100 protein-coding genes, 1 tRNA gene and 2 pseudogenes (1 of these 103 cut by a window edge) are annotated in these 115,343 nt (G+C 64.6%); 37 read left to right on the top strand and 66 right to left on the bottom strand.

Going from position 1 to position 115,343, the window contains the following annotated elements:
* Positions 1–90, bottom strand: partial view of a uroporphyrinogen decarboxylase gene (hemE, locus tag AC56LU_RS13730; RefSeq protein ID WP_497176162.1) — the beginning only. 993 nt of this gene lie to the left of the window's left edge; 90 of the gene's 1,083 nt are visible here — the first part of the coding sequence; the start codon lies at positions 88–90; its stop codon lies off the left edge, out of view.
* Between the two features lie 195 nt (positions 91–285).
* Between hemE and AC56LU_RS13725 the strand changes: the two genes are divergently transcribed.
* The 4 genes from AC56LU_RS13725 (at position 286) to AC56LU_RS13710 (ending at position 8,869) form a co-directional block, all read left to right on the top strand.
* Positions 286–2,196 (top strand): S9 family peptidase, encoded by a 1,911-nt coding sequence (locus tag AC56LU_RS13725; RefSeq protein WP_497176161.1) that lies wholly within the window; start codon positions 286–288, stop codon positions 2,194–2,196.
* Entirely contained in the window at positions 2,193–6,335 is a 4,143-nt protein-coding gene (locus AC56LU_RS13720) for a DEAD/DEAH box helicase (RefSeq protein WP_497176160.1), read from the top strand. The genes AC56LU_RS13725 and AC56LU_RS13720 overlap by 4 nt, the downstream gene beginning before the upstream one ends.
* Before the next feature lie 30 nt (positions 6,336–6,365).
* Positions 6,366–6,848 (top strand): hypothetical protein, encoded by a 483-nt coding sequence (locus AC56LU_RS13715; RefSeq protein ID WP_497176159.1) that lies wholly within the window; start codon positions 6,366–6,368, stop codon positions 6,846–6,848.
* A gap of 128 nt (positions 6,849–6,976) precedes the next feature.
* On the top strand, positions 6,977–8,869 hold the full coding sequence (locus AC56LU_RS13710; protein ID WP_497176158.1) for a DUF885 domain-containing protein: 1,893 nt from the start codon (positions 6,977–6,979) through the stop codon (positions 8,867–8,869).
* Positions 8,870–9,373: 504 nt separating this feature from the next.
* Here AC56LU_RS13710 and tatC read toward each other — a convergent pair.
* The 29 genes from tatC to AC56LU_RS13565 all read right to left on the bottom strand — a co-directional run bounded on the left by tatC (position 9,374) and on the right by AC56LU_RS13565 (position 35,919).
* A complete protein-coding gene (gene tatC, locus AC56LU_RS13705; protein ID WP_497176157.1) occupies positions 9,374–10,126 on the bottom strand; it encodes a twin-arginine translocase subunit TatC in 753 nt (250 codons plus the stop codon).
* Positions 10,126–10,629 (bottom strand): Sec-independent protein translocase protein TatB, encoded by a 504-nt coding sequence (tatB, locus tag AC56LU_RS13700; RefSeq protein WP_497176156.1) that lies wholly within the window; start codon positions 10,627–10,629, stop codon positions 10,126–10,128. Before tatB ends, tatC begins: the two co-directional genes overlap by 1 nt.
* 9 nt (positions 10,630–10,638) lie before the next feature.
* Entirely contained in the window at positions 10,639–10,881 is a 243-nt protein-coding gene (gene tatA, locus AC56LU_RS13695; RefSeq protein ID WP_497176155.1) for a Sec-independent protein translocase subunit TatA, read from the bottom strand.
* A gap of 87 nt (positions 10,882–10,968) precedes the next feature.
* Positions 10,969–11,343 (bottom strand): histidine triad nucleotide-binding protein, encoded by a 375-nt coding sequence (locus AC56LU_RS13690; protein WP_497176154.1) that lies wholly within the window; start codon positions 11,341–11,343, stop codon positions 10,969–10,971.
* A gap of 136 nt (positions 11,344–11,479) precedes the next feature.
* On the bottom strand, positions 11,480–11,821 hold the full coding sequence (locus AC56LU_RS13685; RefSeq protein ID WP_497176153.1) for a phosphoribosyl-ATP diphosphatase: 342 nt from the start codon (positions 11,819–11,821) through the stop codon (positions 11,480–11,482).
* Entirely contained in the window at positions 11,814–12,227 is a 414-nt protein-coding gene (hisI, locus tag AC56LU_RS13680) for a phosphoribosyl-AMP cyclohydrolase (protein WP_497176152.1), read from the bottom strand. Before hisI ends, AC56LU_RS13685 begins: the two co-directional genes overlap by 8 nt.
* A 2-nt stretch (positions 12,228–12,229) precedes the next feature.
* Positions 12,230–12,991, bottom strand: coding sequence for an imidazole glycerol phosphate synthase subunit HisF (gene hisF / locus AC56LU_RS13675; RefSeq protein ID WP_497176151.1), 762 nt, complete (start codon positions 12,989–12,991; stop codon positions 12,230–12,232).
* 5 nt (positions 12,992–12,996) lie between these two features.
* Positions 12,997–13,773 carry a 1-(5-phosphoribosyl)-5-[(5-phosphoribosylamino)methylideneamino]imidazole-4-carboxamide isomerase gene (gene hisA / locus AC56LU_RS13670; RefSeq protein ID WP_497176150.1) on the bottom strand — a complete coding sequence of 259 codons (777 nt, stop codon included), beginning with the start codon at positions 13,771–13,773 and terminating at the stop codon, positions 12,997–12,999.
* A gap of 40 nt (positions 13,774–13,813) precedes the next feature.
* On the bottom strand, positions 13,814–14,455 hold the full coding sequence (gene hisH / locus AC56LU_RS13665; RefSeq protein ID WP_497176149.1) for an imidazole glycerol phosphate synthase subunit HisH: 642 nt from the start codon (positions 14,453–14,455) through the stop codon (positions 13,814–13,816).
* A gap of 19 nt (positions 14,456–14,474) precedes the next feature.
* The gene (hisB, locus tag AC56LU_RS13660; RefSeq protein WP_497176148.1) at positions 14,475–15,065 is read right to left on the bottom strand and encodes an imidazoleglycerol-phosphate dehydratase HisB; all 591 of its coding nucleotides are present in this window, start codon (positions 15,063–15,065) and stop codon (positions 14,475–14,477) included.
* Positions 15,062–16,180, bottom strand: coding sequence for a histidinol-phosphate transaminase (hisC, locus tag AC56LU_RS13655; RefSeq protein ID WP_497176270.1), 1,119 nt, complete (start codon positions 16,178–16,180; stop codon positions 15,062–15,064). Before hisC ends, hisB begins: the two co-directional genes overlap by 4 nt.
* 8 nt (positions 16,181–16,188) lie before the next feature.
* Positions 16,189–17,010 (bottom strand): DNA-methyltransferase, encoded by an 822-nt coding sequence (locus tag AC56LU_RS13650; RefSeq protein WP_497176147.1) that lies wholly within the window; start codon positions 17,008–17,010, stop codon positions 16,189–16,191.
* Positions 17,007–18,326 (bottom strand): histidinol dehydrogenase, encoded by a 1,320-nt coding sequence (gene hisD, locus AC56LU_RS13645; protein WP_497176146.1) that lies wholly within the window; start codon positions 18,324–18,326, stop codon positions 17,007–17,009. Before hisD ends, AC56LU_RS13650 begins: the two co-directional genes overlap by 4 nt.
* A gap of 11 nt (positions 18,327–18,337) precedes the next feature.
* Entirely contained in the window at positions 18,338–19,003 is a 666-nt protein-coding gene (gene hisG, locus AC56LU_RS13640) for an ATP phosphoribosyltransferase (RefSeq protein WP_497176269.1), read from the bottom strand.
* A gap of 5 nt (positions 19,004–19,008) precedes the next feature.
* Positions 19,009–20,262: a UDP-N-acetylglucosamine 1-carboxyvinyltransferase gene (gene murA, locus AC56LU_RS13635; protein ID WP_497176145.1), complete on the bottom strand. Its 1,254-nt coding sequence runs from the start codon at positions 20,260–20,262 to the stop codon at positions 19,009–19,011.
* A 2-nt stretch (positions 20,263–20,264) separates the two neighbouring features.
* Positions 20,265–20,501, bottom strand: a complete 237-nt coding sequence (locus AC56LU_RS13630) for a BolA family protein (RefSeq protein ID WP_497176144.1) — start codon at positions 20,499–20,501, stop codon at positions 20,265–20,267.
* A 44-nt stretch (positions 20,502–20,545) separates the two neighbouring features.
* On the bottom strand, positions 20,546–21,313 hold the full coding sequence (locus AC56LU_RS13625) for an ABC transporter permease (protein WP_497176143.1): 768 nt from the start codon (positions 21,311–21,313) through the stop codon (positions 20,546–20,548).
* The gene (locus AC56LU_RS13620) at positions 21,310–22,233 is read right to left on the bottom strand and encodes an ABC transporter ATP-binding protein (protein WP_497176142.1); all 924 of its coding nucleotides are present in this window, start codon (positions 22,231–22,233) and stop codon (positions 21,310–21,312) included. Before AC56LU_RS13620 ends, AC56LU_RS13625 begins: the two co-directional genes overlap by 4 nt.
* 139 nt (positions 22,234–22,372) lie before the next feature.
* A complete protein-coding gene (locus AC56LU_RS13615; protein WP_497176141.1) occupies positions 22,373–22,648 on the bottom strand; it encodes an STAS domain-containing protein in 276 nt (91 codons plus the stop codon).
* Position 22,649: 1 nt separating this feature from the next.
* Positions 22,650–23,282 (bottom strand): MlaC/ttg2D family ABC transporter substrate-binding protein, encoded by a 633-nt coding sequence (locus AC56LU_RS13610; protein WP_497176140.1) that lies wholly within the window; start codon positions 23,280–23,282, stop codon positions 22,650–22,652.
* Positions 23,283–23,389: 107 nt separating this feature from the next.
* Positions 23,390–24,208 carry an MlaA family lipoprotein gene (locus AC56LU_RS13605; RefSeq protein ID WP_497176139.1) on the bottom strand — a complete coding sequence of 273 codons (819 nt, stop codon included), beginning with the start codon at positions 24,206–24,208 and terminating at the stop codon, positions 23,390–23,392.
* Positions 24,205–24,678 carry an outer membrane lipid asymmetry maintenance protein MlaD gene (gene mlaD / locus AC56LU_RS13600; RefSeq protein ID WP_497176138.1) on the bottom strand — a complete coding sequence of 158 codons (474 nt, stop codon included), beginning with the start codon at positions 24,676–24,678 and terminating at the stop codon, positions 24,205–24,207. The genes AC56LU_RS13605 and mlaD overlap by 4 nt, the downstream gene beginning before the upstream one ends.
* A gap of 53 nt (positions 24,679–24,731) precedes the next feature.
* On the bottom strand, positions 24,732–25,514 hold the full coding sequence (mlaE, locus tag AC56LU_RS13595) for a lipid asymmetry maintenance ABC transporter permease subunit MlaE (protein ID WP_497176268.1): 783 nt from the start codon (positions 25,512–25,514) through the stop codon (positions 24,732–24,734).
* Positions 25,514–26,317 carry an ABC transporter ATP-binding protein gene (locus AC56LU_RS13590; protein ID WP_497176137.1) on the bottom strand — a complete coding sequence of 268 codons (804 nt, stop codon included), beginning with the start codon at positions 26,315–26,317 and terminating at the stop codon, positions 25,514–25,516. Before AC56LU_RS13590 ends, mlaE begins: the two co-directional genes overlap by 1 nt.
* 444 nt (positions 26,318–26,761) lie before the next feature.
* The gene (locus AC56LU_RS13585; RefSeq protein WP_497176136.1) at positions 26,762–28,225 is read right to left on the bottom strand and encodes a glutamate synthase subunit beta; all 1,464 of its coding nucleotides are present in this window, start codon (positions 28,223–28,225) and stop codon (positions 26,762–26,764) included.
* A gap of 31 nt (positions 28,226–28,256) precedes the next feature.
* Positions 28,257–32,984, bottom strand: a complete 4,728-nt coding sequence (locus AC56LU_RS13580; protein ID WP_497176135.1) for a glutamate synthase-related protein — start codon at positions 32,982–32,984, stop codon at positions 28,257–28,259.
* Between the two features lie 323 nt (positions 32,985–33,307).
* Positions 33,308–34,018 (bottom strand): transposase, encoded by a 711-nt coding sequence (locus AC56LU_RS13575; protein ID WP_497176134.1) that lies wholly within the window; start codon positions 34,016–34,018, stop codon positions 33,308–33,310.
* A 119-nt stretch (positions 34,019–34,137) separates the two neighbouring features.
* Complete coding sequence (locus tag AC56LU_RS13570) at positions 34,138–34,818, bottom strand: response regulator transcription factor (protein WP_497176133.1); 681 nt, start codon at positions 34,816–34,818, stop codon at positions 34,138–34,140.
* Positions 34,819–34,830: 12 nt separating this feature from the next.
* On the bottom strand, positions 34,831–35,919 hold the full coding sequence (locus AC56LU_RS13565; RefSeq protein ID WP_497176132.1) for a PAS domain-containing sensor histidine kinase: 1,089 nt from the start codon (positions 35,917–35,919) through the stop codon (positions 34,831–34,833).
* Positions 35,920–36,140: 221 nt separating this feature from the next.
* On the opposite strand from AC56LU_RS13565, the gene AC56LU_RS13560 reads away from it, so the two are divergent.
* Complete coding sequence (locus tag AC56LU_RS13560) at positions 36,141–36,389, top strand: DUF3297 family protein (protein WP_497176131.1); 249 nt, start codon at positions 36,141–36,143, stop codon at positions 36,387–36,389.
* A gap of 247 nt (positions 36,390–36,636) precedes the next feature.
* On the opposite strand, the gene AC56LU_RS13555 is transcribed toward AC56LU_RS13560, so the two are convergent.
* Positions 36,637–39,759, bottom strand: a complete 3,123-nt coding sequence (locus AC56LU_RS13555) for a DEAD/DEAH box helicase (protein ID WP_497176130.1) — start codon at positions 39,757–39,759, stop codon at positions 36,637–36,639.
* A 284-nt stretch (positions 39,760–40,043) separates the two neighbouring features.
* On the opposite strand from AC56LU_RS13555, the gene AC56LU_RS13550 reads away from it, so the two are divergent.
* The gene (locus AC56LU_RS13550) at positions 40,044–42,407 is read left to right on the top strand and encodes a Tex family protein (RefSeq protein ID WP_497176129.1); all 2,364 of its coding nucleotides are present in this window, start codon (positions 40,044–40,046) and stop codon (positions 42,405–42,407) included.
* Positions 42,408–42,411: 4 nt separating this feature from the next.
* On the opposite strand, the gene AC56LU_RS13545 is transcribed toward AC56LU_RS13550, so the two are convergent.
* Both AC56LU_RS13545 and AC56LU_RS13540 read right to left on the bottom strand, forming a co-directional pair.
* Positions 42,412–42,699: a hypothetical protein gene (locus tag AC56LU_RS13545; RefSeq protein WP_497176128.1), complete on the bottom strand. Its 288-nt coding sequence runs from the start codon at positions 42,697–42,699 to the stop codon at positions 42,412–42,414.
* A gap of 55 nt (positions 42,700–42,754) precedes the next feature.
* The gene (locus AC56LU_RS13540; protein WP_497176127.1) at positions 42,755–43,063 is read right to left on the bottom strand and encodes a hypothetical protein; all 309 of its coding nucleotides are present in this window, start codon (positions 43,061–43,063) and stop codon (positions 42,755–42,757) included.
* Between the two features lie 153 nt (positions 43,064–43,216).
* On the opposite strand from AC56LU_RS13540, the gene grxD reads away from it, so the two are divergent.
* Both grxD and AC56LU_RS13530 read left to right on the top strand, forming a co-directional pair.
* Positions 43,217–43,531 (top strand): Grx4 family monothiol glutaredoxin, encoded by a 315-nt coding sequence (grxD, locus tag AC56LU_RS13535; protein WP_497176126.1) that lies wholly within the window; start codon positions 43,217–43,219, stop codon positions 43,529–43,531.
* Between the two features lie 2 nt (positions 43,532–43,533).
* Positions 43,534–44,127 (top strand): UbiX family flavin prenyltransferase, encoded by a 594-nt coding sequence (locus AC56LU_RS13530; RefSeq protein WP_497176125.1) that lies wholly within the window; start codon positions 43,534–43,536, stop codon positions 44,125–44,127.
* Between the two features lie 23 nt (positions 44,128–44,150).
* Here the strand turns inward: AC56LU_RS13530 and AC56LU_RS13525 are convergent, their stop codons facing one another.
* From AC56LU_RS13525 to AC56LU_RS13515, 3 genes are all read right to left on the bottom strand, one after another.
* Positions 44,151–44,324, bottom strand: coding sequence for a hypothetical protein (locus AC56LU_RS13525; RefSeq protein WP_497176124.1), 174 nt, complete (start codon positions 44,322–44,324; stop codon positions 44,151–44,153).
* 118 nt (positions 44,325–44,442) lie between these two features.
* Positions 44,443–44,862, bottom strand: coding sequence for a hypothetical protein (locus tag AC56LU_RS13520; RefSeq protein WP_497176123.1), 420 nt, complete (start codon positions 44,860–44,862; stop codon positions 44,443–44,445).
* Positions 44,863–45,133: 271 nt separating this feature from the next.
* Positions 45,134–46,186: an MBL fold metallo-hydrolase gene (locus AC56LU_RS13515; RefSeq protein WP_497176122.1), complete on the bottom strand. Its 1,053-nt coding sequence runs from the start codon at positions 46,184–46,186 to the stop codon at positions 45,134–45,136.
* Between the two features lie 126 nt (positions 46,187–46,312).
* Here AC56LU_RS13515 and AC56LU_RS13510 point away from each other — a divergent pair, with 126 nt between their 5' ends.
* The 7 genes from AC56LU_RS13510 (at position 46,313) to AC56LU_RS13480 (ending at position 53,701) form a co-directional block, all read left to right on the top strand.
* Entirely contained in the window at positions 46,313–46,714 is a 402-nt protein-coding gene (locus AC56LU_RS13510) for a MerR family transcriptional regulator (protein ID WP_497176121.1), read from the top strand.
* 125 nt (positions 46,715–46,839) lie between these two features.
* Entirely contained in the window at positions 46,840–48,024 is a 1,185-nt protein-coding gene (locus tag AC56LU_RS13505; protein ID WP_497176120.1) for an isovaleryl-CoA dehydrogenase, read from the top strand.
* Between the two features lie 168 nt (positions 48,025–48,192).
* Positions 48,193–49,980 (top strand): bifunctional isocitrate dehydrogenase kinase/phosphatase, encoded by a 1,788-nt coding sequence (gene aceK, locus AC56LU_RS13500; RefSeq protein ID WP_497176119.1) that lies wholly within the window; start codon positions 48,193–48,195, stop codon positions 49,978–49,980.
* Positions 49,973–51,172 carry an acetyl-CoA C-acyltransferase gene (locus tag AC56LU_RS13495; RefSeq protein ID WP_497176118.1) on the top strand — a complete coding sequence of 400 codons (1,200 nt, stop codon included), beginning with the start codon at positions 49,973–49,975 and terminating at the stop codon, positions 51,170–51,172. Before aceK ends, AC56LU_RS13495 begins: the two co-directional genes overlap by 8 nt.
* Positions 51,173–51,335: 163 nt before the next feature.
* Positions 51,336–52,004, top strand: coding sequence for an SDR family oxidoreductase (locus AC56LU_RS13490; RefSeq protein WP_497176117.1), 669 nt, complete (start codon positions 51,336–51,338; stop codon positions 52,002–52,004).
* Between the two features lie 30 nt (positions 52,005–52,034).
* Entirely contained in the window at positions 52,035–53,162 is a 1,128-nt protein-coding gene (locus tag AC56LU_RS13485) for an acyl-CoA dehydrogenase family protein (protein ID WP_497176116.1), read from the top strand.
* Positions 53,159–53,701, top strand: coding sequence for a GNAT family N-acetyltransferase (locus AC56LU_RS13480; protein ID WP_497176115.1), 543 nt, complete (start codon positions 53,159–53,161; stop codon positions 53,699–53,701). Before AC56LU_RS13485 ends, AC56LU_RS13480 begins: the two co-directional genes overlap by 4 nt.
* A gap of 202 nt (positions 53,702–53,903) precedes the next feature.
* Here AC56LU_RS13480 and AC56LU_RS13475 read toward each other — a convergent pair whose 3' ends face one another.
* From AC56LU_RS13475 to AC56LU_RS13460, 4 genes are all read right to left on the bottom strand, one after another.
* On the bottom strand, positions 53,904–54,944 hold the full coding sequence (locus AC56LU_RS13475) for a S66 peptidase family protein (RefSeq protein ID WP_497176114.1): 1,041 nt from the start codon (positions 54,942–54,944) through the stop codon (positions 53,904–53,906).
* A 93-nt stretch (positions 54,945–55,037) separates the two neighbouring features.
* Complete coding sequence (locus AC56LU_RS13470) at positions 55,038–57,887, bottom strand: TonB-dependent receptor domain-containing protein (protein WP_497176113.1); 2,850 nt, start codon at positions 57,885–57,887, stop codon at positions 55,038–55,040.
* A gap of 186 nt (positions 57,888–58,073) precedes the next feature.
* Positions 58,074–59,813 carry an ABC transporter substrate-binding protein gene (locus AC56LU_RS13465; RefSeq protein WP_497176112.1) on the bottom strand — a complete coding sequence of 580 codons (1,740 nt, stop codon included), beginning with the start codon at positions 59,811–59,813 and terminating at the stop codon, positions 58,074–58,076.
* Positions 59,810–61,348, bottom strand: coding sequence for a serine hydrolase domain-containing protein (locus tag AC56LU_RS13460; protein WP_497176111.1), 1,539 nt, complete (start codon positions 61,346–61,348; stop codon positions 59,810–59,812). Before AC56LU_RS13460 ends, AC56LU_RS13465 begins: the two co-directional genes overlap by 4 nt.
* Before the next feature lie 200 nt (positions 61,349–61,548).
* Here AC56LU_RS13460 and AC56LU_RS13455 point away from each other — a divergent pair, with 200 nt between their 5' ends.
* Both AC56LU_RS13455 and dacB read left to right on the top strand, forming a co-directional pair.
* The gene (locus AC56LU_RS13455) at positions 61,549–62,787 is read left to right on the top strand and encodes a nucleoside recognition domain-containing protein (RefSeq protein WP_497176110.1); all 1,239 of its coding nucleotides are present in this window, start codon (positions 61,549–61,551) and stop codon (positions 62,785–62,787) included.
* Positions 62,788–62,797: 10 nt separating this feature from the next.
* A complete protein-coding gene (dacB, locus tag AC56LU_RS13450; RefSeq protein WP_497176109.1) occupies positions 62,798–64,273 on the top strand; it encodes a D-alanyl-D-alanine carboxypeptidase/D-alanyl-D-alanine endopeptidase in 1,476 nt (491 codons plus the stop codon).
* Here the strand turns inward: dacB and AC56LU_RS13445 are convergent.
* From AC56LU_RS13445 to AC56LU_RS13395, 11 genes are all read right to left on the bottom strand, one after another.
* Complete coding sequence (locus AC56LU_RS13445; RefSeq protein ID WP_497176108.1) at positions 64,270–65,106, bottom strand: polysaccharide deacetylase family protein; 837 nt, start codon at positions 65,104–65,106, stop codon at positions 64,270–64,272. The two genes, dacB and AC56LU_RS13445, sit on opposite strands and share 4 nt — an antisense overlap.
* A 153-nt stretch (positions 65,107–65,259) precedes the next feature.
* Positions 65,260–66,198, bottom strand: a complete 939-nt coding sequence (locus AC56LU_RS13440) for a polysaccharide deacetylase family protein (protein ID WP_497176107.1) — start codon at positions 66,196–66,198, stop codon at positions 65,260–65,262.
* 19 nt (positions 66,199–66,217) lie between these two features.
* Entirely contained in the window at positions 66,218–66,841 is a 624-nt protein-coding gene (locus AC56LU_RS13435) for a M15 family metallopeptidase (protein WP_497176106.1), read from the bottom strand.
* Positions 66,838–67,743 (bottom strand): LysR family transcriptional regulator, encoded by a 906-nt coding sequence (locus AC56LU_RS13430; protein ID WP_497176105.1) that lies wholly within the window; start codon positions 67,741–67,743, stop codon positions 66,838–66,840. Before AC56LU_RS13430 ends, AC56LU_RS13435 begins: the two co-directional genes overlap by 4 nt.
* Positions 67,744–67,822: 79 nt before the next feature.
* Positions 67,823–68,887 (bottom strand): N-acetylmuramoyl-L-alanine amidase, encoded by a 1,065-nt coding sequence (locus AC56LU_RS13425; protein WP_497176104.1) that lies wholly within the window; start codon positions 68,885–68,887, stop codon positions 67,823–67,825.
* Between the two features lie 26 nt (positions 68,888–68,913).
* Positions 68,914–69,846: an N-acetylglucosamine kinase gene (locus AC56LU_RS13420; RefSeq protein ID WP_497176103.1), complete on the bottom strand. Its 933-nt coding sequence runs from the start codon at positions 69,844–69,846 to the stop codon at positions 68,914–68,916.
* A gap of 10 nt (positions 69,847–69,856) precedes the next feature.
* The gene (locus tag AC56LU_RS13415) at positions 69,857–71,422 is read right to left on the bottom strand and encodes a glycoside hydrolase family 10-like protein (protein WP_497176267.1); all 1,566 of its coding nucleotides are present in this window, start codon (positions 71,420–71,422) and stop codon (positions 69,857–69,859) included.
* Positions 71,423–71,482: 60 nt separating this feature from the next.
* Positions 71,483–72,697 (bottom strand): acyltransferase family protein, encoded by a 1,215-nt coding sequence (locus tag AC56LU_RS13410; protein ID WP_497176102.1) that lies wholly within the window; start codon positions 72,695–72,697, stop codon positions 71,483–71,485.
* 65 nt (positions 72,698–72,762) lie between these two features.
* On the bottom strand, positions 72,763–74,043 hold the full coding sequence (locus AC56LU_RS13405) for an MFS transporter (RefSeq protein WP_497176101.1): 1,281 nt from the start codon (positions 74,041–74,043) through the stop codon (positions 72,763–72,765).
* A 67-nt stretch (positions 74,044–74,110) separates the two neighbouring features.
* On the bottom strand, positions 74,111–74,989 hold the full coding sequence (gene murQ, locus AC56LU_RS13400; RefSeq protein WP_497176100.1) for an N-acetylmuramic acid 6-phosphate etherase: 879 nt from the start codon (positions 74,987–74,989) through the stop codon (positions 74,111–74,113).
* A 98-nt stretch (positions 74,990–75,087) separates the two neighbouring features.
* A complete protein-coding gene (locus AC56LU_RS13395) occupies positions 75,088–75,825 on the bottom strand; it encodes a GntR family transcriptional regulator (protein WP_497176099.1) in 738 nt (245 codons plus the stop codon).
* Positions 75,826–76,068: 243 nt separating this feature from the next.
* On the opposite strand from AC56LU_RS13395, the gene AC56LU_RS13390 reads away from it, so the two are divergent.
* From AC56LU_RS13390 to AC56LU_RS13335, 12 genes are all read left to right on the top strand, one after another.
* The gene (locus AC56LU_RS13390; protein ID WP_497176098.1) at positions 76,069–77,445 is read left to right on the top strand and encodes a serine hydrolase domain-containing protein; all 1,377 of its coding nucleotides are present in this window, start codon (positions 76,069–76,071) and stop codon (positions 77,443–77,445) included.
* Positions 77,446–77,554: 109 nt separating this feature from the next.
* On the top strand, positions 77,555–78,832 hold the full coding sequence (locus AC56LU_RS13385; protein ID WP_497176097.1) for a D-amino acid dehydrogenase: 1,278 nt from the start codon (positions 77,555–77,557) through the stop codon (positions 78,830–78,832).
* A 58-nt stretch (positions 78,833–78,890) separates the two neighbouring features.
* Positions 78,891–79,331, top strand: coding sequence for a YchJ family protein (locus tag AC56LU_RS13380; protein WP_497176096.1), 441 nt, complete (start codon positions 78,891–78,893; stop codon positions 79,329–79,331).
* Between the two features lie 29 nt (positions 79,332–79,360).
* Positions 79,361–80,968: a carboxyl transferase domain-containing protein gene (locus AC56LU_RS13375; RefSeq protein WP_497176095.1), complete on the top strand. Its 1,608-nt coding sequence runs from the start codon at positions 79,361–79,363 to the stop codon at positions 80,966–80,968.
* 12 nt (positions 80,969–80,980) lie between these two features.
* On the top strand, positions 80,981–81,766 hold the full coding sequence (locus tag AC56LU_RS13370) for an enoyl-CoA hydratase/isomerase family protein (RefSeq protein ID WP_497176094.1): 786 nt from the start codon (positions 80,981–80,983) through the stop codon (positions 81,764–81,766).
* 26 nt (positions 81,767–81,792) lie between these two features.
* Entirely contained in the window at positions 81,793–83,133 is a 1,341-nt protein-coding gene (gene bioA, locus AC56LU_RS13365) for an adenosylmethionine--8-amino-7-oxononanoate transaminase (RefSeq protein WP_497176093.1), read from the top strand.
* Between the two features lie 5 nt (positions 83,134–83,138).
* Entirely contained in the window at positions 83,139–84,326 is a 1,188-nt protein-coding gene (gene bioF / locus AC56LU_RS13360) for an 8-amino-7-oxononanoate synthase (protein ID WP_497176092.1), read from the top strand.
* Entirely contained in the window at positions 84,323–85,156 is an 834-nt protein-coding gene (gene bioD, locus AC56LU_RS13355; protein ID WP_497176091.1) for a dethiobiotin synthase, read from the top strand. The genes bioF and bioD overlap by 4 nt, the downstream gene beginning before the upstream one ends.
* 10 nt (positions 85,157–85,166) lie before the next feature.
* Positions 85,167–86,213, top strand: coding sequence for a biotin synthase BioB (bioB, locus tag AC56LU_RS13350; RefSeq protein WP_497176090.1), 1,047 nt, complete (start codon positions 85,167–85,169; stop codon positions 86,211–86,213).
* 67 nt (positions 86,214–86,280) lie between these two features.
* Positions 86,281–88,311 (top strand): acetyl/propionyl/methylcrotonyl-CoA carboxylase subunit alpha, encoded by a 2,031-nt coding sequence (locus AC56LU_RS13345; RefSeq protein ID WP_497176089.1) that lies wholly within the window; start codon positions 86,281–86,283, stop codon positions 88,309–88,311.
* A 32-nt stretch (positions 88,312–88,343) separates the two neighbouring features.
* Complete coding sequence (locus tag AC56LU_RS13340; RefSeq protein WP_497176088.1) at positions 88,344–89,273, top strand: 2-hydroxyacid dehydrogenase; 930 nt, start codon at positions 88,344–88,346, stop codon at positions 89,271–89,273.
* 5 nt (positions 89,274–89,278) lie between these two features.
* Positions 89,279–90,196, top strand: coding sequence for a hydroxymethylglutaryl-CoA lyase (locus tag AC56LU_RS13335; protein WP_497176087.1), 918 nt, complete (start codon positions 89,279–89,281; stop codon positions 90,194–90,196).
* A gap of 131 nt (positions 90,197–90,327) precedes the next feature.
* Here the strand turns inward: AC56LU_RS13335 and AC56LU_RS13330 are convergent.
* A tRNA-Pro gene (locus tag AC56LU_RS13330) sits at positions 90,328–90,404 on the bottom strand.
* A gap of 117 nt (positions 90,405–90,521) precedes the next feature.
* On the opposite strand from AC56LU_RS13330, the gene AC56LU_RS13325 reads away from it, so the two are divergent.
* Positions 90,522–91,124 carry a hypothetical protein gene (locus AC56LU_RS13325; protein ID WP_497176086.1) on the top strand — a complete coding sequence of 201 codons (603 nt, stop codon included), beginning with the start codon at positions 90,522–90,524 and terminating at the stop codon, positions 91,122–91,124.
* Between the two features lie 4 nt (positions 91,125–91,128).
* Here the strand turns inward: AC56LU_RS13325 and AC56LU_RS13320 are convergent, their stop codons facing one another.
* Together AC56LU_RS13320 and AC56LU_RS13315 are read right to left on the bottom strand one after the other, a co-directional pair.
* Complete coding sequence (locus AC56LU_RS13320; RefSeq protein WP_497176085.1) at positions 91,129–92,073, bottom strand: alpha/beta hydrolase; 945 nt, start codon at positions 92,071–92,073, stop codon at positions 91,129–91,131.
* A gap of 22 nt (positions 92,074–92,095) precedes the next feature.
* Positions 92,096–94,660 carry a glycoside hydrolase family 3 C-terminal domain-containing protein gene (locus tag AC56LU_RS13315; protein ID WP_497176084.1) on the bottom strand — a complete coding sequence of 855 codons (2,565 nt, stop codon included), beginning with the start codon at positions 94,658–94,660 and terminating at the stop codon, positions 92,096–92,098.
* A 260-nt stretch (positions 94,661–94,920) separates the two neighbouring features.
* Between AC56LU_RS13315 and AC56LU_RS13310 the strand changes: the two genes are divergently transcribed.
* Complete coding sequence (locus tag AC56LU_RS13310) at positions 94,921–95,118, top strand: hypothetical protein (RefSeq protein WP_497176083.1); 198 nt, start codon at positions 94,921–94,923, stop codon at positions 95,116–95,118.
* A gap of 11 nt (positions 95,119–95,129) precedes the next feature.
* Here AC56LU_RS13310 and rsmI read toward each other — a convergent pair whose 3' ends face one another.
* Entirely contained in the window at positions 95,130–96,035 is a 906-nt protein-coding gene (gene rsmI / locus AC56LU_RS13305) for a 16S rRNA (cytidine(1402)-2'-O)-methyltransferase (protein ID WP_497176082.1), read from the bottom strand.
* 11 nt (positions 96,036–96,046) lie between these two features.
* Between rsmI and AC56LU_RS13300 the strand changes: the two genes are divergently transcribed.
* The 6 genes from AC56LU_RS13300 (at position 96,047) to AC56LU_RS13275 (ending at position 100,393) form a co-directional block, all read left to right on the top strand.
* Positions 96,047–97,306, top strand: coding sequence for a penicillin-binding protein activator (locus AC56LU_RS13300; protein ID WP_497176081.1), 1,260 nt, complete (start codon positions 96,047–96,049; stop codon positions 97,304–97,306).
* 10 nt (positions 97,307–97,316) lie between these two features.
* Positions 97,317–97,673, top strand: coding sequence for a YraN family protein (locus AC56LU_RS13295; protein ID WP_497176080.1), 357 nt, complete (start codon positions 97,317–97,319; stop codon positions 97,671–97,673).
* 81 nt (positions 97,674–97,754) lie between these two features.
* Positions 97,755–98,348 (top strand): phosphoheptose isomerase, encoded by a 594-nt coding sequence (locus AC56LU_RS13290; protein ID WP_497176079.1) that lies wholly within the window; start codon positions 97,755–97,757, stop codon positions 98,346–98,348.
* Complete coding sequence (locus AC56LU_RS13285) at positions 98,345–98,977, top strand: BON domain-containing protein (protein ID WP_497176078.1); 633 nt, start codon at positions 98,345–98,347, stop codon at positions 98,975–98,977. Before AC56LU_RS13290 ends, AC56LU_RS13285 begins: the two co-directional genes overlap by 4 nt.
* Before the next feature lie 50 nt (positions 98,978–99,027).
* Positions 99,028–99,540: a TlpA disulfide reductase family protein gene (locus AC56LU_RS13280; protein ID WP_497176077.1), complete on the top strand. Its 513-nt coding sequence runs from the start codon at positions 99,028–99,030 to the stop codon at positions 99,538–99,540.
* Between the two features lie 550 nt (positions 99,541–100,090).
* On the top strand, positions 100,091–100,393 hold the full coding sequence (locus AC56LU_RS13275) for a hypothetical protein (RefSeq protein ID WP_497176076.1): 303 nt from the start codon (positions 100,091–100,093) through the stop codon (positions 100,391–100,393).
* Between the two features lie 540 nt (positions 100,394–100,933).
* On the opposite strand, the gene AC56LU_RS13270 is transcribed toward AC56LU_RS13275, so the two are convergent.
* The 11 genes and pseudogenes from AC56LU_RS13270 to AC56LU_RS13220 all read right to left on the bottom strand — a co-directional run bounded on the left by AC56LU_RS13270 (position 100,934) and on the right by AC56LU_RS13220 (position 115,055).
* Positions 100,934–104,689 carry an RHS repeat-associated core domain-containing protein gene (locus AC56LU_RS13270; protein WP_497176075.1) on the bottom strand — a complete coding sequence of 1,252 codons (3,756 nt, stop codon included), beginning with the start codon at positions 104,687–104,689 and terminating at the stop codon, positions 100,934–100,936.
* A gap of 60 nt (positions 104,690–104,749) precedes the next feature.
* Positions 104,750–104,887, bottom strand: a pseudogene (locus AC56LU_RS13265) (DUF6531 domain-containing protein); the annotation flags it as partial.
* Between the two features lie 394 nt (positions 104,888–105,281).
* Positions 105,282–105,695, bottom strand: coding sequence for a hypothetical protein (locus AC56LU_RS13260; RefSeq protein WP_497176074.1), 414 nt, complete (start codon positions 105,693–105,695; stop codon positions 105,282–105,284).
* 447 nt (positions 105,696–106,142) lie between these two features.
* Positions 106,143–106,712 (bottom strand): annotated as a pseudogene (locus AC56LU_RS13255) (IS630 family transposase); the annotation flags it as partial.
* 194 nt (positions 106,713–106,906) lie between these two features.
* On the bottom strand, positions 106,907–107,143 hold the full coding sequence (locus AC56LU_RS13250; RefSeq protein ID WP_497176073.1) for a helix-turn-helix domain-containing protein: 237 nt from the start codon (positions 107,141–107,143) through the stop codon (positions 106,907–106,909).
* A gap of 65 nt (positions 107,144–107,208) precedes the next feature.
* On the bottom strand, positions 107,209–107,628 hold the full coding sequence (locus tag AC56LU_RS13245) for a PaaI family thioesterase (protein ID WP_497176072.1): 420 nt from the start codon (positions 107,626–107,628) through the stop codon (positions 107,209–107,211).
* A 208-nt stretch (positions 107,629–107,836) separates the two neighbouring features.
* A complete protein-coding gene (locus tag AC56LU_RS13240; protein ID WP_497176071.1) occupies positions 107,837–109,822 on the bottom strand; it encodes a helicase-related protein in 1,986 nt (661 codons plus the stop codon).
* Positions 109,823–109,926: 104 nt separating this feature from the next.
* The gene (locus AC56LU_RS13235) at positions 109,927–112,836 is read right to left on the bottom strand and encodes a glycosyl hydrolase 115 family protein (protein ID WP_497176070.1); all 2,910 of its coding nucleotides are present in this window, start codon (positions 112,834–112,836) and stop codon (positions 109,927–109,929) included.
* A 165-nt stretch (positions 112,837–113,001) separates the two neighbouring features.
* Positions 113,002–113,988, bottom strand: a complete 987-nt coding sequence (gene lipA / locus AC56LU_RS13230; RefSeq protein ID WP_497176069.1) for a lipoyl synthase — start codon at positions 113,986–113,988, stop codon at positions 113,002–113,004.
* 26 nt (positions 113,989–114,014) lie between these two features.
* Entirely contained in the window at positions 114,015–114,701 is a 687-nt protein-coding gene (gene lipB, locus AC56LU_RS13225) for a lipoyl(octanoyl) transferase LipB (protein WP_497176068.1), read from the bottom strand.
* Positions 114,702–114,788: 87 nt separating this feature from the next.
* Positions 114,789–115,055, bottom strand: coding sequence for a DUF493 family protein (locus AC56LU_RS13220; protein WP_497176067.1), 267 nt, complete (start codon positions 115,053–115,055; stop codon positions 114,789–114,791).
* Between the last annotated feature and the right edge of the window lie 288 nt (positions 115,056–115,343).

The raw sequence follows: 115,343 nt of genomic DNA, 5'->3' as shown, positions 1-115,343 counted from the left end.
GCGCATCAGCCACACCGGGGTGTAGTCGGTCGGCTGGCGCAGCAGCGCACGCAGGAAGGTGTCGTTCTGGAGCGGGGCGAATTGTGGCATGGCTGGCAATGAATGCGGAGGGAAAACCTCTATTATCGCATCCCCCGGGCCACACTCAGAGCGTCTAACAAAACCCTCAGGGCAAGGCGCATCGTCGAAGACAGTACGCTAGTTCGGCGAGACGAATGCAACGCAGCAATGAGGGTTTTTTTAGGCGCTCGTATAATGCGTTTCCAGTATAGGAAGGAAGCAGTCATGACCAAACAGCAAGCTCCCTGCGGCACGTGGACCTCCCCGATCACTGCCGCCATCGTCGCGGCCGGCGCCACCCCGCTGGCTTCGCTGGTGCTCGACGGCGCCGATCTGTACTGGCTGGAAGGGCGGGCCAGCGAGGCGGGGCGCTCGACGCTGGTCGGCAGCAAGGGCGAACTGACGCCGGCCCCGTTCAACGTGCGCAGCAAGGTGCATGAATACGGCGGCGGCGCCTGTACGGTCGCCGATGGCGTGGCCTGGTTCTCGCACAATGCCGACAGCCGGCTCTACCGGGTCGACGCCGGCGCCGAACCGGTGCCGCTCACCGCGGAAGGCAAGGGTCACCGCTACGCCGACTTCGTGGTCGATGCGCCGCGCCGGCGCCTGGTGAGCGTGCGCGAAGACCACTCGGCTGGCGGCCACTACCCGGAGAACACGATTGCCGCCATCGGCTTCGACGGCCTTGAAACCGTGCTGGTGGACGGCAACGACTTCTATGCGGCGCCGCGCATTTCCCCGGACGGCAGCCAGCTTGCCTGGCTGTGCTGGGACCACCCGCGCATGCCCTGGGAAGGCAGCGAGCTGTGGCTGGCCGACATCCAGCAAGACGGTAGCCTGGCCAACGGCCGGCTGGTGGCTGGCGGGCCACAGGAATCGGTGTGCCAGCCAGAATGGTCGCCTGGCGGCGTGCTGCACTTCGTGTCCGACCGCAGCGGCTGGTGGAACCTGTACCACTTCGAACACGGGGTCGTGCAGGCGCTGTGCCCGCGCGAGGCCGAATTCGGCGGGCCGCTGTGGAACTTCGGCGGCTCGCTGTACGGTTTCCGCTCCAACGACGAGATCGTCTGCGCCTATACCGAGGGCGGGGTCAGCAAGCTGGCGCGCCTGCGCGGCGGCGTGCTCCTCGAGGTGGCCACGCCCTACGAAGAAATCCGCGAACTGCGGGTGAATGCGGACACGGTAGCGCTGCTAGGCGGCGCGCCGACGCTGGCGCTGGAACTCGCGCGCATCGACCTCGATGGCGGCAAGCATGAAGTGCTGGCGCGTTCGATCGCGCAGCTGCCCCCGGTGGATTACCTGTCGGTCCCGCGCGCGATCAGCTATCCGAGCGCCAACGGCCGCACCGCCTACGCCTTTCATTATCCGCCCACGAATGCCGACTTCGTCCCGCAACATGGCGAACTGCCGCCCCTGATCGTGATCGGCCATGGCGGCCCGACCGGCATGGCGGCCAGCACCCTCAAATTGTCCACCCAGTTCTGGGCCAGCCGCGGCTTTGCCGTGCTGGACGTGAACTACGGCGGCAGCACCGGCTTCGGCCGCGCCTACCGCGACCTGCTCAAGGGCGGCTGGGGCGTGGTCGACGTCGAAGACTGCGTGGCCGGCGCGCGCCATCTGGTGGAGCAAGGCCTGGCCGACCCCGCGCGCCTCTTGGTGCGCGGCAGCAGCGCCGGCGGCCTGACGACCCTGTGCGCCCTCGCCTTCCACGACCTGTTCAAGGCCGGCGCCTGCTACTACGGCGTGTCGGACCTGGCCGGGCTGGACGCGGATTCGCACAAGTTCGAATCGCACTACAACCAGTACCTGATCGCCCCGCCCGAACGCGCGGAGCAGGTCTACCGCGAGCGTTCGCCGATCCACCACACGGATAAACTGACACGCCCGATGATCTTCTTCCAGGGCCTGGACGACATGGTGGTGCCGCCGCAGCAGTCCGAGACCATGGTCGAGGCGCTGCGTGCGCGCCGGGTGCCGGTGGCCTACATCACGCTCGAGGGCGAAGGCCATGGCTTCCGCAAGCCCGAGAGTGTGGTGCGCACGCTGGAAGCGGAGCTGGTGTTCTACCTGCGCGTGTTCGGCATGCCGGTACCCGAGAACCTGCCGGCGCTGGAGATCGAGAACCTGCCTGCATGAGCGACATTGAACTCGGCCAGGGCGAGCAAGCGATCCTGGCCCTGCTGGCAATGGCCGGCGAACCAATGGGACGCCAGCGCATCCTCGAGCACCTGATGGCTGCAGGCCTGCCGCTGCCGGACGGGCAATGGGCCAATGAGCTTGAACAGCTGCGCGAGAAGGGCCTGGTCACCGATGTGGTGGGGCGTGGATTCGCCATTACGCCGCCCGCCGCATGGCCGGTGCTGGAACATGCGCTGGCCACCGGGATGTTCGGCGCACTGCAGTCAGCCTACGAACGCGTCACTCCCTTGCGCCGCGACTGGCAGGGCACGCCGGTGCTGCGCAGTTACCGCCAGGGCCTGGCCCTGCTGCGCATCGCCCTGCTCACGGGCGAAAGCCCGGCGGTCGTCGTGCCACTGCTGGAGGCGTGCCTGCGTTGCCACGAGGCTTCCTACCTGCACCCGTTGGTCGACATCTGCGCGCGGCCGTTCTACCCGACGATACTCGGGCATATCCATCCCTACCTGCGGGACAGCGTGCTGGCCGAGCTGGTCCGCCATGCGCAGCACGAGCCGGCGCTTGCGCCGGCCATCCGCGCCGCCGCCGAAGCCCATGCGGCGCAAGGCGAGCCGTCGATCGGCCTTCGCATCGCATTGGCCGAGCATTTCATCCTGTGCGGCCGCCTCGATGACGCCTTGGCGCTGCTGGCCGAGGTGCCCGATGCGCACGGCCCCTTCCTGCGCTGCGTGATCGCCCTGCTGCGCGACGACCCCGATACCGGTTTGCCGGGGGTCGAGGCGGCCCTCAAGGGGCTGCGCCGCGAAACCGGCAAGCGCAAGGCCATCTTCGACGGCATCGGCGCGCACCTCTACCTCGCCGCCCTCCTGCGCAGCAATCAGCCGGCGCACCTGAAGCTGGCCGACGCCTGGCTCGAGATCGCCACCCGCGCGGTGCAGCGCCCGGAAACGGCCGTGGTGTTCCAGCTCAGCATGCTGCAGGAGATCCGGCGCGGCACCGTCGACGCCGAGGTGCTGGCCTCGCGCAGCTGGGAGATGGCGCTCGAGCCCTTCACCTTCCGCGCCCTGATGCACCACTGGCTCGGCCTGCCGCAACTGCAGGGCAAGCGCCAGGATATCGAGGACATGCTGGCGCAGGCGGAGCGCGCCGGCTTCGACCTGCTATCAAGCCAGCTGGCCGAGCTGCTGGCGCAGATCGGCGGCGCGGGCGCGGTCGCGCACGAAGCGCGCGCCTCCGAACTGCGGCGCCGCCATCGCCTCACCGACCTGGCCCACTGGTTCGAGCGCGAGGAAGCCTGGGAGCGCCAGCTCAACGCCCTGATCAACCTGCAGCCGGCCCTGAATGCCGAGGTGGTGCGCGAGTCGCGCCTGGTGTGGATGATCCGCTACGATCAGCACATGGGCGTGCAGGAGCTGGAGCCGCGCGAGCAGAAGCGCGACGCCCAGGGCGGCTGGAGCCGCGGCCGCGCCATCGGCCTGAAGCGCCTGGCGGAAGAAGCCGCCAGCCTGGACTTCCTCACCGCCCAGGACGTGCAGGCGGTATCGACCATCGCCGGACGCCGCTACTACGGCAGCACCGGCATCCGCTTCGAGTTCGAGCGCGGCAAGGCGCTCGCCGCCCTGGTCGGCCACCCGCTGCTGTTCTGGATCGATTCCCCGGGCACGCGCGTCGAGCTGCTGCCGGGCGAACCCGAGCTGCACGTGAAGGCGCGCGCTAGCAAGGTCACGATCTCCCTGCAGCCGGCCCTGGACGGGCAGGACGGCGACGTGGTCGTCACGCGTGAAACGCCGACCCGCCTGCGCCTGGTGAACGTCAAGGAGGAGCACCGCCGCATCGCCGCCATCGTCGGCGAGGGCCTGGAAGTACCGCTGGAAGCCGAGCGCCGCGTGCTGCGCGCGATCAGCGCGATCTCCTCGATCGTCACGGTGCAGTCGGACATTGGCGCCAGCCCGGGCGACATCGAACAGGTGGCGGCCGACCCGCGCCTGCACCTGCACCTGCGTCCCTACCAGCAGGGCATGAGCATGCAGATCCTGGTGCGCCCGCTGGACAACGGCGCCTATTATTCGCCCGGCGCCGGCGCCGACAACGTCATCGCCGACGTCAACGGCGTCCGCCTCGAGGCCCGGCGCGACTTGAACGCCGAGCGCGAGGCCGAGCGCCAGCTGGTCGGCGCCTGCCATGCGCTCGAACATGGTGAGCTCGAGCATGGCGAGTGGCTGCTGGGCCAGCCGCTGCAATGCCTGGAGCTGGTGGACGAGCTGCGCGCCTTCGACCCGGCCAAGGTGGTGGTGGCCTGGCCGGAAGGCGAGAAGTTCCGCGTGTCGAAGCGTGCGACTTCAAAATCGGTGCGCATCCAGGTCCGGCGCGACCGCGACTGGTTTGCCGCCAATGGCGAGATCGTCGTGGATGAAGGGCGGGTGCTGGACCTGCGCACGCTCCTCGAGCGCGTACGCGAAGGCAAGAGCCGCTTCGTGGCGCTGGGCGACAACGAATACCTGGCCCTGAGCGACGAGCTGCACCGCCGTTTGATGGAGCTGGCCGACTACGGCACGATGCATGGGGACGAACTGCGCATGCATCCGCTGGCGAGTTTTTCGCTAGCGGAGCTCGCACACGACGCCGGCAAGGTGGACGGCGACGCGGCCTGGCGCAAGCACCTGAAACGCATCGCCGAGAGCGAAGCCTTCACGCCGGCGCTACCCTCCACCCTGCAGGCCGAGCTGCGCGACTACCAGCGCGAAGGCTTCGAATGGCTGGGCCGCCTGGCCTACCTGGGCGTGGGCGCCTGCCTGGCCGACGATATGGGTCTCGGCAAGACGCTGCAGGCGCTGGCCCTGCTGCTCACGCGCGCGCCAAACGGCCCGGCGCTGGTGGTGGCGCCGACCTCGGTGTGCCTGAACTGGATCGCCGAAGCCCAGCGCTTTGCGCCGACGCTCAATCTGAAACTCTTCGGGCCGGGCGAGCGCGCCGCGCTGCTGGAGGAGGCCGGCCCCTTCGACGTGGTGGTGGCGAGCTACGGCCTGCTGCAGCAGGAAGCGCCGCTGTTCGCTAAAAAGGCCTGGCACAGCATCGTGCTGGACGAGGCGCAGGCCATCAAGAACATGCACACCAAGCGTTCGCAGGCCGTGATGGCGCTGCAGGGCGACTTCCGCATGGCGGCCACCGGCACCCCGCTGGAAAACCACCTGGGCGAACTGTGGAACCTGTTCAGGTTCATCAACCCGGGCCTGCTGGGCAGCGCCGACCAGTTCCAGCTGCGCTTCGCCGGCCCGATCGAGAAAGCCCAGGACAAACGGGCAGAGCTGGGCGCCCGCACCCGCCTGCGCCGGCTGACCCAGCCCTTCATCCTGCGCCGCACCAAGGCGCAAGTGCTGACCGAGCTGCCGCCGCGCACCGAGATCACGCTACCGGTCGAGCTGACCCCCGAAGAAAGCGCGCTCTACGAATCGCTGCGCCGCGACGCGCTCGACAAGCTGGCCGCGCTCGAAGCGCCGGAAAGCCAGAAGTCGATCGAGATCCTGGCCGAGATGATGCGGCTGCGTCGTGCGGTCTGCAATCCGGAGCTGGTGGCGCCCGGCGCCGGCATCGCCAGCAGCAAGCTGATCGCGTTCGCGCGCCTGGTCGACGGCCTGCTGGAGAACCGCCACAAGGTGCTGGTGTTCAGCCAGTTCGTCGACCACCTGAGCCTGATCCGCAAGTACCTCGACGGCAAGCACATCCCCTACCAGTACCTGGACGGCGCCACCAGCATGCAGGAACGCAAGCGCCGCGTGGATGCCTTCCAGGCCGGCGAGGGCGAGCTGTTCCTCATCAGCCTGAAGGCGGGCGGGGTCGGCATCAACCTGACCGCGGCCGACTACGTGATCCACATGGACCCGTGGTGGAACCCGGCGGTGGAAGACCAGGCCTCGGACCGTGCGCACCGCATGGGCCAGCAGCGGCCCGTCACGATCTACCGGCTGGTGGCGCGCGGCACCATCGAGGAAGGCATCGTCGAACTGCACGGCCGCAAGCGCGACCTGGCCGACAGCCTGCTGGCCGGGACCGAGACGGCGGCGCGCATGTCGCCCGGCGACATGCTGGCCATGCTGAAGCAGGGGCTCGGTGCGTCTGGCGCTGTCGTGGATTCCATGTGATCATGCCGCTTTATTGACGAGTACGGGCCCATGGATCTGGACAAAGCAGCAACGGCGCCGCAGGCCCATGTCATCGGCGTCAAATCCTGGCTGGCCTACAGCGGCGTGCTGGCGCTGGCGGCGCTGCTGTTCGGCGTCGCACTGCCCGTGGCCTTCCGGTGGAACGAGATCGCCGCCGCCTCGGTGCTGGCCGGGTCTGCGCTGCTGGTCGCCTACCAGTTCTTGCAGGTGCGCAGCGTGCAGCTCTACTACGACGACCTCGGCGTGTGGGTGGTCTCGGGCATCCTGCCATGGAAGCGGGGCGTCTTCGGCGTGAAGTGGCGCGACATGAGTGATGCCAGCTACGTCAACGGTTTCGTGAGCTGGGTGACGCGCTCGACCACGGTGCGCATCGGCCACCGCTTCACGCGGGACAGCGAGATCGTCCTGCACCACATCGCGGGCGGGCGCCGGGCCGTCGAGACGGTCAACGCCCTGCACCAGCAGATGCTCCGCGCCGGCGCCATCGACTGAAATCGGGTACGTGACGGAATGTTTCAGTTGTCCGCAAGCCGACCGAATGGTGCTACCCTTCCCGGGCTTTGCCCTGCGCCTGACGCGCAGGCGGGCACCGACCTTTATATTTGCAGGGTTCGAACGACATGATGAAAACGAAGATCGCGCTGGCAGTCCTGCTGGCGAGTTTCGCGTTGGCGCCGGCCAGCGCCAAGACCTCCAAGCCTGCCAAGGGCAAGGCCAAGGCCACGAAAGTGGTCAAATCGAAAACGGGCAAGGCCAAGGCGCCGGTCAAGAAAGGTGGAAAGAAAGCCACCGTTGCCGCCGCAGCGGCAGCGACCGCGGTCGCCGCCGCACCAAGCCCGGGCACAAGCGAAAAACGTCTCGACCGCCGCTTCGACACGATGAGCATGCAATACCTGACGGCGCTGTGGCGGGTCGACCCGGAGGGCGGCATCTACGTCGGCAAGTTCGACCAGGCCGCCAGCCTGACCATCCCGGACCCCGCCACCCGCGCCAAGAAGCTGGCCTTCGCCAACGAATGGCTGGAGAAGTTCGGCAAGCTCGATACCCGCCAGCTGTCGCCGCGCCAGCGCACCGATCTGGTGCTGTTGGTGAACAAACTGGAAAAGGACCGCTGGTACCTGAGCACCTGGCGCGAGTATGAGTGGAATCCGTCGATGTACAACATCGCCCAGCCGCTCGACCTGATCCTGAACACCGAATACGCGGCCAAGCCGCAGCGCCTGCGCACCATCCTCAAGCGCCTGGCCACCGTACCGGCCTACTACGAAGCGGCGCAGGCCTCGATCGTCAACCCGACCCGCGAGCACACCCAGCTCGCGATCGCGCAGGCGCCCGGCACCATCGCGGTGCTGGCCGACCTGGGCAAGGCGGCGCAGGAATCGATCCTGACCACGCAGGAAAAGGCGATCTTCGCGCAGCGCATCGCCAATGCCGGCAGCGCGGTGCTGGCCTACGTCGACTTCCTGACGGCGCTCGACAGCAATGCCGCCAAGCCGCGCCCGTTCCGCGCCGGGAAGGCGCTGTACGAGCAGAAGTTCGCGCTCGAGATCCAGTCGTCCAGCACCGCCGAACAGACCTTCCGCAAGGCCCTGGCCACACGCGAAGAGCTGCTCACCCGCATGAACACCATCTCGGACGAGCTGTGGCCGCGCTACATGGCCGGCGTGGCCAAGCCGCAGGACCGGTTCAAGAAGATCGGCATGATGATCGACAAGCTCTCCGCACGCCACGTCTCGCGCGAGAACTTCCTGCCCGAGATCCGCCGCCAGATCCCTGCCCTGCACAAGTTCGTCCTTGAAAAAAACCTGCTCACCCTGGACGCCGACAAGCCGCTCGAGGTGCGCGAGACCCCGATGTACCAGCGCGGCGTGGCCGGCGCCAGCATCGACGCGCCGGGCCCCTACCGCCCGAAGGACAAGACGTACTATAACGTCACGCCGCTCGACGGCCTCACGCCGGAACAGGCCGAGAGCAGCCTGCGCGAGTACAACGAATGGATCCTGCAGATCCTGAACATCCACGAGGCCATTCCCGGCCACTACGCGCAGCTGGTGTACGCCAACCGCTCGCCCTCGCTGGTGAAGTCGCTGTTCGGGAACGGCGCCATGGTCGAGGGCTGGGCCGTGTACGGCGAGCGCATGATGCTGGAAGCCGGCTACGGCGACAACGCGCCCGAGATGTGGCTGATGTACTCGAAGTGGAACCTGCGCAGCGTCACCAACACCATCCTCGACTACGGCGTCCACGTGCTCGGCATGGGGCAGCAGGAGGCGATCGACCTGCTGGTGCGCCAGGCCTTCCAGACCCGCCAGGAAGCCGACGAGAAGTGGCGCCGCGTCACCCTCACTTCGGTGCAGCTGACCAGCTACTACAGCGGCTACGAGCAGATCATGGAATTGCGCGAGCGCCGCAAGCAGCAACTGGGCGAGCGCTTCGACCTGAAGGAATTCCACGACCAGTTCCTCGGCTATGGCAACGCGCCGGTGAAGATGATCTCGGAATTGATGGAGTAATCATCACGCATGCCGTCTTTCGGTTTCGCGCAGCGCGTGCCGCGCGAAACCAGTCAGTATGTGTCGTCCGCCTCGGACGACAGGCAATGCAAACGTGCTGCCGGCTCGGCCGCTCGGCCAAACAGAGTTTGAGAGATAGTGTCGATGACGGTGCTTATCGGCTTGCCTCCATCGGTATCGCGATATTTCTGCAAAGCAGAGAAGGCAGCTGATAGAAATGTCACCTGTGAGCGCGGTGACTGCGTTCACCCAGAAGGTAAGCCGTGCACCGTCCGCGGGACGGGGTGAAATAGGCAACGTAGCGCTTCTGTACTGCTTATCCAATGCATGACAGTGGAATGTGGCGTGGCGCTGCGATGTCGACATCCCACTGCCAATCGCCGTGCGCGTGCATGCACACTGCCTCGGAGGCAGTGTGCAAGGGTCATGAGTCTGTTCGGTGTCGTGTTTGTAAGACAGCCTGGGGCGATGGGCACCGAGGCCGAATTCCCAGCCGGCGCGAGCTTACGCGTCTTGTGGCGCCCGCGTCATGCGCACAAACATTGGCGCTACCAGCAGGCCCAGCTCATAGAGCAGGCACATCGGTATAGCCAGCGCCAGCTGACTCACCACATCGGGCGGTGTCACGATGGCGGCAATCACGAAAGCACCGACAATGACGTACGAGCGGATTTCCTTGAGTTTCTCGATGCTGACGATCCCCATGCGTACCAGGATCACTACCGCCACCGGCACCTCGAAGGTAAAGCCGAAGGCCAGGCACATCGACATCACGAAGTCGAGATAATTCTCGATGTCCGGCGTCACCGCGATCGAAGACGGGGCAAACTCGCCGATGAACTGGAATACGCGGCCAAACACAAAGAAATAACAGAAGGCCACGCCGGCGATGAACAGCGCCGAGGAGGAAATCACAAGGGGCAATACCAGGCGCTTTTCGTGCATGTACAGGCCCGGCGCAACGAAAGCCCACAATTGATAGAAGACCCAGGGCAAGGACAGGATGAAGGCCAGCAGCAAGGTGACCTTCATCGGCACCAGGAACGGCGATATGACGCCGGTGGCGATCATCTTCGAGCCAGCCGGCAGCGAGGCGATCATGGGCGCGGCAAGCAAGTCATACACGTGCGAAGCCCCAGGCCAGACGAACAGTACCGCACAGGCGATGGCAATCCCGATCGATGCCTTGACCAGACGGTTACGCAATTCGACCAGGTGCGAAATAAATGTTTCTTCGGCGGCTACTTCTTCAGTCATCAGAAAAACGAAGTGTTGGTGATACGTGAGACTGGCCTGAACTTGCGCACGCGTGCGGCGCCAGACATGACATGCGTTTTTCCACCATGACGGTGCTTGTACCAGGCCGGAACCGCCGAGCTGCGTACCAGCTTCTTACGCCGGAAGTCGCGCGCCTTGCGGTCGATGTCGAAAGTGCTGGCGAAAGATGCGCCGGAAGGGCTATCCGAGGAATGCTCCTGGCCATCCCACAGCGCTTCCACCTCGTCCAGATGGCTGGACAGGGACTGCTCGACCTCGCTTTTCAGGGATTGAGCGCTTTCATGCACTTCTTTATGGAGGTTGCGCAACTCTTCGAGCTCGATCTCGCGGCTGACTTCAGACTTGACGGTTGCCAGGTAACGCTGGGCACGCCCATAGAGCGTACCCGCCATGCGCGCGACTCTCGGCAATTTTTCAGGACCAATGACAATCAACGCGACAACGCCGATGATCGCAATTTTGGACAGCCCAAGATCAATCATGCCGGAGAATTAATGACGCGTTTTTTCACGGGTTTCCACATCGACGGTCGACTTGTCACCCAGTTGCTGCGATTTCTGTGCAGCAGTTGCCTGATCGGCTTCCGGATTGTCATCCGCGCCCTTGACGCCATCTTTGAAGCCTTTGACCGCTTTGCCGAGATCGGAACCCATATTGCTGATTTTCTTGGTACCGAAGACCAGCATCACAATGACCAGCACGATAACCCAATGCCACACACTAAACGAACCCATGATTACTCCTTGTAGGGCGAAAGCGCCCGATAATCGAAAGCGTACTTTTGAGTATACGCGATGCGGGACAGCTTGTCCCCCAAACCTTTATGTACCGAGACCGCGCCAGGGGCGCTCGCCGCCATAGACGTGGAGGTGAAGGTGATAGACCTCTTGCCCGCCATCTGGACCGCTGTTGATCAAGGTCTTGAAACCGCCGCGCCGCTCGCCATCATCGTCGACCTCGACCGCAATTCCATTTTCCTGTGCAAGTCTTGAAGCCAAGCCCAGCATCTTGCCGAGCACCGCCGCATGTTCCGCACTACAGTCGGATAAAGTTGCGATATGGACTTTTGGAATGACCAAGAGGTGCACCGGAGCAGCAGGGTTAATGTCTTTGAATGCCAGTACATCGTCATCCTCGTACACCACGCTGGCCGGAATTTGCTTGCCAACGATCTTGCAGAAAATGCAGTTATCCATCTTATCTCCAACCAATAACGCCGCTACCTAGACATCCTGTATGTTAGGGCTAACGCGTGACGCCGGTGTGACGTCTGGGTCTGATTATGACACCGCGCGCGCCAGCGACAGGCATAAAATGAAAAGCAGCTAACGCTTATTGTTCTTTTCGCGAGGCTTTTTCGTCGATGCCGGACAGGCCTTCGCGGCGCCCCAGCTCGTCGATCACCTGCTGCGGCGTCAAGCCGAACTGGGCCAGCAGCACCATCGTGTGGAACCACAGGTCGGCGGTCTCGTACAGCAGCTTCGAGGCGTCGCCCGAGACGCGCGCATCCTTGGCAGCCATCACGGTTTCGGTGGCTTCCTCGCCGATCTTCTTCAGGATGGCGTCGTCGCCCTTGCTGAACAGCTTGGCCACGTAGGAGGTGGCGGGGTCGCCGCCGGCTGCCGGCTTGCGCGACTCGATCACGGCCGCGACGCGGGCCAGGGTGTCACTCATGGGATTTCTTCGGTTGGGAATAGATGGTGTCGGGGTCCTGCAGCACGGGGTCGACCGCCTGCCAGTCCTCGGCATCGCTGTCGAATTTCTGGAAGAAGCAGGAATGGCGCCCGGTGTGGCAGGCGATGCCGCCCTTCTGCTCGATCTTGAGCAGCACGACGTCCTCGTCGCAGTCGAGGCGCATCTCCAGTACCTTCTGGGTATGGCCGGACTCTTCGCCCTTGTGCCACAGCTTCTTGCGCGAGCGGCTCCAGTAGACGGCTTCGCCCAGCTCAACCGTTTTAGCGAGCGCGTCGCGGTTCATCCAGGCGAACATCAGGATGTCGCCGGTCGCTGCTTCCTGGGCGATCACCGGCACCAGGCCGTTCTCGTCCCAGCGGACTTTATTCAGCCACTTGTTCGCCATGTTCACTCCAGGCGCATCGGGATGCCGCGGTCAAGCATGAAGCGCTTGGCCTCGCCGACCGTGTGCTGCCCGTAGTGGAAGATGCTGGCCGCCAGCACCGCGTCGGCGTGGCCTTCGAGGATGCCGTCGGCCAGGTCTTGCAAGCCGCCGACGCCGCCCGAGGCGACCACCGAGATGCCGACCGCATCGGACACGGCGCGCGTCAGGCCCAGGTCGAAGCCGGACTTGGTGCCGTCGCGGTCCATCGAGGTGAGCAGCAGTTCGCCGGCGCCCAGGCTTTCCATCTTCTTCGCCCATTCGACGGCGTCGAGGCCGGTCGCGTTGCGGCCGCCGTGGGTGAACACTTCCCACTTGCCGGGCGCGACCTGCTTGGCGTCGATCGCCACCACGATGCACTGCGAGCCGTGCTTCTGCGAGGCGTCGAACACCAGCTGCGGGTTCGTGACGGCCGAGGTGTTCATCGACACCTTGTCGGCGCCGGCATTGAGCAGGCGCCGCACGTCCTCGACCTTGCGCACGCCGCCACCGACGGTGAGCGGGATGAACACGGTCGAGGCCACGGCCTCGATGATCGGCAGGATCAGGTCGCGGCCGTCGCTCGAGGCGGTGATGTCGAGGAAGGTGATTTCGTCGGCGCCCTGGCCGTCGTAGCGGCGCGCGATCTCGACCGGGTCGCCGGCATCGCGCAGCTCGGTGAAGTTGACGCCCTTGACCACGCGGCCGCCGGTGACGTCGAGGCAGGGGATGATGCGTTTTGCGAGCATACGGCTTAGGCCTGGGCGCCCTCGGTCAGTTCGTCGGCGCGCACCTGCGCCGAGGTCAGGTCGAGCGTGCCTTCGTAGATCGAGCGGCCGCAGATCACGCCTTCGATGCCTTCGTCCTGCACCGCGCACAGCGCTTCGACGTCGGCCAGGGTGTGCACGCCGCCCGACGCGATGATCGGGATGCGGACGGCCTGGGCCAGCTTGACGGTGGCCTCGATGTTCACGCCGCCCATCATGCCGTCGCGGCCGATGTCGGTGTAGACGATCGATTCGACGCCGTAGCCTTCGAACTTCTTGGCCAGGTCGATGACTTCGTGGCCCGACATCTTGCTCCAGCCGTCGGTGGCGACCTTGCCGTCCTTGGCGTCCAGGCCGACGATGATCGAGCCCGGGAAGGCGCCGCAGGCATCGTGCAGGAAGCCCGGGTTCTTCACCGCGGCGGTGCCGACGATGATGTAGGTGATGCCGTCGTCCAGGTAGCGCTCGATGGTGTCGAGGTCGCGGATGCCGCCGCCCAGCTGGACAGGGATCTCGTCGATGCCCATCTCTTCGGCGTAGTCCTGCACGGTGCGCAGGATCGCCTTGACCGCTTCCTCGTTCTTCGGCTTGCCCGCGAAGGCGCCGTTCAGGTCGACCAGGTGCAGCCGGCGCGCGCCCTTCTTGAGCCAGTGCAGCGCCATGTCGGCGGGGTCTTCGGAAAACACGGTAGCGAGGTCCATGTCGCCCTGTTTCAGGCGAACGCAGTGACCGTCTTTCAGGTCGATGGCAGGAATCAGCAGCATGGTCGTTGTCGGTTGGTTGACGGCGGGTTGAGGTAGAAACTCACGGTTTCCAGTGAATGAAATTGCGGTACAGGCGCAGCCCGGCGGCGGCGCTCTTTTCAGGGTGGAACTGGGTGGCGACCAGGTTGTCGCGCGCGACGGCGCAGGCGTACATGCCGCCGTAGTCGGCTTCGCCGATGGTGTCGAACGCGTTCTCCGGCGCGGCGTAGTAGCTGTGCACGAAGTAGAAGTAGCTGCCGTCCTCGACGCCGTCCCACAGCGGGTGGGCGCGGGTTTGGCGCACGCGGTTCCAGCCCATCTGCGGCACCTTGAAGCGCGAGCCGTCGGCCTGCAGCTTGCCGTCCAGCTGGAAGCGCACCACCTTGCCCGGCAACAGGCCCAGGCCCGGCGTGCCTTCGTTCTCTTCACTGGCGTCGAACAGCATCTGCTCGCCGACGCACACGCCCATGACGGGGCGCGTCTTCACGGCGCGCAGCAGCGCGTCCTCGGCGCCGGATTCGCGCAGGCTGCGCATGCAATCGCGCATCGCGCCCTGGCCCGGCAGCACGATGCGGTCGGCGGCATCGATGTCGGCTGCCTGGTTCGACACCAGGATGTCGGCTTCGGGGGCGGCGGCGCGCAGCGCCTGCGCTACCGAGCGCAGGTTACCCAGGCCATCAACCACCACAATCTTGTTCGTCATGATGCTCAGTTACCCCAGCCTACAGGCTGCCTTTGGTCGAAGGGATGATGCCGGCGGCGCGCTCGTCCAGCGTGGTCGCCATGCGCAGCGCGCGCCCGAAGGCCTTGAACACCGTCTCGCACTGGTGGTGCGCGTTCACGCCGCGCAGGTTGTCGATGTGCAGGGTGACGCCGGCGTGGTTCACGAAGCCGCGGAAGAACTCGCCCGTCAGGTCGACATCGAAGGTGCCGATCATGGCGCGCGTCCAGGGGATGTGCATCTCCAGGCCTGGACGGCCGGAAAAGTCGATGACCACGCGCGACAGCGCTTCGTCCAGCGGCACATAGGAATGGCCGTAGCGGGTCATGCCCTTCTTGTCGCCGACGGCCTTGGCGATCGCCATGCCGAGGGTGATGCCGGTGTCCTCGACGGTATGGTGGGCGTCGATGTGCAGGTCGCCGACGGCTTCGACCTCGAGGTCGATCATGCCGTGGCGCGCGATCTGGTCGAGCATGTGGTCGAGGAAGGGAACGCCAGTGTTGAGCTTCTGGCGGCCGGTGCCGTCGAGGTTGATCGCGACGCGGATCTGCGTCTCGTTGGTATTGCGCGTGATGTCGGCGGTGCGGGTCATTGCTGGGGCTCGTCGCTGCTGGAACGGTATAGGGACGCTTTCAGGGCGTTCAGGAATGCGGTGTTTTCTTCGGGTGTGCTGACCGTGACGCGGATGCAGTTGGCCAGCATCTTGTCCATTTTACCCAAATTCCTGATCAAGACCTTCTCCGCGCGAAGTTCCGAGCAGACCTGGTCGGCATCGGCCACGCGCATCGAGATGAAATTCGCTGCCGACGGAAACACTTCGACTCCCGGCAGCGCCGCCAGTTCGGCCGCCAGGCGCGTGCGCTCGGCGTTCAGCATCTCGGCCTGCCGGTCGAGCACGTCGAGGTGGTCGAGCGCGAACTCGGCGGCGACCTGGGTCAGCACGTTGACGTTGTAGGGCGGACGCACCTTCTCGAACTGCTCGAGCAGTTTCGCATCGCCCGACAGGTAGCCGAGGCGGATGCCGGCCAGGCCCAGCTTGGACAGGGTGCGCATCACGACCAGGTTCGGGAACTCGGGCAGGCGGCCCATGAAGCTCTTCTTCGCAAACGGCTGGTAGGCCTCGTCCACCACCGCGATGCCGGTCTCGCCCAGCGCCCGGATGATCGCCACCATGTCGTCGGCATCGAACAGGTTGCCGGTCGGGTTGTTCGGGTAGGCCAGGAATACCAGCGCCGGCTGGTGCTCTTCAATTGCCGCCAGCATCGCCGGCAGGTCGAGCGAGAAGTCGGCTTTCAGCGGCACGCCGACGAAATCGGCGCCCGCGAACTGGGCCGAACGCTCGAACATCACGAAGGCCGGGGTCGGGGCCATGATGACGGCGCGCCGGTCCTGGTGCGCCACGGCCATGGCCATGATCGAGATGAGCTCGTCCGAGCCGTTGCCGAGCAGGACGTCATAGCCCAGCGGGACGCCCAGGCCGGCGCAGATCTTGTGCTTGAGCGTGGCATAGGAAGCCACCGGGTAGCGGTTCAGGGCGGCGTCTGCCAGGCGCTGGCCCAGCTCGGCGCGCAGTTCCTGGGGCAGCTCATAAGGGTTCTCCATCGCGTCGAGCTTGATGTAGCCGCTCGCATCCGGCACGTGGTAGCTGGCGATGCTGCGGACGTCCGCGCGGATGGTGTTCTCGATCAGCTTGTCGATCGCAGTCATGCTCGATGTCATGCGGTTTCCTCGTTCAGGGGCGCGTTCTTCGCCGCGCTTTTACGTTTTTTTCCGGCCACCGGCACCTCGGGCGCGGCCAGGCGCGCGCGGATGATGTCGCAGTAGGCGGGGTTCAATTCGAAGCCGGTGAAATGGCGGCCGGCCTGGCGCGCCGCGATGGCCGTGGTGCCGCTGCCCATGAAGGGGTCGAGCACGACGCCGCCCGCCGGGCACGAGGCCTTGACCATGCGCTCGATGATTTCGAGCGGCTTCTGGGTAGGGTGATCGGCGCGCTCGGGGTGTTCGCGGTGCAGGCGCGACACGCTCCATACGTCCTTCGGGTTGTAGCCCACTTCCAGCCACTTGGCGCCGATGAAGATCGAGCGCGAGCGCGCCTTTTTCGTCTCGGCGTCGTAGGGGATGCGCACCGCGTCGAGGTCGAAGTAGTAATCCTTGCGGTTCACAAAAAAGCCGATGGTGTCGTGCACCGACGAGAAGCTGCGCACGCTGCCGCCCATCGAGGGCACGCGGCGGTCCCAGATGATCTCGTTCATCATCGTCATGCGCTTTTTCAGCATGACGAAGATCTCCGGCGCGAAGCGCCAGGTCAGGAAGATGTACAGGCTGCCGTTGGGCTTGAGCTTGGGCAGGACGGCGTCGATCCAGCGCCCGGTCCAGGCCAGGTATTCCTCGACGCCCTGCTGGTCCGAGGTGTTGCCGTAGTCCTTGCCGAGGTTGTAAGGCGGGTCGGTCAGGATCAGGTCGATGGACCCATCTGGAATGCGCGCCAGACCCGTCAGCGCGTCCTCGCAGAACACCTGGTCGACCCAGCCGGTCATGATCTGATTCTCAGCTCGGCGCTGCGGGCGTGCGCCTGCAGGCCTTCGCCGTAAGCCAGTTCGGCCGCAACCTTGCCGAGTGTCTGGGCGCCCGCCTCGCTCACCTGGATGATGGACGAGCGCTTCTGGAAGTCGTACACGCCCAGCGGCGAGGAGAAACGCGCCGTGCGCGAAGTCGGCAGCACGTGGTTCGGGCCGCAGCAGTAGTCGCCCAGCGACTCGGACGAGAAGCGACCCAGGAACATCGCGCCGGCGTGGCGGATTTGATCCGCCCACTGCAGCGGTTCCTCGGCGGAGATCTCGAGGTGCTCGGCAGCGATCGCGTTGGCGATGGCGCAGGCTTCGTTCATGTCGCGCACCTTGACCAGCGCGCCGCGGTCGCTCAGCGAGGTGGTGATGGTGGCGGCGCGCGGCATGGTCGGCAGCAGCTTGTGGATGCTCGCCTCCACGCGCGCGATGTAATCCGCGTCCGGGCACAACAGGATGGCCTGGGCCAGCTCGTCGTGCTCGGCCTGCGAGAACAGGTCCATCGCCACCCAGTCCGGGTCGGAGGTGCCGTCGCACAGCACCAGGATTTCCGACGGGCCGGCGATCATGTCGATGCCGACCGTGCCGAACACGCGGCGCTTGGCGGCCGCCACGTAGGCATTGCCCGGACCGACGATCTTGTCCACGGCGGGAATCGTTTCGGTGCCGTAGGCCAGCGCGCCGACGGCCTGGGCGCCGCCGATGGTGATCACGCGGGTGACGCCGGCGATCGCGGCGGCAGCCAGCACCATGGCGTTCTTCACGCCGTCCGGGGTCGGCACCACCATCACGATTTCCTGCACCCCCGCCACCTGGGCCGGAATCGCGTTCATCAGCACCGAGGACGGATAGGCCGCCTTGCCTCCGGGGACATAGATGCCGACGCGGTCGAGCGGGGTCACGCGCTGGCCCAGCACGGTGCCGTCAGGCTCGGTGAAGCTGAAACCGTTCAGTTCCTGCTTCTGGCGCTCGTGGAAGACGCGGATGCGGTCGGCGGCGATGCGCAGCGCATTGCGCTGGGCTTCCGGCAGCGAGGCCAGGGCCGCATCGAGTTCGGCCTGCCCAATGTCGAAGGCGGCCATCGTGGTGGCGCCGCCGTTCGGGATGCGGTCGAAGCGGTTGGTGTATTCCAGCACGGCGGCGTCGCCGCGCTTTTTCACGTCCGCCAGGATCTTCGCGACGCTGGACTCGATGGCATCGTCGGTCTCGGCCTCGAAAGCCAGTAGCGCGTCGAGCGTTTGTTTGAAATCCGGTGCGGCGGAGTCGAGCTTGCGGATCTGTACTACCATCGGGTTTACCTTCAGCCTTGTTGGGTCGACGCCTGCTGGAAGGCGTCGAGAATCGGTTGCAGGCGCTCGCGCTTGAGCTTGAGCGCGGCCTGGTTGACCACCAGGCGCGAGGAGATGTCCATGATCTTTTCGACTTCGACCAGGTTGTTGGCGCGCAGGGTGCCGCCGGTCGAGACCACGTCGACGATGGCGTCGGACAGGCCAACCAGCGGCGCCAGCTCCATCGAGCCGTACAGCTTGATCAGGTCGACGTGCACGCCCTTGGCGGCGAAGTGCTCGCGCGCCGTGTTCACGAACTTGGTCGCCACCCGCAGGCGTGCGCCCTGGCGCACCGCGCTCTCGTAGTCGAAACCGGCATTCACCGCCACCGACATGCGGCAGGAGGCGATGCGCAGGTCGATCGGCTGGTACAGGCCTTCGCCGCCGTGCTCGAGCAGCACGTCCTTGCCGGCCACGCCGAAGTCGGCGGCGCCGTGCTGCACATAGGTCGGCACGTCGCTGGCGCGCACGATCAGCACGCGCACGCCGGGGTCGTTGGTCGGCAGGATCAGCTTGCGCGAGGTTTCCGGATTTTCGGTGACGGTGATCCCGGCCGCCGCCAGCAGCGGCAGGGTGTCTTCGAAGATGCGGCCCTTGGAAAGCGCCAGGATCAGCCCGGCGCCGCCATTCTTGGTCATGATGGTCATTGTTTGATGCGGACGATGTCGGCGCCCACGGCCGACAGCTTCACTTCCATGCGGTCATAACCGCGGTCGAGGTGGTAGATGCGGTCCACGATGGTCGTGCCTTCGGCGGCCATGCCGGCGATCACCAGCGAGGCCGAGGCGCGCAGGTCGGTCGCCATCACCGGCGCACCGACCAGGCGGTCGACACCCTTGATGAAGGCGGTATTGCCCTCGGTGGAGATGTGCGCGCCGAGACGGTTCATCTCCTGCACGTGCATGAAGCGGTTTTCGAAAATGGTCTCGGTGACGCGGCTTGAACCCGAAGCCAGGATGTTCACGGCCATGAACTGGGCCTGCATGTCGGTCGGGAAGCCCGGGTACTCGGTGGTGCGGAACGAGACCGGACGCGGACGGCCGTCCATGCGCGCGCGGATGGTGTCGGTACCGACGTCGAGCTGCAGGCCGATCTCGCGCAGCTTCTCGAGCGCCACGTCGAAGGTGTCGGTGCGGGTGTTACGCAGAGTGATGTCGCCGCCGGTGGCCGCCACCGCGCACAGGAAAGTCGCGGCCTCGATGCGGTCCGAGATCACGGCGTGCTTGGCGCCGTGCAGCGATTCGACGCCCTGGATCACCAGGCGGTCGGTGCCGATGCCCTCGATCCTCGCGCCCATCGCCACCAAGAGGTTGGCCAGGTCGGTCACTTCCGGCTCGCGCGCGGCGTTTTCCAGCACGGTCTCGCCTTCCGCCAGCGTCGCCGCCATCAGGAGGTTCTCGGTGCCGGTCACGGTGATCATGTCGGTGTGGATGCGCGCGCCCTTCAGCTTCGCGCACCTGGCGTGGATGTAGCCGCCTTCGATCGTGATCTCGGCGCCCATCTGGCGCAGGCCCTTGATGTGCTGGTCGACCGGACGCGAACCGATCGCGCAGCCGCCCGGCAGCGACACCTTGGCTTCGCCGAAGCGCGCCAGCAGCGGGCCGAGCACCAGGATCGAGGCGCGCATGGTCTTCACCAGCTCGTACGGCGCTTCGAGCGAGATGATGTTGGCGCCGTTGAGCGTCACGCGCTCGTCGTCCTGGGTCACCTGCAGGCCGGTCTGGGCCAGCAGCTTGAGGATGGTGCGCACGTCGTGCAGGCGCGGCACGTTCGACAGTTCGAGGTCGCCGCCCGTCAGGAGGCCGGCGCACAGGATGGGCAGCGCGGCGTTCTTGGCGCCGGAAACGGAAATGTCGCCGTCGAGGCGCTTGCCGCCGACAATCTGGAGCTTGTCCATGCTTAGCCTCCGTACTCTTCAGGGGTCAGGGTTTTCATCGACAGCGCGTGGATCTCTTCGCGCATGCGGTCGCCCAGCGCGGCGTACACCAGCTGGTGGCGCTGGATCGGACGCTTGCCGGCAAAGCTCGGGGACACGATGACTGCCTTGAAATGCTGGCCGTCGCCTTCCACCTCGAGGTGGGTGCATTCGAGGCCGGCGCTGATGTAGCTGTGGATCAGTTCGGGTGTGGTCGACACGGGTGACTCCGGTGAATTCTTTAGTGGCGCAAGGGTGAAGAAAATTAGTGGCGTAAGTTGTAGCCGCGTTTGAGCAGATTGACCGCAATCGCCGCCAACACCACGAAGAACACCGACACGATGGCCAGGCTGGTCCAGGGCGAGACGTCGGACTTGCCGAAGAATCCATAACGGAACCCGTCAATCATATAAAAGAACGGGTTGAAATGCGAGACCGCCAGCCAGAAGGGCGGCAGTTTCTGAATCGAATAGAACACTCCGGCCAGGAAAGTGGCCGGCATGATCAGGAAGTTCTGGAACGCGGCCAGCTGGTCGAACTTCTCGGCCCAGATGCCGGCGATCACGCCCATGGTGCCGAGGATGGCCGCGCCCAGGAAGGCGAACACCACGATCCACAGCGGCGCGACAAACGGCAGGTGGGCGAACCAGGCGGTGATGACGAACACGCCGAAACCCACCACCAGCCCGCGCAGCACCGACGCGGCGATATAGGCCGACAGGATTTCGAAATGCGACAGCGGCGGCAGCAGGATGAACACCAGATTACCGGTGATCTTGGACTGGATCAGCGAGGACGACGAGTTGGCGAAGGCGTTCTGCAGCACGCTCATCATCACCAAGCCCGGGATCAGGAAGGCGGTGTAGCTGACGCCGTCGAGCATCTCCACGCGGCCGTCCAGCACATGGCCGAAGATCAGGAGGTAGAGCATGGCCGTCACGACCGGGGCCGCGATGGTCTGGGTCGCCACCTTCCAGAAGCGCAGCGACTCCTTGTAGAACAGGGTGCGGAAACCCACCGAGAACAGGTTCATTGCGGGCCGCCTTCCTGTTTGTCGCCGACCACCTGCAGGAAGATGTCTTCCAGGTCGGCCTGCTCCAGCTGCATTTCGTCGATCACGGCGCCGCCCTCGCGCAGGCGCGCCAGGATCGGTTCGACGTCGTTGACGTCGTTGACGCGCAGCGTGTACTTGTTGCCGTTCGCGTGCTCGTCGTGCGAGACCAGGTGGCGCAGGCTTTCCGGCAGGTCGCCGCTCTTCAGGTGCACCACCAGCTGCGAGCCCGACACGCGGCGCAGCAGCGCGGACATGCTGTCCAGCGCCACCACGTGCCCGAGCTTGAGCATGGCGACGCGCTGGCACATGGCTTGCGCCTCTTCGAGGTAATGGGTGGTGAGGACCACGGTGTGGCCTTCGCGGTTCAGGCGCGCGATGAACTTCCACAGGGTCTGGCGCAGCTCGACGTCGACGCCGGCGGTCGGCTCGTCCAGCACGATCACCGGCGGCTTGTGCACCAGCGCCTGCGCCACCAGCACGCGGCGCTTCATGCCGCCCGACAGCGCGCGCATGTTGACGTCGGCCTTGTTGGTGAGATCGAGGTTGTGCATGACTTCGTCGATCCAGGCGTCGTTGTTCCTGATGCCGAAGTAGCCCGACTGCAGGCGCAGCGTCTCGCGCACGGTGAAGAAGGGATCGAACACCAGCTCCTGCGGCACCACGCCCAGGCGCTTGCGCGCTTCGCGGAAGTCGGTCACCACGTCGTGGCCATGGATCTTGACGCTGCCCACGTCCGGGCGAATCAGGCCGGCGATGGTGGAGATCAGGGTCGTCTTGCCGGCGCCGTTGGGGCCGAGGAGGCCGAAGAACTCGCCTTCCTCGATGCTCAGGGAAACGCCCTTGAGGGCCTTGAAGCCCTTGTAGCTTTTCTCGACGCTGTTAATCTGGATCGCTGTCATTCTTGTTTGGAGCGGCGGCGCGAGCGCGCCAGGCCGTGCGGGGGAAACGACCCATTATAGGGGAAATTGCAATTACAAGAGGCCGGCGGGGAGGTTTTCGCAGGAGGCCCGGTAAAACCGGCCATCCTGCGAAAACGAATTACGATTGCAGCAGCAACTGGTCGACGCCGTACAGCGTGGCAAGGTTCTGAACGTTGCAGGGAACGTTGATGAAGGTGAGGCGCTGGCCGGACGCCAGTGCGCGGCGCTGCCAGGCCAGCAGCACGGCCACGCCGGACGAATCGGCGGTGCTCACGCCGCCGAGATCGAACACGGTTTCGCCCGCAGCGATCGCCGCAGAGCCCTGCTCCAGGGCGCTACTGGCGCTCTGGAAGGTCAGGGCATCGAGCGAGAGCATTGGATTGGCTTCGGCCATGTTACTTCGGCGCCTTCAGGGGGCGGGCGGCCAGTTGCTGGTTACGCTCGGCCAGCTTCTTGATCAGGCCATCGATGCCGCCCTTGTTGATTTCGCTGGAGAAGGTGCTCTTGTAGGTCTCGACCAGCCATGCACCCAGCACGTTGATGTCATAGATCTTCCAGCCCTGCGGGCCGTTGGCCAGGCGGTAGTTCAGGGTGATCGGCTCGCCGCGGGTGACGTTCACTTGCGAACGCACTTCGACGTCGCTGGCGCCGGCTTCCGCGCGCATCGGCTTGAACTCGACGGTTTCATTCTTGATGGTCGACAGCGCACCCGAGTAGGTGTAGACCAGCAGGGTCGTGAATTCCTTGGTCAGCGCTTTCTGCTGTTCCGGGGTGGCCTGGCGCCAGAAGCGGCCGGCCGCCTGCTGGGTCATTTTTTCGGCGTCGACGTGCGGCAGGATCTTGGAATTGACCAGGTCCATGATCTTGTTGCGGTTGCCGGCCTGGATGTCCTTGTCGGCTTTGACGGTGTCGATGACGTCGGCGCTGATGCGCTTGACCAGCGCGTCCGGGGCTTCGGCAGCGATGGCCGAGGTGGCAAAGGCGACGGTGGCGCTTGCTGCTGCGATCAGTTGGATGATGGGTTTCATGTGTCGGTTTCCTTGTTTTGTGGGGCCCGCCGTGCCGCATGGCCGGCGGGACATCCCCTGTTAACTCTTCTTCTTGCCTACGGATGACGTCGGTATGTAAGGACTTGTTACAAGGGGTTATCACTTCGCGGCGTATCGGTGGCCTGGCTGGCTTTGCCGGCCGGGTCGGCGGCCGGTTCCGCGTTGCTGGTGGCAGCTTCCGCCGGATCGCCGGAGTGCTCTTCCGGAGCGCGCGGGACGTTGCCGTCGTACACCTGGCTCTGGCGGCGCTGCATGTAGCCGTCGCGAATGAATTCGTAGCGGTCCAGCGCGGCGTCGTCCAGCAGGTTGCCCGCATCCAGCAGGGTAGCGCGTTTATCGACCACGCGCACGGCGGCGCCGATGTTGCGCCAGTTGGCCGGCTCCTTGTACTTCCAGATATCGCCGCCGAAATCGGCCGGCAGCGCGGCGGTGTCACGCACCGTCGATGGGCCCAGGATCGGCAACATCACGAAGGGGCCGCTTGGAACGCCCCAGACGCCCAGGGTCTGGCCGAAGTCTTCATTGTGCTTCTGGATCCCGGCTTCCGACGCGATGTCGAGCAGGCCGAAGATGCCGAAGGTCGAGTTCACCGCAACCCGGGTGACGTCGCCCATGCCGTTCTCGACCTTGCCTTGCAGCAGGTTGTTCACCGCGCTCCATGCGTCGGACAGGTTGCCGAAGAAATTGTTCACGCCGGTCTGCACGAAGCCCGGCGTCACCTTCTTGTAGGCGGTGGCGGTCGGCTTCAGGACGGTACGGTCGACCGCATCGTTGAACGTGTAGACAGCGCGGTTATAGCCTTCGAGCGGATCCTGTGGGTTCTGCGTCGTGGCGCAGCCGGTCAGCAGCAGCGCGGCGGCGATTGCTGCCAGGCCGTGCACGCGGGGGTATGGCAAGTGTTTCATTCACTACCTTCCTTTCCTTCAGCGGCCTTGCTATAGATAAATTGGTTAATCAGGTCTTCGAGCACCGTCGCCGATTGGGTACGGTTGATGCGGTCGCCCTCGACCAGGTTCTGGGTGTCGCCACCCGGTTCGATGCCGATGTACTGCTCGCCTAGCAGGCCAGAGGTCAGGATCTTCAACGAACTGTCTTTAGGGAATTTATAGCCTGGCTCCATATCGAGGCGCACGAGCGCCTGGAAGGTCTTGTCGTCGAAGGTGATTTCACCCACGCGGCCGACCACCACGCCGGCGCTCTTCACCGGCGCCTGCGGCTTGAGGCCGCCGATGTTGTCGAACTTGCCGGTGACGGCGTAGGTCTTGCTGAACGAGATCGTGCTCATGTTGCCTGCCTGCAGGGCCAGGAACAGGAGCGAGGCCATGCCCAGCAGGACAAACAGGCCAACCCAGACGTCGATAGTTTTGCGGTGCATACGAATACCCTAGTAGATCTTGATTAGTTGTCTAGCAATTACTTATTGAACACTCATTTGTTGAACATGAGTGCGGTCAGGATGAAGTCCAGGCCCCAGACCAGCAGCGACGCGATGACGACGGTGCGCGTGGTGGCGCGCGACACGTCTTCCGGGGTCGGCTTGGTCTGGTAACCCTGGAACAGCGCCGTGAACGTCACCGCGATACCGAAGATAAAGCTTTTGAGTACACCGTTCAGTACGTCAGCACGCACATCCACGCCGGACTGCATCTGCGACCAGAAGGCCCCTTCGTCCACGCCGATCAGCTGCACGCCGACCAGGTAGCCGCCGAACACGCCCACGGCCGAGAAGATGGCGGCCAGGATCGGCATGGCGATCACGCCGCCCCAGAAACGCGGCGCCAGCACGCGCTGGACCGGATTGATTGCCATCATTTCCATGGCGGACAGCTGCTCGCCGGCCTTCATCAGGCCGATCTGGGCGGTGAGCGAGGTACCGGCGCGGCCGGCGAACAGCAGCGCGGTGACCACCGGCCCGAGTTCGCGCACCAGGGCCAGGGCCACCACCTGGCCCAGCGCCTGCTCGGCGCCGTACTGGTTGAGCGTGTAATAACCCTGCAGGCCAAGCACCATGCCGACGAACAGGCCGGACACGATGATGATCACCAGCGAGTAGTTGCCGATGAAGTGGATCTGCTCCGAGATCAGGGACGGGCGCCGGAACGCGCCGGGCGTCACGCCGAGCAGGTTGAAGAAGGCGCGGGTGGCGAAGCCGACGCTGGCGATGGCTTCGCGCACGTTGCGGCCAATGGTTTCCAGCAGGCGCGTGATCATCATTTGCGCACTCCCAGGCCGAGGTCGTCGGCCAGCGACTTGCCCGGATAGTGGAAGGGCACCGGGCCATCCGGCGCGGCATTGACGAACTGCTTCACGTAGGGGTCTTCCGAGACGCGCAGGTCGTCCGGCGTGCCTTCGGCAACAATTTTGCCCGCCGACATGAAATAAATGTAATCGGCGATCGCGAAGCACTCGTGCACGTCGTGCGACACCAGGATCGAGGTCGAGCCGAGCGCGTCGTTCAGGTTGCGGATCAGGTTGGCGGTGACGCCCATCGAGATCGGATCGAGGCCGGCAAAGGGCTCGTCGTACATGATCAGTTCCGGGTCGAGCGCCACGGCGCGGGCCACGGCAACCCGGCGCGCCATGCCGCCCGAGATCTCGGCCGGCTTCAGGCGGTGCGCATTGCGCAGGCCGACGGCGTTCAGTTTCATGAGCACCAGGTCGCGGATCAGCTCTTCCGGCAGGTCGGTGTGCTCGCGCAGCGGGAAGGCGACGTTGTCGAACACCGACAGGTCGGTGAACAGGGCGCCGAACTGGAACAGCATGCCCATGCGGCGGCGCAGCCGGTACAGGCCTTCGGTATTGAGCTGGTGCACGACTTCGCCGCCCACGCGCACTTCGCCGCGCTGCGGACGGATCTGGCCACCAATAAGCTTCAGGACCGTGGTCTTGCCACAGCCCGAACCGCCCATGACGGCCACGAGCTTACCGCGCGGGAAGTCCATGCGCAGGTTCGACAGGATGGAACGCTCTCCGTACGCAAAGTGCAGATCGCGGATTTCGACTAGGTTGGACACAGCGTGATTAATATTTGGGTAATCCGTTATTGTAGTGCAGAAAGCTTAAGCCCCGCTTGCGCTGCCCCATTTCGGGCCGCCGCCGCGACGCGCTGTTGCAACAAAACTAACCGATGAGTCAGATATTCCCGCTTCTAAGATGCTGTTTTTTAAGGGATATGTATAACTAACAAAACCCCAAATATTGAATATAATCAACTAATTCCGCAAAGCAACGCTACATACATTTGTGAATGTATCCATTCGTGCAAATATAATTTTGTGTCGACTGATGCACTGCAATAAGACCTAGCGTACGGACATTGCCCATCTATATGTCGTGCGGGCACGCACATAAGTGTGTCGGTAAGCGGTAAATACTGCTTGTCTGTTGGACCATATCCACAGTATTCCCTGACGACCAAAAAAAAGCGGCCGAAGCCGCTTTTGTCCCGGTATTGCGCCTTACCGCGGCAGCACCGAACTTCCCATCAGGAACTCGTCCACCGCGCGGGCGCATTGACGGCCCTCGCGGATCGCCCACACCACCAGCGACTGGCCGCGGCGCATGTCGCCGGCTGCGAAGACGTTCGGCTTCGAGGTCTGGTACGACTTGTCGCCCTCGGTGGCGGCGCGTGCGTTGCCGCGCGCATCCTTCTGTACGCCGAAGGCATCCAGCACGTTCTGCACCGGCGACACGAAGCCCATTGCCAGGAAGACCAGGTCGGCCTTCATGTCGAATTCCGAATCCGGCACCTCGACCATCTTGCCGTCTTTCCACTCGACGCGGCAGGCGACCAGCTTCTCGACCTTGCCGCCCTTGCCTTCCAGGCGCTTGGTGGCGACTGCCCAGTCGCGCTGGCAGCCTTCCTCATGCGAGGACGAGGTGCGCAGGCGGGTCGGCCAGTAGGGCCAGACCAGCGGCTTGTTTTCCTGCTCGGGCGGCATCGGCATCAGTTCGAACTGGGTTACGGACGCTGCGCCATGGCGGTTCGAGGTGCCCACGCAGTCGGAACCGGTGTCGCCGCCGCCGATCACGACCACGTGCTTGGCAGTGGCCTTGATCTGGTCCTTCAGCTTGTCGCCGGCGTTGACCCGGTTCTGCTGCGGCAGGAAGTCCATCGCGAAGTGCACGCCCTTCAGGTCACGCCCCGGGACCGGCAGGTCGCGCGGCTGCTCGGCGCCGCCGGCCAGGACCACGGCGTCGAAGTCCTTTTCCAGGTCTTCCGGGAAGATGGTGTCGCGCGCCATGTTGCTGACGGTGGCAGGGAAATCCTTGCCGATCAGGACGCTGGTGCGGAACACCACGCCTTCCGCCTTCATTTGCTCGACGCGGCGGTCAATCAGGTCCTTCTCCATCTTGAAGTCGGGGATCCCGTAGCGCAGCAGGCCGCCGAGGCGGTCGCTCTTCTCGAACACCGTCACATCGTGGCCGGCGCGCGCCAGCTGCTGGGCGGCGGCCAGGCCGGCCGGGCCGGAGCCGACCACGGCGACCTTCTTGCCGGTTTTGTTGGCGGCCGGCTGCGGCACGATCCAGCCGTGCTCCCAGCCGGCGTCGGCGATCTTGCGCTCGATCGACTTGATGCCGACCGGCTCGTCGTTGATGCCGAGCGTGCAGGCCGATTCGCAGGGCGCCGGGCAGATGCGGCCGGTGAACTCGGGGAAGTTGTTGGTCGAATGGAGGTTCTCGACGGCCGCACGGTAGTTGCCGTGATAGACGAGGTCGTTCCAGTCCGGGATCTGGTTGTTGACCGGGCAGCCCGTGTTACAGAACGGGATGCCGCAATCCATGCAGCGCGCGCCCTGGACCTTGGCCTGGCCGTCGGTCAGGGTCAGCACGAATTCCTTGTAGTTCTTGACGCGATCTAGCGGCTCGAGGTGACCCTCTTCCTGCCGTTCGAATTCCATGAAGCCGGTGATTTTGCCCACGTTGTATTTTCCTTATTTCCGATTAGTAGCGTTAGGCGGCCAGCTCGATCTTGTCGTTCGCTTCTTCCATGCTCGAGTTGTGCATCTCCTCGAGCGCGCGCTTGTAGTCGGTCGGGAAGACCTTGACGAACTTGGTGCGGCTGTTGGCCCAGTCATCCAGCAGGTTGCGCGCGCGGGTCGAGCCCGTGTGCTTGAAGTGACGCTCGATCAGGCGGCGCAGGATGGTTTCGTCCGACTCGCGCTCGCCGTTGCGGACCTGGCTGTGCCAGCCGGCCTGGCCTTCCTGGCCCTGCTGCTTGGTACTCAAGACCGGTTCCAGGTTCACCATCGTGGTGTTGCACTTGCCTTCGAATTCGCCCTTCGGGTCGTACACGTAGGCGACGCCGCCCGACATGCCCGCCGCGAAGTTGCGGCCGGTCTCGCCCAGCACCACGACCGTACCGCCGGTCATGTATTCGCAACCGTGGTCGCCGCAGCCTTCGACCACCGCGACGGCGCCCGAGTTACGCACGGCGAAGCGCTCGCCGGCCACGCCGTTGAAGAAGGCTTCGCCGGAAATCGCGCCATACATCACGGTGTTGCCGACAATGATGTTGTCCACCGCCCAGCCGCGGAACTCGGTGTTCGGACGCACGATGATGCGGCCGCCGGACAGGCCCTTGCCGACGTAGTCGTTGCCTTCGCCGACCAGGTCGATCGTGATGCCCGCCGCCAGGAAGGCCGCGGCCGACTGGCCCGCGGTGCCCTGCAACTGGATGTGGATGGTGTCGTCCGGCAGGCCAGCGTGGCCGTAGCGCTTGGCCACTTCACCCGACAGCATGGTGCCCACGGTGCGGTTCAGGTTGCGCACCGGCGAGATGAAGGACACGCGTTCGCCCTTCTCCAGCGCGGCCTTGGCTTGCGCGATCAGCTTGTGGTCCAGCGCCTTGTCCAGGCCATGGTCCTGGCCGTCGGTGTGGAACAGGGCGCGCGGCGACTCGACCTTCGGCTGGTAGAAGATGTTCGAGAAGTCCAGGCCCTGCGCCTTCCAGTGGCCGACCGCCTTGGCCTTGTCGAGCAGGTCGGTGCGGCCGATCAGTTCGTCCCAGCTGCGGATGCCCAGCTGCGCCATCAGCTGGCGCGCTTCTTCGGCCACGAAGAAGAAGTAGTTCACCACGTGTTCCGGCTTGCCCTGGAACTTGGCGCGCAGGACCGGGTCCTGGGTTGCGACGCCGACCGGGCAGGTGTTCAGGTGGCACTTGCGCATCATGATGCAGCCTTCGACCACCAGCGGTGCGGTCGCAAAACCGATTTCGTCGGCGCCCAGCATGGCGGCAACCACCACGTCGCGGCCGGTACGCATCTGGCCGTCGGCCTGCACGCGAATGCGGCTGCGCAGGCCGTTCAGCACCAGGGTTTGCTGGGTTTCCGCGAGACCCAACTCCCACGGGGTGCCGGCATGCTTGACCGAGGACAGCGGCGAGGCGCCGGTGCCGCCGTCGTGGCCGGCGACCACCACGTGGTCGGCCTTGGCCTTCGACACACCCGCGGCGACGGTGCCGATGCCGACTTCCGACACCAGCTTGACCGAAATCGAGGCGTTCGGATTGGCGTTCTTGAGGTCGTGGATCAGCTGCGCCAGGTCTTCGATCGAATAGATGTCGTGGTGCGGCGGCGGCGAGATCAGGCCCACGCCTGGCACCGACACGCGCAGGCTGGCGATGTACTCGCTCACCTTGTGGCCCGGCAGCTGGCCGCCTTCGCCCGGCTTGGCGCCTTGCGCCATCTTGATCTGGATCTGATCGGCCGATGCCAGGTACTCGGCGGAGACGCCGAAGCGGCCCGACGCCACCTGCTTGATCTTCGAGCGCAGCGAGTCGCCCTCTTCCAGCGGGATGTCGGCCACCACGCGGTCCGAGCCCAGGATCGAGGCCAGGGTCTCGCCCTTGGCGATCTTGATGCCCTTGAACTCGCCCATGTAGCGGCGCGGGTCTTCGCCGCCTTCGCCGGTGTTCGACTTGCCGCCGATGCGGTTCATGGCGATGGCCAGCGTGGCGTGCGCCTCGGTCGAGATCGAGCCGAGCGACATCGCGCCGGTAGCGAAGCGCTTGACGATCTCCTTGGCCGGCTCGACTTCTTCCAGCGGGATGGCTTTCGACGGGTCGATCTTGAACTCGAACAGGCCGCGCAGGGTCAGGTGGCGGCGGCTCTGGTCGTTGATGATCTGCGCGTATTCCTTGTAGGTGCTGAAGTTGTTGGCGCGGGTCGAGTGCTGCAGCTTGGCGATCGCGTCCGGGGTCCACAGGTGGTCCTCGCCACGCACGCGGAAGGCATATTCGCCGCCGGCGTCGAGCGCGTTGGCCAGCACCGGGTCGGCGCCGAAGGCCAGCGAATGCAGGCGCAGCGCCTCTTCCGCCACTTCGAACAGGCCGATGCCTTCGACGGTGGACGAGGTGCCGCGGAAGTACTTGTCGACCAGCGACTTGTTCAGGCCCACGGCCTCGAAGATCTGCGCGCCGCAATAGGACATGTAGGTGGAAATGCCCATCTTGGACATCACCTTCATCAGGCCCTTGCCGACCGCTTTCGTGTAGTTGTAGATCGCCTTCTCGGCATCCATCTCGTGCGGCAGGTTATGCGCCAGCTCGCTGAGCGTTTCCAGGGCCAGGTAAGGGTGCACGGCTTCCGCGCCGTAGCCGGCCAGCAGGGCGAAGTGGTGGGTCTCGCGGGCCGAGCCGGTTTCGACCACCAGGCCGGTGGAAGCGCGCAGGCCGCGGCCGACCAGGTGCTGGTGGATGGTCGAGGTGGCGAGCAGCGCCGGGATCGCGACCTGTTCGCCGGACATGTTGCGGTCCGAGACGATCAGGATGTTGTGGCCCGACTTCACCGCATCGACGGCTTCCGCGCACAGCGAAGCCAGCGACGCTTCGATGCCTTCCTTGCCCCAGGCTACGGGATAGCAGATGTTCAGCTCGTACGACTTGAACTTGCCGCCGGTGTGCGAGCTGATGCCGCGCAGGCGCGCCATGTCGTCGAAGCCCAGGACCGGCTGCGACACTTCCAGGCGCATCGGCGGGTTGACGTTGTTGGTGTCCAGCAGGTTCGGCTTCGGACCGATGAAGGAGACCAGCGACATGACCATGCTTTCGCGGATCGGGTCGATCGGCGGGTTGGTCACCTGCGCGAACAGCTGCTTGAAGTAGTTATACAGCGGCTTGAGCTTGTTCGACATGACCGCCAGCGGAGAGTCGTTGCCCATCGAGCCGGTGGCTTCCTCGCCCAGCACCGCCATCGGCGCCATCAGGAACTTGAGGTCTTCCTGGGTGTAGCCGAAGGCTTGCTGGCGGTCCAGCAGCGGAATCGCGACCTTCTCGCCTTGTGCTGGCTGGTCTTTCGTACGGTTCTGCGCCAGCTGCGATTCGGACAGCTTGATTTCGTTGAGCTTGATGCGCACCGACTTGATCCAGGCTTTATAGGGCTTGGCGTTCGAGTAGGTGTCCTTCAGCTCCTTGTCGTCGATGATGCGGCCGGCTTCCAGGTCGATCAGGAACATCTTGCCCGGCTGGAGGCGCCACTTCTTGACGATGCGCGATTCCGGAATCGGCAGCACGCCGGATTCTGAGGCCATGACCACCAGGTCGTCCTCGGTGATCACGTAGCGCGCCGGGCGCAGGCCGTTGCGGTCCAGGGTGCCGCCGATGTGGCGGCCGTCGGTGAAGGCCATGGCGGCAGGGCCGTCCCACGGTTCCATCATCGCGGCGTGGTATTCGTAGAAGGCGCGGCGGTTGTCGTCCATCGAGGTGTGGTTTTCCCAGGCTTCCGGGATCATCATCATCATCGCCTGGGCGACCGGATAGCCGGCCATCACCAGCAGTTCCAGCGCATTGTCGAAGCAGGCGGTGTCGGACTGGCCTTCGTAGATCAGCGGGAAGAGTTTGCCCAGGTCGTCGCCCAGCACGGCGGACTTGAGCATGCCTTCGCGGGCGCGGGTCCAGTTGAAGTTGCCCTTGACGGTGTTGATCTCGCCGTTGTGCGCGATCAGGCGGTAAGGGTGGGCCAGCGGCCATTCCGGGAAGGTGTTGGTCGAGAAGCGCTGGTGCACCAGCGACAGCGCCGAGATGCAGCGCGGATCCTGCAGGTCCTTGTAGTAGACGCCGACCTGGTCGGCCAGCAGCAGGCCCTTATAGACGATGGTGCGGGCCGACATCGAGGGTACGAAGAACTCCTTGCCGTGCAGGAGTTTCAGGGCCTGGATCGCGTGGCCGGACGACTTGCGGATGACGTAGAGCTTACGCTCGAGCGCGTCGGTCACCATGATGTCCGGGCCGCGGCCGATGAAGATCTGGCGGATCACCGGCTCTTTCGCTTTCACGAAGGGCGACATCGGCATGGTCTCGTCGACCGGCACGTTACGCCAGCCGAGCACGACCTGGCCTTCGATGCGCACGGCGCGCTCGATTTCCTGTTCGCAGGCGATGCGCGAAGCGTGTTCTTTCGGCAGGAACACCATGCCGACGCCATATTCGCCGGGCGGCGGCAGTTCGACGCCCTGCTTGGCCATCTCGTCGCGGAAATACTGGTCCGGGATCTGGATCAGGATGCCGGCGCCGTCGCCCATCAGGGCATCGGCGCCGACCGCGCCGCGGTGGTCCAGGTTCTTCAGGATCTGCAGACCCTGCTCGATGATCGAGTGGCTCTTGTTGCCCTTGATATGGGCGATGAAACCGACACCACAGGCATCGTGTTCATTGGCGGGATCGTACAAACCTTGGGCAATCATGAGGCAATCTCCACAGCTTAATCGAGGGTTGAAAATCGAGAATAGTGCAATGCAGCAGAACTCGCAAGCCCAATAATTAGGGTCAGAGTCGAATTGTTTGACAACTTTTTAAACTTGCGTTTAATTAGGGACAGAGTCATACGCGCGCGTCGGAAGCTGCCCTTTTTATCGCTAAGCGATTGATTTTCTTGGATAAGTAACGTGCTGCATTGAAGCCCGGCGCCGGGCCGGGAGTTCACAATGCGATGGATTGGCCGTGTTAATACAGGCGCTGGATAAAAAAAGGGCACGAATAATCGTGCCCTTGATCGATTGGTGATTGCTTATGCTTGCTGAAGCGGCGGAATCGGCTCCCTGAACGGCCGCCCACGCTTGGCCGGCAGGATCTGCCGCTTGGTGCGGCGCTCCAGTTCGGCCTTGAATGCATCCGAACCCAGCGGCTGGTTCTTCAGCACCGAGGTGGTGACGAAGTCGACTTCGTCCTGGGGGATGCCCTGCATGACCAGTTCGGTATACGCGACTTCGCGCTGGAAGGGCGTATTCCCCATGCCCCAGTAGAGCAGGTGATCGGTGACCAGGCCGTCCGCGCGCACGCCGGTGTGATGGGCGTAGCTCGACCAGGGATAGTCCAGCGGCGCCGCTGCCAGACCGGCGCGCACCGGATTGAGTTCGATGTAGCGGCTGCAGGCCAGGAAATAATGCTCGGTGTCGATCAGCGAGGTGCGGAAACGCCCTTCGAACAGGCCGCCGCTGCGCTCGTACTTGTTATTGAACCAGGGGACGTAGAAGCGGCCGACCTTTTGCATCATCAGCGCCAGGCCGGACTCGTTGGAAGGCGTTGCCAGCAGGTGGAGGTGGTTGGGCATCAGCACATAGGCGTGGATGGCCACCTCGTAGAAGCGTGCCGCTTCTTTCAGCCAGGCGAGGAAGTGCCGGTAATCGGCCTCGTCGCGGAAGATCGGTTGGCGGTTGTTGCCGCGCTGGATGACGTGGTGCGGCTGGTTCGGGATGATGAGTCGGGGAAGGCGTGCCATGGCGTGCTCAAAAGTCGAGCAAGCATTTTAGCCGAGAAATTTGACTCTGTCCCCAATTAATCGCAAGCCGGCCGAAAATACGGCTGACTCTGTCCCTGATTAAGCGTGCCGGAGGCGGATCAGGCGAGGGTGAAGCCGGCGGACAGGCTGTAGCCTTCGCCGTAGGCGCTGCGCAGGGGCAAGTCCTGGCCGAGGCCGGAGCGGGCTTTCTTGCGCAGGCGGTAGACCAGCATGTCGACCCGGCGGCTGGCGTCCGGGTCTTCGCCGCCCATGCCGGCCACGATCACCTGGCGCGGTACCGGACGGGTATTGATGGTCAGGAGGTGCAGGAAATTGCACTCCTTTTCGGTCAGGTCGATCATCTTGCCGGCCAGCTCGAGCTGGCGCGCGCTGACGCGCAAGGTCCACTTGCTCGGCGCCGGCGCCGGGTCGGCCGGACGCACGCGGCGGTCCAGCGCTTCGATGTGCGCCGCCAGTTCGGGGAACTTGATCGGCTTGGTCAGGTAATGGTCGGCCCCCAGGCGCAAGCCGAGGATGCGGTGGTCGAACGCGACCCGGCCGGTGAGGACCAGCAGCCCGATCTCGGGATACAGCTGGCGCATCCGTGGAATGACGTTGAAACCGTCTTCATCCGGCAGGCCGAGGTCGAGCACGACGACCGCTGCCGGCGTGCGCGTCAGCGCCGCCCACATCTCGCTCGCGGTCTTGGCGATCGTGACGTCGTGGTCGAGCTCGCGCAGGAACTCGGCCATGTCGTCGGCGTACTCGCCATTGTCTTCAACAATCAGTATCTGCGTCATGGATTGGCCATGTTAATGATCGGTCCGATTATCACTGTTGGGAGAGGATGAGGCAAGTCGTTGTTGCCCGCTAATATCCATGGCGGGTAGCCAGAGCTTGAATTCTGCACCATCCCTCGTGTTTCCCAGTTTCAGCATGCCGCCGTGGACGTCGACGATCGAACGCGCCAGGTACAGGCCGAGGCCGCTGCCCGGCAGGCCGGCGGCATTGCTGCCGCGGTAGCCCTTGTCGAAGATGTGCGCGGCGTCCTCCGGCGGCACGCCGCCGCCTTCGTTGCGCACCGTGAATTCGACCCCGCTGCCGCTGCGGCGTGCGCCCAAGGCCACCCTGGAACCGGCCGGCGAAAACAGCAGCGCATTGTCGACCAGGACCTTGAGCGCCAGCCGTAATCCTTCCGGCTCGCCGCGCAGTCCCAGCGTCAGTTCTTCGGCTTCTACCTGCGCCTGGCGACCCGCCTCGCGCAGCTGTTTCACGCCCTCTGCCAGCAGTTCGCGCGCGGCGATCGTGTTCGGTTGGCGCACCTTGCCGATCGCGGCCAGGCGATCCGGCGATAAATATTCATCCAGCATGGCGATCAGGCGATCGGTCGCGGCCGCGATCTTGCGGTAGCGCTGGCGCACCGGCTCTTCCGCATGCGACGAAGTCGCCTCCAGCCGCTGGATCGCGCCGTCGATGGTCGCCAGCGGCGTGCGGAATTCGTGGTTCAGCATGCTCGCGAAGCGGCGCTGGTCGGCCAGGTGGGCACGCTGGGCCGACAGGTCGCGCAGCAGTCCCACCAGCGAGCAGCTGCCATCCTCGTTGCGCACCACCGTGGCGATAGCCTGCAGCCCGACCGGGTGACCCTCCGCATTGCGCACGTCGACTTCCTGCACGCGGCGCTCCCCTGGCCGGATGCCGCCACAGGAAGCGAGATGCATGCCGAGTGCCCCCAGCGCTTCGTGCGCGCCGCTGCCCGCGATCGCTTCCTGCAGCGCCCCGGCATCCATGCCCAGCAGTGCGGAAAATGCCGGGCTCAGGTAGCGCAGCCGGTGCGACGGCAGGTCGATGCTGAAGGCGATGTCGCCGGCGATTTCGGCGATGGTGCGGAAGTGGAGGTCCATGCCAACATGGGAATCAGCAGCCGTGCAACGGGTCATCGGGCACTTCCTGTCATTAATGAGACAATGGATATTGTCATCCACCTTGTTGTTCAGTATATCGTTGGTCTTGCCTATTTGTATATACGCGTCGGCCGCCCGGCCCTGGGGGAGACGCCCGCATCGTCTGCCGTCGCGATGAAAAATGCGCCACGCCGCGCGCACTTGGTGGATAATTCGCGTCTATGAACGATACCGCTACCCTCCCCCCACTTCCGGACCGGCTCTCGATCGACCCGAGCAGCCCTTTTCATCACCGCGACGTTTTCCAGCACGACATCGGCATCCGCTTCAACGACAAGGATCGCCACGACGTGGAAGAGTATTGCATCAGCGAAGGCTGGATCAAGGTCGCCGCCGGCCGCACGCTCGATCGAAGGGGCAAGCCGATGCTGATCAAGCTGAAGGGCAAGGTCGAGGCGTTTTACAAGTAAAACTTCGGGTGTGCATGAATGACGAACGGGACGCATGCGTCCCGTTTTTCGTAGGGTGGGCGGCTATACCCGTGAATGCGATTCGCCTGCGCCGTGGATGCCGCCCGCGCGTTCAACTATACGGTGATGAAACGCGGATCGTCCATTTGACGCTGGTTGAACGCGTGGGCAGGAAACCTGCCCACCCTACGAAAAACGCGGCGCTGGCTAATGCCAAGCGCCGCGTTTTTATCAACCACGCTGAAATTTAGTCTTCCAGCGGCGCGAAGATCGCTTGCAGGTCTTCCTGCGTCAGCGCCATCTTCTGCGATTCGCCTTCGGACAGGATCGACGCCGCCAGCTCCGACTTTTTCTGCTGCAGCAGCTGGATCTTTTCTTCCAGCGTGCCCTTGGCGATCAGCTTATAGACGAACACCGGTTTATCCTGCCCGATGCGCCAGGCGCGGTCGGTGGCCTGGTTTTCGGCCGCCGGGTTCCACCACGGGTCGTAGTGGATCACGGTGTCGGCCGCGGTGAGATTGAGGCCGACGCCGCCGGCCTTCAGGCTGATCAGGAAGATCGGCACCGCGCCCTGCTGGAAGGCGGCCACCTGGGCCGACCGGTCGCGCGTTTCGCCGGTGAGCAGGGCGTAGCGGATGCCACGCGCGGCGAGTTCTTCCTCGATGAGGGCCAGCATGCTGGTGAACTGCGAGAACACGAGGATCTTGCGGCCTTCCTGCAGCAGGTCTTCGACCATCTGCATCAGGTCGAGCAGCTTGGCCGACACCGCCGACGTGTTCTTCTTGCCCGGCATGGCCTTCACCAGGCGCGGGTCGCAGCAGACCTGGCGCAGCTTGAGCAGGGCTTCGAGGATGACGATCTGGCTGCGCGCCACGCCCTTGCGGTCAATCTCGTCGCGCACCTTCTTGTCCATCGCCAGGCGCACGGTTTCGTACAGGTCGCGCTGCGGGCCGGACAGCTCGATGCGGCGCACCATCTCGGTCTTTTCCGGCAGTTCCTTGGCCACGTGGTCCTTGGTCCGGCGCAGCAGGAAAGGCTTGATGCGACGGCTCAGCAGGATGCGGCGCACCGCGTCGTCCTGGCGTTCGATCGGGTGGCGGAACTGGCTGTTGAAGGTTTTTTCGTCGCCCAGCAGGCCCGGCAGCAGGAAGTGGAACTGCGACCACAGCTCGCCCAGGTGGTTCTCGAGCGGCGTGCCGGACAGGCACAGGCGGTGGTTGGCATTGAGCGAGCCGGCCGTCTGCGCCGCCTTGGAGCGGGTGTTCTTGATGTAGTGCGATTCGTCGAGGATCACCAGGTGATAGTGGTGCTCGCGCAGCTTTTCCTCGTCGCGCGGCAGCAGTGCGTAGGTGGTCAGCACGATGTCGGCGCTGTCGATCTGGTCGAACAGGTCCATGCGCTCCTTGCCCTGCAGGAGCAGTACCTTCAGGCTCGGCGCGAAACGCGCTGCTTCGTCGAACCAGTTCGTCATGAGGCTGGTCGGCGCGATCACCAGGGCCGGGCTGGTCAGGCGGCCCGCTTCTTTCTCGATGAGGATGTGCGCCAGGGTCTGCACGGTTTTGCCGAGGCCCATATCGTCGGCCAGGATACCGCCGAGGTCGTACTCGCGCAGGAACTGCATCCACGACAGGCCGTCGAGCTGGTAGTCGCGCAGCGTGGCCTGCAGGCCGGCCGGCGGCTCGACCTTCTTGACCGCACCGAACTGGCTCAGCTTGCGGCCGGTTTCGCGCAGGCGCTCGCCGCCGGTCCAGCGCAGCTCGAGGCCGCGCGCCAGGTCTTCGAGGCGCGCCGCGTCCAGCGTCGACAGGCGCATGCGCGCCTTGATCTTGTCATTGAAGTACAGCTCGCCAAGCGTGGCGAGGATCGGCTTGAGGCGGCCCCACGGCAGCGCCACACGCACGCCGTCGGGCAAGGTGGCCAGCATCTGGTCGGCTTCGGCATGGGCGGCCAGCACGGCCGGGTCGAAATCGCCCGGGGCGCTGCGGATCAGCTGCACCAGCACCGGCAGCAGCGGCACGCGCTTGCGCGCCACGATAATGCCCAGTTCCAGTTCGAACCAGGCATTGCCCGCCTCGGCCGGTTCGTCGATGTCGGCATACCAGTCTTCGACCGCCACCACGTCGTAACGGTACTTGGCCGACTTCTGCACGTGCCAGCCGGCGTCGGACAGCGCATCGAGGTCGTTCTCGGCGAAGCGCAGCCAGTGCGCCTGGCTGTCCAGCGCCAGCGCGCCGGCCATGGCGTTGAACGGCGCGGTTGCCGGCTTGCGGAAACCGATTTCATTCAGTTTGTTCAGCGCCGCGGCTTCGGCCTTCGGGTCGCGTTCGATGACTTCGGTGACGTCGCCGATCTGGCGTACCACGCGCTGCGCCGGGTCGAAGGACACGCGCTGGCCGTCGTAGTCGTAGGCCAGCACGGCGAAGTCGTGCCAGCGCGCTGTGCCGCCGTCGGCCATCTGCACCGATTCGAGCAGCAGGTGCGGTATTGGTTTGACGTCATTGCGCAGGCGCTGGGTGAGCGGCTGCGGCAGCGGCATGAGCTGCTGCAGGCCGTGCGCCAGCAGCAGCTGCGAGACGCGCTTCTTGTCGGTGCCGGTGAGCGCCGGGGCCTGGGCCACCAGGGCCTGCAGTTCGGCCAGCGAGATGTCGATGCCGCCGCGATTCAGTTCGAGCGGGCCGATCGACAGGTTGTCGATATACCACGGCGGGTCGGTCGGCAGCATGTAGTCGATCTGGTCGGCCGCGCTGTGGGTGGCGCCCTTGGCCGGTTCCACCGACCATCCGAGCTTGGCCACGCGGCCCTCGTCGCGCCATGCCAGGCTCGCAAGCCGGGTCGGGCCGCCCTGCAGCGGATAGACCAGGCCATTGGCCATGTCGGACCACGAGTTCGCCCACAGCAGCTTGCCTTGTTCAAGCAGCATCTCCAGCAGGATGGCCCCCACTTTGCCTTTCGGTTCGGTGGCGCTGGTGCCCTGGGCCGAACCGCTGCGCATCGCGATGAAGAAGCGCACCAGGTCGACGTCGTCGCCTTCCAGGTAAGCGGGAGGCGCCGACAGCAGCGAGAACACTTCGCTCACCGGGCTGGCCGCGGCGACGTCGCCGTTCGGGCGCAGGCGCGCCTTGCACAGGCAGATGGCGACATGGCGCCCGCCGCTGGTCGGGGCCATCACGTAGACGAACTTGTATTGCACCGCCTTCGGATCGGCGACCTCGTCGGTCAGTTTGGGCTGCGGGTGCGCCGCCGCTTCGACCCTTTGCAGCCAGCTCACCACCGGCGCGGGCAGGGCGGGAGCGCGTGCGGGAGCGCGGGCGACCGCAGGTGCTGCGGGTGCGTCGGTGGCGTTCTCGCGGTGATCATCGACTGTGTGCATGGGTCTCGTGTGTCAGTATTAAAAACGACAATAAAGAACATTATCCTTCATACGGACGCTTCCGTTTTGTTCGGAATCGCACGTAGCGGACAAAACTTGTCCGCCGCCTTGGCCTGCACCTTGTTCGTGCATGCGCCGCGCGCACGCCGCGTCTTCGTGGATTGACGCGTGCAGCCGACTGTTCTCGCATGTTCAAGTGACGCTGTCAAGACTGGCGTATCCCCTGCGTTTGCGTATCATTGTTTGCTTGACCTTTTAGAGACACACGTGTCCTGCTCCGCACCATGCTGCCATCCATCGAACAACGCCTCGCCCTCGAACTGTCCGCCAAACCGGCCCAGGTAGCCGCCGCCGTCGCCCTGCTCGACGAAGGCGCCACCGTGCCCTTCATCGCGCGCTACCGTAAGGAAGCCACCGGCGGACTCGACGACATCCAGCTGCGGCTCCTGGAAGAGCGCCTGCGCTATCTGCGCGAGCTCGAAGACCGGCGCACGTCGATCATCGCGTCGATCACTGAGCAGAACAAGATGACGCCGGAGCTGCTCGACGCGATTGCGCATGCCGAGGACAAGACCCGCCTCGAAGACCTGTACCTGCCCTACAAGCAGAAGCGCCGTACCAAGGCGCAGATCGCGATCGAAGCCGGCCTGGCGCCGCTGGCCGACGCCCTGCTTGGCGATCCGTCGCTGAATCCGGACGAGCTGGCAGCGGGCTACCTGCGCGCGGCCTTCACCAACGCGGACGGCGGCGCCAACCCGGGCGTGCCGGATACCAAGGCCGCGCTCGACGGTGCGCGCCAGATACTGATGGAGCGCTTCGCCGAAGACGCGACCCTGGTGCGGTCGCTGCGCGAATACGTGCAGGAGCACGGCGTGGTCGAATCGAAGGTCGTCACCGGAAAAGAAGACGAGGGCGAGAAGTTCGCCGACTATTTCGATTATTCCGAAACCCTGTCCACCATCCCTTCGCACCGCGCGCTGGCCTTGATGCGTGGCCGCCGCGAGGGCGTGCTGGACGTGACCCTGCGTCTCGATTCGGAACCCGAAAAACCGAAGTGGGACGCGCCGCACAACCCTTGCGAAAGCCGCATCTGCGCCGCCTTCGGCATCAAGGGCGCGGGCCGGCCGGCCGACAAGTGGCTGCTGGACACCGCGCGCTGGACCTGGCGCGTGAAGAGCTTCATGTACATCGAGACCGAGCTGATGGGCGCGCTGCGCGAGAAGGCCGAACTCGATGCGATCGGGGTCTTCGCGCGCAACCTGAAGGCGCTGCTGCTGGCCGCGCCGGCCGGCCCGCGCGCCACCATGGGCCTCGACCCCGGCCTGCGCACCGGCGTGAAAGTGGCGGTGGTGGATGCCACCGGCAAGGTGGTCGACACCGCCACCGTCTACCCGCACCAGCCGCGCAACGACTGGGACGGCACCCTGCACACACTTGGCCAGCTGGCGGCGAAGCACAATGTGTCCTTGATCTCGATCGGCAACGGCACTGCCTCGCGCGAGACCGACAAGCTGGCCCAGGACCTGATCAAACAGCGCCCGGAACTCAAGCTGACCAAGATCGTCGTGTCGGAAGCCGGCGCTTCGGTGTACTCGGCCTCGGAATTCGCTTCGCGCGAACTGCCGGACCTGGACGTCTCGATCCGCGGCGCCGTGTCGATCGCACGCCGCCTGCAGGACCCGCTGGCCGAGCTGGTGAAGATCGACCCGAAGTCGATCGGCGTCGGCCAGTACCAGCACGACGTGTCGCAGACCCAGCTCGCGCGTTCGCTCGACGCCGTGGTGGAGGACTGCGTGAACGCGGTGGGCGTGGATGTGAACACCGCGTCGGCGCCGCTGCTGGCGCGCGTCTCGGGTTTATCGAGCAGCGTGGCGCAGAGCATCGTCAGCTACCGCGACATGAAGGGCGCGTTCGCCTCGCGCGCCGCGCTGAAGAAGGTGCCGCGCCTGGGCGACAAGACGTTCGAGCAGGCGGCAGGCTTCTTGCGCGTGATGAATGGCGAGAACCCGCTCGACGCCTCGGCGGTCCACCCCGAGTCGTATCCGGTGGTCGAAAAGATCCTCGGCGATATCAAGCGCGACATGAAGGCGGTGATCGGCGACAGTTCGCTCATCAAGTCGCTGAACCCGGCCAAGTATGCCGATGAAAAATTCGGCGTGCCGACAGTGACCGATATCTTGAAGGAACTGGAAAAGCCGGGCCGCGACCCGCGTCCGGAATTCACCACCGCCACCTTCAAGGAAGGCGTCGAAGCCATCTCCGACCTGCGCCCGGACATGATCCTGGAAGGCGTGGTCACCAACGTGGCGGCCTTCGGCGCCTTTGTCGACATCGGCGTGCACCAGGATGGCCTGGTGCACATCTCGGCGCTGTCCAACACCTTCGTCAAGGACCCGCATACCGTGGTCAAGGCCGGCCAGGTGGTGAAGGTGAAGGTGCTGGAAGTGGATCCCAAGCGCAAGCGCATCGCGCTCACCATGCGCCTGAGCGACACCGCGCCGCAACCGGGTGCGCAGCCGCAGCAGCGCGGCGACCGCGATGACCGCAAGCGCTTCAACCAGCACCAGCGCCAGGATCAACGCCAGGAGCGTCCGGCCCAGAATGCCGGAGGTGCGATGGCGGCGGCCTTCGCCAAGCTGAAGAAGTAAGGCCTCAGCCGGCGTGCTTGAGGTACAGCCCCACCATGTACACGCTCAGGAAGCCAAAGCCCGTCAGGATCATGCGCGATTGCGGCATGGCCGGGCGGCCGGTCTTGCGGATGGACAGCGCGTCGCGCACCAGCAGCAGGGCGTAGCCGAGCGCCGCCAGGCCGCAGATGATTTCACCGACGCCGCCGCGCATGGCGCCGCCGACGAGGTTGATCACGCCGGGAATGCCCAGCAGGGCGGCGATCAGGAAGTTGGTGGTGGCGCTGGGGCCGCGGCGGGGTGGCTGTTGCATGGCGAAGACCTGGAATGAAAGAAATCCGCGCGATCATACCGCAGTCAGGCCCGGCTCAGGCGTAGAGGCGCGCCGCGGCCGTGCCGACTTTCACCAGGAAACACAGGCCGAACAGGCCGAAGCAGGCGTAGCCGATGATGGTCGTGCGGGTCGAGGCGATATCGCTGCGGCGGCCGCGCCATGCCTGCACCGCGCAGTACAGCAGGAACAAACCGGTCAGCAGCTCGGCGACGTTGAGCATGACGTCTTCCGGCGGATCGTGGAGGATTCCGGTGAGATCAACCATGCCGGGGATGACGAACAGCGCCGTCATGATCCACAGCAGGGGCGAGGGCATGGAAGCAAAACCTCGGTAGTCGGTCATGATGACTTCCGTGTGAATGGCATGCGGACCATCATAGCGGCGATTTTCGGCAAAAAACGCGTGGATTGTCACAGTCAGGCCTACAGGCATGCCCGCCCTGCCGAATTCTTATAAAATGTCGGCATCTTATCCATTCCCACTGAAGGCACACACATGAGCGACGTTCAAACCTGGATCAAAGACACCGTGACCAACACCCCGGTCGTGCTGTTCATGAAGGGAACCGCCCAGTTCCCGCAATGCGGTTTCTCGGGCCGCGCCATCCAGATCCTGAAAGCCTGCGGCGTCGATAACATCGCCACCGTCAACGTGCTCGAGGACGCCGAAGTCCGCCAGGGCATCAAGGATTACTCGAACTGGCCGACCATCCCGCAGCTCTACGTGCGCGGCGAATTCATCGGCGGCTCCGACATCATGAACGAGATGTACGAATCGGGCGAACTGCTGACCCTGCTGAAGAACGGCTGATCATGGCCGAACGTCCACGCCGGATCATCGTCGCCATCACTGGCGCGACCGGCGCGACGTATGGCGTGCAGCTGCTGCGGCGGCTGCACGCGGCGCCCGGCGTCGAGACCCACCTGGTGGTGTCCGACGCCGCCGCCCTCACCCTGCACCAGGAACTCGGCCTGCAGCGGCGCGACGCCGAAGCACTGGCCCATGTCGTCCATCGCAACCGCGACATCGGCGCCTCGATCGCCAGCGGTTCATACCAAGCCGACGGCATGGTGATCGCACCCTGTTCGATGAAGACCCTGGCGGCGGTCGCCCATGGGCTGTCTGACAACCTGGTCACGCGTGCCGCGGATGTGATGCTGAAGGAAAGGCGCAGGCTGGTGCTGATGGTGCGCGAGACGCCGTTCAACCTGGCGCACCTGCGCAACATGACCGCCGTGACGGAAATGGGCGGCATCGTGTTTCCGCCCCTGCCGAGCTTTTATCATCGCCCGGCCACCATCGCAGAGATGGTCGAGCACACCGTCGACCGGGTGGTCGACCTGCTCGGGTTTGAAAACGCCCATGCCCCGCGCTGGGGCGGTATGAAAGACGCGCAGGACGTCTGAGTCCGAACGTCTGACGCTGCTTGTCAGCGCTTCTCGCCGTCGAACGGATCGTCGGCCTTCTTCGCCTCGCGTGCTTCTTCGATCATCCGCCGCCGGGCATTGCGTTCTCGCATGACCTCGGCATGGCGCGCCGCCGTCATTGGCGGTGCGGTCATCAGTTCCTTGAGCTGGGCGGTGTTGGCGTAATTGTTTCGCATACGGCGACTGCTCCTTGACGTGACCCAGTGACGGCGGATCCGCTCGCCACTGAAGTGATTATGAACCAGCTCCGGCATTTTGTGCGTTCCGGAGGTCACGAAAAGTGCAATTACGAAACTATTTTTGCTCGGGCTTCTGGTGATTCATTCTAACGAGCATGCGAATGAACTCGCGTGCGAGCTGGCGATGGTGCTCATCCAGGCGTTGCAAATCTGCAATAAGCTTGACGTCGGCGGATTCGAAACGGGCGCTGCCGCTATTTGCGTCGCTGCCGGCGGCCGCATGTTCGGCGCCACCGAAGCGTAACCAGTCGGCCGGCACGCCCAGCCACTGGGCGATCATGCGCAGCTTTTCCTGGGTAGGAATGGCTTCGCCGACCAGCCACTTGCGCGCGGCATGGACGGTGATTGGACGGCCTTCGAAACGGATGTTGAATTCCCTGGCGAGGCGGGTCGGACTATCGGGCGAGTAGTGGGCATTCTTCAGCGCCTGCTGCAGGCGCTCACTGAAGCTCTCCCGTTCATTGGTTGAATTCATTGCATTGCTTACTTTTTATGTGCGAACGGCCGATCTGGTCGGCCCGGCATCCTATTGTTGAGAAGCCCCAACGAACAATCATACCTTCAACAAGTAACAAAGATGTGATTATTTAATAGAATTTGCATGTTTTACGAATCGGAAATATTAACCCTAATTCCCCATTTGGGGAATTAAAAATATATCCTAAAGGAAAAAGTATGACATTGCCGCACGATTGCATGCAACAATTATACTTGCTGGTGAGCACCAGCCGGTAAGGAATGCGGGCTCAGGCGAGTCGGAAACGGATGATGCCGTCGCTGTCCCGGGTACGGCGCAGCATGCCGTCGCGCCATAGCTTATGCAGGTGGGCCAGGGCCTCGCCCAGAGCGAAACTCAGCTGGTGGGCGTCGAGCTGACGGCGGAACATCAGGGGCACGATATCCACTGCCGACTTCGGCTCGACGCAGGCAGCCAGCACCTCGGCCAGGCGCGCCGCATGGTGTTCCTCCAGCTGCTTGATACGCATATGCAGGCCGCGGAAGGGCTTGCCATGCGATGGCAGGACAAGCGTGTTCTCCGGCAATTTTGTGAACTTTTTCAGCGACTCCAGGTAGAGCTCGAGCGGGTTGCCTTCCGGCTCGACCGCGAACACCGACACGTTGGTCGAAATCCGCGGCAACACCATATCACCGGAAATCAGGACATTCAGTTCTTCGGAATACAGCGAGGCGTGTTCAGGCGAATGGCCAAAGCCCGTGATCACGCGCCAACCAATGCCGCCGACCCGGACCAGGTCGCCGTCCTGCAGGCGGGTATAGGCTTCCGGCACCGCCGGCACCAGCGAGGGATAGTAACTGCGGCGGCTGCGCATCTGCTCGAGCATGTCCGGGTCCACCAGGCCGTGGCGCTCGAAGTGCGGGATCGCCGACGGACCGTCGACGCCCGGCAGCGCCGCGGCCATCATGCGGGCGAAGGCGAATTCGCCGGTCGTGGTCACGAAGGGGGCGTCGAAGCGGCTGGCAAGCCAGCCGGACAGGCCAACGTGGTCCGGATGGCAATGGGTGGCGAACACGCGCAGCAGCGGCGCACCCTGCAGACCCTCGGCCAGCACCTGTTCCCAGGCCGCGCGGGTGGCGTCGGTACCGGCGCCGCAGTCGACCACGCTCCAGCCGCTGCGCCCGTCCAGTTCGTCCCGCAGCAGCCACAGGTTGATGTGGTCGAGCGCGAATGGCAGGGGCATGCGGATCCAGCACATACCCGGGGCCAGCTCCTGGACCATGCCGGGCGCCGGGATGGTGTCGCCTAAAGGGTAATCGAGCTGGGCTTCGAGCGGGTTCATGGAAAACTTTCGTATTCGTCGATAGGCGGGCACGCTACAATGCCATTAACGTTAACGTAAACGGAATGCGCAGGCATCGATTGTAAGCGATTCCGTCTTTTTGCTTTCCTGTACCCGTAGAGAACCATGGTCACCTACACCATTGCCGAACTGGCCCGCGAATTCGACATCACTGCCCGCGCCATCCGCTTCTATGAAGACCAGGGACTGCTCAGTCCCAAGCGCGAAGGCGTGGGCGGCCGCAGCCGCGTCTACACCCCGCGCGACCGCACCCGCCTGAAACTGACCCTGCGCGGCAAGCGCCTTGGCCTGACGCTGTCGGAAATCAAAAGCATCGTCGACATGTACGAGTCGCCCCGCGACACCGCCGCCCAGATCGACCGCTTCCTCGGCGTGCTGGCCCACCAGCGCGTGACCCTGGAACAGCAGCGCGCCGACATCGAGATGGCACTGGAAGAAATTTCTGCCCACGAGGAAGAATGCCGCCGCCTGCTGGCGGAAACCAGCGAGCGCCAGGACGCCGCCTGAGGCCAGCGCGGGGATTGCTGCCCCGCTTTTTTTCGCCATCTAGTTGACGTTTACGTTAACGTAAGAGGCGAGTATGATTCATTCTTACTTTCTGCTCAACCACCACCGTTCACGTGAGGACGACCATGCTGCATCTCCCAGGCCTGACCTTTGACCATGGCGAAGACATCGCCGCGCTGCGCGAAGCCGTACAACAGTTCGCGGCAGCCGAAATCGCCCCGCGCGCGGCCGAGATCGACCGCAGCGACCAGTTCCCGATGGACCTGTGGAAGAAGATGGGCGAGCTCGGCCTGCTGGGCATCACCGTGGGCGATGAATACGGCGGCGCCAACATGGGCTACCTGGCGCACATCATCGCCATGGAAGAAATCTCGCGCGCCTCGGCCTCGGTCGGCCTGTCCTACGGCGCCCACTCGAACCTGTGCGTCAACCAGATCAAGCGCAACGGTACCGAAGAGCAGAAGCGCAAGTACCTGCCGAAGCTGATCTCGGGCGAGCACGTGGGCGCTCTGGCCATGTCCGAACCGAATGCCGGCTCCGACGTCGTCAGCATGAAGCTCAAGGCCGAATTGCGCGGCGACCGCTACGTCCTGAACGGCACCAAGATGTGGATCACCAACGGTCCGGACGCCGACACCCTGGTGGTGTATGCCAAGACCGACCTGGAAGCCGGCCCGCGCGGCATGACCGCCTTCCTGATCGAAAAAGGCTTCAAGGGATTCTCGATCGCGCAAAAGCTCGACAAGCTGGGCATGCGCGGCTCGCACACCGGCGAACTGGTGTTCCAGGACTGCGAAGTGCCGGTCGAGAACGTGCTGGGCGGCCTCGGCAAGGGCGTGAACGTCCTGATGTCGGGCCTGGACTTCGAGCGCACCGTGCTGTCGGGCGGTCCGCTGGGCATCATGTCGGCCTGCATGGATGCGGTGGTGCCGTACATCCACGAGCGCAAGCAGTTCGGCCAGGCCATCGGCGAGTTCCAGCTCATGCAGGGCAAGATCGCCGACATGTATTCGACCATGATGGCCTGCCGCGCCTACGTGTACGCCGTGGGCCAGGCCTGCGACCGCGCCGATAACGCCGCCGCCGTGCGCGCCCTGCGCAAGGATGCCGCCGGCGCCATCCTGTACAGCGCCGAGAAGGCCACCTGGATGGCCGGCGAAGCGATCCAGACGCTGGGCGGCAACGGCTACATCAACGAGTATCCGGTCGGCCGCCTGTGGCGCGACGCCAAGCTGTACGAAATCGGCGCCGGCACCAGCGAGATCCGCCGCATGCTGATCGGCCGCGAGTTGTTTGGCGAGACGATGTAAGGCAGGATCGATAGCGTATGCCGTTCGTAGGGTGGGCGGGTCTCCCGCCCACGCGTCCAGCAAGAGCATGCGTTGCCCCAATGCTGCTGTGATTTGAACGCGTGGGCTGCGAAGCCGCCCACCCTACGTTGCACTACAATATTCGCATATTGCCGCGCGAGACGAACGATGACCCAGCAAGCGTTCCCCAAACTGCTGTCTTCCCAGATCGCCTTCGACATCGCGCGCACCATCCTGGACGGCTTCGACAAGCATTACCGCCTGTTCCGCCAGGCCAGCCAGGGCGCACGGCGCCATTTCGAGACCGCCGACTGGGCCACCGCCCAGGCCGCCGCGCGCGAGCGCATCGATTACTACGACCAGCGCGTGCAGGAATGCGTCCATGTCCTGCAAGACCAGTACCGGCCCGAAGAACTGCTGGACCCGGTCTGGCGCGAAACCAAGCTGCACTACATTGGGCTACTGGCAGGCCACAAGCAGCCGGAACTGGCCGAAACCTTCTTCAACTCGGTCAGCTGCATCATCCTGCACCGCAGCTATTACCATAACGATTACATCTTCGTGCGCCCGGTGATCTCCACCGAGTACATCGAGACCGACGAGCCACAGCCCACCTACCGCGTCTACTACCCCGCGGCCGACGGCCTGCGCTTCGCCCTGCGCCGGGTGATGACCAACTTCCAGTTCGACCTGCCCTTCGCCGACCTCGACCGCGACATCGCGCACGTCGAGGCGCGCATGGCCGAGGCCTTCGGGCTGGCGCGTGCGGAACCGAACCTGCAGCTGCAGGTGTTATCCAACCCCTTCTTCCGCAACAAGGGCGCCTACATCGTCGGCCGCGTCGTCAACGGCCCGCGCGACTATCCTTTCGTGATTCCGGTGCTGCACGACCGCCGGGGGATGCTGGTGCTGGACACGGTGCTGCTCGAGGTCTACCACATCACCCTGCTGTTCAGCTTCACGCGCGCCTACTTCATGGTCGACATGGAGGTGCCATCGGCCTACGTCGGTTTCCTGCGCAGCCTGATGCCGCGCAAGCCGCGCAGCGAGATCTATACCGTGCTGGGCCTGCAAAAGCAGGGTAAGACCCTGTTCTACCGCGACTTCCTGCAGCACCTGAAGCACAGCTCCGACCTGTTCCGCAGCGCGCCCGGCATCCGCGGCCTGGTGATGCTGGTGTTCGAGCTGCCCTCCTTCCCCTACGTATTCAAGGCGATCAAGGATTTCTATCCGCCGCCCAAGGACACCACGCGCGCCCAGGTCAAGGAAAAATACCTCCTGGTGAAGCACCACGACCGCGTCGGGCGCATGGCCGACACGCTCGAATATTCCGACGTCGCCTTCCCGCTGGCGCGCTTTTCGGAAGAGTTATTAAACGAGCTGAAGCAGTTCGCCCCCTCGCTGGTCGAGATCGAAGGCGAGCGCATCATCGTGCGCCACCTCTACATCGAGCGCCGCATGACGCCGCTGAACATCTACCTGTCCGAGGCCCAGGCCGCGGGCGACGAGGAACGCATCGCGCATGGCGTGATCGAATATGGCAATGCGATCAAGGACCTGGTGGCGGCCAACATCTTCCCGGGCGACATGCTGTATAAAAATTTCGGCGTCACCCGCCACGGCCGCGTCGTGTTCTATGATTACGACGAAATCGAGTACCTGACCGACTGCCAGTTCCGCGACATCCCGGAAGCGCGCAACGAAGAAGACGAGATGGCGTCCGAGCCCTGGTACCCGATCGGCAAGCACGACGTCTTTCCGGAACAATTCGGCCGTTTCCTCCTTGGGAATCCGACCATCCGGCAGCATTTCATGCAGCACCACGCGGAGCTCCTGACCCGCGCTTATTGGCAATCCCACAAGGACCGCATCCTGGCGGGCGTCGTCGACGACGTCTTCCCTTATCCCCAACAGATTCGCTTCTGTCCCACTTTGGAGAACCTACACAATGAATGATCCAGTCGTTATCGTCGGCGCCGCCCGTACCCCGATGGGCGCCTTCCAGGGCGATTTTTCGTCGAAGTCGGCGAGCGACCTCGGCGCGGTGGCAATCAAGGCCGCGGTCGAGCGCGCCGGCGTCGATGCCAACAGCGTCGAGCACGTCTACTTCGGCAACTGCCTGATGGCCGGCCAGGGCCAGGCCCCGGCACGCCAGGCCCTGATCAAGGCCGGCCTGCCGCTGTCGACCGGCGCCGTGACCCTGTCGAAAATGTGCGGCTCGGCGATGCAGGCCGCGATCTTCGCCCATGACCAGCTGGTGGCCGGCAGCGCCGACATCGTCGTCGCGGGCGGTATGGAATCGATGACCAACGCGCCCTACCTGATCCCGAAGGCGCGCGGCGGCTACCGCATCGGCCACGCGCCGATGTTCGACCACATGATGCTCGACGGCCTGGAAGACGCCTACTCGCGCAACGAGAAGACCGGCGAAGGCCGCTCGATGGGCACCTTTGCCGAAGAGTGTGTGGCCACTTACCAGTTCACCCGCGAAGAGCAGGACAACTTCGCGATCGAGTCGGTCAAGCGCGCGCAAGCCGCCAACAACGAAGGCTGGTTCACCTGGGAAGTGGCGCCGGTGTCGGTCGCGACCCGTACCGGCGAGCTGGTGGTCGAGAAGGACGAGGGCCCGCTGAAAGCCAAGGTCGACAAGATCCCGTCGCTGAAACCCGCCTTCAAGAAGGACGGCACCGTCACCGCCGCGTCGTCCTCGTCGATCAACGACGGCGCCGCCGCGCTGGTGATGATGCGCGAATCGAAGGCCAAGGAGCTCGGCCTGACCCCGATCGCGCGCGTGCTCGGCCACGCTACCCACGCCCAGGAACCGAACCTGTTCACCACCGCGCCGATCGGCGCGATGCACAAGCTGTTCAAGAAGACCGGCTGGACTGCCGGCGACGTCGACCTGTTCGAGATCAACGAAGCGTTTGCGGCCGTGCCGATGGCGGCGATGCGCGACCTCGATATCCCGCACAGCAAGGTCAACATCCACGGCGGCGCCTGCGCCCTGGGCCACCCGATCGGCGCCTCGGGCGCGCGCATCATCGTCACCCTGCTGGGCGCGCTGAAGCGCACCGGCGGCAAGCGCGGCGTGGCATCGCTGTGCATCGGCGGCGGTGAAGCAACCGCGATGGCGATCGAGTTGGTTTAATACGGATCGTGGTATGAATTGAATCGCGATACGTAGGGTGGGCGGCTTTGCCGCCCACGCGTTCAACCAGCCATAAGATAGCCGTGCAGGCCGCAGCACTGTGATTTGAACGCGTGGGCGGGAGACCCGCCCACCCTACGAAACCCGACATAAGGAGCTTGCTATGCCAACAGCTTTGATCCTCGGCGCCTCGCGCGGCATCGGCCACGAAATGGTGCGCCAATACCGCGAAGACGGCTGGCGCGTGATCGCCACCGCCCGCAAGCAGGAAGATTGCGACGAACTGGGGCACATGGGCGCGACCGCCCACCAGCTTGATGTAACCAGTGCCGATTCGATCGCCGCACTGGGCTGGCGGCTCGACGACGAACAGGTCGACGTGGCCTGGCTGGTGGCCGGCGTGTATGGCCCGTCGGGATCAAGCTTCCCGACCGGTCCCGAATTCGACGCCGTCATGCACACCAACGTGCTGGCCGCAATGCGCCTGATCCCGATCCTCGGCCCGCTGCTGGCCGACACCCGCGGCAAGCTGGCGGTGCTGTCCTCGAAGATGGGTTCGATCGGCGCGCGCAGCGCGACCGAAGGAACCCTTTACCGCGCCAGCAAGGCCGCGCTCAACTCGGTGCTGAAGGACGCCTCCATCACCTATGGCGCACAGGGCGTCACCTGCCTGTCCTTCCACCCGGGCTGGGTGCAAACCGACATGGGCGGTGCCGGCGCCACCCTCACGCCGGAACAGAGCGTGCGCGACCTGCGCGCGACCCTGGCCAAACTGGACAAATCCAGCAACGGCGCTTTCCTCGACCACGACGGCACGCCGATCCCGTGGTAAACCACAACGCATAACAAACAACGAGACACCATGATTCTGAGCGACGAACACCAGATGATCCGCGACGCCCTGCGCAGCTTTGCGCAGGAGCGCCTGGCCCCCAACGCCGCGCGCTGGGACCGCGACCATACCTTCCCGAAGGACGAGCTGAAGGAACTGGCCGGACTGGGCGCTTTCGGCGTCGCGGTGCCGGAACAATACGGCGGCGCGGGCCTCGACTACGTGTCGCTGGCGCTGGTGCTGGAAGAGATCGCGGCCGGCGACGGCGGCACCTCGACCATCATCTCGGTCAACAACTGCCCGGTGTGCTCGATCGCCATGATGTATGCGAACGAAGAGCAAAAAGCACGCTTCCTGCGCCCGCTGGCGCAGGGCGAGATGCTGGGCGCCTTTGCCCTCACCGAACCGCACACCGGCAGCGACGCCGCGGCGCTGCGCACCACCGCGGTGAAGGACGGCGACCACTACGTCATCAACGGCACCAAGCAGTTCATCACCAGCGGCAAGTACGGCGACGTGGCCATCGTCATGGCGGTCACCGACAAGGCGGCCGGCAAGAAGGGCATCAGCGCGTTCTGGGTAGAGACGAATACACCCGGCTACATCGTCGCCGGCATTGAACACAAGATGGGCCAGCACTCCTCGGACACCGCGCAGATCGTGTTCGAGAATTGCCGCGTCCCGCTTGCGAACCTGATCGGCGAGGAAGGCATGGGCTACAAGATCGCTCTGTCGGGCCTGGAGGGCGGCCGCATCGGCATCGCCTCGCAATCGGTCGGCATGGCGCGCGCGGCCTATGAAGCGGCGCTGTCGTATGCCAAGGAGCGCGAGAGCTTCGGCAAGCCGATCTTCGAGCACCAGTCGGTCCAGTTCCGCCTGGCCGAGATGGCGATGCAGATCGAGGCCGCGCGCCAGCTGATCCTGCATGCGGCGTCGATGAAGGACGCGGGCCTGCCCTGCCTGAAGGAAGCCGCGATGGCCAAGCTGTTCGCCTCCGAGATGGCCGAGCGCGTGGTTTCCAGCGCCATGCAGGTGTTCGGCGGCTACGGCTACGTGGCCGACTTCCCGATCGAGCGCATCTACCGCGACGTGCGCGTGTGCCAGATCTACGAAGGCACCAGCGACATCCAGAAGATCCTGATCGCACGCGCGCTTTGACCTCACCCTTGGTCGGCATCCGTCTCGCGGCCCCCGGCGACCTGCCGGCGCTGTTCGCCTACCTGGGCGAACAGCTGGCCGAGAACGGCCGCGACGGCGTGTTGTTCCAGCCGATGGCGCCCACGGATGCGGACGTGCCGGCGCCGATGCGCGAGCGCTTCGCTGCCGGCATGGCGACGCCGGTCGGCCAGCCGGGCTGGCGCCAGGTCTGGATCGCGCTCGATGAGATTGGTGCCATCGCCGGCCACATCGACCTACGCGGCCGCGAGGCCACCGCGCCGCACCGCGCCCTGCTCGGCATGGGTGTGCGCCACGACCTGCGCAGCGCCGGCCTTGGCACGCGGCTGGTGCACACGGCCCTGGCCTGGGCCCGGGCTACGCCGCCGTTCGCGTGGGTCGACCTGGAAGTGCTGTCGCAGAACCACAAGGCCCGTGCACTCTATGCGCGCACCGGTTTCCACGTCACCGGCGAAGTGCCCGACCGCTACCGCATCGGCGGTGCCGAGGTCGGCGAAGTATCGATGAGCATCCGGCTTTGACTCCCCAATCGCCGCCGGTGCTTTTGTAGGGTGGGCGGCTACACCCGGCGTTATGCAGGCCTGCGCCCCAGATGCCGCCCACGCGTTCAACCACACGGCGAACAGCCGCTCTCTCTCTGCGCGAACGAGAATTGAACGCGCGGGCGGCACGTCTGCTGCAGGCTTTCCCCGGGTCGGGTGGAGTCGCCCACCCTACTGATCTTCAGGAGACGGCGGGTTCGAGCAGGGTCAGGGTCTGGCTCGCCGTGTCGAGCCGGGCCCTGATCCCCACCGGGAGGGTGAACTGGTGGCGGATGTGGCCGATCGAATAGCCGGTCACCGCCGGAATGGTCAGGGGCTTGAGGTGCTGCTCAAACGTCTCGTCCAGGCTCAGCGAGCGCCTGCCCTCCTCGGGCGCGCAGTCTTCGCAGACGCCCACCATGACACCGGCCGCGTTCGCGAAACCCTTCGACAGGTCGAGCTGGGTCATCCAGCGGTCCAGGCGGTAGGGCGCCTCGTCCACCTCTTCCAGGAACAGCAGGCCGTTGCGGAAGTCGGCCTCATAGGGCGTGCCGCACAGCGCCGCAACGATCGACAGGTTGCCCCCCAGGAGCGGGCCGGTGGCCGTACCCGAGGTCAGGGTGCGGATGCCGAAATGCGGCATGGTCTGCGCTTTGAGGGCGTTCTCCGGCGCCATCGGGATCGTATAGCGCGGCTGCGGATCGCACAGCACGGCCATCATGTGCTCGCGCGAATAGTCGGCCAGCGTCGACGAGGCCACCGGGCCATGGAAGCTCACCAGGCCGGTCTTGTTGTGGATGGCCAGGTGCAGCGCCGTGATATCGGAGTAGCCGAGCAAAATTTTCGGGTTGCGCCGGATCAGGCCGTAGTCGAGCTTCGACAGCAGGGAGATGCAGCCTGAGCCGCCGCGCACCGGCCAGATCATCTTCACCTCGGGATCGGCGAACATCGCGTGCAGGTCGGCCAGGCGCTGCTGGACCGCGCCGGCATAGTTGCCGTGCACGGCCCTGATGTAAGTGCCCACTTTGACGCGCAGGCCCAGCGCCTCGATGTTGCGCACCGATTTTTCGATGGTGCTGTCGCCGGCGTAGCCGCCCGGGGCGATCAGGCCGACCAGGTCGCCGGGGCGCAGGCGTGGGGGTTTGATATGGCGCGCGGGCGTGCGCCGGGCGGCGGCGGCGAGGCCGGGCGTGGAGAGGGCGGCTGCGGCGAGGGCGCCGAAGCCGCGTCGGCTGAGTGTCATACGAATAGGCACCGCAAAGAAAAACGGCCCGCGCCGTGGAAGCTTGCGCCTCCGCGACCGCGGGCCGTCAGGTGTGACAACCAAGTAATCAGCTTAGAAGAACTTGTAGGTCGCCATCAGGGTGAACGAGCGGCCGCGTGGGTCGGCGACGCGTGGTTCCCACGAGCTGCCGGCGCCGGTATTGCTGTCGTAGGTGATCGCGAACGGCGGATCTTCATCCAGGATGTTCTTGATGCCCGCGGTCAGCGACAAGTTCTTGAAGCCGGTGTAGGTCGTGGTCAGGTGGAAGATCGAGTAATCGTCCACTTTCGGGTTGTAGTTGGCCGGCTTCACCAGGCCGTTGGCCACGCCCGGCAGCACCTGGTCGTCGTAGCCCGAACGGTAGATGTTCTGCAGCATGCTGCTCCAGTTGCCCTGCTTGTAGGTCACGTAGGCGCTGTGCTTCCATTTCAGGCCCAGGTCGCCGGTGAAGGTGAAGCGGCCCACTTCGCTCTTGCCGAACTCGGCATTGGTAGTGGCGCGCGACTTCTTCTCCAGCAGGCGCGAACCGTCGATGCCCGCGGTCCACTGCGCACCCGTGTTGAACTTGCCGTTGAAACGGGCGCCCAGCTCGAGGCCGCGGGTGGTGCGTTCGCCGGCGTTGACCCAGCGCTGGTCGATGACGGCGATGTTACCCGATGCGTCGCGGATGAACTGCTCCTGGAACAGGTTGTAGTTCGCCACCATGGTCGCCGTGCTGAACGAGTCGATGGTGTTCTGTTTGCGCACTTCCCAGATGTCGGCGTTGGCCGAGAACCAGTTGAACGGCTCGATCACGACGCCGACCGTACCCTGCTTCGCGGTTTCCGGACCCAGGTTGCTCTTGCCGCCGGTGTAGATGTTCGGAGTGATCGATTCGCAGCCAGGCTTGGTCGCGTCGACCAGGCCGGTCGGGCACTTGGCCGGGTCGACCAGGTCCTTGCCGGCGTACGGCGACTCGGTAATGCCGTTGTACAGCTGGTTGAACGACGGGGCACGGAAGCCTTCGTTGTACGAACCGCGGAACAGCAGCTGCGGGATCGGCTGGTAGCGGAACGAGATCTTCGGGTTGGTGGTGCTGCCGATGCCGCTGTAGTGGTCGCGGCGGATCGCCAGCGTCACGTCCAGGTTGTTGATGACCGGGACCAGCAGTTCGGCGTAGACCGCCTTGATGTCGCGGTGCACGCCATCGAGCGCATTCGGGTCGTCGAATGGCGCGTTCAGGATCACCGGACGCGCGGCCGCGGCGCGCTTGTCGCCATTGAACTCGTATCCCTCACGGCGCAGGTCGAAGCCGACCGCGCCCATCACGGTACCGGCCGGCAGCTTGAACAGCTCGCCCGACAGCGCGCCGTCGACCTGGGTCAGGGTGGTCCTGCCGCCGTACATGACGACGCCGGCAGCCGAGGTGCTCTTGATCAGGTCGATCGCTTCCTGCGACTGCTTTTCGCCCGGCAGCAGGAAGGGGTTGATCTTGCCGGTGCCCAGGGCATTGGCCAGGGCGACCGTGTAGTTGTAGCCGGTGCCCAGCTTGGATTCCGACTCGCTGAAGGCACGCGAAGCGCCGACGCGATAGTCAAAGGTACGGCCGAACAGGTTCACTGGACCATCCGCGCCGACCAGCAAGCGCGCGGCCTTCGACTCGGTCACGATCTCGCGGTTGCCGCACTCCATGCAGCGCCAGCGGTAGGCGATCGGCAGGCCGTAGTTGGCCGCGATGCTCGGGAAGACCTTGACCAGCTGGTTATACACCGTGTTGTAGGCCGCGCCGGTGCTCGGATAGAAAGAGGTGGCGTTGAAGGTGGTGGTGCCCGGCGAGATCTGGTTCGGCGAGAAGCGCTTGGCCACTTCGACATTCGAGCCCACGCCTTCGATGAAGAACTGGTGGTCGCCCGACTGGAAGGTGGCGCGCGCCAGCGCGTTACTGTTCTTGACCGGCTGCTGCAGCACGGCAGCACGGCCGGTGTCCCAGGCGCAGCCATAGGCGGAGCCGGCGCTGTTCCACAGCTTCTCGTCGTACGGACCCATGCCGTCGATGCTGGCGCAGCCCGCGCCGCCCGGCAGGTCGAGGATGCTGATGCCGTTATAGGTGGTGGTGCCGCCGCCTGGGATGGTCGGGCCGGTGCCGGTGCGCGACAGCAGGGTCGGGGCAATCGTGGTGGCGAACACGTTGCCGCTCGGCGAACCGCGGGTATCGACCGAGACGCCGCGATCCGGCTGGAAGGTATTCACGAAGTCGCGCTGGTCGCCGCGCAGGGCCTTGTTTTCCCGGTGCGCGAAGGTGGCCAGCACGTTCCAGCCGTCGGTCTGCAGGTCGCCCCAGCCGCCGGTGATCGAGGCGCGGCCGATCTCGCTGCCGCCCGCCTCGGTGACGTCGACGAAGGCCTGGGTCTCCAGGCCCTTGTAGTTCTTTTTCAGGATGAAGTTGATCACGCCGCCGATCGCATCGGTGCCGTAGATCGCGGAAGCGCCGTCCTTCAGCACCTCCACGCGTTCGACCGCCGACATCGGGATCGAGTTCAGGTCGACCGCCGAACCCTTCATGCCGTGGGTCGCGATGCGGCGGCCGTTCAGCAGCACCAGGGTCGAGTCGGCGCCCTGGCCGCGCAGGTTGGCCGAGGAGGCGCCGTTGTTGCCGCGCTGGGCGCCGGATGTGACGTCGGCGTTCGAGGCCAGGTTGTCGGAGCCGTTGCCGTTGACGTTGAGCGTCGCGATCAGCTGCTCGGCGCTGACGATGCCCTGCGCTTCCAGCTGTTTGGCGGTGATGATCTCGAGCGGCAGCGCGCCTTCCTTGGCAATGCGCTTGATGCTACTACCGGTAATCTCGACACGCTGCATCGGGCCGGTCGTTTGCACGGTTTGTGCGATGGCCGGGCTGACCGCGCCGATGAGGGCAATCAATTGGGCGAGCTTCTTTAACTTCACGCGTTTCTCCTAACGTTTTCCCTTGGCGGCCATGGGCTTCCTGGCCGGCTTTCGATGTCGTAATGTCTTGGCATTACGTTACTTTTCGATTTCAGAGTATGCGCAGCAACGGGGCGCTATCCAATGAAATATCCGGCGGCCAGTATAACTAAGGGGAATGTTTTATTTAGGAAAAACTCACGAAAACTAGCGCGCCCCTCTGGCAGAGCGTGCCCTTTGCGCAACATCGACATCCAGATAACGCCAGGCCGTGAATTCAACCGGGTGGCGTTTGTAGTTTTTCAACCACGGATGACGCAAATCTCCCGATAAAACATGGGTCAGCGGCACCCAGGGGTTATAGGCGTGGATCAGCTGGTTCATCTCGAAATACAGCTTCTGGCGTTCGGGCCCGTCGGTGAGCCGGCGCGCCGCTTCGTAGCGCACGTTATAGGCCGGCAGGTTGAAGCGTGAATAATTGGCGCGGCCGGCGTTCGGGCCGTACAGCAGCTGGTAGAAGTTGTCGCCGTCGGGGAAGTCGGCGATCCAGTTACTTTCGAACATCTGGACCGTGCCCAGGCGCGAGGCCTTGATGATCTCGGTCTTCTTGTCCGACTTGAACGCCACCCGCAGGCCGATCGCGTTCAGGCACTTGCGCCACAGTTCGTCGCGCAGGCGGCCGCCGACCGTCGCTTCGCTGTGCATGGTGAGCGTCAGCGGCTTGTTGTCGGGACTACGCCGAAACCCGTCCGGGTCGCGCCGGGTGTAGCCGTAACGGTCCAGCAGCGCATTGGCCAGCGCCGGATCGTAGGGCACCGGGCTGCGGTAGGCGGGGTCGTAGCCCAGCACATTGGGCGGCAGCGGCGACTCGGCCTTGATCGCGAAACCTTTCTTCAGCAGCGCGATGTCCTCGGCATTGTTGTAGGCCAGCGAGATTGCACGGCGCAAGGCCACCCGGTCCTTGCCGTAGCCGCCGACCACCGGGTCGTTCATGTTCATCCACATGTAGTAGGTCTGCAGCACGGGAAAGCGCGACAGCACGATGCCGCGCGCCGCCAGTTCCGGCTTCAGCTGGCCGTCACGCACCACCATGTCGGTCATCGACTCGGGGATCTGTTCCAGATAGTCGTATTCGGCGTTCAGGAAGCCGAGCATGCGGCCCTGGAATTCTTCGGCGATACGCACCTCGACCCGGTCCACGCGCGGCAGGCGCTTGCCCGTCAAGGCGGCGGCGATGGCCTTGTCTTCTGGATTGTCGCCCGGCGTGGCCTGGAATACGGCAGTCGAATCGGGATTGGCCAGCAGCGTGATGCGGTCGCTGCGCTTCCACTCGCCCACCATGAAGGGACCGGTGCCGACCGGGTGATTGCCGGCCTGGCCCGGATAGGCTTCGATCACTTCGCGCGCCACCGCACCGCTGGCCGGGATGGCCAGGTAGAACAGGAAGTTGTTGTCCGGGGCCTTGAGGCGAATGCGCAGGGTATGGCGGTCGAGTGCGCGCAGTTCGGCCACCCCCTCGAACATGGCGGACCAGGGCGACCGGATCGCCGGGTCGGACAGGCGCTCGATGCTGTAGACGTAATCCTGGGCCGTCATCTCGCGCTTCCCCCCCTTGAAGGCCGGGTCCGGCGTGAAATGGATGCCGGGGCGGATGCGGAAGGTGTAAGTGAGGCCGTCCGCGCTCACTTCCGGCATGGCGAGCGCGGTGTTCGGGCGCAGCCTGGCCGGGCGCGCCAGGTAGTCGTAGCGCAGCAGCGGGTCGAACAGGTTTTCCAGCAGCGACAGCGTGGCATTGTCGGACGCGACGGCCGGGTCCAGCCCGGTCTCGCTGGTGGACAGGAACATGCGCAGCACTTTTTCTGGCGGCTGCGCCTGGGGCTGCGCGCCTGTACTGCCGGCGCACAGCAGGGGGAACAGGAGGGCGGCGGCGCTGGAGCGAAATCTCATGGTTGCTTGGCCGGCGTGAGCTCGATCTCCTGGACCCTGGGCTCGCGTTCGGGGGTGAGCGTGAACCTGACGTTCACGGTGCCGCGCTCGCCGATCAAGGGGAAGCTGCCGCGCAAGGCGTTGTCGGCCTTGATCGGGCCGACCGAGGTGATCCTGCCGATCGGGGCCAGCTTTTCGCGCGCGTGCACGATCCAGTCTGCGCGCGAGCGGTCGAGGAACAGGTTCTCGGCCGCGATCGCGCTTCCCAGCGCGGCGTCCCACGTCTGCACCAGTTGCGCCACCTGCGTATGGCGTGTCGCCAGGATGGGCGATACGGGAATGGGCGGCGGACCGAGATCGGCGCGCTCGACCAGCATGCTCAGCACCCTGTTGGTAGGTCCGTATACCGGCCCGTAGCGCAGGTTGGTGAAGGCAAACACCCCCACGCCATGGTCCGGTGCGAAACGGAACTGGCTGCCAAAGCCGGGCAGCCCGCCCGAATGGCCGGCCGTCACCACATCGCGGCTGTCGCGCGTCCAGTCCAGGCCGTAGTTATAGAAATGCATACGCGGATTCGGCGTCTTCCTGTCGCTCAAGGTCGCCTTGACGGCAAAGCCGGTAAACACCTGCGGCAAATGCATTTCGCGTACCGTGGCGCGGCGCAGCGGCCCGCGATCCGGATCGTTGCGCGCCGGCCAGGCATCGAGGTGGAAGGCGATGTAGCGCGCGAAGTCATCGGCCGTCGTGATCAGCCCGCCCATCGCGGCGCCGTCGCCATCGGGCAGGATCGGTTCAAGCTCCCAGTGATCGCGGTCCCAGCGGTAGCCCAGCGCAAGCTTGCCCGGCGCGGCCTCCGTATATTCCCAGCGCGTGTTGCTCATGCCCAGCGGCTGCAGGATCTGGCGGGTGACGTAGTCCTGGAAACGCATGCCGGACGCCTTGCTCACCACCTTGCCCAGCATAATGTAGCCGAGGTTGCTGTACTCGAAGGTCTGCCCGGGCGCGTTGGAAAACGACAGCCCGGCGCCAATCAGCTTCTCGAGCCTGGCGTTGGGAACGGCCATCTGGCGATCGCCCCAGGGATTGTCCTCGGGCAGCCCGGTGGTCATGGTCATCAGCTGGCGAATCGTCAGGGCGGGCGAATCGAGGGTCGGCAGCTGCACGCCGCGCAGTTCGGGCAGGTAGCTGGCGACCGGATCGTCGAGTCGCAGCTTGCCATTGTCACGCAGCTTCAGCGCCGCCATTGCCACGAAGCTCTTGCTCATCGAGGCGATGCGGAATTCAGTCGAACCCGTCACCGGGAATTTGCGCGCCACATCGGCCAGGCCGAGCGAACGGACGTGCACCAGCTTGCCATCGAGGACCACCCCGTACACCAGGCCGGGCAGGTGCTCCTTGGCGGCGAGCTCGGTGTACATCTTGTCGATCTCGGGGAGCAGCGCGGCGACGCGCTCGGCACGGCCCGTGGCCGGCGCCTGGGCGTAAACATGCACGGCGGCTGCGGCGCCAAGGATGAAAACAAGGCTGAACCGGCTAAGGCGAGATGGGCGATGCATGCTGTTCTCTTCTCTGGTAAGCGCGAATGGGAGAAAAGATTATGCCCTGATTCGCATGCTTCTGAGCAAATCCGAACCACACGGCATAGCACGTCCTCATAACTTTTAAACATGGTGCAGACGCATTCTTTCATCTGCGCAGCTTATTCCCAGCCTATACTCTCGCTGCACAATCGTACGACCTCAGCGGCGGCATTTATATGGCACTCAATTACATCTGGACCGGTTTCTTCCTCGTCGGCTTCATCGCCGCGCTCGCACAGTGGCTGTTCCTGGGCGACACCGAGATCTTCAAGCGCATCATCGACGGCACCTTCTCGTCGGCCAAGATGGCGGTGATGGACATCGCCCTGCCGCTGGCCGGCGTCATGACGTTGTGGCTGGGGATCATGAACGTCGGCGAAAAGGCCGGCGCCATCAACCTGTTCGCCCGCATCATCGCCCCCTTCTTTTCGCGCATCTTCCCGGGCGTGCCGAAGGAGCATCCGGCCAACGGCCACATGGTGATGAACTTCTCGGCCAACATGCTGGGACTGGACAACGCCGCCACGCCCTTTGGCCTGAAGGCCATGGAGAGCCTGCAGACGCTCAATCCCCACAAGGAGGAGGCCAGCGACGCCCAGATCATGTTCCTGGTGATCCAGACCTCGGGCCTGACCATCATTCCGCTGGCAATCATGGCGCAGCGCGCGATCCTGGGCGCCGCCAACCCGGCCGATATCTTCATTCCGACCCTGATCGCGACCTACTGCTCGACCATGACCGGCATCATTGCGGTCAGCCTGCGCCAGCGCATCAACCTGCTCGACCCGGTCGTGTTCGGCTGGATCGGCGGCATCACGGCGCTGATCGCGGCCATGGTCGCCTACATCACCATCTTCCTCGACAAGGCCCAGATCGAACTGTTCTCGGTGGTGGCCGCCAACCTGATCCTGTTCTCGATTATCGCCGCCTTCATGAGCGCGGCCCTGCTCAAGAAGGTCAACGTGTTCGAGGCCTTCATCGAAGGCGCCAAGGGCGGCATCGAGACCTCGCTGAAGATCATTCCCTACCTGGTCGGCATGCTGGTGGCGATCAGCGTGGTGCGCAACTCGGGCATCCTCGGCATCATCGTGAGCGGCTTCGCCTGGGTCTTCACCCAGCTCGGCCTGCCGACCGATTTCGTCGGCGCACTGCCGACCGCCCTCATGAAACCGCTGTCGGGCAGCGGCTCGCGCGCCATGATGATCGATGCGATGACCACCTACGGCGTCGACTCTTTTGTGGGCCGCCTGGCCAGCATCCTGCAGGGCGCGGCCGACACCACCTTCTACATCGTGGCCCTGTATTTCGGCTCGGTCGGCATCCGCAAGACCCGCTATGCGATCGGCTACGGGCTGCTGGCCGACCTGGCCGGCGTCATCGGCGCCATCTTTGTCGCCTATCTCTTCTTCGGTTAAAGGAATCTTCATGCTGCGCCGTCTCGCCCTCACTGCCTTGCTCTGCGCTGCATTCGGCAGCGTCCACGCCCAGCTGCCTGCTCCGGTGGCCCAGGTGATGGCGCAGCAGGGCCTGCCGGAAGATGCCCTGGCCACGCTGGTGCTCAAGGGCGACAGCGTGCTGCTGTCGCACCAGGCCGATCGCCCGATGCAGCCGGCATCGACCATGAAGCTGGTGACGACCATGGTCAGCCTCGAGCGCCTCGGCCCCGTCTTCCGCGGCCGAACCGAGCTGCGCACCGCAGGCAGCATCGACAAGGGCGTCCTGCGCGGGAACCTGATCCTGAAGGGCGGCGCCGATGCCGACTTCTCCGGAGAAGACCTGGAGAACATGCTGCGCGCCCTGCACTACCAGGGTATCCGCCGCATCGAGGGTGACCTGGTGCTGGACCGCAGCCTGTGGCAGCCTGCCCGCATGGATGTGGGCCTGCCGCCCTTCGACGAGTCGCCCGAGGCGTATTACAACGTGATCCCGGACGCGCTGCTGGTCAACAAGAACATGCTGCAGATCGACATGCGCTCTACGGCTAAGCGCCTGAAGCTGGAGATGCAGCCGGCGCTCGACCGGGTAAGCATCGCTTCCAGCATGACCCTGGTCGACGCCGACTGTTCGAAGTGGGAAGACGGCTGGAAACTGCCGGAAGCCGTGCGCCAGAAGGATGGCCGCATCAAGGTCGTCCTGCACGGCAGCTTCCCGAAAGACTGCGCGCGCAGCTACAGCATCAACGTGCTGGAGCGCGACGACTACATCGACCGCCTGTTCCGCCAGAAGTGGAAGGAGCTGGGCGGGAAGTTCAGCGGCAAGGTCGTGGCCGGCGCCGCGCCACTGGAATCGACCCTGCTCGCCGAGCACAGCTCGCGCACCCTGCCGGAACTGGTACGCGACACCAACAAGCCCTCGGATAACCTGCTGGCGCGCACGCTGTTCCTGAGCCTGGGCAGCCTGCAGCCGGATCCGGCGGCGGGCAGCTTCGCCATCCCGGCGAACGGCGAGGCGACCAGCGCGCGCGCCGATGCCGCCGTGCGCGAATGGATGCGCGGCCAGCGCATCGACGACACCGGCTTCGTGATCGAGAACGGCTCGGGGCTGTCGCGCAGCGAGCGCATCACCCCGCAACAGATGGCTTACTTGCTGCAGGCCGGCCTGCGCAGCAACTGGGCGCCGGAGTTCCAGGCCAGCATGCCGATCGCCGCCATCGACGGCACCCTGCGCCGGCGCCTGCAGGGCAGCGCGGCGGCGGGACGGGCGCGCCTGAAGACCGGCACGCTGCGCAACGTGGTGGCGCTGGCGGGCTATGTGCCCGATGCGAACGGGGTCCAGAACGTGTTCGTCGCGATGGTCAACAGCGAGGACGCCGGCAACGGCCGCGGGCGCGCGGTGCTCGATGCGCTGGTGGACTGGGTGGCGCGTTCGGGAACGCCGCCGCCGCCGCAAGCCCTGCCTTAGGGCAGCATCGGCGCCTGCGGCTGGGGCTTCGGCCCCAGCTGATGGACCCTGGCGCCATAGGCATGCGCCGGGGTCGTGATGGTCCAGCCCATGTCCTTGAACACGCCGATCACGTCGTCCAGCCACAGCGCATTGAGCAAGTTATGGTGCATCAGCGCCACCAGCGGCAGGTCGCGGCCCTGGAGGCGCTGGGCCAGCTCGTGAAAGACCAGCGCACGCTGGCGAACCTGCGCCAGGTAGGCCTGGCGGAACGGCTCGATGTCGGCCTGCGGATCCTTCTGCAGCACCGCGAGCATTTCACCGTTCAGGCGCCAGTCGGCGGTGTCGAGGGTGACATGGGCATTGCGGTAGCCCTGCTGACCCAGGAAGGCGCGCATGCCCTCGCGTTTGTCAAGCGTGCCGCCTTCGCGCAGGTAGGGGAAGCGGAACCATTTGCGGTAGCCGGGCAGCGCCGCGATGACGCGGTCGCAGTCGAGCACTTCCTGCTGGTACTGCGCGAGGGTGACCGCGGGGTCGTCCAGGTCCGGATGGGTCATCGTATGGTTGGCGATGATGTGTCCGGCCTGGCCCCACGCGACTGCCAGCGCCAATCCCTCGGGCCGGTGGGCGCCGAAGCCGGCGGTAACGAACAGCGCTGCCGTCACGCCGTGCTTCGCCAGCGCCGCCAGCATCGCCTCGTTGCGGGCCTGGGGCGAAAGTAAGGGGGTTGTGGCCAGCGACGGACCGTCATCGAAGGTCAGGGCCACCGATTGCGCATGCAGCGGTGGCGCCAGGAGGAGCCAGCTTGCAGCGAGAACGCTGCACAAGCGGCGTAGGTGAACGAAGGCGGGCATGGCAGCTCTCCATTCCGAATTGTTAGAATTACTTTAACAATCCCGTGAATACTGTCCAGCCCGCTAGCTATGCGCCGGCCATGAGCCAGCGCAAGGCTGGCGTGCAAATGCCCAGCGGCTAGGAACCCGTCTCTTGCAATGCATGCCGCTAGCTTACAAGCCTTGTTTTTGCAGCGCCTCGATCTCGAAGTCGCCATCGTCCATCAGGCGCAGGCCCAGGTCCTCGGTGGACAACCCCAGGCTGCGCCCCATCGACAGCAGCAGGCTCTGGCCCGCCACGGCGCGGTCCGGCATCAGCTGGTAGACCGGGTCGGTGTAGGCCTGGGCCGGCGTCGTGATGGTCCAGCCCATCTCCCTGAACTGGCGGATCACATCGTCCAGCCACAGCGCATTGATCAGGTTATGGTGCAGCAGCAGCATCTGCGGAATGTCCCTGCCCTGCAGGCGGTGGGCCAACGCGCGGTAGGCCAGCGCGCGCTGGCGGATGTGCGACAGATAGGCTTGGCGGATCGGTTCGACGTTCGCATCCGGATCCTTGGCGAGCACCTCGGCCAGCTTGTCGTTCAGGCGCCAGTCGCTGGTATCGAGCGTGACGTAGCCGTTGCGGTAGCCCTGCTGGCGCAGGAAGGCGCGCATGCCGTTGCGTTTTTCCGGCGTGTTCCCTTCGCGCAGGTAGGTGAAGCGGAACCACTTCTGGTAACCCGGCAGCGCCGCGATGACGCGGTCGCAGTCGAGCACCTCCTGCTGGAACTGGGCCAGGCTGACCTTGGCGCTGTTCAGGTCCGGATGGGTCATCGTGTGGTTGGCGACGGCGTGGCCGGCCTGGCCCCAGGCGCGTGCCAGCGCCAGTCCTTCCGGCCGGTCCGCGCCGTTCGCGGCAGTGACGAACAGCGCGGCCTGGACCCCGTGCTTTGCCAGCGCCGCCAGCAGCGCGGCGTTGCGGGCCTGCGGCGCCATGCGCGGGGTGGCGGACAGGCTCGGGCCGTCATCGAAGCTGAAGGCGACCGACTGCGCATGCAGCTGCGGAGTCAGGATGATGCAGGCTGCGGCGATCGCGCCGCGCAGCCAGCGTGCGGAAAAATGGCGTGTCATGTGCCTACAGTCTGCCGGTTCAGAGCACGCGGCGGTAGGTGGCGCGCACCAGCTCGCGGTCGCCGCAGTCGAAATGCCACCACTCGGTATTGATGCCGAAGAACCCCGCTCCCAGCATCGCCTCACGCAGCAGGCGGCGGTTGGCCAGCTGTGCTTCAAGCAGCTCGCCGGTGATGAGGAAGCCTTCTTCCAGCGCCGGGTGCGACAGCTCGGTCATGTCGTCGAAGCCGGTGCCCATGTCGAGCTCGCGTCCCTGCTCGTCCAGCAGGGTGATGTCGAGCGCCATGCCGTACGAGTGGATCGAGCCGCGCGCCGGGTTGGCCAGGTACATCTGCAGGCCGGTGCCCTCCAGCGCATCCCACAGCTGCTGCTGGACGCGCTGCGGGCGCAGGGCGTCCAGCACCAGGGCGGTGTAGCCGGGACGGCGCTCTGCCAGCCAGGCCACCACCCGTTCCAGCGCCGCCGCGGCGTCGCGGTGCAGCCAGGCGCAGTCGAAGGGCGAATACAGGTCGCGGCCGACGAAGTTGTTGGGCGTGGCATAGCGCAGGTCGATCGCAATCCCTTCGACGCTGGTGAGATGGCGGAATTCAGGGCTGCCGGCGATGTCCTCGCTGGCCACGCTCAGTTGCCCATCCTTGGTCATGCACAACCTTTTTCAAGACAGGCGCGCGCGGTCGCGCCGATACAGTTGGCCAGCTCCCGCGCCCCGTGCGACAGGGGGGAATGGCTGGCGCTCAGCAAATATAGGTGCACCGGCATCGCCGGCGACCACGGGCGGCACTGCACCTTGGCCGGGTCGGCCGATGCGGCGGTGAACGGGTCGAGCACCGCCACGCCGGCGCCGGCTTCGACCAGCGAGCGGGCGATCTGGTAGGTCTGCACCACGGTGTGGTAGACCGGCTGCACGCCCTGCGCCTCGCAGGCCGCGACCACGATTTCGCCCAGCGGGTCGCCGTCGTTCAGGCCGATCAGCTCACCCAGGAGGCCTTCGGCCGTGAAGGGCCGCGACAACTCGTCCTGGCTCCAGGTGCCGGCGGGCGCCATCACGGTCAGGTTGCCGTGCGCAATCGGCTCGGCCACGATGCCCGGGTGGCGCGGATCCTGCAGCGACAGCGCCAGGTCGGCTTCGCCCAGGCGCAGCGCGTTCACGATCTCGCTGGTGTGGTGGGTGGACAGCTCGCAGCGCGCCTGCGGGAAGTCGCGGCGCCAGACCGTCATCGCTTGCGGCAGCACGCTGATCGCGATGGTCGGGGTCGACACCAGGCGCACGGTCTCGACCGCGCGGCCCTTCAGGCTGGCGGCCAGCCGGCGGATGCCTTGCAGGTCGCGGTTCAGTTTCTCGGTTTCGGCGAACAGGCGGTGCGCCTCGGGCTTCGGATACAGCTTTCCGCGCACGCGCTCGAACAGCGGCATGCCCAGCTGCAGCTCGGCATGCTGCAGGACTTTCGTCACCGCCGGCTGCGAGATGTGGAGAACCTGGGCGGCACCGCTGATGGTACCGACCTGCATGATGGCGTGGAAAACTTCGATATGGCGCAGGCGCATCGCTTTATCCTTCAGTAGAGGATCCGCGCATGGCGCGGATTTGCGGAAGGATACAGGGAAAACCCGGCTGCGGCGACCATCACGGCGTGTTCACCACGGCCGGCGCGGCTGCCGGCGTTGCCGGCGTTGCAGGTTCCGCAGGCGCGGCTGGCACCAGCGCGGGCGCCTGGACCGGCGGGGTGACCGGCGTCGGCACCGGCGTCGGCACGGACGGCGTCGGCACCGGCTGCGGCGCGGCCGGCGCGGGTTCCGTCTCCGGCACCACCGGGACCGGCGGGGTCGCCGGCGGCAGCATCGGCACCGGCGAGGTGATCATCGGCGGTGTAATCACCGGCAGTGGGGCATTGGCCGGCGTGGTCAGCACCTCGAGCAGGGCCGCGGTTTCGGCATCCGGGTTGCCGGCGAAATCGGCCGGACGGTATTTCATCTGGAAGGCCTGCAGCACGGTGCGGGTCTGCTGGTCGAGCATGCCGGTCTGCTGGATCGCGAAACCGTGGGTGGCCAGCTTGCGCTGGAACCAGAAGATGTCCGGCAGGGTTGCATCGAAGACCGGGCGCACCAGGGCGACCCGGTTCGCATCCGGCCACAGTACCAGGCCCTCCTGGGCAAGGCGCGCCCATGGGAACAGCGGACCCGGATCCTGCTTGCGCTGCGGCGCGATGTCGCTGTGGCCCAGGACGTTCTCGGGCGCGATGCCGTGGCGCCGGACGATGTCCTTCAGCAGCGGGATCAGGACATCCATCTGCGACTGCGGGAAGGGGTAGAACAGCCGGCCGCCGTCGGGCGTGGCGGTCCAGCCGGGATTCACGATCTCGATGCCGATCGAGCTGCTGTTGAGCTGCGTGAAATTCTTCCAGCTCGAGTTACCGGCATGGTAGGCGGCGCGGTTTTCGTCGACCAGGCGGTAGATGATCGGTTGCCCATGGTTCGTCACGAGGTAGTGGGAGCTCACCTGCTGCTCGGTCAGGATCTTGATCGACGTCGGGTTGTCGGACACGGTGTAGTGCAGCACCAGGAAGCGCGCGCGGCTCGACTGGCCCTTGGCGGTGTAGGTGGTGTCGATCTTCGGACCGACGGGTTCGAGCGGGGCGGTGGTACAGCCTGCCAGCAGGGCGAGGATGACGGGAACGATCAGGTTTTTCATCGGGATGGAATTCTGTCTAAATATTGTTATTGGTCGACACGCTGCGCCATGTCTGCCGCCAGCCGCGCGGCGGCATAGTGGGCGCGCATTCCGGTCTGGGTCAGGTTGGTATCGGGCGGCAGCGCAGCGCGCATGGTTTCGACGATCACCGGATGCAGCTCGGCGGCGCGTCCGGCCAGCGCCACGGGGCGCGCGCCGAAGCGCTTGACCAGCGCTTGCGCCAGCCGGGCCAGTTCGCGTCCGGCTTCGCGCAGGATGGCAGCGGCGGCCGGATCGCGCTCGGCGGTTGCGGCCACCGCGATCGCCAGCTTGCCGACCTCGCCGCGTTCACGGCCATACATGAACTGGCGCGAGAACGACCAGTCCGAGCCGCCCACGTGCTGGAACACGGCATGCGCCATCGGCGAGGCTTCCCAGGCGCCGGGACGCTCGTCCTCGAGGCGCCAGATGTGGCGCAGCGCTTCGCGCGCGATCCAGAAGCCGCCGCCGCCGTCGTCCAGCATCACGCCGCGTCCGCCGGCGCGATGGAAGCCGCCGTGGGCATCGATGAAGGCGCCGATCGAGCCGGTGCCGGAATACACGAGATAGCCCTCGCCCGGCCGGAAGCTCGCGAGGTAGGCGATCTCGATGTCGTTGCTCAGCACGACCGCCTGCGGGTCCAGGCCGAGCAGCTCGCCCAGGCTCTGCTGCAGGGGGCCGCCGTCGCCGCCGAATCCGGTCACGCCGGCGCGTACCGCCACCGGGCGGCCATGGGCCAGCACCGCGCGTGCGATATCGCCGAAGGCTGCCTGCACGGCTTCGCGCCCGTCGGCGTTACCCATCTGCAGGGCCGACAGGCCGCCGGCCGTGCCCTCGGCAAGGATGCGCCCGCCCGGCGCCGCGAGGGCCCAGCGGGTTTGCGTGCCGCCGGCGTCGATGCCGAGGCCGAGATTCTCTTGTTGTGGCTCGTGATAGTCCATAGTTGCAATATTACGATGGCTTGCGCCATGCCTGCACACGCGCGCCTTCGGTACCGAGGCGGTTGACGCCGCTCACCAACACCAGGTCGGCAGCGCCGAGCCTGGCGTCGTCCGCCACGGTCCAGTCCACGCGCGCGGCCGGGACCACCGCGAAGCGCCATTCGCCGCCGTGGCGCGCCCAGACCGCGTACAGCATCGTGGCCTTGCCGGCCTTGAGCCGCAGCAGCACCCCGTCATTGCCGCGCTTGGCGGCGACCTGCGGCGTGCCCGGCGCTTCGCTCGCCAGCCAGGGAGTGGCCGGCACCAGCGCCTGGCCGGGGTAGGTGGCGGCGCGCAGCTGGTCGCTGACGCCCTTGCGGTTCTGCGTGAGCGCCACCATGCTGAAGTGGACGTGGCCGGTCGCCAGCGGGCGCTGGCGCGTCAGCGCGATCTGGTCCAGGATTTCCTTCGGCTCGTAGTTCAGGGTCGGCGGCGCAGCGCCGATGCGGCTGGTGAACAGGCCCGGCCACATGTGGCGGCCCTGCGGGTTCTGCGAAATCCAGTAGTCGAGCAGTACCGGGTAGGACTGGGCAGTCTGGGCGATCGGCCAGTACAGCTGGGGCACGAAGTAGTCGAGCCAGCCCTTTTCCAGCCACAGTTCGGCATCCGCGTACAGCTTGTCGTACTGCGAGAAGCCCGAGATGCCCGGCGGGCGGCGGTCCGGGCGGCCCATGCCGAAGGGGCTGATGCCGAAGCGCACCCAGCTCTTCTCCTTGTGGATGCCCTTGTACATGGCTTCGATCAGGCGGTTGACGTTGTCGCGGCGCCACGACGGGCGGTCGAGCTTGCCGCCGCCTGCAAGATAGCGTTCCCAGGCCGGGCCGTCCGGGAAGTCGAGCTCCTTCGCAGCAGGCTTGCCGTTGCCGTCCAGTGCCTGCGCGTTGCCTGCGACTTCCGGCGCCGCGATCGGATAGGGGTAGAAGTAGTCGTCGATGTGCACGCCGTCGATGTCGTAGCGGCGCACCACGTCGAGGATCACGTCCATGGTCTGCTTCGACGCTGCCTCCTCGGCCGGATCCATCCACATGAACTTGCCGTAGCGCTTGACCGCGTGCGGCTTGGTGTTGGTGATGTGGTTCGGCGCACTAGGGGAACGCGCATTGTCGTGGCGCGCGCGGTAGGGGTTGAACCAGGCGTGCAGCTCCAGGCCGCGCGCATGCGCTTCCTTTACCCAGAACGCGAGCGGATCGTACATCGGCGAGGGCGGCTTGCCCTGGGCGCCGGTGAGGTATTCGGTCCAGGGCTCGATCTTCGACGGATAGATCGCATCGGCCGCCGGACGCACCTGCAGCACGATGGCGTTCAAATTGAGGCTGACTGCGCGGTCCAGGATGGCGATGGCCTCGACCTGCTGCTGCGCCGCGGGCAAGCCCGGCTTGCTCGGCCAGTCGATGTTGGCGACGGTCGAGACCCAGGCGGCGCGGAATTCGCGCGGGGCCGGCGGCGGGTTGTCCGCAGCGCTGCCGGGCGTGGCCGGCGGGGTGGTGCAGGCGGCCAGGAAGCTGCCCAGTGTCAGGGCACCTGCCATGCCGGTCATGCCGGCCAGGGTGAACGCACGTTTCTTCAAATCGGGCTTCAAATCCGCTCCTTCTTTTCTTCAGACTTTGACGAACCACCGCTTGCGCCACATGATGACCGCGATCGCGAACATGCAGGCGTTGAAGAGGATGGCATGGATCAGGGATGTGTTGGCGGCGCCCAGCGGCAGCGCCTTGAGCGGCGCATACAGCACGCGGCCGAGCGAGAGCTGGCTGCCGTCGGGCTGCGCCAGCTTGATAAATCCGAGCATCTTGGCGACGAAACCGGAGAACGCAAAGATGAACAGCGCATTCATGCCATAGATGACGAAGGGTTTGGCCCACACGGCCGCGCGCTCGCGCACGATCGCGTGCGGGTTGGCGTCGAGTAGCCAATAGACACTGCCGAAGGCCAGCAGCGCCCAGCCGGTCGTCCACAGGCAGTACGAGACCGTCCACAGGCTTTTGTTGATCGGCATGAGCACCGCATCGAGGCTCGACCCCAGCGCCAGGAACACCAGGCCGGCGAACAGCATCCACGTTACCTGCTCGATGCGCGGCAGGTTTGCCGCCAGCACCCGGCCGGCCAGGACGCCGAACAGCTGGCTGCACAGGGCCGGGATGGTGCTCACCAGTCCTTCCGGATCCCAGGTTTTGGATTGCACCCACAGGTGGCCGTCGAGAAGCATGCGGTCGATCCAGGCGCCGAAGTCCTGGCCCGGCTCCAGGATGCCCGCGCCGATGCCGGGCACCGGCACCCACAGCATCAGCACCGTGTACAGCGCCAGCAGCGCCGCGATCACGGCCAGCTGCGCGCGCCAGCCGAGGTAGACGACCAGCGGCGCCACCAAGAGCGTGCACAGGGCGATGCGCTGCAGGACGCCCGGAATGCGCACGGTATCGAAGTCGAAGCGCGGGATCAGGTTGAGCAGGAAGCCGATCAGGAAGATCAGCGCGGCGCGCCTGGCGAGTTTACCCAGCAGGCGCCCCTTGGGGGCTCCGCTTGCCGCCAGGCGCCCGAGCGAGAGCGTCATGGCGACGCCGCCGATGAACAGGAAGAAGGGGAAGATGCAGTCGGTGAAGGTCCAGCCATGCCATGTGGCATGGGCCAGCTGCGCATGCAGGTTGCCCCAGTCGCCCGGATTATTCACGAGCACCATCGCCGCAATGGTAAAGCCGCGGAAGGCGTCGAGTGAGGTCAGGCGCACCGGTGCATCGCGCATTGCAGGCTTGGTCTCCAGTATCGTTATTGATCTTGTAGGGTGGTCGGCTTCGCCGACCGCGCGTTCAAACATGGCATGGGCAGACGCATCGTCCATTCGAACGGCGGTTGAACGCGCGGACGGCATAGCCGTCCACCCTACTTCTTGCCGAACTCGGGGTCGATCTTCACCAGCGCCGCCATGACGAATGCAGGGATCGTGGACAAGCACGCCCAGACGAAGAAGTTCTTGTAGCCGAGGTATTCCTGCAGGTCGCCGCTCCACATGCCCGGCACCATCATGCCAAGGGCCATGAAGCCGGTGCAGATCGCGTAGTGGGCGGTCTTGTGCTCGCCCTCGCAGACCATGATCATGTACAGCATCATGGCGGTGAAGCCGAAGCCGTAGCCAAACTGCTCGATCGCCAGCGCGGCGCACACCACGACGAAGCTGGTCGGCTGCGTCTGCGACAGGTAGACGAACACCAGGTCCGGCAGGTGGATTGCGAACACCATCACCCACAGGCAGCGCTTCAGGCCCAGGCGCGAGATCAGGTAGCCGCCGGCCAGGCCGCCCATGGTGAGGAAGGCGATGCCGATGGTGCCGTAGGCGATGCCGTACTGCTCGGTGGTGAGCCCCAGGCCACCCGCGGCCAGCGGGTCTTTCAGGAAGGGCGCCACCAGCTTGAGCAACTGGGCTTCACCGAGGCGGAAAGTAAGAATGAAACCGAGGATCAGCCAGATGTCGCGCTTGCGGAAGAACAGCGCGAAGGTGGTGAAGAAATCGCGCAGCGGGTTGCTGGTGCCGGCCACCTTGTGGTCGCTGTCCGGCTTGGGCAGGATGAACCCGTGCCACAGGAAGGCCACGAAGAACAGGGCGGCGAGCACGAAGAACACGATCGCCCAGGCCTGGTTGACGCTGCCCAGTCGGGTGGCCAGGTAGCCGGCCAGCACCACCAGCGGGCCCTGCACCGACAGCGTGGCCAGGCGGTAGAAGGTGGAACGCACGCCCACGAACGCCGCCTGCTGCTGCTGGCGCAGGCCGAGCATGTAGAAGCCGTCGGCCGAGATGTCGTGGGTGGCGGAACTGAAGGCCATCAGCCACATCACGGCAAGGCTGGCCACAAAGAAGTTCGGCAGCTGCAGGGACAGGCCCACCGCCACCAGCGAGGCCGCGACGCCGAGCTGCAGCAGCACGGTCCAGCGGCGTTTGGTGCCGAACATGTCGACGACGGGCGACCACAGGGGCTTGATCACCCACGGCAGGTACAGCAGGCTGGTATAGAAGGCGATGTCGGAGTTCGACACGCCCATGTCCTTGTACATGATGACCGACAGGCTCATTACCACCACATAGGGGATGGCCTGGGCAAAATACAGCGAAGGAATCCAGGACCACGGGCTGGTGGGCGACGAACTTTTGGCGAGCGAAGTCTGCATAAGTCTTTCGTGGTCGGGCAGGTGCGGCGTACCCCGGGTACGCTTCAGGCGTACTGTGGGACGGCGGTCACGCGATGGCTTCGCGCACGCTGCCGTGCGCCGCCTCCAGCAGGGCTTGCGCCTGCTCGACACTGGTTTGTTTGGTCAAGGCCACCACCGCGGTCTTGACGTGGTAGCCGCACTGCTCGAGCACCGCCTGCGCGGCGGCTTCGTCGGCGCCGGTGGCAAACACGGTCAGGCGGATGGCGCGTCGCACCAGCTTGGCATTGGTAGCCTTCAAGTCTACCATCAGGTTGCCATAGACCTTGTGCAAACGGACCATGAGCGCACTCGAAAAGGTGTTCAGCGCGATCTTCTGCGAGGTGCCGGCTTTCAGGCGGGTGGAACCGGAGATGACTTCCGGGCCGGTGTCGAGCGTGATGCCGATCTCGGCATCCTTGGCCACCGGCGCATCGGCATTGTTGGCGAAGCCGATCGTCAGCGCGCCGGCTTCACGCGCGGCGCCCAGCGCGCCCAGTACATACGGCGTGAAGCCGGAGGCGGCGATCAGCAGCACCACGTCGTTCGCGGCCACGTCCACCTTCTTCAGGTCGGCCGCGCCCTGCTCGACATCGTCCTCGGCGCCTTCGACCGCCACGAACATCGCTTCCAGGCCGCCGGCCAGCAGCGCCACCGCACGCTCGTGCGGCCAGGAGAAGGTCGGATACAGCTCGACGCTGTCGAGCACGCCGAGGCGGCCCGAAGTGCCGGCGCCGACGTAGATCAGGCGCCCGCCCGCTTCCACCCGCGGCAGTGCGGCGGTGACGGCGGCGGCGATGCGCGGCGCGGCGGCGCGCACCGCGTTGACCGCGTTGAGCTGGTCGTCGACCAGGACGTTGACCAGTTCCACGGTCGGGTACTGGTCGAGGGTGGCGTGGTCCTGGGCCGGGGTTTCGGTTTTCAGCATTGCCGTATCTTCATGGTGCGGAGTGATCGATAAAACCAGTGTAATACCAATTGCAGCCGGCGACCCATGAAAGCTGCGGCCGTCATCATGCCGAAAAGTTATGCAGGACGCCTGAGCTCCGCGACAAAGTCGTAATGGTCGCTGAGGCAGTAGGAGTGCGTCAGCTCCACCGGCTCGCCCGATTCCAGGTAGCCGACGCGTGTGATGAACAGCACCGCACGGCCTTCCGGCACATCCAGGCGTGCCGCCAGTTCGGCGGAGGCATTCATTGCGCGCAGGTGCTGCAGCGCGCGCAGCGGCATGTGCCCGGTCTTGGCCAGGTGGGCATACAGCGAGCCGCCGACGTTCTCGGGACGCGGCAGCACGGTGGCCGGGATCACGCTGACTTCGTACGCCATGACCACCCCGTCGGCCAGGCGCAGGCGCTCGAGGCGCGCCACGCGCGTGTTCGGAGACAGGCCGAGCGACAGCTGCTCGTCGGCGTCGGCCTGCACGACCTCGCGCCGCAGCCAGTGGCTGCTGGGCGTGTAGCCGCGCTGCTGCAGCTGCTCGGAAAAGCTCGACAGGTCCGACAGCGGCTGCTCGATGCGCGGCGCGATGTAATTGCCGGAGCCGCGCCGGCGCACCACCAGGCCCTGGTCGACCAGCTGGTCGATCGCCTTGCGCGCGGTGACGCGCGAGACGTCGAGCTGCTCGGAGAGGGTGCGTTCGGAAGGCAAGGCCTGGTCGGCCTGGTAGCGGCCGTCGCGCACGTCTTGCGCGAGCTTGCGCGCCAGCTGCATGTACAGCGGCGAGTTGTCGCTCAGGTCGATCTGGAAGGTGGGGTTGCTTGTCATTGGCATTGCTCAGGGGTCGTACGAAGTGTAATGGCAACGTCCGTCCCCGACACACTGCGATCCATGAAAAAGCTTTGTATATGCATTCTTCTGGCTTATGAGCATACCACTTGATACCAATATCAAAGGGTTATGCCAAGGCGACGGCTATTCATTTGGCAATCCTCCCTGTCACTCCGTATGCTCATCCGGACGATTTCACATGTACACACAACAAGCCGTCATGGCGACGAGGAGACTGGAATGAACGAGCGCAGGCGAAGCTTGCTGGGCATGGCCTTGCTGGGCGTGACCGAGCCGCTGTTTGCGGTTCCGCCGTCGTCCGCAGCGCCTGCGGGCATTCCTGCCGGCGCGCGCCAGGCGCTCGACGCCGAGCTGGCGGCCATCGCCAACGACCCGTCGATGCAGCTGGCCAGCCTGTCGGTGCTGGCGATCCGCGGCGGCCAGCCGGTGTACCAGCACGCCTTCGGACGCCGCTTCATCGGCACTGCGGCCCTCCCCGACCGTCCCGCCACGCCGGACACGCTGTACCGCATCGCCTCGATCTCCAAGATGATGACCACGCTGGGCCTGATGCGCCTGGTGGAAGCGGGCCGCGCCGACCTCGATGCCGACGTGTCGGGCTACCTCGGCTACCGCGTGCGTAACCCGCATTTCCCGGCGCGTCCGGTCACGCTGCGCACCCTGCTCACCCATACCTCGTCCCTGCGCGACGACGCCGGCTACTCGTGGCAGTTGCCGGTGTCGCTGCAGGACGTGCTGGTGCCGGGCGGCGCGCTGTACGGCGAAGGCAGGATGTGGTCCGACCGCGCCGGTCCGGGCGACTATTTCACCTACTGTAACCTCGCCTGGGGCGTCATCGGCACCGTGATGGAGCGCATCGCCCGCGAGCGTTTCGACCTGCTGATGGAACGCCTGCTGTTCCAGCCGCTCGGCATCCAGGCCGGCTACAGCCCGGCCGGACTGGCACCAGGCGCACTGGATAATCTCGCCACCCTCTACCGCAAGCGCACGGTCGACACCGAGATCTGGAATGCCGCCGGTCCCTGGATCCCACAGGTGGACGACTACAGCGCCAGGCCGCCGGTCCTGCCGGTGGGAACCGCCACCGCGGCGCCGGGCGTCAACGCCACGCCCTTCAGCCCCACCGGCGGCCTGCGCATCTCGGCGCCCGCCATGGGCGTGGTCATGCGCATGCTGATGAACGGCGGCGTCCACGGGAGTACTCGCCTGTTCCAGCGCGCCACGCTCGATGGCATGTTCGCGCGCCAGTGGACCCACGACGGCCGAAGTGGCAATGGCGATGGCAACGGCGACACGCTGAACGGCCTGTACCAGGCCTGGGGCCTCGGCAACCAGCATTTCCCCGACCGTCCCGGCATGGGCCTGGTCGACGGCGGCGGTTTCGAAGGCGTCGGCCACCTGGGTGAAGCCTACGGCCTGCGCTCGGTGTTCGCGCTGGATGCCGCGCGCGGCAACGGCATGGTGGTCCTGAGCGGCGGCAGCTCGGCCGATCCGGAACTGCAGGCAGGACGCTATTCGGCCATGGCGCGCTACGAGGAACGCATCCTCACTGCGCTGTATCGCCATGCGATCTCCGCCCAACAGGCAGCAACATGATGGCAATGTGTGCATATACCCCGGTTATGGCGCTTGGCGCGACTTTCATTGGCCCTCATTGGGCCGAACGCCTAAGCTCACCACCCACGTTCAATAAGAAGAGTGCAGGATGCAGCAGCAAGTAGTTCAACCCCGTCAACCGCGTCAGGCGCGAGAACACGTCCTCGTCATCGGCGGCGGCGTGGTCGGCCTGACCTCGGCCTGGTGGCTGGCGGAAGCCGGCTACCACGTCAGCCTGCTGGAGCGCGCGCCGGAGGTCGGCAGCGGGTCCAGCTACGGCAACGGCGGGCAGCTCAGCTACCGCTACGTGTCGCCGCTGGCCGACGAAGGCGTGCCGCTGAAGGCCTTGCAATGGATGTTCCAGGACGCCGGTCCGCTGCACTTCCGGCCGGAAGCCGACCTGCGCCAGTACCGCTGGCTGGCCAGCTTCCTCGCGCACTGCCGCGCCGACGTCAACCGCCGCACGACGGCCAAGCTGCTCGAACTGGGCGAGCTGTCGCGCCAGGGCATGAAGCAGCTCGAAGTCACGATCCCGCTCGACGAATTCGAATGGCGCGACGCCGGCAAGCTGGTGGTGTACCGCTCGCGCGACGTGTTCAAGAAGGCGGCCGGCAAGGCTGGCGCCGGCGAGATCTGGTCCGCCGCCGAGTGCGCGGCGCGCGAACCGGCCCTGGCGGCGGCGGAACCGCTGCTGGCCGGCGGCATCTACAACAGCGGCGAAGCGGTAGCCGATTGCCACGCCTTTTGCCTGGCCCTGGCCGAGCGCCTGCGCGCCCATCCGCGTTTCGGGGGCTTCGTCCACGGCGAAGCGCGGCGCCTGCTGGCTGACCGGGGCCGCATCACCGGGGTCGAGACCGATCAAGGCGTCGTCGTTGCCGACAGCTATGTGCTGGCCGCCGGCATCCAGAGCCGTACCCTCTCAAGCACGGTCGGCATCTCGCTGCCGCTGTACCCGCTCAAGGGCTACAGCCTGACCGCGCCGATCCGGGCCGACGACGTGGCGCCTGAAATCAGCGTCACCGACTTCGAGCGCAAGGTGCTGTACGCGCGCATCGGCGACAAGCTGCGCGTGGCCGCCATGGTCGACATGGTGGGCGAAGACCTGAGCCACAATCCGAAGCGCGTCGACGCCCTGACGCGTCAGGTAAAAGAGACGATGCCGCGCGCGGCCGATTACTCGAAACTCTCGGTCTGGGCCGGCCTGCGCCCCGCCACCCCGAGCAGCGCCCCGATCATCGGCGCCACCCCCTACGGCAACCTGTGGCTGAACGTCGGCCAGGGACCGCTGGGCTTTACCTTTGCCTGCGGCAGCGCCAGCCTGCTGGCCGGCGCAATGAAAGGCGAGGCGCCGCCGTTTTCCCTGGATGGCTTGACGCTGCGCGGATGATCCGCCACGCATAGGGCCCACCGTATCCGCCATAAGGAAATGGCGGATAATGACGCCCATGTCCAAAACGACCACTCTCGAGGCCTGCCCCTGTGGCGGGCCGTCCCTTGGCGCCTGCTGCGGTCCGTTCATCCTCGGTGAGGCGCTGCCGCCCACGGCCGAGGCCCTGATGCGCTCGCGCTATACCGCGTATTCCCAGAAGAACGAGCCCTATCTGCTTGCCACCTGGCATCCAACTACGCGCCCAACCGAGCCCATCATCGATGAGAAAGAACCAATTCGCTGGCTCGGGCTTGAGGTAAAATCTGCTTTACGTTTACGTCAACGTAAAGTAAATTCACCGGACGATCCAGACACCGACACCGTCGAATTCGTCGCCCGCTTCAAGCTGGGAGGACGGGCGCACCGGCTGCACGAAGTGAGCCGTTTCCTGCGCGAGCCCGACCCGGAGACCGGGGCGCCGCGCTGGTATTACGTGGACGGAAGTTTCCCTAAATAAATAAAGCACAGCAGAGACAGAGGACGGCAATGCCCCAGATCGAGAGCAAACTCAACCCGCGCGGTGAAGATTTCAAGGCGAATGCAGCAGCCATGCAGCTGATCGTGGACGATCTGCGCGAAAAAGTAGCAAAGATTGCCCAGGGCGGCGGCGAGGCCGCGAGCGCCAAGCACGTCGCGCGCGGCAAGCTGCTGCCGCGCGACCGCGTGCAGATGCTGCTCGACCCGGGTACGCCCTTCCTCGAGTTCTCCCAGCTGGCCGCCTATGACATGTATGACGGCGCCGCCCCAAGCGCCGGCATCATCACCGGCATCGGCCGCGTCGCCGGCCAGGAATGCGTGATCGTCTGTAACGACGCCACCGTCAAGGGCGGCACCTACTACCCGATGACGGTGAAAAAACACCTGCGCGCCCAGGAAATCGCCGAGCAGAACCACCTGCCCTGCATCTACCTGGTCGACTCGGGCGGCGCCAACTTGCCGAACCAGGACGACGTGTTCCCGGACCGCGACCACTTCGGCCGCATCTTCTATAACCAGGCCAACCTGTCCGCCAAGGGTATCCCGCAGATCGCGGTGGTGATGGGTTCGTGCACGGCCGGCGGCGCCTACGTGCCGGCCATGAGCGACGAATCGATCATCGTCAAGGAACAGGGCACCATCTTCCTGGGCGGCCCTCCCCTGGTGAAGGCGGCCACCGGCGAAGTGGTGACGGCCGAAGACCTGGGCGGCGGCGACGTGCACACCCGCCTGTCGGGCGTGGCCGACCACCTGGCCCAGAACGATTTACATGCGCTGTCGCTGGCCCGCACCATCGTCTCGAACCTGAACCGGGTCAAGCCGGTGCAAGGCGTACTGCGTGAAAGCGTCGAGCCAAAATATGCGCCGGAAGAACTGTACGGCGTGATCCCGGTGGACACCCGTAAACCCTTCGATGTGCGCGAAGTGATCGCGCGCGTGGTCGACGGCAGCGTGTTCGACGAGTTCAAGGCGCGCTACGGCACCACGCTGGTGTGCGGCTTCGCCCATATCTACGGCATGAAGGTCGGCATCATCGCCAACAACGGCATCCTGTTCTCGGAGTCGGCGCTGAAGGGCGCCCACTTCATCGAACTGTGCTGCCAGCGCAAGATCCCGCTGGTGTTCCTGCAGAACATCACCGGCTTCATGGTCGGCCGCAAGTACGAGAACGAAGGCATCGCCCGCAACGGCGCCAAGATGGTGACTGCGGTCGCCACCGCCTCGGTGCCGAAGTTCACCGTCATCATCGGCGGCTCGTTCGGCGCCGGTAACTACGGCATGTGCGGCCGCGCCTTCTCGCCGCGCTTCCTGTGGATGTGGCCGAACGCGCGCATCTCGGTGATGGGCGGCGACCAGGCGGCGTCGGTGCTGGCCACGGTGAAACGCGACGGCATCGAGGGCAAGGGCGGCCAGTGGTCGCCGGAGGAAGAAGCCGCCTTCAAGCAGCCGATCAAGGAGCAGTACGAGCACCAGGGTCACCCCTATTACGCCAGCGCGCGCCTGTGGGACGACGGCGTGATCGACCCGGCCGATACCCGCACCGTGCTGGGCCTGGGCCTGTCGGCCGCGCTGAACGCGCCGATCGAAGACACGAAGTTCGGCGTGTTCCGGATGTAAGGAGAGAACATCATGGAATATCAAACCCTGACCGTGTCGATCGACGATAAGGTGGCAGCAGTCACCCTGAACCGCCCGGACCTCCGCAACGCCTTCAACGAACACGCCATCGCCGAACTGGCGCTGGCCTTCGACGAGCTGGGGCGCAATGAGCAGGTGCGCGCCATCGTCCTGGCCGCGAACGGCCCGGCCTTCTGCGCCGGGGCCGACCTGAACTGGATGAAGAAGATGGCCGGCTACTCGCACAGCGAGAACCAGCAGGACGCCGCGCGCCTGGCCGACATGCTGCGCACCATCTACCTGTGCCCCAAGCCCACGGTCGCCAAGGTGCAGGGCGACTGCTACGCCGGCGGCATGGGCCTGGTGGCCGCCTGCGACATCGTGGTCGCCAGCGAGGTGGCGCACTTCTGCCTGTCCGAGGTGAAGCTGGGCCTGATCCCGGCCACCATCTCGCCCTACGTCATCAAGGCCATGGGCGAGCAGGCTTCGCGCCGCTACTTCCTGACCGCCGAGCGCTTCGACGCCCAAGAGGCGCGCCGTATCGGCTTCGCGCATGAAGTGGTCGCGCCTGAAGAACTGGACGCCACCGTCGCCGGCATCGTGAAATGCTTGGCGTCGAACAGCCCGAATGCGGTACGCGAAGCCAAGAAGCTGGTGCGCGACGTCGTCGGCCAGTCGGTCGACGATGCACTGCTGCTCGATACCGCCAACCGCATCGCGGAAATCCGCGCATCGATGGAGGGCCGCGAAGGCGTGGCTTCCTTCCTCGAGAAGCGCAAGCCGACCTGGCTGAACTGAGTTTTTATCAGACATTGGATGTTGAATTGAAGCCGCACACCTCTTCCGACTGGATCGCACGCAGCCTGCGCAGCGTGTGGCACCCCTGCACCCAGATGCAGCACCACGAAGAGGTGCCGCTGATCGCGGTCAGCCATGGCAAGGGTCCGTGGCTCTACGACCATGAAGGCCGGCGCTACCTGGACGGCATCAGCTCCTGGTGGGTCAACCTGTTCGGCCATGCCAACCCGCGCATCAACGCGGCGCTGAAGGACCAGCTGGACAAGCTGGAACACGCGATGCTTGCCGGCTTCACCCACGAACCGGTGATCGCGCTGTCCGAAAGGCTGGCCGCCCTTACCGGCCACAATCTCGGTCACGCCTTCTATGCGTCCGATGGCGCCTCGGCGGTCGAGATCGCGATGAAGATGAGCTTCCATGCCTGGCGCAATGCCGGCTATCCGGGCAAGCAGGAATTCGTCTGCCTGCAGGGCAGCTACCACGGCGAGACCATCGGCGCGCTCAGCGTCACCGACGTGCCGCTGTTCAAGGATGCCTACGGCCCGCTGCTGCGCGCCTCCCACGTGGTGCCGGCGCCGGACGCGCGCAATGCGCAAGAAGGCGAATCGGCCCAGGACGTGGCGCGCCGCGCCATTGCAGCCGTGCGCACCCTGTTCGAGGAACGCGGCGACCGGATCGCGGCCATCATCGTCGAACCGCTGGTGCAATGCGCCACCGGCATGGCGATGTACGATCCGCTCTACCTGGAACTGCTGCGCGAACTGTGCGACCAGCACCACGTGCACCTGATCGCCGACGAGATCGCGGTCGGGTGCGGGCGCACCGGCACCTTCTTCGCCTGCGAACAGGCGGCGATCTGGCCGGACTTCTTGTGCCTGTCGAAAGGCATCAGCGGCGGCTACCTGCCGCTGTCGCTCGTGCTCACCGTCGATTCCATCTACCAGGCCTTCTACAGCGAAGACATCGCGCGCGGCTTCCTGCATTCGCACTCCTACACCGGCAACCCGCTGGCCTGCCGCGCGGCCTTGGCCACGCTCGACATTTTCGAAGAAGACGACGTGTTGAACCGCAACCGCGAGTTGGCCACCAAGCTGACCATCGCGCTGGCGCCGCTTGCCGAACACGAGCGCGCCAGCCACTTCCGCCAGCGCGGCATGATCTTCGCATTCGACGCGCTGGAACCTGATCCGGCGCGCGCCTCCAGCTTTGCGCGCCGCTTCTTCACCACCGCCGTGGAAAACGAACTACTGCTGCGCCCGATCGGCCGCACCGTTTACCTGATGCCGCCCTACGTGCTGGACGACGAGGACGTAGCGGGCCTGGCTGCGCGCACGCAGAAGGTCTTCGAATCGGTGATCGCGGGCTGAACACCATGGACCTGATCAAAGGCATCGACCGCAAGCTCGACACGTTGGCTGCGCAAAGCCTGACGCGGCGCCTGCGCGTGGCCGACAGCCCCTGCGCACCGCGCCAGGTCGTCGACGGCCGCCCCATGCTGGCTTTCTGCAGCAACGACTACCTCGGCCTGGCCTCGCACCCGGCCGTCATCGGCGCGCTGCAGGAAGGCGCAGCGCGTTACGGCGCCGGCAGCGGCGCGTCGCACCTGGTCAGTGGCCACAGCCGTGCGCACGCACTGCTCGAGGAACGCTTCGGCGAGTGGATGGCCCCACACATCGAACAGGCGCGCGCGCTCTACCTGTGTACCGGCTACATGGCCAACCTCGCGGTCTTGAGCGCACTCGGCGCGGATGCCGATGCGATGATCTTCTCGGAAGCGCTGAACCATGCCTCCCTGATCGATGGCGCGCGCCTGGCCAGGGCCGGCGTCAGCGTCTACCCGCACGGCGACGTCGCCGCACTGGAGCAGCAGCTGGGCGCCAGCACGGCGGCGACGAAAATCGTCGTCACCGACAGCGTCTTCAGCATGGACGGCAACCTGGCGCCGCTGCCGCAATTGCTGGCATTGTGCGAGCGCCACGGCGCGTGGCTGGTGGTGGACGACGCCCACGGCTTCGGCGTGCTGGGCGAACGAGGCCGCGGCGCCCTCGAACATTTCGGCCTGTCTTCGGCCAACCTGGTCTACATCGGCACCCTCGGCAAGGCGGCCGGCGTGGGCGGTGCCTTCATTGCGGCGCATGCCAGCGTGATCGAGCTGATGGTGCAGCGCGCCCGCCCCTACATCTACACCACGGCCGCGCCGCCGGCGCTGGCCCATGCGCTGCAGGCCAGCCTCGACATCATCGGCGGCGAAGAAGGCGTGCAGCGCCGCGCCCACCTGGCTGCGCTGGTGGATCACCTGCAGGATGCATTGCGGCCGCGGCGCTGGCAGCTGCTGGCGTCGGACACCGCGATCCAGCCGCTCATCATCGGCAGCAACAAGGACGCGCTGCGCGTGGCCGCCGCTTTGCACGAGCAGGGGCTGTGGGTGCCTGCGATTCGTCCGCCGACCGTGGCGCCAGGCACGGCGCGCCTGCGCGTGACGCTGTCGGCCGCCCACACCCACGACGAGGTGGCAACACTGGCACGCGCGCTGAACGAATTGGAAAGGGCCTTTGCATGAAGAACCTGAACGAACCAGTGGCGTTGACGCCGGTCGTCACGGCGCCCGGAAGCGCCGGTGCGCCGGTAGCGGAGGCGGAAGCCGCCGAACCGAAGCCGGAAGCACTGGCGCATGACGCCATCCCCTTGCGCTTCTGCTGCTTCGTCACCGGCACCGACACCGAGATCGGCAAGACCCTGGTCTCCGCCGCCATCCTGCATAAACTGGCGGCCAGCGGCCGCCGTGCCTGCGGCATGAAGCCGGTCGCGGCCGGCGCGCAACTGGTCGATGGCGAACTGCACAACGAAGACGCCGACATGCTGCGCGCCGCCGGCAACGTGCACCTGCCAAGCAGCATCACCACGCCCTTCATGCTCAAGGAGCCGGCCGCGCCGCATATCGCCGCCGCGCTGGAGGGCGTCCGCATCGAAGCGGTGCCGATCCTGGCCGCCTACACCGAGATCCATGCGGCCTCGGATGCGGTCGTGGTCGAAGGCGTGGGCGGATTCCGCGTGCCCTTCAACGACGATTTCGACAGCGCCGACCTGGCCGCCCAGCTCAACCTGCCGGTGATCCTGGTGGTGGGCCTGCGCCTGGGCTGCATCAGCCACGCGCTGCTCACGGTCGAGGCGATCGTGGCGCGCGGCCTGGTGCTGGCCGGCTGGGTCGCCAACACGGTCGACCCGGAGATGCGCTTCATGGTTGACAACATCGAAGCGCTGGAACAACGCATTCCGGCGCCGCTGCTGGGCCACGTGCCCCGCCTGCAAGACCCGACGGCGCAAGCCGCCGCTGAATATATCGACCTCGCGGGATTGCCGGGCTGGCATTCTCCGCGCGTCCAGACCTGAGGAAAACAAGATGTCCCAAAGCAATACCGCTGCTTCAAATACGATCTCGCTGCATCGTCCTGTCGCCATCAAGCAGGCGGACAACGCGACCTGGCCGCTTGCCGATGTGCTCGCCCTGTTCGAGCTGCCGTTCAACGAACTGATGTACCGTGCCCAGACCGCGCACCGTGCCAACTTCCCGGACGGCGACGTCGAACTGGCCACCCTGCTGTCGATCAAGACCGGCGGCTGCGAAGAAGACTGCGGCTACTGCCCGCAAGCGGCGCGCTACGACACCGGCGTCGAAGCCAAGAAGATCCTCGACCTCGACACCGTGCTCGACGCGGCGCGTGAAGCCAAGGCCAATGGCGCCACCCGTTTCTGCATGGGCGCCGCCTGGCGCAGCCCGAAAGAGCGCGACATGGAAAAGGTCGAAACCATGGTGCGCGAAGTGAAAGCGCTGGGCATGGAAACCTGCGCCACCCTGGGCATGCTCGAAGAGGGACAAGCCGAGCAGCTGAAGAAGGCCGGCCTGGACTACTACAACCACAACATCGACACGGCGCCCGACTTCTACAACAACGTGATCTCGACCCGCGAATACCAGGACCGCCTGGACACCCTGGGCCGCGTGCGCAGCGCCGGCCTGAAGGTCTGCTGCGGCGGCATCGTGGGCATGGGCGAGACGCGCGAACAGCGCGCCGGCCTGATCGCCCAGCTGGCCAACCTGAATCCGTATCCGGAATCGGTGCCGGTCAACCACCTGGTGCAGGTCGAAGGCACGCCGCTGCACGGCATCGAAAAGCTCGACCCGATCGAATTCGTGCGCACCATCGCGGTGGCCCGCATCACCATGCCGCAGGCGCGCGTGCGCCTGTCGGCCGGCCGCCGCGAGCTGGGCGAAGCCGTGCAAAGCATGTGCTTCATGGCCGGCGCCAATTCGATCTTCTACGGCGACAAGCTGCTCACCACCGGCAACCCGGAAGCGGACGACGACCGCGTGCTGCTCGAGAAGCTGGGCCTCAAGACGCGCGCCGCGACGCTGGAATCGGCGCCGAAGGCTGCCTGCGGCTGCTGATTTTTCGAAGGTGGCCGGGGAGACACGGCCGCCCATGAACTGATAACCAAAAGCGAAAGACCAACGCATGTTCACCAAAATCCTCATCGCCAACCGTGGCGAAATCGCCTGCCGTGTCGCCGCCACCGCGCGCCGCATGGGTATCCGCACCGTCGCCGTCTATTCGGAAGCCGACGCCGGGTCGAAACACGTGGCGGTCTGCGATGAGGCGGTGCTGATCGGCCCGGCCGCCGCCAAGGACAGCTACCTGAGAGGCCAGAAGATCATCGAGGTGGCGCAAGCAACCGGTGCGCAGGCGATCCACCCGGGCTACGGCTTCCTGTCGGAGAACGCGGCGTTCGCGGAAGCCGTGCAGGCCGCCGGCCTGGTCTTCATCGGCCCGCCGGGCTCCTCGATGCGCGCGATGGGCTCCAAGTCGGCCGCAAAACAGCTGATGGAGGCTGCCCGCGTGCCCCTGGTGCCGGGCTACCACGGCGACAACCAGGAGCCGGGTTTCTTGCGCGAACAGGCCGACCGGATCGGCTACCCGGTGCTGCTCAAGGCCAGCGCCGGCGGCGGCGGCAAGGGCATGCGCGTGGTCGAGCGCTCGGAAGACTTCGAGGCCGCGCTGGCCTCGTGCAAGCGCGAGGCGATCAGTTCTTTTGGTGACGACAAGGTGCTGGTCGAGAAATACCTGATCCGCCCGCGCCACATCGAGATCCAGGTGTTCGCCGACACCCATGGCAACTGCGTCTACCTGCACGAGCGCGACTGCTCGGTGCAGCGCCGCCACCAGAAGGTGCTGGAAGAAGCGCCGGCACCGGGCATGACCGCGGACCGCCGCGCCGCCATGGGCGAAGCGGCCGTCAATGCCGCGCGTGCGGTCGGCTATGTGGGCGCCGGCACCGTGGAGTTCATCGCCAACCAGGACGGCTCGTTCTACTTCATGGAGATGAACACCCGCCTGCAGGTCGAGCACCCGGTCACCGAAATGATCACCGGCACCGACCTGGTCGAGTGGCAGCTGCGCGTGGCGGCCGGCCAGCCGCTGCCGAAGAAGCAGAGCGAACTGGCGATCCATGGCCACGCGATCGAGGCGCGCGTGTACGCCGAGAACCCGGAAAAAGGCTTCCTGCCGTCGATCGGCACGCTGCGCCACATGGATACCCCAAGCGCCGTCGAGTTCGAGCTGGGTGCCTCGGGCACGAATCCGGCCGCGGTGCGGGTGGACTCGGGTGTGCGCGAAGGCGACGCCATCTCGCCCTACTACGATCCGATGATCGCCAAGCTGATCGTCTGGGGCGCCGACCGCACCCAGGCCCTGGCGCGCCTGTCGCAGGCACTCAGCGAGTTCCAGATCGTCGGCCTGGCCACCAACATCGCCTTCCTGAAACGCCTGGTCGAGGGCGAGGCTTTCTCGAGCGCCGACCTGGACACCGGCCTGATCGACCGCCACGGCGACACGCTGTTCCCGGCGCCCTCCAGCGCACCGCTGGGCGCCCTGGCCATGGCCGCGCTGGCATTGAGCCGCGGCGAAACCGTGCGTGGTTCGGTCAACCCGGCTGACCCGTGGGCCCAGGCGCGTGGCTGGCGCATGAACAGCGCTTACCGCCGCACGCTCTCGTTCGCGGACGAGTTCAGCGGCGCCGAGGGCTACCAGGTCGGCTTGATGTATGCCACCGCGGGCGCCCACGGCTGGGAAATCGAGGCCAACGGCGAGCGCCAGCCCCTGGAGCTGGTCCGCCACGAAGGCGCCGAGCTCACCATCCGCCTGGGCGAGGCCTCGCTGCACGGCAGCGTGCGCCGCGACGGCGACCTGTTCCACGTGTTCACCGGTGGCCGTCATTTCACGCTGTCGTACAATGATCCCATGGCGCACGCCGGCGAGACTGAGGCCGCGGGGGGGCGCCTGACCGCGCCGATGCCGGGTAAAGTGGTGGCGGTGCTGGCCTCGGCCGGCACGCAAGTGAAGAAGGGCGAGCCGCTGGTGATCATGGAAGCCATGAAGATGGAGCACACGATTTCCGCGCCGGGCGACGGCCTGGTGGAAGAAGTGCTGTACCAGGTCGGCGACCAGGTGGCGGATGGGGCGCCGCTGCTGGCGTTCAAGGCAGCCTGACAACGACAAGAAGACGACAAGAGGGGGAAACCATGCGCATACTCCTGTATCGGGGAGACGGCGTGATCGAGCCGTGGGCGCGCGAGTTCGCGGCCATCATGCCTCAGGTGGAAACCGTCGCATGGAAGGAAGGTGCGGCCCTGCCGCCCTGCGACTACGCGGTCGTGTGGAGCCCGACGCCCGCCTTGCTGGACCAGCTCGCGCACGTCAGGGCGATCTTCCTGATGGGCGCCGGCGTCGACGCCCTGCTCAAGCTGGGCGAGGCACTGCCGCCGGTACCGATCGTGCGCCTGGGCGACGCCGGCATGGGCGTGCAGATGGCGGAATACGTCGCGCATGCGGTGCTGCGCTATTACCGCCACTTCGACGACTACGAACAGCAGGCGCGCCACGGTGTCTGGGACCCGCTGCCGCTCATCCCGAAAGAAGAATTCGCGGTCGGCATCATGGGCCTGGGCAAACTCGGCCTGCCGGTGGTCGAGGCGATGCGCCTGTTCGGCTTCCCGGTGCGCGGCTGGAGCCGTACGCCCAAGGACATCCCGGGCGTGGAATGCTTCCATGGCCTCGAGGGGCTGGATCCGTTCCTGCGCGGTACCCGCGTGCTGGTCTGCATGCTGCCGCTCACGCCCGACACATCCAACCTGCTCGACCGCCACAACATGGGCAAGCTGCAGCCGGGCGCCTACCTGATCAACGTCTCGCGCGGCGCCATCCTGGCCGAGCCCGACCTGATGACCCTGATCCGTTCCGGCCACATCGCCGGCGCCACCCTCGACGTGTTCCGCCACGAGCCGCTGCCGGCGCCTCACCCGTTCTGGAACGAACCGCGCATCAGCATCACCCCGCATATCTCGGCGCTCACCGTGCGCCACGACGCCGTCCTCCAGATCGCCGACAAGATCGCGACGCTCGAGAGCGGCCAACCCGTCGGCGACATCGTCGACCGCGACCTAGGATATTGAAGAGCATGAATCAAGCAAGCCTGCCGAAGAAGGTCAAGATTGTCGAAGTCGGGCCGCGCGACGGCCTGCAGAACGAGAAAGAGGCGCTGTCCGCCGCCGTCAAGATCGAACTGGTGAACCGCCTGGCGCGCGCCGGCTTCGCCAATGTCGAGGCGGCCTCGTTCGTGTCGCCCAAGTGGGTGCCGCAGATGGCCACCAGCGCCGAAGTCATGGCCGGCATCGAACGCCTGCCGGGCACGATCTACTCGGCGCTCACGCCGAACATGCAGGGCTTCGAGGCGGCGCTGGCAAGCAAAGCGGATGAAGTCGTGATCTTCGGTTCGGCCTCGGAAGCCTTCTCGCAAAAGAACATCAACTGCTCGATCGCCGAATCGATCGCACGCTTCGAGCCGGTGGCGCGCGCCGCCAAGGCCAACAATCTGCGTCTGCGCGGCTCGATCAGCACCGCTTTCGGCTGCCCCTACCAGGGCGAGGTGCCGCTCGAAGCGGTGGCCGACGTGGTGCGCCGCATGCGCGAGCTCGGTTGCGACGAAATCGACATCGCCGACACCATCGGCGTCTCGACCGCGCGCAAGACCCAGGCCGTGATGCTGGCAGCAAGCCGGGAATTCCCGCTCGAACGCCTGTCCGGCCACTTCCACGACACCTATGGCCAGGCCCTGGCCAACATCTATGCGGCGATGGAAGTGGGCGTGGCAATCTTCCACTCGTCGGTGTCGGGACTGGGCGGCTGCCCGTATGCCAAGGGCGCGACCGGCAACGTCGCCACCGAAGACGTGGTCTACCTGATGAACGGCCTGGGCATCGAGACCGGCATCGATCTCGACGCGGTGGTGGATGCCGGGCAGTTCATTTCGCAGCAGCTGGGCCGCAAAGGTGCAAGCCGGGCGGGTAATGCGATTGCCGCGAAGCGCGCAGGCTAAGGGGTTGAACTGTCGTTACGACTGCTCGGATGTGATTTGAACGCGTGGGCGGCATAGCCGCCCACCCTACGAAAACACAACACAGAACGAAAAAAGCCGACAGTTTTCACTGTCGGCTTTTCTCTTAATGCTGGTCGGAGTACAAGGATTCGAACCTTGGACCCCCTGGTCCCAAACCAGGTGCGCTACCGGGCTGCGCTACACTCCGAAGACAGAGATAATATCGTGTCGGCGGGCTCAGGTCAAGGCTTAAGGGCAAAATAAGCAGGTCGCCGTATTCTCTTTCGCATTATTCAATCATGATCATGCGACAACGGACTCTATGGTGAGTCTTGCAGTCCATGAGGGCATGCCGCGCGGGGACAGGCGCTTCGTGGCCGGTGTCGGCGTCTCGCTTGCCGTGCACCTGCTGCTGCTGTTTGCTGGTCGTCATGCGGGGCCGTCGGTGTTCGCGCCTGAAGCGCCCTCTTCCATTACAGTGACGATCCGGCCGCCGCCGCCATCACCGCCCAAGGTAGCGGCAGCGCCCCGCCTGCCTGCCGAGGCTGCGGCGCCACGCCCTGCGCGCCCTGCACGCCGGGCCGCGCCGGCGCCGATCATCGCCGTGCCGCCTGCCCAGGAAAGCGCCGCCGAGCCGTTCACGGTACAGCAGCAGCCGGAACCCGTGCCGGACAGCGGCGGCGATACGCCGAAGTTCGACCTGGATGCCGCCAGGCTCAGCGCGCGGCAGCTGGCGGGGCAGACCAGGCTCGGCCGCGAAGGACTGGCGAACGCGCAATTCCCCGACCCGCCACTGGAAACCGAATCGAAGTTCGCGAAAGCCATCAAGAAGGCCAAGCGGCGCGACTGCAAGGACGGGGTGCCGGGCGGCCTGCTGGCGCCGCTGTTCCTCATGATGGACAAGAAGGATCACGGGTGCAAATGGTGAGGGCTTATACGCTTTTCTTCGGCTTCAGGTAAGCGTGCATGTCCAGCCAGCGTACAAAACTATCGAACCATCCGGTGCTGGTGGTCGCTTTTTCGTACATGCCGAAGCCATGGCCGCCCTGCTCGTAGAGGTGGAATTCCACCGGACGCTTCGCGGCGCGCCAGCTGTCGACCAGGCCGTATCCGGCATTGCCGAACAGCGGATCGTCCGCGGCCAGCGCGATGAACAGCGGCGGCGCGTCAAGCGGCGCCTTCATCGCCGCCAGCGGTCCATAGATGTTGGCGATGAAGGCGGGCTTGGCATCCTGCCCATGCAGGGCCGTTGCCATCGTCAGCATCGCGCCTGCGGAAAAGCCCGCCATCCCGATGCGGCCGGGGTCCACCCGCCACTCCTTGGCGCGTGAGCGAACCAGCGCAAACGCAGCACGCGCATCGGCGATCTGCGGCGCCAGGGCGACGGCGGGATCCTGCTGGCTTGCCCGCCGCGCCGCGCCGCGCGCGCCGTCCGCGAACATCCTTGCCATCGACTGCGCGAATTCGCCCATGTCCTGCGGCGTCTGGTTGAGCCGGTACTTCAGGACGAATGCCGCCACGCCCCTGGCGGCAAGCGCCCGGGCGACATCCCAGCCCTCGTTGTTCATCGACAGCGTACGGAAGCCGCCGCCGGGGGCGACGATCACGGCGGCGCCGGTCGCCTTTGCCGGGTCGGGCAGGAAGGGCGTCAGCGTCGCGACCGTGACGTTGCGAGCGAACACGCTGCCGTACTGGCTGTGCCAGCTCTCCTGAACGCTGGCGCCCGGCAGCGTGCCGGTGCCCAGCACGATCGCGTTCGCTTGCGCCGGAATCGCGATCGGCGTCATCCTGTCGTCCTGCGCCATCGCCGGCGCGGCCAGAAGGCAGCTCAAGCCCGCTACCCCGGCAACCAGGCCACGGCGGATTGTCTTCATCATGTCTCTTCCCCTCTCCAAGTGATTATTGTTCCAGCACCGCAGTCCGGCTCAGCGTCATCGGGGCTTCCTGCACCGCCACGCCCGTTCGCGGCTGTCCCGAACCGACGCTCAGCCGGTACTGCCCGGCCATCAGCTGCCGGATGCCGTCGCGCGTGACGAAGCTCAGGTCGCGTGGCGACAGCCGGAAGCTGACCTGGCGCGTCTCCCCTGGCCTCAAGGACACGCGCTGGAAGCCGCGCAGCGCAAGCCGCGGCGCGCCTTCGAAGCCTGGTGGGGTCAGGTAAAGCTGGGCGATCTCGTCGCCATCGCGGGTGCCGGTGTTGGCGATCTCGGTGCTGACCACCACGCCGTTCTCCAGCGCGCCGTCGACGGGCACGATCCGCAGCGGCGCGTAGCCGAACGTCGTGTAGCTCAAGCCGGCGCCAAAGGGATAGACCGGCGTGCCCGCGTAGTAGCGATAGGTGCGGCCCTTCATTGCGTAATCGTCGAAGGGAGGCAAATCCGCCAGGTCACGGTAGAAGGTCAGGGGCAGGCGCCCGCCCGGATCGGACTTGCCCGCCAGGACATTGGCGACCGCCAGTCCGCCGGACTGTCCGGGATACCAGGCCTCCGGGATGGCGGCGGCATGGTCCTTTGCCCACGACAGGTCGATCGCGCTGCCGTTCATCAGGACGACGACCAGGGGCTTGCCCAGTGCCCTGGCGCGGTCGAGCAGCCGGCGCTGGTCGGCGGGCAGGTCGAGCGAGGTCTTGTCGCCGCCCTCGAAGCCCTCGACCTTCACCGCCATCTCCTCGCCTTCCAGGTCCGCCGTCAGGCCGACCACGGCGACGATGACGTCGGCGTCGGCGGTTCCCGCCTTGAAGTCGGCGTCGGGATCGGTCGAGATGCGTTTCCAGTACAGGCCGGGTACGCCGGTGGAGCCGGTCTCGGCATGGAAGCGCAAGGGATAGCGCTGTCCTTTCTCGAGCCGGACTTCGCCGAGCGTCAGCGGTTCGCCCCATTTCGAATAGGCGGTGGCCTCGACCGCGGGCTTGCCGCCGACCGTCAGCGCGCCCTGCACGCCGCTCACGCCGAGCCGGTAGGTACCGGTCTCCGGCGCCACCAGGTAGCCGGTCCAGACCACCCGGTTGTGATCCGTGACCTCTTTCAGGGCGACTGCATGCGAATGCAGTCCGTGCTCGATGCGGGTGACCACCGGTTGGCTGGCGATCTTGCCATCGGTCCGGTTGAAATACTCGGCGCGCAGGCCGGCTTTCCCGTCTGGCGTGCGCAGGGCCGAAGCGGGCACCAAATCGCCGTCGGTGATCGACGCGGCGCCGTGCACCAGCGCCACCTGCGCCTGCGGCAGGGTGCGGCGCAGGCCCTCGACGACCGACACCGGCGGCGCCGAGATCGTGGACGAATAATTGCCGCGCAAGACGCGGGTCGCATCGGCCAGGGGACCGATCACGGCCAGCTTTACACCCGGTTTGAGCGGCAGCACGCCGTCGTTCTTCAGCATGACCAGGCTGTTGGTCGCGGCCTTGAGCGCCAGCGCCTGGTGCGCCGCCGTGTTGATCGCGTCGAGGGGAACGGCCTTGCGTTCGCGCTGCGGGAGTCCGGCGAGGTCACCGTTGCGATAGCGGGCCGAGAACAGCCGCACCAGCGCCCGGTCGATGTCGTCCATGCCGATCAGGCCGCGCTGCCAGGCTTCGCGGTAACGGGCGCCCAGGTCCTGGGGTTCGCCCAGCGTTTTGGTGCTGCATTCGTTGTCGGTGCCGGCCTGCAGGGCCACGGCGACCGCCGCAGCCGGATCGGTCGCGTACTTGTGGTGCTCCGAGATATCGGTCACCGCATCGCAGTCGGACACCACATAGCCCTTGAAGCCCCAGGCGCCCCGCAACACATCCTTCATCAGGAGATCGCTGCCGCAGGCCGGCTGGCCGTTGACGCGGTTGTAGGCGCACATGATCGATCCGGCCCTGGCGTCGACGATGGCGGCGCGGAAGGCGGGCAGGTAGGTATCTTCGAGGTCGTGCTTCGACACCATCACGTTGGCCGAGTGCCGGGTCGATTCCGGCCCGCTGTGCACCGCGAAGTGCTTCGGCGTGGCGACCACGAGGGGCAGGTCCGGATTCGGTCCCTGCATGCCCCGGATATAGGCGACGCCCAGGATCGCCGTCAGGTGCGGATCTTCGCCAAAGGTTTCCTGGCCGCGCCCCCAGCGCGGATCGCGGAAAATATTGATGTTCGGCGACCACGTATTCAGGCCGGTGCCGATGCGCCCCAGGTGACCCGCCTGGCGTCCCAGCGTGTGCAGCGCGCGTACCTCGACACTGATCGCGGCGGCCACCTCCTGCATGAGCGGCGCATCGAAGCTGGCTGCCAGCCCGATGGGTTCCGGGAAATTTGTCGTGGGCACAGGTCCGATTGCCCCATGCAGGGACTCGGTCCACCAGTTATAGGCAGGAATGCCCAGGCGCGGCAAGGCGGGCGCGACATTGAGCAGCTGGCCGATCTTTTCGTCCATCGTCATCTGCGCCACCAGTGCCCGGGCACGCGCTTGCGCGTCCGCATGCACATCGGCGGCGCGAACCAGGGCGGGCATTGCCAAGGCCAGGACGAGCGCAATCCCCGTATGGCACCGCTTCCCGCTCTCTTTTCGCATGTCGTCGCCTTATGGAACACCGTGATGGTTGCGCTAACATTCTGCGCCATGACCTGACCGAGGCACCAATAACTTTTTGGCGCGTGCCGATATCCAAATCGGTATCACGCTCTTCACGGCTTCCACCCCGATCGTTACGGTAAAATGACTGGGAAAACCGGTCGCACCGATCGGCCGACTGCGCAAGGACAGGAGCCGGCATGGCAAAGAAAGAAGAGCTGGACGAAGAAACGCTGGCACTCATCCAGTGGTGCATCGAAGTGGAGAAATTCCTGGTGGCGGGCGGCGCTACCGTCGAGCAGGCCCAGGAACATATCGAAGAACAGGTCGAGTGGTTCACCGACCAGTTCTACGACGGCTTGACGCCGGAAGAAGCTGCAAAAGAAGCGCTCGCCTGAAGCTCAGCTGATCACTCGCCCTTGATCTGCAGGGCGCGCTCGTACAGCGCGTTCTTCTTGCGCCCGGTGATCTGCGCCGCCAGGCTGGCGGCCTGCTTCACGGAGCACTCGCTCAGGAGGATCTGCAGGATGCGCTCGGCCTCGGCATCCTGCGCGTCGGTCTCCAGCACCGCGCCAGCCACCAGCACGACGAATTCGCCGCGCTCGCGGTGCTGGTCGGCCTTGACCCAGGCCAGCGCGTCGCCCAGCGGGCAGCGGTGAATCTCCTCGAACAGCTTGCTCAACTCACGTGCGAACACGACCTGGCGGGCCGGCTCGAAGATGGCCTGCAATCCTTCCACGCATTCGACGATCCGGTGCGGCGCTTCGTAGATGACGAGGGTCGACGTCTCGCGCACCAGTTCGCCCAAGGCGGCTTCGCGCTGCTTCGGTTTTGCCGGCAAGAAACCGACGAAATGGAAGCGGTCGTTCACCAGGCCGCTTGCCGACAGCGCCGTAATCGCCGCCGACGCCCCCGGCAGGGGCACCACGTTCAGCCCTGCCGTGCGCACCGCGTCGACGATGCGCGCGCCCGGGTCGGACACTCCCGGGGTGCCGGCATCCGACACCAGCGCCACGCGCTGGCCGCCCTGCAGGCGCTCGACGATCTTGTCCGCCACCTCGCGCTCGTTGTGCATGTGGGCGGCGATGGTCTGCTTGTTCAACCCGAAGCGCTGCAGCAGCGCCCCGGTCTTGCGCGTATCTTCGCAAGCCACGACATCGGCGAGGGCAAGCAGGTGCAGTGCGCGCAGCGTGATATCGGTGACATTGCCGATCGGTGTAGCCACGATATACAGCGTTGCGGTAGGATAGGACTGCTGGGCCGCTTCGCCCATGACGGGAAGCTGGGCGATGTCGATGGTCTGCTGTTCTGTCATAAGGGATTCCGATGCTGAAGAAAAATCTCAAGGCGCTGCTTGCAACGTCCGTCATTAGCCTGTTGGCCGGCTGCACCAGCACGCCGTTGCCGCCAGACATGGGATGCGGTGTACCGGGCGGATTGTGCGCGCCCGCCGCGCCGAGTGCAAGCCCGCCGCCTGCCGAGCCCACCTATATGCCGGCGCCGCCTGCCGCCCCCGTCCGCACCAATCCGGTAGAACTGCTGCCGCCCACCGAAGGCCGCCCGCTGGCCTCCGGGCTCGACCGTCCAGGCGCCCAGGGGGTACGTATTGCCCTGCTGCTGCCGCTGCAGTCCGACGCGCTGGGACAGCCCGCTGAAGCGGTGCGTGCCGGCTTCATGGCCGGCTACGAGCGCGACCGCAGCGGCGTGACGGTCAATGTCATTCCCACCGGCGATTCCTCACAGGCAACGCTCGACGCCTATGCGCGTGCGGCCGAGCAGAACGATATCGTGGTCGGCCCGCTGGCGCGTCCTGCCGTGGCCGCGCTGGCCAGCAGCGGCGCGGTAACGAAACCCACCATTGCCCTCAACCACCCGCAAACGGACGGCCCGCTGCCGCGCCAGCTGCTGGTGGTCGGCCTGACGCTCGAAGACGAGGCACGCCAGGTGGCCGACTGGGCCGCCGCGGAACAACCCGGCGGCCGCGCCCTTGTCATCACCGGCAAGGCTGCCTGGCAGCAGCGCCTGTCCGGCGCCTTTACCGCGCGCTGGGCGCAGCTGGGCCTGAGCAATGCGACCGTCGACCTGCCTAGCAGCGACGGCTACGTCGACGCCAATGCGCTGGCCGAACTGCGCGCGCGCCTGCAGGTCGATCCGCCGCAGCTGGTGTTCGCCGCCCTCGACGCGGTGCAGCTGCGCCAGGTGCGCAGCGCCATCGGCACCTCGCTGCCGACCTACGGCACCGCCTCGATCAACCCGGGGCGCGATCCAGCGATGAGCGCGCCGGAACTCGTCGGCGTCCGCATCCTCGACCTGCCCTGGACCGTGCAGCCCGAGAATCCGCTGGTGGCGAGCTATCCGCGCTGGGACAGCGGCGCCGGCGGCTTCGACATGCAGCGCCTGTACGCCCTGGGCATCGATGCCTTCCGCATCGCCCGCGAAGTGGCCCTGCGTCCCGGTTCGCCGTTCGAGCTGGACGGCGTGACCGGCCGCCTGTCGATCGACATGGGCACAGGCGCGTTCCGCCGGGTCGAGACCGGCACCGTCTACCGCGACGGCAGTTTCGAGACGGTCGCCTTCGGGCGCTGACAGGTTCACCATGTGGCCGCAGCGCTTGTCGCCCAGCCAGGCCCGGGGCCGCGACTGGGAGCGGACCGCCCTGCGCTACCTGCGCCGCCACGGCTTGACGCCGGTCGAGGAGAATTTTCGCTGCAAGGGTGGCGAAATCGACCTGGTCATGCGCGATGACGCCACCCTGGTGTTCGTCGAGGTGCGCCAGCGCGCCAATCGCGAACACGGCGGCGCGGCCGCCAGCATCACTCCCGCCAAGATCCGCCGCCTGGTGCGCGCGGCGCAAGTGTACCTGTTGCGCTTCCCCGTCACCCCGCCCTGCCGCTTCGACGTCGTCGCCATTGACGGCGAGCAGTTGGAATGGCTGCAAGATGTGATTAACTGAACAATCACGCGTCTTTTAAATGTAAGCAATTTTTACTGTGGTTGCCCGACCTGGGTTGCCACTGCACTATAATTCTCGGCTATGAATACTCAACGCATCCTCGCTCACTTCCAGGAAAGCGCCGATCTCAAGATGAGGTCGGCACCGGCCCTGGCGCAACCCATTTCGCAGGCCATCGAACTGATGTTCGGCGCCCTGTCTAACGGCAACAAGATCCTGGCCTGCGGTAACGGCGGTTCCGCCGCCGACTGCCAGCACTTTGCTGCCGAGCTCGTCGGTCGCTTCGAGCGCGAGCGCTTCCCGCTGCCGGCGATCGCCCTGACCACAGACACGTCCATCATGACGGCGGTCGGCAACGACTACAGCTTCAGGGAGATCTTCTCGAAGCAGGTCCAGGCCTTCGGCCAGGCCGGCGACGTCCTGCTGGCGATTTCCACCTCGGGCAATTCGGCCAACGTGCTGGCCGCGGTCGAGGCGGCGCTGGAGCGCGAAATGCGCATCGTCGCCTTCACCGGCAAGGACGGCGGCGCGCTGGCCAAGCTGTTGACCGACGCCGACATCCATATCAACGTGCCCCACGCACGTACCGCTCGCATCCAGGAAGTCCACCTGTGCGCGATTCACTGCATCTGCGACGGCATCGACGTCGCACTGTTCGGAGGAGAAGAAGAATGACCAAACTGCGCCCGCTGGCCGGCCTGCTGTCGAAAATCGTTGTGGGTACCGCACTGGCGGCTTCGCTGTCGGGCTGCGTGGCCCTGGCGGTGGGCGGGGCCGCGGCGACCGCCCTGGCGTCGAACGACCGTCGTACCATCGGCATGCAAACCGAGGACAAGTCGATCAACGTCAAGGCCGAGATCAAGATGCAGCAGCTTACCGGCGAGAACGGCCACGTCAACGTCACCAGCTACAACCGCAAGGTGCTGCTGACCGGCGAGGTGCGCGACGAAGCCATGAAGCAGGCGGCCGAGCGCGAAGTGCGCGCCATCGACAACGTGGTCTCCGTGATCAACGAGCTGGAGATCGCCGGCCCGTCGAGCTACACCTCGCGCTCGAACGACGCGCTGATCACCACCAAGGTCAAGGCCAGCCTGGTCGACAAGAAGACCGTTTCGGCCACCGCCTTCAAGGTGACCACCGAGCGCGGCGTGGTCTACCTGATGGGCCTCGTGACGCCGCGTGAAGGCAATATCGCGGCCGACGTCGCCAAGGGCGTCGCCGGCGTCAACCGCGTCGTCAAGATCTTCGAGTACATCCAGGAAGAAGACCCGCGCGCCAACTCGGCCGCTCCGGCACAGAGCTGAACCCACAACGGCAGGACTGCGGTCCTGCCGTTTTTTTATCCCCTTCCGCCATGACTACATCTTCCCGCCCCTGGATCAAGCCCGCCGCCGCGTGCGCGGTGGTGCTGGCGCTGGCCGGCATCGGCTACGCCTCGTTCAACAGCAGCACCCCGGCGCCGAACGTCACCTTCATCAGCATCGCCGGCGACAAGATCAGTACCGAGTCCCTGCGCGGCAAGGTAGTGATGGTGAATTTCTGGGCGACCTCCTGCGTCACCTGCGTCAAGGAGATGCCGCAGATGGTCGAGACCTACAACAAGTACAAGGCGCAAGGCCTGGAGTTCGTGGCGGTGGCGATGCAGTACGATCCGCCCAACTACGTGCTGAACTTCAGCGAGACGCGCCGGCTGCCCTTCAAGGTCGCCATCGACTCGGCCGGCGACATCGCCAAGCAGTTCGGCGACGTTACCCTGACCCCGACCACCTTCGTGATCGACAAGCAGGGCAGGATCATCAAGCAGTATGTGGGCGAGCCGGATTTCGCGGCCTTGCACAAGCTGCTCGAGAAGGAACTCGCTGGCTAGTCCCTTCAGTACCAGCATCAGCGTCGCCGGATCCGGGCTGCCCTCGATACGTATCGCTGCCTCGCCGATGCGGATCTCGATTGCCCACTACCCGCCACGCTATCGCTGATAGGCGGTGTCTGGGCCAGCGTCACCGGCATCAATTTGGCCTGGTCGAGCAGTCCGGCCTGCAACTGGCGTCGCCAGCGGAACACCATGTTCGTGTGCAGGCCATGCTGCAGGGCCAGCTGCGACACACTCACCGTCGAATCACACGCTTCTGCGCCAGTTGTCGTTTGAATTCCAGCGGGTAGTTTGCGCTCCGCCGGCGCCTGCTGTGTTCAACTTCGCTGCCCAAAATAGTCCCCACCAAATTTTAGTAGGCACTACTTTGCGACTCGCGCCGTTCAGTGTCTAGACGGTGCTGGTTTGACGCTTACGGCTTGACGCCACGGCATGTATACGAATGATGCGCGAGAGCCCTGGGCGCAAGTGGCCGCGCCGAATCCCGGCCGCGGGAAAAATGGTCGAATAGCTGCAACTGCGGGGATGCGGAGATCTCGCGAGTAATGTGGCAAAGTGGCGCGGTGGCCGGCCGCTGTCGGCCATGCGCTTTACGGAGTTGTGGGATGCGTGTTTCGAATTCGCTCCGGAAGCGGACAGACCATCGGCGCCGATACTGATGCTCTTCGCCGCGACGCTCTTCACCGAGCTCTTCGTCCAGGGCAGCCTGGCCAAGCACGACCTGACCTTCTTGAGTCCAGATCCAGCCTATTACCTGCACTGGTGGACGATTCAGCAGCGAGCGCTGGAAAGGCGTCCGCAGCCACTGCGCCTCGGCACCAAGCCCTGGATGTCCGCGCTGGCCACGTAGCTAAACGCCAGGGTGGAAAGCTGGGTAATGCCGCCATTGCCGTGAACAACCGCTGCGCGCCGAGCGAAGACCGCCGCAGCGGACGCACAGTGGCAAGGGGACATGTCCTAATATCGCACCCCAAATTCCCTCGTCCAATCTCGCGGCAACGAGCTAAAGTGTCCTCCCTATACGACGAATTTTCGACTCGAGTACGGGAAGCCACCGAGCCAATGCTAGCCCAGCGAGGCAACCGACGACCCAAACTTGTCCCAGCTCCCAACGTATTACCCGATCGCCTTCCGCCAATTCTCGAAGAGTCGCTTCGATCACCCCGATGTGCAACGCTATAAGCGATACCACTGAAATGACGTAAGAGATCCAACCAAATACCCGAGTTCGCGGATCGGCAGTCGAATAGGAGTGATCCGGCAAATTGGCCTTAACAATCAACGCGGCAAAAGGTCGAGCCAGTGCAAACGTGGTCGCAATTCCGACAAACCCCTGCAGAAAGCCTACTGCACAGGCTAAAACTACCGAAAACAAACTCATAGATTACCTCTATTGTGCGCCGCACCCACACGCGGGAGTTGATCCCCGTGTCGGAGCGTTAGAAAGAGCGTTCCCACCTAGCGTCCGTGCAAAGTTGCCAACACCTGCATTGCGGGCCATCATTTGCCGATGTGCCGACGGCTGGAACAGGCGGGCCACACCCTTCTTGAATACAGGCCCTGCAAACGCGCCTCCCATTCCGCCACCAATGATCCCAGTGAACAACGCTTGAGCGACACCATGATCAGTGCCGCTAGAACCCGACATGGCATTGCCTGCATAATAGGAGCCAACATTTGCCGCGCCACCAACAGCGGCAGCGGCCGACAGTCCACCAGCCGCAGTATATGGTAGCGCGGCTCCAGCGACAAACCCACTGACCCCGGCCAACGCAATGGCCTTCCCGTCAACACATTCCAGCCCCCCCGCTGCTACCTGGGTAATAAAGGATCCAATCATACCTCCAAAAAATCCCATCCCACCGGTAATTAGTGGTATCGGGACTTCTCCAGTCAGATCCCCATAGGAGACCGGATTCCCCCTTGCATATGCATATGCATTGATCCCACCTACCATCCCGATTGGATCGCTCTGGATGTAACGGCCCAGCATCGGATCGTAATATCGGTTCCAGTTGTACCATAAACCAGATTCTACGTCGTAATACTGACCTGGGAATCCGATGTTAAAACCTCCCACAGAGTCCACCATCACAGCTCGACGATCGAAGGCAGCGTTTTGAGCGCGCCACGCGATGGTACCGGCTGAGTTCGTGAGCACCTCTGGTCTGCCAATTTGGTCGTTGTGACTAGCATAAATCTGCCCTCCCCTATGAATAGCCAGCAGATCATTGCCTATCCAAAGATAATTGGTGGTTTGTGCACCAACCTCACTGATGAGCTCTCCGTTAACGCCATAGATAAAATAGGTTGCCTGATTACCAGCGATTTTTATAACCCGTTGGTCAAAAGCATTGCTTCGGTAGTCACCGACTGTCGCTCCGTTGACCTGTACCTCACGTAATCTATCAAATGCGCCGTAAATGTACCCCCTAGTACCGTCCATCCTTGCTTCACTGTTTACATTACCCGAGGAACTGTAGCCAAAGGTCCGTGATATTCCGGCACCATTGAAATTTGCCAGGCGACTGCTGTTGGAATCCATGATATATGTGAAATCTCCTACGTTCTCCCGCCGCCTACTTGTTTGATTACCAGCCTGGTCCCATGCAAAGACTTGCCAGTCCCCGCTGCGGCTTACAGAATTCAAACGATTAACGCTATCGTAGCCATAGGTTGTGGTTGTCGGGGTATGAACGTTGTCGGTCAGCGTTACAACGGTATCGGCTACGGAATATTCCAACTTCAGACTGTGTCTACTTGGTGTCGATAACTCAGAAATCCTGGAATCGGAATCGAAGGTTATCAATCGCGAGAGCCCATTACCAAACTTCCATGCCGAGATAACGTCGGTAGCGGGCTGATACACAAAGGAACTTGCAACAGTCGGAAAGCTAGCAACGTTACTCGTAATGGAACTGATGTTACCAGCTGTCGTGTAAGAATATGTAATGACTAAATTGTTTTGATAGGTCATCGTCCTGAGACGACCCTTCGCGTCGTAGGTTCGCGACGTGGTGAATACTGTCCCGTAAATATCGTTAATTTGACTCACCAACGCACCGTAAGCGTTGTACTGATATTTAGTGCTCCCCGTCCAATCATTCACCTGAGTTAAATAACCTTTGCCATTCGTGCCCCCATCGTAGGTATACGTGTGACACTCTCCAGCACGGCATCGCACAGTCATGCGATCTAGACTATCAAAGGTGTAAGATATAACTGATTGATCAGGTAATGTCGTTTGTGTGAGACGCCCCCCAGTGTCGTACTCATGAACGTATGTCCCACTCGATGGGCTAACTTCACTTTTGATGTCACCGAAGCCGTTATACTCATACGATGTCGTCATCTGCCGAGCATCCGTAATTGATTTTAAAAGACCACTATAATGATATGCAAAGGTGATCTGCCCCAGATCCGCATTAGTAATAGTTGCAACCCTTCCTCCAGGGCCATAGGTGTAAGCAGTAACCCGGTTCAGCGCATCGGTGCTGGTCTTGACATTACCGTTTCCATCATAGGTAAAAGTAGTCGACTGACCTTGATTACCGGTGATTTTCCACAACCGGCCTAAAGAATCGCGAGTGATTGTATTAATAAATTCGCCGCTTACATTTCCCTGCGGGGTATTACTTACTAGGCTAGGCACCACTCGCTTCGATCTAGATATAGAGCGATTATTTGTAATATCATTTAAAGTAAGAGGAAGCGAGACGAACTCTGCTGTGCCATTTCCGACTTTTTCGAGGCGTCCACTTGGGCTATATCCAAATTCCAATGCTTTACCACTTGGCAGTGAAATTTTCGTTATAGCACCGTCTCCGTTATACGTATAACTAGTTGCAAGAGACCCCGGACTAATAAAGGATTTCAGATTTCCCACGGAATCAAACTGATAGGTCGTCGCATTTGCATTCAAATCGACAAATGTACGAGGTTGTCCGAGGGCATTGTGGTTTGAGTAGGAAACAATTTGTCCTAACGCGTTCGACTGGCTAATTAACCGTCCAGCGGCGTCATACTCATCAACGGTACTTACCTCTCCAGAATCTAGCACGTCTCGCCTTACGAAATACTTCAAGACACCGTTAGGATGATGTTCGTACAGAAAATTTTGTCGCCGGGTCACGTTGTTTATTAGATCCGTCTCTACAATTGCCGTGATATAGCCCGTTGCGGGCCCTCCGGCCGTGCGTTCATAAACAACTCTGTTAAGCGCGGAGCCTTGAGAATCGTAAGTTGTTGTACTGGCCAGGTTCAAACCTTGCCACGTGTGCACCTTCTTTACCTGCACCGGAGAATTCCAGTCTGAGATCTCGGTATCGATGAGTCCGGTGTCGACATACGTTGCTTTCCACACATTTCCTTCAAAATCTGTTATCGATTCGATATTTCCGTAACCGTTTGAGGCGTACTGTATCGCCGATGCAGAAGCATTACAGCTAATGGTTGATGCACGATCTGCCGCGAGCAAGCGACGTGTATTCCCTACTTGCGCAAACTGATATACGATAGATTGTCCCCGGCTATCCGTAACTGTTGTAGCGAGGGGGGATGCTGAGTAATCGAACTTTTCCCATGCCTCATTGTTAGCCGCACCGCTCCACTTCACCTTACCATCCCCATGGTATTCAACTCTAGTTTTGCGTACACCGTCGACGGTAATCCCAGTCAAAAGTTTTCTATTGATCGGGTCTTCGTAGTGGTATTCACGTATTCCACCGCTCGTCCCAGCTGGAGGGGTTACCTTAATCAAGTTTTTGTTTATGATATCGTAACTATAGGTCCAAACGGCGTTCGACGAATCCGTGACGGTCGTAACAAGTCCGTTAGTCCATCCGTATGTGATTTTCTTGCCACCAAGGCCGGTGACAGTTGTCAATCCACCGTTGTAGGTGAAGTTATATATGGCAACGCCATTGTCTGCGATGCTTATTAGATTCAATGTCGTTCGATCGTACCAATACGTCCGCTGCCCAATTGTAGCAACGATATACCCCCCTACGTCCATATTGAGGTATCCACCGGCGGTAGTCGCGCCGGATGCATTGGCTGGGTAATAATAGGGATATCCTCGATATTCGTAACGGTAAGTCGCGCCGTCTGGCAGAGTAATATTGATAAACCAGGGTTGCTGGCCCAAACTTGGATATCTTCCGTCGTAAATGGTTGTCGAAGACTTCTCTAAAGTGGGAACATCAAACGTAGAATACCATTGAGGACCGAATAGTCTCGCGGGCCGGCTACTTGGAATTGATCGATATGTTCTACTTTGACTCAGACCCAGAGTTGAAAAATCGGTGAAATCTTTTTCATCCTGGTACTTTTCCCCGGTTGCGATGATGACAGGCCGAGGCGTTCCGGGAGAACCGGTCTGTTGATTGCAACGTCGCGGGGGCTCATTTCCGACTTCCGGAACGTAACGTGCCGTTACTGCGGGCGGTCTCGCTGGTGGTCGTTGTCCTGTTCCGCCCCCCCCCCGCTATATGAGCCACCTGGATTGTACCCAATCCACGGATCGGACAGCCTTGGCGCTGTGATATGGACGTCCGGTTGGTTAGGCAAAGTTAAACCCGGATTTGTCGTCGGTTGCGTAAATGTCGGCAGTTTTTGGTCGACCGCAAAAGTGGTTGCTGATCCGATGAAGCTAGTAATCGCAAAAACAACCTTGACGGTCAGCGCCATGCGCAAACGTGCGTGATTTTGTATCATAGAAATTTCGTCCTCTTTTCTTTTCAATTGGACTCGACGAAAACGGATTCATAAACTGGTGGCGCATTTCGAACTATTTCGTGTCTCTCAATGTAATAACCTTCCTTGCCGTCCTGCTCTCCAGGACGAATGACGCAGCCCTCCGACTTTCCTCTGGCAACGTATATCACGTCGCCTTCGTTCGCTCTTAATCTTTTCATGAACTTTTGATCATTATTGAAGACGCTGTCCACAAGCTCAGTGTCCAATTTCTTTGCTTTACTAAGCTTCGTTGCCTTTCGGTCGACCTTTCCGTCAAATTCAATTACGAATGACTTGTCCGCGACGTCCTTACCTATTGCCTGCACTCCACATAGCCCGACGTCTTTCGCGTGGGCGGGAGCGGTAGAAATGTTAATAAAAATGGTTACGGAGATTGTAAGGATGGTGGTCTTCACGTTCATTCCTAGCGTTCGATGAATTTCGGAAAGTTGTCGCTGTAAGTATATGGCAGAGCAGAAGTGCATACGTTTCGTACTTACAGCGTTTAAAGAACATTTCTCCCTATTTCCTAGGTGATGGATGAAATTGTCATTCCACTGAGGCAATTAAAATTTGAAGACATAAATCAGGTGCGTCGGCGACTTCTGAGCGCTCGCTACTCAGATATCTACGTCTCCTCTAATTGCTCCTCCATGAAAGTAGATTTATGTCGGGGTAAGGGAACATTTTTTGCCCGATGAACTTGCAGGGCAGTGCTCCGCGTGTGTGCGATCGAACCGACGACATAGCGGCGTTGGCGCATGCTCATCAGCAACAACACATCTGGAGGTTAATAGTCACCTGTGCGTTAAACGCGCGGTCGACGAGGCCGACCACCCTACGAGTGGCCTAGTCCTAAGTAGTCACCCAAAATTTATCGTGAACTTGCTGCCGAATCCGCTCATCAGGGATTGAATCTCGTTGAGCAGGTCTGCGCCGTTCTTGGCAACGACGCGACGCCAGGAATGCTTGGCATGCTTCCACAGGATCTCGATTCGATTGAGCTCAGGACTGTAGGGCGGCAGGTAGTACAGATACAGGCCATGTTTGGCCAACTGGCGGCGCTTCTTGTATATCGGGACGCCCTTGTGTATGCCGGCGTTGTCGATCAAGACGATTCGTGGAACCTCGTGCGCTTGAGCAGCGACTTGATCGAAGAACGCGATTACGTCATCCCGTGACGTCGGTCGCTGCTGCGTAGTCCAGGTCAACGAGCCATCGTGCCGCAATGCCCCGGGCACGTTCACACGCTGCCGGCGCGCGAGCGGCTCGACAGCCCGGGTCTGGCCGATTTCCCCCCATCCGTACTGCACCGGCGGATTCGGACTGAAACCTGATTCGTCGAAGTAAAGCAGTTCGCACTGCTGTTCGTGGTCGAGCCGGGACAGCGCGTCGATCACTTTGCTGGCGTGCTCGAACGCTTCTTGATTTCGCTTTTTTTTAAACTGTACCGATAGCGCTTGTACGTGAAATGCATCTCCTTGAGATAACGCTTGGCCGTGTTTTCGCTGACTGGCACTTGATCTTGGTTCTGCTCGATCTGGCGTAGCAGTGCACCCACAGTCCCGCCTTCGGAAACCGCGAACTCACCGAAAGCCTGCTGCTGCTTGGGAGTCCACTTTCTCGGTCAACCGGTATGACGTCCCTCATACAACCCGGCTAGGCCAAGCTTGCTCCACCGTTGCCGCCACTGCTCGACGCTATTCAAGTGCACGCCGAATTCATCAGCAGTCTTCTGAAGAGTCAGGCCTTGGCTCAGGCGCAAAATCCCTTGGGCCCGCATTCTCGTCCTTGGATGCGGATGAAAAACGTCCATCTCACGCAGCGTACGCTGCTCGTCCTCGCTCAACTCCAGGTGTTTCATCGCTCAACCCCTGCTGAATTGCCAATCTGACTTTGACAGCAAAAAATGGGCGACTACTTAGACCTTTATTTCGGGTACAGAATCATCTGGGTGCAGCGAAACAGGGCAATGGTCTTGCCGCTGTCCTTGTCCGTGACGATCGCGTCCCACACCTGGGTGGTGCGGCCGAGGTGCACGCTGGTGGCCACGACCGCGATCGTGCCCTGGCGCGCAGTGCCGAGGTGGTTCGATTTCAGTTCGATGGTAGTGAAGCTGTTCGCGCCTTCCGGCAGGTGGGCGACGCAGGCGTAGCCGGCCGCGGTGTCGGCCAGCGTGACGACGCTGCCGGCGTGCAGGTAGCCGTTCGGGGCCAGCAGGTGGGGCTGGACCGGGAGTTCGGCGCACACGCGGCCTTCGGCGACGTCGGTGATGCGGATGCCGAGGTGGCCGGGCAGGAAGACCTTGCCGAATTCGTTGAAGGATTCTGGAGTGTATTTCGGGTTCACGGTGCTGTCGCTTCTTTTACAAAAGCGGGATCGTACACTGCGGCTGCTGATCGTGCAGGCTTGGGGCTGGTGGCTGAGCTAATAAACTTGGGTTCCCGCCTTCGCGGGAACGACGTGCTGAAGGTGCATGCCGCAATAGCTTACCTGTCCGCCAGCCTGGAAACCGTCGCTCCGGCGAAGGCCGGAGCCTAAGTTCGCACCGCAACCACTAACGCCGGCGCTTGCCCCTGCCCGAGCCGGCTGGCCCACCCCGCTGCCTCGCCGCCGCATTCTGCTGCTGCAGCATCGCATCCACCCGTTCCGAAGCCTGGCGCGCCAGCTGCTGCGCCAGCTCGATGCTGGGGAAGTATTCCGGCTCACGGTAGCCCAGCCAGGCGTAGGCCGAATACATGCGGCAGGTATCCTCGACCTCCTGCAGGTTCATGTAATAGAGCTCCTGTGTCGGCGGCGTCAGCTTGAACACCCGCTTCTTCGCCAGCGACAGCGCCCAATGCTCCCAGGCGCTTTGCAGCACCGGCACCCGGCTCGAAATCGGCACCAGCGACAGCATGAACTTCTCCGCGACGCTCAGGGGCAGCGTGTCGAGCCATTCGGCGCGCTCGTTCTGTTCCTCGGTGATGCGCGGATAGAAGAAGCCGTCCGGCACGTCGATGTTGTGGACGAAGCGGCGCAGCAGCTTGACCAGCGAGGTCTCGCCCGTCACCGACGAGATCCGGTGCAGCTGCTCGAGCGAGGGCGCCACCGCGAAGCCGGTGGCCGCTACCGGCGGGATTTTCTCCTTCATCAGCGCGCGCATCACTTCGTGGGTGTCGTCGTCGTAGCCCGCGACGAAACCTTCTTCGTGCACGCCGTAGCGCCCCGCGCGGCCGGCGATCTGCTTGGCCAGCGCCGCCGAGATTTCTTCTTCCTCGACCCCGTTATACTTCACCGCCGTGGTCATCACGATGCGGGCGATCGGCATGTTCAGGCCCATCGCCAGCGCGTCGGTGCCGACCACGATGTCGGCCTGCCCCTCGCGGAAGCGCTCGGCCTGGGCGCGCCGCACTTCGGGCGACAGGTTGCCGTACACGGTGGCCACCGACAGGCCCTTCTCGGTGATCATGTCGCGCCACATCAGGACGTCGCGGCGCGAAAAGGCGATGACGGCGTCGCCGCGCCGCAGGTTGCCAAGCTTGCGCACCGCCGAGGGTTCCATCGCCAGCGGCGCCATGCGTTTCAGTACGTGGACTTCGAGCGGCACTTCCAGCCGCTCGGCCAGCGCCTCGATCGCGCGCCGCGCTTCCGGCGCCCCGACCAAAAAAACGGTGGACGCGGGCGCGCCGCACACGGCCGCGGTCCAGGCGGCGCCGCGGTCGCGGTCGGCCAGCATCTGGATCTCGTCGATCACCGCCACTTCGACCGGCGTTTTCGTATCGAGCATTTCGACGGTGCTGGCAACATGGGTCGCGTCCTCGGCAAGGCGGCGCTCTTCGCCGGTGATCAGGCTGACCTTGATCTCCTTGCCGTGCGGGCGCGCGTTCTGCAGGCGCTCGTAGTTTTCCAGCGCCAGCAGGCGCAGCGGCGCGAGATACACGCCGCTCGCAGCCTTGGCCAGCGCTTCCATCGCGCGGTGGGTCTTGCCCGAGTTGGTGGGCCCGAGCAGGGCGATGAACTTGCGCCCCATGCGGCTGGCCACCTCGAAGGATTCCGGGTACTCGGCCAGGTTGATGCTTTCCTTGGTGCGCGCGGCGTGCCGTTCTTCCTGCTCGCGTTCGATCGCGTGGGCCAGGCGCTGCGAGACGCGCTGGAACACGTATTCGGCCGGCTCCGAGGTTTCCAGCTCGTCGAGCACCTGCAGGAACAGCAGCGGGTCCCAGCCGAAATCGTCGGCTTCTTCGGCGATGTCGCGCACAAAGGCCTCGGCCTCGGTCTGCAGCTGTTCGATGGCATCCGGGGTGGCGCGTTCCTCGAGCAGCTCGCGCCGGGCCAGCATGTCCATCTTGCGCCACTTGCTCGGCTTGGCCAGCACGCCGCGCGAGGGCACCAGGCGGTAAGGCACGCGCAGGCCCTCGTAGCGCACCTCGCCCGAGAAGCGCAGGAAGACGCGGCCTTCCATCTTGACCAGTTCGATGCCGCGCTCCGGGAAGTCGAGCTCGCGCTCCAGGAAGCCGTCGTCGTGTTCGGTGTCGTCGAGAGGAGGATGGGAATGATTCATGGTTCGCTTGCGTGATGTCTGGTTGACATCAACTATATCGCAGCGCGCACACATGCAGGGCTCCAGTTCCTCTATGCAAGCCCTGCCCGCTCATACGCCGTCGCTCACCTCACCGGAAAATACGGGCTTTCCGGCGGGCCCAGGTAACTCGGCTGCAGGCCGCCCGCGTCGATCACCAGGCGCTGCAGCACCAGGCCCGGGTCCAGGGCCCAGAACTTGACCGTGTGACGCCCCGGCCCGTCCACAAGATGCGTGGTCACGAATTTCGCCACGCCGTCGGACACCAGCTTGTTCCAGTACTGTTCGGTTTCGTCGGCGTGCACGTTCACTTCCTGCACCGGGCCGTCGTCGATCGACACCCCGTAGCGGAAGCCCTTCCCCGGCTGGAACCTGAGCGTCGGTCCCAAGGTCGCGTGCAGCTTCACCTCGCCGCTGTGGAACAGGTGCACGTCATACTCGAGCCGCATGCCGTCGTTGACTGACAGCGCGGGCGCGGCACCGGGCATCGTGGTCATGCCCGACAGGGTGTGGCCGTAGCCGGGAATCCTGAGCCATTGGCGCCCTTGGGGTGCATGCGAGCGGCTGAAGTGCTCCGCCTCGATCGCGACCACGCCGCGGCTTTCCACGTGTCCCTGGGCGGACTGCGGACTCAGGCCTTCCGGCTTGTGCACCGGAACCTTGACGATGAGCCTGGCCCCTTCCGGCCCGGTCACCGTCAGCTCGGCCTCCAGGCTGCCTGTCGGAACGGCGCTCCAGTCCACGTCCACCAGGATGCGCTGCTCCTTGTCGACACGCCCGCTAGCGTGGCTGAGGCGAATCCACGGGTGGCTTGCCTTGACGGCGTATGCGAACGGCTCCGCGCTGCGGTTGAACAGTTCGAACCAGCGCGGCTGCCTGTCGAAGACATCCAGCGCCGGCAGCGCCATCTTCCCGAGCCCGTAGGCCGGCCACACGGCCTGGCTGCCCTGCACCACGACACCCATCTGGTCGGCCGCGCGGATGCCGCCGGGCGCCACCCGGTCCGGCACGCGCAGTCTTGATACCGCCGGCATCACGTCGCGGTAGGGCTGGGCCCAGTTGGTGTAGCCGAAGCGGTTCTGCGACATCATGTGATTCCACTTGCCCTTGTTGCTGCCGTGGTATTGGCGGGTCAGTGCGGCGTCGCGGTCGAACAGGCGCTGCACGCGCGCGGCCACGTCGTTGGTGGTGAGGCGTCCCTGGCGCGCATACAGGGCATTCCTGCCGGCCGAGACCCACATGTCCAGCGCATTGGCGGAAGCGCGCACCGGATACTCGACCAGCTGGAAATACGCATCCTGCATCGTCTTCGGCAAAGCCTTGCCGATTTGAGCGGCTTCTGCGACGAGCGCGTTGTAGTCGTTCACCACCCGTTCGGCTTCGTCGTAGGCGCTCAGGCTGTAGGTGTCGGGCGCCAGCTGTTCCGGACGCCGGCGCGCGTTGTAGCGGGTATAGCGTTCGACGATCGAGGCGATGCGTGCGGCGTGCTCGGTACCGAATTCGCGCGCGGCCCAGGCGCGCAGGTACTCCGGCAGCTTCTCCGCCGGCCAGGCCGCCGGGTTCCAGGCGTAGGCCAGGAAGAATTCGGTGGGCACTTCCATCGGCTTGAGGTCGCCGACGTTCACCACCCAGAGCCGGTTGGCCCCGTACTCGTTGGCGAGGTTCATCTGCTCCCAGACCTTGGCGATCTGGGTCACGTTCAACCATTTGTAGGAGCGCGGACCGCCCACGTAATCGAAGTGGTAGTACACGCCGGCCCCGCCGCTGCGCTTGCGCTCCTCCGGCGTGGGCAGGCGGCGGATGTTGCCCCAGTTGTCGTCGCACCAGAGCAGCAGCATGTCGTCGGGCACGCGCATGCCCTTTTCGTAGTATTCCTGGACTTCCTTGTACAGGGCCCACAGTTGGGGGACGCTTGCGGGATCGCGGTTCAATTCCTGCTTGATGAGTGCACGCTGGTCGCGCACGATCCGCTCGAGCAGGTCGACGTTGGCGCTTTCCGACATCGGCTCGTCGCCATCGCCGCGCATTCCCATCGTAATCACCTTTTCGTAGTCACGCGTGGTGCGCAGGCCCTGGGTCCAGAACTCGCGCAAGGTCTCGGCGTTGCGGCTGTAGTCCCACGGGCCCTTGCCATGGCGGAGCCATTCCTGGTGGGCGCGCATCATCGGCTCGTGGTGCGAAGTGCCCATGACGATGCCCATGCTGTCGGCCAGCTCGCCATTGGTCTTGTCGTCATCGTAGAAGGCCGAGCCCCACATGGCGGGCCACAGGTAATTGGCGCGCATGCGCAGCATCAGTTCGAACAGCTGCTCGTAGAACTTGCGGTTGTAGCCGCCGAAGCGTTCCCTGGCCCAGTTGGTGAGCGCCGGCGCTTCGTCGTTCAGGAAGATGCCGCGGTACTGGACCGCAGGCTTGTCGGTGATCCGGGTGTCCAGCGGAACGCTGAGCGCGGCATGGCGCGCCACCGGCACGTCGGCCCACCAGTGCCAGGGCGAGACGCCGATCTGCTCGGACAGCGTGTAGATACCGTAGATGGTGCCGCGCTTGTCGCTGCCGGCGATGACCAGGGCGCGTTTCACGCCGGGCAGCGGGTCGCTGACCGCCTGGATCAGGAAGCCCTCCCACTGGCCGGTCAGCTCGCGCGTATCGATCTTGCCCTGCTTCGCCAGGGCGTCGATGACAGGATGGCGGCCGAGCGTGCCCACGATGATCATGTCGCTCGCAGGTGCGGCGGCGCCGGTGTGCCACTGCGGGGTTTGTCCGGTCACGCGCTCGATGTCGCGTTGCAGGTCGCGCGCGGCGCGCAGCACGCCGGGGAATTCATCGGTGCTGGTCACGATCGGGGCGGCATGGCCTCCGGTGACGAGCTGGACGCCTTGCTTGCCCTGTACGTCGACGAAGCGCGGGGTGCCAAGTGCGTATACATCGGCCGGTACGAACAGGTTCAGGCCAAGCGCGAGGCAGCACAGCAGCCGCTGTACCATGCGTTTTCCCATGTCTCCTCCATATTGTGATGGCCAACTATGAATGTTAGCGCAATCATTGGAGTCTATAATTGTCTGGGCAGGGAGTCAAACGAAGCTTGGTCAACGAAAAAGGCCGGCGCCGCATGTGCGGGGCCGGCCCTTGGCTGGATTGTGCGGAGAATTACGCGGCGATGCTCAGGCGGCGACGCCGGCCTCGTGCGCCTGCTGGTCTGCGTGATACGACGAACGCACCATCGCGCCCACCGCGGCGTGCACGAAGCCCATCTCGTAAGCAGCTTCCTCGAATTTCTTGAACTGGTCCGGGTGCACGTAGCGGCGCACCGGCAGGTGCGAGTTCGACGGCGCCAGGTACTGGCCGATGGTCAGCATGTCGATGTCGTGCGCGCGCATGTCGCGCATCACTTCCAGGATCTCTTCGTCGGTCTCGCCCAGGCCGACCATCAGGCCCGACTTGGTGACCGCGGTCGGGTACATCTTCTTGAAGTCGCGCAGCAGCACCAGCGAGTGCTGGTAGTCGGCGCCCGGGCGCGCTTCCTTGTACAGGCGCGGCACGGTTTCCAGGTTGTGGTTCATGACATCCGGCAGGCCGTCGGCGAAGATGTTCAGGGCTTTTTCCAGGCGGCCGCGGAAGTCCGGCACCAGCACCTCGATCTTGGTGTTCGGCGACAGCGCGCGGGTCTTGCTGATGCACTCGACGAAGTGGCCGGCGCCGCCGTCACGCAGGTCGTCGCGGTCCACCGAGGTGATCACGACATACGACAGGCGCAGGTCGGCGATGGTCTTGGCCAGGTTGCCCGGCTCGTTCACGTCGAGCGGGTCCGGACGGCCGTGGCCGACGTCGCAGAACGGGCAGCGGCGGGTGCACTTGTCGCCCATGATCATGAAGGTCGCGGTGCCCTTGCCGAAGCATTCGCCGATGTTCGGGCAGCTGGCCTCCTCGCACACCGTCACCAGGTTGTTGGCGCGCAGGATGTCCTTGATCTCGTAGAAGCGCGACGAGGCGGTCGCGGCCTTCACGCGGATCCAGTCCGGCTTTTTCAGGCGCTCGGTGTCGGCGATCGGGACGATCTTGATCGGAATGCGCGAGGTCTTGCTGGCGCCCTTCTGCTTTTCGGTGGCGTCGTAGACGGGGGCAGTACCGGTGGTGGTGTCGGTGGTCATTGGCTCGTGCCCTGGCGGGCTTCCATTCAGAGAGTTTGTTCGGTTGCTGGTGCGACCGCTTCGATCGTCACCAGTTGGCGCACTAATTCCTGCGCCAGCGCCTGCTGGACATCCGCCAGCGGGGCTTCCACACCCATCGTGCGCATGTCGACCGTGGCCAGGCCCGAATATCCGCACGGGTTGATCCATGTGAACGGGGCCAGGTCCATCGCCACGTTCAGCGACACGCCATGATAAGTGCAGCCGTTGCCGCGTACCTTGAGGCCGAGGGCGGCGATCTTCGCCCCCTTGCGCGGGCCATCCGCGATATAGATGCCGGGTGCCCCGGCAACGCGTTCGCCCGCGAGATTATACGCCGCCAGCACCTCGATGACTGCCTGTTCGATTTTTGCCACAAACTGGCGCGCATACAGCTTGCCGCCCGGCTTGTTGCGGCGCAAATCCATCAACAGGTAGATCACGACCTGGCCGGGCCCATGATAGGTCACCTCGCCGCCGCGGTCGGTCTGGACCACCGGCACGCCATGGGGAGCCAGCACGTGGGCGCGGTCGGCGCCCAGGCCCAGCGTGAACACGGGGGGATGCTCGACGATCCACAGCTCGTCCGGCGTCTCCGGCGACCGCGCGTCGGTAAAGGCGCGCATCGCGGCGAAGGTCGGTTCGTAGTCGGCGCGGCCGAGCGCGCGGATCAGCGGCGTGGCGGGACGGTTCATGGAGGATATAGGGCGGAAGTATGGACAGCCCTGTCATTATAAGCCAGCGCGATGCCCTGTGCTGGCCAGGGCCTTGCCACCGTGGCTTTACAGCACCATTTTCACCATCGGATGCGACGACAGGGCACGGTAGACATCGTCCAGCATCTCGCGGCTGGTGACATGCACGGTGACGGTCAGGCCGGTGTAATTCCCCTTGGTCGACGGGCGGGTTTCCATTTTTGCAACATCGAAAGCCGGATCGAAGCCCTTTACCAATTCGATGATCGTTGGCGCGAAGTCGATGTGCGTCGGCCCCATCACCTTGATCGGGAAATCGCTGGGGTATTCGATGAGGGAATCTCTCTGGTCCATGTATTCGTTCCTGTGCAAAGGGGCATTGTAGCCGCTCTCATATGGTCCTGCACTGGCGAAAAAAAAGGCCGGCGCTGTGGCCGGCCTAAAACTATTTCTTGGGAATGGGAGAAATAGCGGGACATTGGGTCGCTCGGAGCAGCGCTGCTGCCTGCGAGCGAGTGATGCCACTTTATCGGGACGCCGTCCAGGCTGCGAGCGGAATGTGACGAACTGCAGGCTGGTGCGACAGGCCGCCTGAACGGCGGGTTGGACGGTGCGCGGCCATGAAAAAAGGGCCGGATGCGG

This window comes from Telluria sp. PB2R4 (assembly GCF_059685695.1).
The sequence above is the reverse complement of the archived record's forward strand: the minus strand, read 5'-3'. Positions and strand labels throughout refer to the sequence as shown.

Bases quoted from the DNA above. Each gene is read 5' to 3' on its own strand.
- AC56LU_RS13415 (WP_497176267.1), bottom strand. From the start codon at position 71,422: ATGACCGGCATGGCAGGTGCCCTGACACTGGGCAGCTTCCTGGCCGCC.
- AC56LU_RS13555 (WP_497176130.1), bottom strand. From the start codon at position 39,759: ATGCACACAGTCGATGATCACCGCGAGAACGCCACCGACGCACCCGCA.
- AC56LU_RS13250 (WP_497176073.1), bottom strand. From the start codon at position 107,143: ATGAAACACCTGGAGTTGAGCGAGGACGAGCAGCGTACGCTGCGTGAG.
- lipB (WP_497176068.1), bottom strand. From the start codon at position 114,701: ATGAACCGTCCCGCCACGCCGCTGATCCGCGCGCTCGGCCGCGCCGAC.
- AC56LU_RS13420 (WP_497176103.1), bottom strand. From the start codon at position 69,846: ATGGACTATCACGAGCCACAACAAGAGAATCTCGGCCTCGGCATCGAC.
- AC56LU_RS13385 (WP_497176097.1), top strand. From the start codon at position 77,555: ATGCAGCAGCAAGTAGTTCAACCCCGTCAACCGCGTCAGGCGCGAGAA.
- AC56LU_RS13540 (WP_497176127.1), bottom strand. From the start codon at position 43,063: ATGACCGACTACCGAGGTTTTGCTTCCATGCCCTCGCCCCTGCTGTGG.
- tatC (WP_497176157.1), bottom strand. From the start codon at position 10,126: ATGACTGAAGAAGTAGCCGCCGAAGAAACATTTATTTCGCACCTGGTC.
- AC56LU_RS13725 (WP_497176161.1), top strand. From the start codon at position 286: ATGACCAAACAGCAAGCTCCCTGCGGCACGTGGACCTCCCCGATCACT.
- AC56LU_RS13435 (WP_497176106.1), bottom strand. From the start codon at position 66,841: ATGACCAAGGATGGGCAACTGAGCGTGGCCAGCGAGGACATCGCCGGC.
- AC56LU_RS13290 (WP_497176079.1), top strand. From the start codon at position 97,755: ATGAATACTCAACGCATCCTCGCTCACTTCCAGGAAAGCGCCGATCTC.
- AC56LU_RS13240 (WP_497176071.1), bottom strand. From the start codon at position 109,822: ATGAATCATTCCCATCCTCCTCTCGACGACACCGAACACGACGACGGC.
- AC56LU_RS13390 (WP_497176098.1), top strand. From the start codon at position 76,069: ATGAACGAGCGCAGGCGAAGCTTGCTGGGCATGGCCTTGCTGGGCGTG.
- AC56LU_RS13455 (WP_497176110.1), top strand. From the start codon at position 61,549: ATGGCACTCAATTACATCTGGACCGGTTTCTTCCTCGTCGGCTTCATC.
- grxD (WP_497176126.1), top strand. From the start codon at position 43,217: ATGAGCGACGTTCAAACCTGGATCAAAGACACCGTGACCAACACCCCG.
- bioF (WP_497176092.1), top strand. From the start codon at position 83,139: ATGGACCTGATCAAAGGCATCGACCGCAAGCTCGACACGTTGGCTGCG.
- hisD (WP_497176146.1), bottom strand. From the start codon at position 18,326: ATGGTAGTACAGATCCGCAAGCTCGACTCCGCCGCACCGGATTTCAAA.
- AC56LU_RS13720 (WP_497176160.1), top strand. From the start codon at position 2,193: ATGAGCGACATTGAACTCGGCCAGGGCGAGCAAGCGATCCTGGCCCTG.
- mlaE (WP_497176268.1), bottom strand. From the start codon at position 25,514: ATGATCACGCGCCTGCTGGAAACCATTGGCCGCAACGTGCGCGAAGCC.
- hisF (WP_497176151.1), bottom strand. From the start codon at position 12,991: ATGCTCGCAAAACGCATCATCCCCTGCCTCGACGTCACCGGCGGCCGC.
- AC56LU_RS13320 (WP_497176085.1), bottom strand. From the start codon at position 92,073: ATGATGAAGACAATCCGCCGTGGCCTGGTTGCCGGGGTAGCGGGCTTG.
- AC56LU_RS13525 (WP_497176124.1), bottom strand. From the start codon at position 44,324: ATGCGAAACAATTACGCCAACACCGCCCAGCTCAAGGAACTGATGACC.
- AC56LU_RS13235 (WP_497176070.1), bottom strand. From the start codon at position 112,836: ATGGGAAAACGCATGGTACAGCGGCTGCTGTGCTGCCTCGCGCTTGGC.
- mlaD (WP_497176138.1), bottom strand. From the start codon at position 24,678: ATGCACCGCAAAACTATCGACGTCTGGGTTGGCCTGTTTGTCCTGCTG.
- AC56LU_RS13285 (WP_497176078.1), top strand. From the start codon at position 98,345: ATGACCAAACTGCGCCCGCTGGCCGGCCTGCTGTCGAAAATCGTTGTG.
- murQ (WP_497176100.1), bottom strand. From the start codon at position 74,989: ATGCTGAAAACCGAAACCCCGGCCCAGGACCACGCCACCCTCGACCAG.
- dacB (WP_497176109.1), top strand. From the start codon at position 62,798: ATGCTGCGCCGTCTCGCCCTCACTGCCTTGCTCTGCGCTGCATTCGGC.
- AC56LU_RS13460 (WP_497176111.1), bottom strand. From the start codon at position 61,348: ATGCATCGCCCATCTCGCCTTAGCCGGTTCAGCCTTGTTTTCATCCTT.
- AC56LU_RS13405 (WP_497176101.1), bottom strand. From the start codon at position 74,043: ATGCAGACTTCGCTCGCCAAAAGTTCGTCGCCCACCAGCCCGTGGTCC.
- AC56LU_RS13220 (WP_497176067.1), bottom strand. From the start codon at position 115,055: ATGGACCAGAGAGATTCCCTCATCGAATACCCCAGCGATTTCCCGATC.
- AC56LU_RS13395 (WP_497176099.1), bottom strand. From the start codon at position 75,825: ATGACAAGCAACCCCACCTTCCAGATCGACCTGAGCGACAACTCGCCG.
- bioD (WP_497176091.1), top strand. From the start codon at position 84,323: ATGAAGAACCTGAACGAACCAGTGGCGTTGACGCCGGTCGTCACGGCG.
- AC56LU_RS13605 (WP_497176139.1), bottom strand. From the start codon at position 24,208: ATGAAACACTTGCCATACCCCCGCGTGCACGGCCTGGCAGCAATCGCC.
- AC56LU_RS13565 (WP_497176132.1), bottom strand. From the start codon at position 35,919: ATGGACCTCCACTTCCGCACCATCGCCGAAATCGCCGGCGACATCGCC.
- AC56LU_RS13300 (WP_497176081.1), top strand. From the start codon at position 96,047: ATGCTGAAGAAAAATCTCAAGGCGCTGCTTGCAACGTCCGTCATTAGC.
- AC56LU_RS13410 (WP_497176102.1), bottom strand. From the start codon at position 72,697: ATGTTTGAACGCGCGGTCGGCGAAGCCGACCACCCTACAAGATCAATA.
- AC56LU_RS13650 (WP_497176147.1), bottom strand. From the start codon at position 17,010: ATGACCGGCTGGGTCGACCAGGTGTTCTGCGAGGACGCGCTGACGGGT.
- AC56LU_RS13560 (WP_497176131.1), top strand. From the start codon at position 36,141: ATGAACGATACCGCTACCCTCCCCCCACTTCCGGACCGGCTCTCGATC.
- AC56LU_RS13375 (WP_497176095.1), top strand. From the start codon at position 79,361: ATGCCCCAGATCGAGAGCAAACTCAACCCGCGCGGTGAAGATTTCAAG.
- AC56LU_RS13615 (WP_497176141.1), bottom strand. From the start codon at position 22,648: ATGGCCGAAGCCAATCCAATGCTCTCGCTCGATGCCCTGACCTTCCAG.
- aceK (WP_497176119.1), top strand. From the start codon at position 48,193: ATGACCCAGCAAGCGTTCCCCAAACTGCTGTCTTCCCAGATCGCCTTC.
- AC56LU_RS13690 (WP_497176154.1), bottom strand. From the start codon at position 11,343: ATGGATAACTGCATTTTCTGCAAGATCGTTGGCAAGCAAATTCCGGCC.
- AC56LU_RS13685 (WP_497176153.1), bottom strand. From the start codon at position 11,821: ATGAGTGACACCCTGGCCCGCGTCGCGGCCGTGATCGAGTCGCGCAAG.
- AC56LU_RS13520 (WP_497176123.1), bottom strand. From the start codon at position 44,862: ATGAATTCAACCAATGAACGGGAGAGCTTCAGTGAGCGCCTGCAGCAG.
- AC56LU_RS13610 (WP_497176140.1), bottom strand. From the start codon at position 23,282: ATGAAACCCATCATCCAACTGATCGCAGCAGCAAGCGCCACCGTCGCC.
- hisI (WP_497176152.1), bottom strand. From the start codon at position 12,227: ATGGCGAACAAGTGGCTGAATAAAGTCCGCTGGGACGAGAACGGCCTG.
- rsmI (WP_497176082.1), bottom strand. From the start codon at position 96,035: ATGACAGAACAGCAGACCATCGACATCGCCCAGCTTCCCGTCATGGGC.
- AC56LU_RS13575 (WP_497176134.1), bottom strand. From the start codon at position 34,018: ATGGCACGCCTTCCCCGACTCATCATCCCGAACCAGCCGCACCACGTC.
- AC56LU_RS13445 (WP_497176108.1), bottom strand. From the start codon at position 65,106: ATGCCCGCCTTCGTTCACCTACGCCGCTTGTGCAGCGTTCTCGCTGCA.
- hisB (WP_497176148.1), bottom strand. From the start codon at position 15,065: ATGACCCGCACCGCCGACATCACGCGCAATACCAACGAGACGCAGATC.
- hisA (WP_497176150.1), bottom strand. From the start codon at position 13,773: ATGCTGCTGATTCCTGCCATCGACCTGAAAGACGGTCACTGCGTTCGC.
- tatA (WP_497176155.1), bottom strand. From the start codon at position 10,881: ATGGGTTCGTTTAGTGTGTGGCATTGGGTTATCGTGCTGGTCATTGTG.
- hisG (WP_497176269.1), bottom strand. From the start codon at position 19,003: ATGACCAAGAATGGCGGCGCCGGGCTGATCCTGGCGCTTTCCAAGGGC.
- AC56LU_RS13465 (WP_497176112.1), bottom strand. From the start codon at position 59,813: ATGAGATTTCGCTCCAGCGCCGCCGCCCTCCTGTTCCCCCTGCTGTGC.
- AC56LU_RS13620 (WP_497176142.1), bottom strand. From the start codon at position 22,233: ATGACAGCGATCCAGATTAACAGCGTCGAGAAAAGCTACAAGGGCTTC.
- AC56LU_RS13425 (WP_497176104.1), bottom strand. From the start codon at position 68,887: ATGAAAAACCTGATCGTTCCCGTCATCCTCGCCCTGCTGGCAGGCTGT.
- AC56LU_RS13530 (WP_497176125.1), top strand. From the start codon at position 43,534: ATGGCCGAACGTCCACGCCGGATCATCGTCGCCATCACTGGCGCGACC.
- AC56LU_RS13370 (WP_497176094.1), top strand. From the start codon at position 80,981: ATGGAATATCAAACCCTGACCGTGTCGATCGACGATAAGGTGGCAGCA.
- AC56LU_RS13345 (WP_497176089.1), top strand. From the start codon at position 86,281: ATGTTCACCAAAATCCTCATCGCCAACCGTGGCGAAATCGCCTGCCGT.
- AC56LU_RS13570 (WP_497176133.1), bottom strand. From the start codon at position 34,818: ATGACGCAGATACTGATTGTTGAAGACAATGGCGAGTACGCCGACGAC.
- murA (WP_497176145.1), bottom strand. From the start codon at position 20,262: ATGGACAAGCTCCAGATTGTCGGCGGCAAGCGCCTCGACGGCGACATT.
- AC56LU_RS13380 (WP_497176096.1), top strand. From the start codon at position 78,891: ATGTCCAAAACGACCACTCTCGAGGCCTGCCCCTGTGGCGGGCCGTCC.
- tatB (WP_497176156.1), bottom strand. From the start codon at position 10,629: ATGATTGATCTTGGGCTGTCCAAAATTGCGATCATCGGCGTTGTCGCG.
- AC56LU_RS13505 (WP_497176120.1), top strand. From the start codon at position 46,840: ATGCTGCATCTCCCAGGCCTGACCTTTGACCATGGCGAAGACATCGCC.
- AC56LU_RS13515 (WP_497176122.1), bottom strand. From the start codon at position 46,186: ATGAACCCGCTCGAAGCCCAGCTCGATTACCCTTTAGGCGACACCATC.
- AC56LU_RS13440 (WP_497176107.1), bottom strand. From the start codon at position 66,198: ATGACACGCCATTTTTCCGCACGCTGGCTGCGCGGCGCGATCGCCGCA.
- AC56LU_RS13485 (WP_497176116.1), top strand. From the start codon at position 52,035: ATGATTCTGAGCGACGAACACCAGATGATCCGCGACGCCCTGCGCAGC.
- AC56LU_RS13715 (WP_497176159.1), top strand. From the start codon at position 6,366: ATGGATCTGGACAAAGCAGCAACGGCGCCGCAGGCCCATGTCATCGGC.
- AC56LU_RS13490 (WP_497176117.1), top strand. From the start codon at position 51,336: ATGCCAACAGCTTTGATCCTCGGCGCCTCGCGCGGCATCGGCCACGAA.
- lipA (WP_497176069.1), bottom strand. From the start codon at position 113,988: ATGACCACCGACACCACCACCGGTACTGCCCCCGTCTACGACGCCACC.
- AC56LU_RS13430 (WP_497176105.1), bottom strand. From the start codon at position 67,743: ATGCGCCTGCGCCATATCGAAGTTTTCCACGCCATCATGCAGGTCGGT.
- AC56LU_RS13495 (WP_497176118.1), top strand. From the start codon at position 49,973: ATGAATGATCCAGTCGTTATCGTCGGCGCCGCCCGTACCCCGATGGGC.
- AC56LU_RS13580 (WP_497176135.1), bottom strand. From the start codon at position 32,984: ATGATTGCCCAAGGTTTGTACGATCCCGCCAATGAACACGATGCCTGT.
- AC56LU_RS13510 (WP_497176121.1), top strand. From the start codon at position 46,313: ATGGTCACCTACACCATTGCCGAACTGGCCCGCGAATTCGACATCACT.
- AC56LU_RS13475 (WP_497176114.1), bottom strand. From the start codon at position 54,944: ATGACACTCAGCCGACGCGGCTTCGGCGCCCTCGCCGCAGCCGCCCTC.
- hisC (WP_497176270.1), bottom strand. From the start codon at position 16,180: ATGACTGCGATCGACAAGCTGATCGAGAACACCATCCGCGCGGACGTC.
- AC56LU_RS13625 (WP_497176143.1), bottom strand. From the start codon at position 21,313: ATGAACCTGTTCTCGGTGGGTTTCCGCACCCTGTTCTACAAGGAGTCG.
- AC56LU_RS13545 (WP_497176128.1), bottom strand. From the start codon at position 42,699: ATGCAACAGCCACCCCGCCGCGGCCCCAGCGCCACCACCAACTTCCTG.
- bioB (WP_497176090.1), top strand. From the start codon at position 85,167: ATGTCCCAAAGCAATACCGCTGCTTCAAATACGATCTCGCTGCATCGT.
- AC56LU_RS13335 (WP_497176087.1), top strand. From the start codon at position 89,279: ATGAATCAAGCAAGCCTGCCGAAGAAGGTCAAGATTGTCGAAGTCGGG.
- hisH (WP_497176149.1), bottom strand. From the start codon at position 14,455: ATGACGAACAAGATTGTGGTGGTTGATGGCCTGGGTAACCTGCGCTCG.
- AC56LU_RS13340 (WP_497176088.1), top strand. From the start codon at position 88,344: ATGCGCATACTCCTGTATCGGGGAGACGGCGTGATCGAGCCGTGGGCG.
- AC56LU_RS13315 (WP_497176084.1), bottom strand. From the start codon at position 94,660: ATGCCCGCCCTGGTTCGCGCCGCCGATGTGCATGCGGACGCGCAAGCG.
- AC56LU_RS13550 (WP_497176129.1), top strand. From the start codon at position 40,044: ATGCTGCCATCCATCGAACAACGCCTCGCCCTCGAACTGTCCGCCAAA.
- AC56LU_RS13295 (WP_497176080.1), top strand. From the start codon at position 97,317: ATGTGGCCGCAGCGCTTGTCGCCCAGCCAGGCCCGGGGCCGCGACTGG.
- AC56LU_RS13710 (WP_497176158.1), top strand. From the start codon at position 6,977: ATGATGAAAACGAAGATCGCGCTGGCAGTCCTGCTGGCGAGTTTCGCG.
- AC56LU_RS13280 (WP_497176077.1), top strand. From the start codon at position 99,028: ATGACTACATCTTCCCGCCCCTGGATCAAGCCCGCCGCCGCGTGCGCG.
- AC56LU_RS13310 (WP_497176083.1), top strand. From the start codon at position 94,921: ATGGCAAAGAAAGAAGAGCTGGACGAAGAAACGCTGGCACTCATCCAG.